Origin of the sequence: Aestuariispira insulae, assembly GCF_003385955.1 — a bacterium.
In the GTDB taxonomy this organism is placed as follows: domain Bacteria; phylum Pseudomonadota; class Alphaproteobacteria; order UBA8366; family Aestuariispiraceae; genus Aestuariispira; species Aestuariispira insulae.
Genome location: NZ_QRDW01000002.1, coordinates 344,121 through 455,799 on the forward strand (window position 1 = coordinate 344,121; position 111,679 = coordinate 455,799).

The following is a 111,679-nucleotide window of genomic DNA, read 5'->3' on the forward strand; positions in this document are numbered from 1 at the left end:
TTTATTGGGGAAACCGCGATGTGTTCTCTCGCCCGGCGGATCCGTTCCATCAGTATGACTTTACACAGGTTACGGTTCTCTGTTTGGTCTATTGCGTGACGTTCGGCGCGGAATTGTCGGTTTTGTCGGTCCTGCCGCTTCATTTCCAGGGGCTCTATGACCTGACCCTGGTACAGGCGGGGATGCTCTCCGCCGCTTTTGCGTTGATGAATTTGGCCTCCCGGCCACTGGGCGGTTGGCTTTGTGACAGCTATGGCCGTAAGAAATCTCTGGTATTGCTGTTGCTGGGGGCGGGGGTCGGTTTCTTGCTGATGTCCCAGATGGCCGGGTCATGGCCGCTTGCGCCGGTCATCGTGGTGACAATGGTCAGCGCGTTTTTTGTGCAGGCGGGCAGTGGGGCGGTCTTTGCCATTGCGCCGTTGATCAAACGGCGGCTGACCGGTCAGATCGCGGGGCTTATCGGGGCCTATGGTATTTCGGGCGCGATCTTCTTTCTGATGATTTTTGCCCTGCTGACAGTGCAGATGTTTTTTTTGATGATCACCTGGCTGGCCATTGCGGCCGTGTTTATTGTGCTGCTGCTGCTGGTTGAACCGAGGGGGCAGACCGCTGAGATCCTGCCCGATGGCACGGTCCAGATGATTGATGTCGGCTGAGGGGCGGGTGAGGTATGAAACTTTCCATAGGACAGCATTCAACAGCCGGGCGGAAAAACCGCAATGAGGATTCCTTTGGCATTTTGATGCCGAAAGGGTCTCTGCTGTCGGCCAAGGGCGTGGCCATCACCCTGGCTGACGGTATGAGCGGGTCCGAGGCGGCGCGCATCGCCTCGGACACCTGCGTCAAAGGGTTTCTGACCGACTATTACGACACGCCGGAAAGCTGGTCGGTTCAGCAATCCGCGGAACAGGTGCTGGGCTCACTGAACCGCTGGCTCCATGCCCAGGGGCAGTCGGCCTATCTGGCCAGGTGCGGTATGGTCAGCACCTTTTCCGCGATCATCCTGAAACAGGATGGCGGGCATCTTTTCCATGTGGGCGATTCCAGGATCTATCGGCTGCGTGACGGTGCTTTGGAACAATTGACCCGGGATCACAGGATCCCGGCTGGCAAGGGGCAATCCTACCTGTCGCGCGGCATGGGGGCTGATCCCGATCTGGATGTGGATTACCGTTGCCTGGCGCTGGAGGAGGGCGACATCTTTGTTCTGACCACGGATGGGGTGCATGAATATGCCGCGGCCAATGACATGGTACGTCTGGTGACGGGAAATCTTGAGGATCTGGATCAGGCGGCACGCTATGTGACCGATGCGGCTTTTGCCGCTGGCAGCAACGACAACCTAACCTGCCAGATTGTCCGGATAGATGCGCTGGACCGGGACGGTGAGGCCGCGCACCTGTCCGGCCTTTCGGCTTTGCCCTTTCCGCCGCCACTGGATCCGGGGATGATCCTGGACGGCTATCGCATCATCCGGGAGATCCACGCCAGCCAGCGAAACCAGGTCTATCTGGCGGAAGATCTGCTAAGTGGACTGCGGGTTTGTTTGAAAACGCCGTCGCTTAGTTACGCCGATGATGCGGACTATATAGAAGCCTTCCAGCGCGAAGACTGGGCGGGCCGCCGGGTCACAAGCCCGCATCTTTTGAAAGTGCTGGCCCCATCGCGGGAGCGCAGCTGCCTCTATTCCGTCTCGGAATTCGTGGATGGTTTGACCCTTCGGCAATGGCTTTATGATCACCCCGAGGCAGAGCTTGCCACGATCCGGGATATTCTCGGGCAATTGGCCAAGGGATTAAGGGCGTTGCATCGCCGTGAGATGATCCATCAGGATCTGAAACCTGAAAATGTGATGATCGACCGGGACGGGGTGGTGAAAATTATCGATTTCGGCTCGGTGCGCCTTACCGGGGTGGATAAACAAGGGGGCGGGGCGATGGTGGTTCCCGGCGGCACCCAAAGCTATCGCGCACCGGAATATCTGTTGAAAGGTTCGGCTGACCGGCGGGCCGACCTCTATTCCCTAGGTGTGCTCGCCTATGAAATGATGACCGGGGCATTGCCCTATGGCAAAGGTTTTGCCAACGCCGCCAGCATACATCGGCTGGATTACCGCCCGGCCAGCCGGATCAATCCCGATGTGCCATATTGGGTTGATGGTGCGCTGAAAAAGGCCGTGGCAAAGGAGCCGGGCCGCCGCTATGCGGTTCTGTCAGAATTTATTGCCGATCTGTCCAAGCCCAATCCGGCCTTTCGGCCTTTTGAGCAACAGCCGTTTCTGGAACGGGACCCGGTTCGTTTCTGGCAGTGGACATCCTTGGTTCTGGCCATGATCGCGGCGGGTCTGCTTGGCTGGGTCGTCCTGTTAAAGACATGACCGGATCACCGGCGGATAATCAATTAATGATTGAAAGTGACAAAAAGCTTCCCTTAAATGGAGTTCAAATCCAAAGCGGGGAGGGATGCAGATGATCCGACGATTAACAATAGTGATGGGGATGCTTTTGCTGGCATCTTGCGCGGGTGGCGCGCCCGATACCGCCTGCCAGGGCACCTCTATGACCGAAACCAAGCTGTTTTTCGGTCTGAGCATCCCGGAAGGCGGCACGGTAAGCGAGCGTCAATGGACCGCCTTTGTTGACAAAGAGATTGTGCCGGTTTTTTCCGAAGGTTTTACAGTCGCTGACGGGCAGGGCTTCTGGAAAGACAGCCAGACCGCACTCACCATCACGGAACGGAGCAAAATGGTGATCCGGGTCCATGGCGATGATGAGGCGTCGGAACAGGGGATCACCCGAATTATTGACCGGTATAAGGCTGAATTTAAACAGCAATCCGTGATGCGGGTGGATGCGCCAAGCTGCGTATTTTTTTAATCTCAACCGTTGTTCCGCATGGCCTCAAACTGTTTGTAGCCGTCTTCGATGGCGGGGATGATATCCACCAGGGTGAACCAGGGCTCGGTGAAAAATGACGAATCCCGCAATGCATCCATGAAAAATTGATATCGGTTCAACTGTTTGGTTTCGAAAACCGCGATATCGGAACAGCGGCCGCTGAAAGCCTCGCTGTCATAAAAGCGCATTTCAATGCCATATTCCCACAGCAGCGGCAGCATCTCATCCTCTGTGATCCTATTGCGCTCGGCTCTGCTCAGGCGCAGCCAGGCCGGTGTGGCGTTGATCAACATGAAAACAGTCATTTTGGGATCCATTATTGGAAGCCTTTCATCTTGAATTGCAGGTCAGATGATTATATGCGAGTAATTGCTCATATTTTACTCGCCTTTCCGGATCATGACGGATGTTCAGAAAAACAAGCTTGAAGCCCCGAAAAAAACCGCGGCAGGCGCGATCCAGCCAGTTGGTGGATGTGATCCTCCAGGCGGCGGCTCGCATTTTGGAACGGGAAGGCTTGACCGGATATAACAGCAACCGGATCGCCGAGGTGGCGGGGGTGAGTATTGGGTCCTTTTATCAGTATTTCCCCAACAAGGAGGCGGTAACTGCTCAATTGATCCGCCAGAGCCAGGAGCAGCTTATCGAAGGGGTCAGCGCAGTCCTGGATCAATCCGGGGACGAGGCGTTTGAAACTGCCATGGCCCGTCTTTTGGCGGTTGTCACGGACTATCAGCTGCAACGGCCGGCCCTGGCCGCAGCCCTGGACCGGGAAGAGGCCCGGTTGCCGGTGGATGAGATCATTCAGGAGAGCCGTGCCCGCATCATGGATCGTCTCGTCTTATTCTTTCAGACGCGCGGCCTGATCCCGCTGCAGGGCACCCTGCATGACGTGGTTGCTGACATCATCACCATCTGCCGGGCCTTGTGTGATGCCACTCTGGACGGCCCGCCGGTGACAAGGGAGGCGCTTTTGCAACGTCTGTCCTTTGCGGTCATGGGCTATCTTGGCCAGGCAACGCGGCGTTGATGGAAAGGGGGTATTGGAATAAAACCGTTAGCTAAATATTTACTCTCGTCCGTTACTAATCTGGAATAGTTTCTTGAGGGTTTGTATGTCTTCTTCTGGCGGGGCTTTCAGGTTGTTGTGCATTTTTCTCCGGTTTGCCGCTGTTGCAATGGCAATGGTGCTGGCAATGGTTCTGGGCGTGTCGGGGCCTGCGCAGAGCCAAGAACGCATTGTGACCAATGCGGTGATGGATGAAGATGACAAACGGGAAAACTATCCCTATATCCTGCTGCATGAGGCCATGGAACGCACCGTGGCGGACTATGGGGCATATGAGATTGTGCCCTATGGCTTGTTACTGCAACGGCAACGAGCCTTGATTGAGCTGGAGCGTGGCACGCTTGATGTTTTTTCCACGGCCACCCAACCTGCCTGGGAAGAGAGGCTCCGGACGGTACGTATCCCGTTGCGCAAGGGCATCCTGGGGTATCGCCTGTTCTTGATCCATAAGGACCGGCAGCCCGTTTTCAGCGATATTCGCGAGATCGATCTGTTGCGTCAAATGCGCCTTGGCAGCGGTGCGCAATGGAGCATCACCAAGGTTTTTGACCAATTAGGGTTCAAGATTGTCCGTATCAACAGCTATGAGGCCCTGTTCAGGGCCTTGATTGCGGGGCGATTTGACTATTTCCCCCGCGGTGTGAATGAGATCTTCCACGAATATGATGGCAGGACCGAGAAACTGCCGGAAATGGCGATTGAGGCGGATTTGGCGCTTTACATGCCGCTGCCGACCTATTTCTTTGTGGCGCCGGGCCGGGAGCGGCTGGAACAGCGTTTGACGGCTGGGCTGGAGATGATGGTGGCGGATGGCTCTTTTGAAGATCTGTTTTTGAAACATCATGGACCGAGCCTGAAAAAGGCACGGCTTGCCCATCGCCGGATCTTCCGGCTGGAAAATCCCGACCTGTCGACGGAAACCCCGCTGGAACGGCCGGAATTGTGGTATGCGCCGCAATAGGGACGTCATCCGCCTTCAACATCGTTGAGCGGCGTGTAATTCTCGGTCATCAGGGGGAGGGCGTGGCCTGCCCGGACAGGAAGTCCAAACCGGGTGAGAATTACCAGGACAGGCAATGTCCCCCCTATCCTCATGACGGCCTCATCAGGCGCAGGCCTTTCGGTTAGAGAAAATCTTCCCGTTTCAACCCAAGTTTCTGCATCTTCTCATTCAGCGTCCGTCGGGGTAATGAAAGTTCTTCCATGACCGACAGTATATTGCCCTGATGACGCAGCAGGGATTCACCGATCAGGCGTTTTTCATGCCTGCGCATCCGGCTGGCCAGATCCCCGGCTTCTTCGACGTTGGAATGTGTTTGGCGGGTGAGCAAAGTCGCCAGCTGGACGGATGGATCACGCCGCCGGGCCAGGCAAAATCTTTCGGCGATATTCTTCAATTCCCGCACATTGCCCGGCCAGTCATAATCAACCAGCACTCGGTTTTCAGACAATGACAGGGGCAGGGTTCCCCGATCTGTTTCACCGTTTCGAAACCGGTCCAGGAAATGCTCGAACAGAAGCGGGATGTCTTCCGCCCGGTCGCGCAGGGGGGGAAGGGTCAATTCGGCGACATTGAGCCGGTAATAGAGATCCGCACGGAAACGGCCCCGTTCGCTCTCTTCCACCAGATTGGCCTTGCTGGCGGCCATCAGGCGGATATCCACCGGGATCCGCTTGTTTGAACCAAGCCGCTCAATGGCCCGATCTTCCAGGGCGCGCAAAAGTTTTGATTGCAGGGAAAGCGGCATGCTTTCCACTTCATCCAGGAACAGGCTGCCGCCACTGGCATGCTCAATCCGGCCGACCCGCAGGTTTCCGGCGCCGGTAAAGGCACCGGCTTCATTGCCGAACATTTCCGCCTCGATCAGGTTCTCCGGCAAGGCGGCGCTGTTGAGCGCAACAAAATTGCCGGTAGCACGATGCCCCAAGTCATGCAGGCAACGGGCGACCACTTCCTTGCCGCTGCCGGTCTCGCCCTGGATCAGGACCGAGCTGTCGCTGTCGGCCAGATAGAGGATTTCCTCCCGCAGGGCCTGGATGGCGGCGCTGGTGCCGACCAAACGACGGCTGATTTCCTGCTCGGCACTGGCCGATGTTCCCTGGAGCCGGCGGAGTTCCAGAGTCAGGCGGCGTTTTTCGCAGGCGCGCCGAACCCCGTTGGCGATCCGGTCCGGAGGAAAGGGCTTTTCGACAAAATCATAGGCACCGTCACGCATGGCCTCGACCGCCATGGCCACATCGCCATGGCCGGTAATCACAATGACCGGCAAATCCGGATCAATGGCCAGGGCCTGGCGCATCAGGTCCAGGCCGTTGAGGCCGGGCATCTTCACGTCGGTCACCAGGATGCCGTCAAAATCGGTGGCGATACGCGACAGAATATCATCGCCAGGCCCCAGGTCGGTGACCGAATACCCCGCAAGCCCCAGATATTGCGCGACGGATTCGCGCATGGCCGCTTCGTCATCGACAAACAGGACGTGGCCCATATTTTCCATCAGGCGACCTCCGCATGGGGTTGTTTTGTTTCGTACACGGGCAGGGCGATGCGAAAGACCGCGCCGCCGCCCAGTGCATTGCGGGCCGAGATGCTGCCGCCAAAATCCCGGATGATTCCATAGGAAAGGGAGAGGCCGAGCCCCAGGCCCTTGCCCACCTCCTTGGTGGTGAAGAAGGGATCAAACAGCTGGTCCAATTCTTCGGCGGGGATGCCGGGGCCATTGTCGGCAAATTCAATCACATGGAAGCCATCCTCGGACTCCAGCCGGATTGTGAGGGATTTGTTGTTTACGCCTTCCATCGCATCAAGGGCATTGCGCGCCAGGTTGATAAAGACCTGTTCCAGGCGCACCGTATCGCCCAGGATATCGGCCTGTCCTTCGGGAATAATGGTCTCGACGGAAACTTCGCGTAACCTCAATTCCGGCTCCAGCAGGGTTAGCGCATTGTTGACAGCCTTGCCGATCGGGGTCGGTTCCAGTTGTTTCGGGCTTTTCCGGGCAAATTGTTTTAGATGGCCGGTGATCTGGGCCATCCGGTCGACCAGACCGTTCATTTTCGAAACCGTGTCGCTGGCCTGGTCCGGGGCGTCACGCCCGATCAGCATCAAAGCGCTGGCGGCATAGGTGCGCATGGCAGCCAACGGTTGGTTCAGCTCATGGGCGATGGCGGCCGACATCTGGCCCAGCGCTGCCAGCTTGCCCGCTTGGACCAGAGAGCTTTGGGCTTCCTGTAATTCCCGGGTACGTTCCTCGATCCGTGCTTCCAATTCGGCACGCGATAATCGCCGCAACTTGCGTGTATGCAATCGCTGGCGCCAGTAAAGGCCGGCAAAGACCAGGGCCAGGGCGATGATCCCGGTCATGATGCGCGCGGCGGCGACATCGGCGTTGATCACGTTGTCGGGGGCCAGGAAATACATCGACCAGCCGAAATCGGGCAAAGGCGTGGCATGGGCGAAATAGAGCCCGGGCGGCTTGGTGGATTGCAGGGGCGCATTGGTTTCCGGCTGGACCGATACAGGCTGCAGGCCGCCGGATGGAGGGCCCTGGTCGCGCCAGTTCATCAGCAACGGGTCGGTCTGGTTATATTGCCGTGTTTTATTCAGGGTGAGGCGCAAATCATCAGGCAGTGGGCGCAAGCTGTGATAACGCCAGGCTTCCTGACTGGACAGCACGATGACACCGTTTTCATCGGCAACAAAGATGCTTTCACCGCCCGAAGCCCAGTCATGTTGTAACGGGTCCAGATCGACCTTGACCACAGCAACACCAACAATTTCGTCACTCAGGCGGATCGGATAGGACAGGAAATAGCCCGGCTGGTTGGTGGTGACGCCGATGGCAAAATACCGTCCGGGATCGCCTCTGGCGGCGATCTGGAAATAGGGGCGGAAATGGTAATTCTGGCCGACAAAGGATTCCGGTGTGCGCCAGTTGCTGGCCGCGACCGTGGTGCCTTCGGCATCGAGGACATAAAGCGCCGCCGCCCCGGCCTCGTCATTCATCCGTTCCAGATACTCATTGGCCGCCCGCTGGATCGCCTCTTGTCCGGGGGCCAGCATCAGGCCCAGAATGCGTGCTTCTTCCGCGACCACGAAGGGCAGATAGTCAAAACGGCTGAGGGCGGCCTTGAGGCTGCTGGCATAGAGGGTTGTGCGCTGTTCCGCGTGAACGGAAAGATCGTTCAGCGATTGGATAGCGACGATGCGGCCCGCCATCCAAATTGCCAGAATAGAGGCTGTCAGGATAGCAAGGGTCCGGAAGATGAGTTTCCCGTAAGACATGGGCCGATACTGAGGAAGAATAAAGGTAAGCGCAAGCATGATCGGCAAAAATCCGCCGATGGCATCATCCTGGCTTGTGCCGAACCGGCGGCAGGACCATATTACCGGCATGACTGATGATTTTCTGATCAAGCCGGATCCGTCCGATCCCAGGTTGACCCGCAAGGTGATGGGCACCGACCATGAAGGCCGGGCCATTGAGACCACCGTTGTGGTAGAACGGCCGCTGACCCTGTTCCTTAATGGACAGGAGATCGTCACCAATATGACCATCGGCGATCATCCCGATTATCTGGCGGTGGGCTATCTGCTGAACCAGAATATGCTGCAGGCGGATGATGTCATCACCGCCATTGATTTTGACGAGGATCTGGAGACCATCGTTGTCCGGACCGAGCGCGAAACCGATTACGAAGATAAGCTGAAAAAGAAGACCCGCACATCGGGCTGCGCCCAGGGCACGGTCTTTGGCGATCTGATGGAAAAGTTTGAAGAGGTGCGGTTTGACGGCAATGCCCGCCTCAACACCTCCTGGCTCCATCAGCTGACCAAGAAAATCAACACCCAGCCCAGCCTGTATCTGGAAGCAGGTGCGATCCATGGCTGTGTGCTGTGCGAGGAAGACCGCCCCCTGGTCTATATGGAGGATGTCGGTCGCCACAATGCGGTGGATAAGATCGCCGGTTACATGTTCCTGAATAATATCGATCCGGCCAATAAGATTTTCTATACAACTGGCCGTCTGACATCAGAAATGGTGATTAAGACCGTGCAGATGGGCATACCCATTCTCATCTCCCGATCCGGCTTCACCGCCTGGGGCGTGGAATTGGCGCAGCAGGCCAATCTGACATTGATCGGTCGCGCCCGGGGTAAGCGGTTTGTCGCGTTGAGCGGGGCGGAACGCATCCACTATGACCTGGATCCGACGGCCCTGGAGGATGAGCCCGAGCGGCCGGGCCGCAAGGGCGAGGATGGGCGCTCCGGCTGGCGGAAAAAGCAACAGGGGGCCGTATGACCGATTCCGATCCCGCTTTTGGCTCAGGACCGTCCGATGTATTTGGCCATGAGCCGCATGATGCCCAGGATGTGCTGGAAGCGATCGACCTGGCGCTGGATGATCACCGGCTCTGGATGAAAAGCTGGCACAAGGGGGTGGTCTGCCGCCTGAAACCAGCGCCGGAAATCCTGGCCAAGAAACCCCATCAGGAGACCAGGTTCGGAATCTGGCTGGAAACATATCGGGACAGGGGGCTCATGAAGCAACCGGCCTTCCGGGAATTGGAAGCTGCGTTCACGGATCTGACGGCTTTTGCCCGGTTCCTGGCGCTGCGATCCCAGGATGGCCAGCCGATCCCGCCGGAGGAATATGACGCGCTGGGCGACAAGGAAGACCGGTTTGTCAGCCAGGCACGGCGGCTGCAGGATGCGTTCCGCAAGGCGGTTTCCGAGCTGGATCCGCTGACTGGGCTGAGCAACCGGCAGGTGATGCTGCGCGAGTTGGCGGCGGAATATGAACGTGCGGTTCGTTCCGGAGCCGCTTGCTGTATCGCGCTTTCCGATATCGACCATTTCAAGAATGTGAATGACACTTACGGCCATGCTGTGGGCGACCAGGTCCTGATCCAGGTGGCGGGGCGCCTGCTGTCGCGCCTGCGGCCTTACGACAATATCTACCGCTATGGCGGTGAGGAATTCCTGATCGTGCTGCCCAATGCCAATGAAGCGACAGCCATGATGGTGCTGGAGCGCCTGCGCCACGCCCTGGCGGAAAAACCGTTGCAGTTGGAAGATGGAAAAGAACTTTCCATCACGTCATCCTTCGGTCTGGCCATGGTGAGCCAAGACGCGGAACTAAAGGATGTTATCGAGCGGGCCGACGCGGCGCTTTATCATGCCAAACAAAAGGGCCGGAACCGGGTTGCCGCCTGGACCGGGGATATGACCAATCATGACGGATGACTTTTTTGGCCCAGTGCTCGGGCTGGTCCTTGCGGGCGGGCTTGCCCGGCGCATGGGCGGCGGCGACAAATGCCTGCGTATGCTCGGCGGCGAGCCGATCCTTGGCCATATCCTGGATCGACTGGCCCCTCAGGTGGACGGTGTGGTGCTGAACGCCAATGGGGACCAGGCCAGGTTTGATGCTTTTGGCCTGCCGGTGGCCAGCGATGTGGTCGAAGGATTTGCCGGTCCGCTGGCAGGGGTTTTAACCGGGCTTGATTGGGCGGCGGCAAACCGGCCAGACGTGAAATGGATGGTCAGCGTGCCGGGTGACGGGCCGTTCCTGCCCCGGGATCTGATCGTTCGTTTCAAGGCCGCAGTTATAGCGGAAGGGGCGGATCTGGCCTGTGCCACCCGCCATGGCCGGACCCAGCCCGTGGTCGGTCTCTGGCGGGTCGATTTGCGCGAGGATCTCCGGCGCGCCATGCTGGAAGAGGACCTCCGGAAAGTGGATCTTTGGACCGCGCGCCACCGTTTGGTGGAAGTGGCCTTTGACGAGGGCGATGTTGATCCCTTCTTCAACACCAACCGTCAGGAAGACTTGGCGGAAGCGGAGCGGTTGATTTCATCCTCTTGCGGATAATCGCTGTCACAGCATTTCGGTTTCGCCAAGAATGTTGGATGGATTGGTATCAATGATGCCGACAATATGGGTGATGTCGCCATGCGCATTGCCCAGCGGCGCGTCGAGGGATTCAAAGCCGATATCCATGAAATTCAGGGTCATCAATGTGCCCTGGCAGTGGCTGCATAGGCGGTTTTTGGCGACAGTGGCGTAATATTGGGCCAGCTTGGCATTTTCCTGTTCGAATTGGCTGCTGGCTTCAGTGAGGTTGGTGGAAAATTCCGAACCGGTATTCTTGCCGCCCAGGATCATGCGGGCCATATGGCCCCGTCCGCCAAACAGAAACCGGCCTTCGCCGATCACATCCACCCGGAAGATATTGGGCTGCAGCTCATCATGGGGGAAACTGTCAAACGCATCAATCCCAGGCAGCTCCGGCCCAAAGGATCGCCACCAATTAAAAAACTTTCGGATCATCGGTGATTGGATCCGGCTGGCATCTTCCAGAACTTCCACCGATTCCAACTGGTAACGGTAGTTTTTCTCACCTGCCTTGCGGCCGGGATCCTTGCTTTTCATCGCGAGACCGTCTCCGTGATGAGGGAGGGAACCCGGAATTGATGGGTAGTCCCAGTATCTAATCAGTCTCTAACATGTTCGCTCCGGCGGCAAGGGGAACAGAGATTATCCTCGACCTGGCGGGCGGGAAAGGCTATCCCCATGATCCAGTTCAGCGTTTAAGTAGCGGGAATGCTAGTTATGACCCTTACCCTGGCCGACATACAAGCGGCAGCCAAAGCGATCAGCGGCTCGATTTTGGAAACCCGATGCCGTCCGGCAGAGACGCTCAGCCGGATCACCGGCGCCAGCATCTTTGTGAAATTTGAAAACCGGCAGTTTACCGCCTCCTTCAAGGAGCGTGGCGCGCTGAACCGGCTATTGGCCCTGTCGGATGAAGAGCGCCGCGCCGGTGTGATCGCCATGTCAGCCGGCAATCATGCGCAGGGTGTTGCCTATAACGCGGCCAGGCTGGGCATTCCGGCAACCATCGTCATGCCGGAAAACACGCCCTCGATTAAGGTGGAACATACGGAAGATCATGGTGCCACCGTGGTCCTGCACGGTGCGGTCCTGGCCGAAGCATCCGACCATGCCATGAAGCTGGCGGAAGAAAACGGGTATACCTTTATCCATCCATATGATGATCCGCTGGTGATCGCCGGTCAGGGGACCATTGCGCTGGAGATGCTGGCGGCGGTGCCGGATCTTGAATATCTGGTGGTGCCGATCGGAGGCGGGGGGCTGATTTCCGGTATGGCGGTCGCGGCCAAGGCGATCAACCCGGATATCCACCTGATCGGTGTGCAGACCAGCTTATACCCGTCCATGGCCGATATCCTGGCCGGGCGTGAACCCAAAGTAGGCGGTTCGACCATTGCCGAAGGGATCGCGGTCAAATATCCGGGGCATATCACCCGTGAGATTGTGCGCGACCTGGTGGATGACATCATCCTGGTGGAGGAAAGCCACCTGGAACAGGCGATCTCTTTGCTGGCAGGCGTTGAAAAAACCGTCGCTGAAGGGGCCGGTGCTGCCGGGCTTGCCGCAGTCCTGAAAGAGCCCGCACGTTTTAGCGGGAAAAAGACCGGACTGGTGATTTCCGGCGGTAATATCGACCAGCGTCTTCTGGCAACAGTCTTGATGCGCGATCTGGTGAGCCAGGGCCGCCTGACCCAGTTGCGCATTGCTATGACGGACCGGCCCGGCGAGCTTTCGCGTGTTTCCAAACTGATCGGGGAGTTGGGCGGCAATATCGTTGAACTGTCGCACCAGCGTGTCTTCAATACCCTGTCCGCGAAGGACACCTCGATTGAGGTGGTCGTTGAGACACGGGACAAGGATCAGTTGGATGCGATCGTCAAAGGGCTGGAAGAGGACGGCTTTGTGGTCGGATATTTCTGATATCAGTTAGGCGATGTCCGGAGCCGGGCACACCATTCAATATTGGTGAGCCTGTTCAACCATATGCTGGTAGGTGCCGTCCGCCTTGACCTCTGCCAGGCCCTTGTTGAAGGCTTTGAGAAGGATCTCGGGTTTTTCTGCATGGCGGCTGAAGATCACATGAAAGCTTTGTTTCTCAAGGGGGGCGGGGTGATAGGTGATCAGGTCTCGAACCTGTTTGCTGAAGCGTTTTTTCAGGGCATATTCCACTTCTCCACGGATCCGAGGATAAAGGTCGATCTTTCCTTCCAACAGCAGCCGGACATTGACGCCTAGCCCCCGGCCGGATGCCAGGTAATAGTGGTTTTCCTCTCCCAGGCGCAAGAATTCCTCGGGATAGATGAAGGTGGCATCGATCCCGATGGTTTTGCCCCGGAGGTCTTCTAGCTGGGACCAATTGAAGGGCTTGCTTTTTAGGTGATAGAAATAGCGGCTTTTCTCCGCGACGCTGTCGGAAAAGAGAAAATCCTTTTCGCGCCCTTGGCCGGGAATAGAGAAAAAGACCCCGTCTACGCTGCCGGTTTTGCCTTCCTGCAGGGCGCGTTTCCAGGGGCGGATGCGGATTTCTGCGTCATATCCCACACGTTTGAAGATTTCCCGGATCAATGCCGGACCAATGCCGCCGCCGGGCAGGTCTTCGCTGGTGTAGGGTGGCGCTTCCCCGGCATTCATCAGAATGGGGGGCAGATCCGACGCCCGCACAGACCAAGGCGCCAGACAGATCAGTCCGGTTAACAGATACAGCCAATTCACTCTCATCCTGGGATTTAGAGGGAAAGGGCTATATCTGTAAAGACTCAATTAGCACTGAAACGATTTGCCGCAAACACAGCAACAGGTTAGGCAGAACGCATGGTGTCGAGGAAGCCGTTCACCTGGCGGCGTAGCCGGTTGGCTTCGGTTTCAACCGCGTTCATGCGCTGTACCGACGAAGTGGCAATGGCATGGGACTGACTGGCAAGGCCCGCGAAATTCTCTAGCCGTTCCATAGCGCCCGCACCGGATTGCGAAGCCTGTTTGGCGCTCCGGGCGATCTGGTTGGTGGTAACATTCTGCTCTTCAACAGCGGCGGCGATGACTCCGGCAATCTCGGTCATCTGGCCGGCCTGCTGAGCGATCTCGCGAATTCCGGTGACGGTTTCCTTGACGGACTGCTGAATGCGGCCAACATGGGCGGCGATATCCTCGGTGGCCTTGGCGGTTTGGCTTGCCAGCGTCTTGACCTCGTTGGCAACCACGGCAAAGCCTTTGCCGGCATCCCCGGCACGGGCGGCTTCGATAGTGGCGTTGAGGGCCAATAGATTGGTTTGTTCCGCGATATCATTGATCAATTGCACCACTTCGCCAATTTTGTCGGCGGCCTGGTCCAAAGCAGCGACATTCCCGGAAGATGTTTCGGCATTGCCAAGTGTTTCGCGGGATATTTCTACCGCCCGGTTTACCTGGGCGCTGATCTCGGCGATAGCCTGGCTCAGCTCATCGGTGGAATGGGCGACGGCGTCGATGTTATCGGCGACCGAGCGCGTAGAGACCTGGATTGCGTTTGTCTGGCTCTCCACTTCCGAGGTGCCGTTCAGAAGCTTGTCCGACATGCCACGCATTTCTTCAATCGACTCCCGGACATTGGACAGGGCGGATTGGGCCTCGCTGTCAAATTCCTGGGAGGCATTTTGCAAGCGGCCCGACCGGTTGCGATCCTGTTCAGCCTTGTCCAGCTGTGCACGTTGCATTTCTTCGCGTTCGATCAATTGGCCACGGAAAACCTCCATTGCGCGCGCGATTATGCCAAGTTCGTCCAGGCTCTCTGTCTCCGCGATTTTATCTTCCAGATTCCCGGCTTGAAGGGAGTCCACGGATCGGGTGACACGCCGGAACCGCCGGGCGACGGCCCTGCCGATCAACACGGTGGTCGTAATGGCAATCAGGAAGGCGGCGGCGCCCAGGGCCATATTCGTCAATTGTCCGTTATGGAACTGTTCGTTTAAGGCATTGGTGCGTTCGGTGATCCGGCTGTCGTCGGCGGCGCGCAATTCCTTGACCAATGTGGTGAGCCTGGCAAATTCACCGTCCAGCTCGCCTTTGATCTCATAAGCCGCATAGTCAGCCTTCGTTATGGCGGTGATCAGGGGCGGGAATTTTTCCTTGGTTGCCTGCAGGCCGCTGATGACGGCCTGGTAGGTTGGGCTGCGTTCATCCGTGTCCCCCAGTGTTTGCGCGAGGAATTGTTGGGCCTGCTGAATAGTGTCATCCAGGATGGGCAAAACGGCTTCGACTTTTTCCGGGCCAGAAGTATCGATGGCATCGGTGAGCCCCATACTGATCCGGGCCATGCCATCCTCCATATTGACGGTCAGGCGGTAGGAGGCAAAAAGAAGATGGTTTAATTCATCCACCGAAGACTGTTGTTGCTGGCTGAGCCAGGTGCTCTTGGCGATCACCGCGGCAAAAATAACCAGGATCAATACAGGTGTGATGGCCATCTTCTTGAAGATGGAGAGATTTCCCAGACGTAACATCTTGTTCCCCTTATTCCCAAATCGGCACATTCGGTGCGGCCAACCGGCCGCCAGACGACTTCCCAAGCCCAATCGGGAGGTTGTTGTTTATTGATGCAGGGGCTTATTTCTGCATTTTTTATCTGTAATATTTAAGCGCGGCGTGATTTCAGCGTCAATTCTGCAAGCCGGTAATTTAGCTAAAATTGTCAGTTACTTGTCTGGCAGATAGTCACCGCGGCGCGACTCTTCAAAATACTGTTCAAAGCGCCCGGATTGGCGGAGAACCGCCAGGCCGCGGTTGAAAGCGTCACGATATTCCGTTGCACGCGGGTTGACTTTGCCGAACAGCAGGAAAAACTCCGGCTCTTCAAACGGGGTGGGGTGGTAGGTGATCTGGTTGGCCTCTTCGGGTGAGAATTCCGTTTTCAGCACATATTCGGGATAGTCCCGGGACATGGCGAAAAGATCGATCCGTCCGGTCAGCAACCGCTGTAGGCTGTTGCGGGCATGGCGTCCTTCGAGAAGGGTTATGAGCCCGTTTTGGGCCATTTCCTCCAATTCCGGACGATAGGAAAAACCAAGATCAATGCCAATGGTCTTCCCCTCGAGATCGCTCAGCTCCTGCCAGTCGAAGGGTTTGTTTTTTAAGTGATAAAAATACCGGGTCATGCTGAATAATTGGTCCGAATATAGGAAAATTGCCTCGCGCTCTGGTGAGCGCACGGAAAAAGAGACCGCATCCACCTTTCCCTGCTGTCCTTCGATCAAGGCGCGTTTCCAGGGACGAAAGTTCAGCTCAGACCGGTAGCCGCTCTCCAAAAAGGCTTCCCGGATGATCCGGGCGATCACGCCTTGATGTTTCAGCCCCGGTTTTGTGTAGGGCGGCCATTCTGCCGCATTGACCTGGATAACGGTTTCCTGAGCGGCAACGGATACCGCAGATATCAAAAATAGCACCAGATTGGCGATCAGGAAGGCAGTCAGTCTCATCATGGTTCGGGCACTTGTCTGGATATGCCACATCATGGGCTGTTTTACGAAGAGATAGCCGCAAAAACTATATACGAAATGATGTTGCTAATTGGTTAATTAACAAATACACATGTAAAAAATAAGTAATACTGTAGAATAAATGAAATAAATATTGCAGTTATGTTGTGTATAATTATCAAAAAATCATAGTAAAGTTGATTTTATATTTGAATTATTGTGATATATGTGTATTATTATTTATAGATTATTAACTTCAGGGGATGTCCGATGCAGGTCAGCCGCGAACTGATCACCGCGATGGAGCAATTGATTGAAGCGCAGATCCGGCGTCTTTCCGCGGAGGCGGATATCTGCGTTTTTGCCCTTTATGACCCGTCCGCAAATGGCACTGGGCCCAAGGATTTCGCCTGTTACGACCGTAAGAAATGCGGGCGCATAGATTTGGATGTGGATTTTGAATTTGAAGGGGTTGGTGTTTGGTACATCGCCTATCGCGAAGGTGACGTGTTTCGGTCGAAAAAGATCCTTTTGAAGATTGAAAATGGTCGTTTTGCCCATGGGCAGGTTGGCAATTTCGAAGGCTATTGGGATGAGTTCCCGCAATATGTTGCCGAGGACCGCTGGGTCCAGGACCAATTGGGGCGCGATATCGCCAACGACATGCTTCACTGAATAAGGCTTCACCCTGGCAGGGAAGGCCGCGTCATCCTCCGGGATGGCGCGGTTTTTGCTTGTTTCTTGTATGGAAATTCAATCAAAGACTGTGGAGGGGAAGATGGGCGTGGGAACAGAATATTCCGCTTATCCGGCGGTTGGCGCACAGGTGCAGGAATCGGCCGCCGCGTTGCGCGGGCGTGAGGCTATCGCCAAGATCAAGGAGGTGGGGTTCCGCACTTATGTGGAAGAGTTGAATAAGGAAAAACTCGAGGAACTGCGCGAGAAAATTCTACAATCCATGGGATTGTCGGAGGAGGATCTGGCGGGCATGTCCGCTAACCAGCGCGCCGCAATCGAAAAAATGATCTCCGAGGAAATGCAGCGCCAGATGGCGGCGAATTCCCTGGCCAACAAAGGCGATGATGAAGGGAAAGGCAAAGGCAGCCTGGAAGGGACGGTAGAATTTGCCGCCCAAATGAGTATCGGCCAGCGCATGGGGCTGGACCTCTTGGATGATCAGATCCAGTTGCTGGGCCAGGAGGAAACTGAAGGGCCGGAAAGCCTGGTTTCTAAGGACGGTCATGATAAAAATCAGGATCGCCTGTTCGGGTGAATTGATCCCCTGGCCCGGGATGGTATATAGGGGGCATCCCATCAGTAGTTAAGTCGGACCGGACATTCATGAAAATCGGATATGCGCGTGTGGCCAATCACGAAGAGCATCTGGCCCACCAGCTGGACTTGCTGGTCGCGGAGGGCTGTGAATGGCTCTATACCGATAATGTCTCCGGTGTTAACCCCAACAAACCCGCGCTGGACCGCGCCATTGAAGAGGCCTCACCTGGTGATACCTTGGTGATTTGGAAACTCGACAGGCTGGGCCGCAGTGTTGATGAATTGGTGGCCTTTGGGGCCAGGCTTGAGGCTAAGACACTCGGCTTTCGATCTGTTGGCGACGATCTAGACGGTGCGCCGGGCCTGGGTGGTGAGTTCTTTAAACTGATGTCGGCGCTGGGCCGGTTCCAGGATCATGCCAGGCAGGAGCGCGGTGCGGCCGGGACGGGGGCGGCGCGTGGCCGCCATGCCATGGAGCCCGGTGCGGAAAAACTGTCGGCGGAGCAATGGCGGGCAGCCCGCAAATTGATGGAGGGGGAGGGCTGAGCCTCTTTCCCTATTGTCTTTGGGTTTCATAAAGTGGGGATAAGAAAAACCCCGCCCGGAAAATCCGGGCGGGGCATCAAGGTCATCGAGGGGTGCCTCATCGGAGGCGAGGGGGAGGGAAACTCCCCCCAGAGCAGGCGGCGACGCCACCTGAACCACAAATTCCATGATAACCAAAACGATCCTTATGGGAACGCCCGGGCCGAACTTACAGGGCAGCGATAACGCCGCCGGAGGTCCGGACCGGTTTGGTGGCAGACCGGCTGCCGATTTTCAGAAACAGACCTTTTACAAAGCGGCCAGCCGCTTTGAGGCCATCATGCATAGCGTGGCTGCGCAGGACGCGCGCACGGGCAATGGCTTCATCAATGTCTGCGTTGGAAGGGAATTTCACTTCCGAATTATTCAATACATACTGCATGGGTGCTCTCCAGCAAATCGGTTGCTATGGGACACCCTCCTTCTCCGAGCGTGAATTTAGACTTGTTCCCCGGCTATTAAAATCATACGAATCATCACATAACTTATGACAATGGGTCAAAAAAGAAGGCAGGACTGCGCGGGAAATGGACAAGATCGGGGAACTTACGGTATTTGCGAAAGTGGTGGATGAAGGAGGGTTTTCTGCGGCGGCCCGGGCGATGAACCTGACGCCAAGCGCGGTCAGTAAACAGATCGGGCGCCTGGAAGACCGTCTGGGCACCCGTTTGCTAAACCGCACCACGCGCTCTCTCAGCCTGACCCCGGAAGGCCGTAATTTCTACGACCGCTGCACCCGAATTCTCACCGACATTGATGATGCCGAAGCCGAGGTGACCCAGGCCCATGATTCGCCGCGCGGTGTTTTGCGCATCAGCTGCGGCGTGGCGTTTGGCCGCCATCAGGTCAGCCCCCTGGTACCGGAATTCCTGGAACGTTATCCGGATGTCCAGGTGGAGATGACCCTGACCGATTCCGTGGTTGATCTGGTAGAGCAGGGGATTGACCTGGCGGTGCGCTTTGGCGAGCTGCGCGATTCCAGCCTGATCGCCCGTTTCCTTGCGCGGTCCAAGCGCGCGATCTGTGCCTCCCCGGAATATCTGGCGAAGCATGGCATCCCCCAGACCCCGCAGGACCTGCATGATCATAACTGCCTGTTTTTCTCCAACCTGCCGCATCTGAATGAATGGATCTTCAAAATGCCGGATGGGGAATTTGCCTTCCAGCCGCAGGGGAATTTCTGCGCCAATAATGGCGAAACCATCCATGAAATGGTGTTGCACGGCCTGGGCATTGCCCGTCTGGCGGAATTCCTGGTCTCACCGGATGTGCGCGATGGCAAGCTGGAACGGATCCTGACCGATTATTACCGGGACATCACCGTACCGATCCATGCGCTCTATCCCACCAGGCGCCATCTCTCGCCCAAATTGCGAGCCTTCCTGGATTTTCTGGTCGAGAAGTTTTCGCCGATCCCGCCCTGGGAAATGGAACCCGGCAGCCGAAGCTGATCCTTGTTCTCTGCAAGTATAATCGTTGGAAAAAAAAGAAATCCCGGAAACCGTTTGGTTTCCGGGAAGTTTGATGGGTTAGGACAGAAAGTGGGCTTCCCAACGCTGTCGAGAATGAGATTAGCGCCCATCAGCCGCGCCGCAATTGATGCAGGTCAAGCCAGACCAAAAAACTTCTCTTTTTGTTAAAAATTTTTGAGCGATCCGCCCCTGCGGCGGTTTGTCCGGGGTGAAATTTATCCTTGAATTGGCGCTGAAAAGCAGTAAATACACAATCAGGACCAAAATGGTACGGTTTAGGATTCCATGTTCAGACTGAGCAAACTGACAGATTACGGATTTGTGCTGCTGGCCCATATGACCGGCCGTGCTGGCGAAACCGTGACCGCGCCCGAACTGGCGGAAGCAACCGCATTGCCGCAGCCGACCGTGGCCAAGACACTGAAAGCGCTGGCAAAGGCCGGTGTTGTGGTCTCCCATCGCGGGGTGGGCGGCGGCTACAGTCTGGACCGGGCACCGGATGATATTTCCGTGGCCGAGATAATATCCGCTATGGAAGGGCCGGTGGCACTGACCGCCTGTGTGGAAGGGGCCGAGCATCAATGTGATGTGGAAAGTTGCTGCCCCATGCGCGGGCATTGGGATTCCATCAACCATGCGGTCAAAACGGCATTGGAAGGGATCTCGCTTGCCGATGTCTCGTCCAAAAATAACGTGCCGGATTTTATAAATATGGATCAACCTGCGCCGTCTTTTGCGCAGGGCAGCTAATTATCGGAAGTCAGGAATATGGCGGCAACAACCGAAACCATCGAACAAGTCAAAGAACTGGGTGGCGGCGACAAATACAAACATGGCTTTGTTACCGACATCGAGATGGAATTTGCGCCCAAGGGCTTGAATGAAGATATCGTGCGCTTCATCTCGGCGAAAAAGGAAGAACCGGAATGGCTGCTGGAATGGCGGCTGAAGGCGTTTGAGCGCTGGAAAACCATGCCGGAACCCGATTGGGCCAAGCTGGATGTGCCGCCGATCGATTATAACGACATTTATTATTTTGCAGCGCCCAAGCGTGACGAGGACAAGCCCCAGTCCCTGGACGAGGTCGACCCGAAATTGCTGGAAACCTATGCAAAGCTGGGCATTCCCTTGAAGGAACAGGAAGTTCTGGCCGGTGTTGCCGGCGCGCCGACGGTTGCGGTCGATGCGGTGTTTGATTCCGTTTCCGTCGCGACCACTTACCGGAAAACCCTGGAGGAAAAGGGCATCATTTTCTGTTCCATTTCGGAAGCGGTCCACACCCATCCCGAACTGGTGAAGAAATATCTGGGTTCGGTTGTGCCCTATTCAGATAATAAACATGCCTGCCTGAACAGCGCGGTCTTCACTGACGGATCCTTTGTTTATATTCCGAAGGGCGTGCGCTGCCCGATGGAGCTTTCCACCTATTTCCGGATCAATGCGGAAAATACCGGTCAGTTCGAACGGACCCTGATTGTCGCCGATGAAGGGTCTTATGTCTCTTACCTGGAAGGGTGCACCGCGCCCCAGCGAGATGAAAACCAGCTGCATGCTGCGGTTGTTGAGCTGGTGACCCTTGATGATGCCGAGATCAAATATTCCACCGTCCAGAACTGGTATCCGGGCGATGAGGAAGGCCGTGGCGGGATTTATAACTTTGTGACCAAACGCGGTGCCTGCCGCGGGCGCAATTCCAAGATTAGCTGGACCCAGGTGGAAACCGGCTCCGCGATCACCTGGAAATATCCAAGCTGCATTCTGCAGGGCGATAATTCGGTGGGCGAGTTTTATTCGGTTGCCATCACCAACAACCGCCAGCAGGCCGACACCGGTACCAAGATGATCCATCTGGGGAAAAACACCCGGTCCAAGATCATCTCCAAGGGGATTTCCGCCGGTCGGTCGCAGCAGACTTATCGTGGGTTGGTGCGCATGTCGCCGAAGGCGGAAAGTGCGCGCAACTATACCCAATGCGACAGCCTGCTGATTGGCGATCAATGCGGGGCCCATACCACGCCCTATATCGAAAGCCGCAATGCCAGCGCCAAGGTCGAGCATGAAGCGACAACGTCGAAGATCAGTGAGGATCAGCTGTTTTATTGCCTGCAGCGCGGCATGTCGGAAGAAGATGCGGTCTCCCTCATCGTTAATGGTTTCTGCAAGGAAGTGATGCAGACCTTGCCGATGGAATTTGCGGTGGAAGCACAGAAATTGATCGGGATCAGCCTGGAAGGCAGCGTCGGTTAAGACGCCCTCCGGCTGCCCCGAATTGAACAAGAATTAGAGAAGATCAGGAATTTCAGAAATGTCACTGTTGGAAATCAAAGACCTGCAAGCCACCGTTGGCGAGAAACAGATCCTCAAAGGGTTGAACCTGACCCTGCGTCCGGGCGAGGTGCATGCCATCATGGGCCCGAACGGGGCGGGCAAGAGCACGCTGGGCTACAGCCTGGCCGGCCGCGACGGCTATGAAGTGACCGGCGGGTCCGTGACATTCGACGGCAAGGACCTGTTGGAAATGGACCCCAGTGAGCGCGCCAATGAAGGTCTGTTCCTCGCATTCCAATATCCGGTCGAGATCCCGGGCGTAGCGGGCACCACTTTCCTGAAACATGCTCTGAATGCCAAGCGCCGCCATCATGGCGAGGAAGAGCTGGACGGTCTTGAGTTTGTGAAATTCCTGCGCGGCAAGGCCAAGGAACTGGGCATGAATGACGAGATGTTGAAGCGCCCGGTCAATGTCGGTTTCTCCGGTGGCGAGAAAAAACGCAACGAAACCCTGCAGATGTCGGTGCTGGAACCGAAGCTTGCCGTTCTGGATGAAACCGATTCCGGTCTGGATATCGATGCGCTGCGCGTGGTGGCCGACGGGGTGAACCGCCTGCGTTCGCCGGATCGTGCCATTCTGGTGATCACCCATTACCAGCGCCTGCTGGATTATCTGGTGCCGGATTTTGTCCATGTCCTGGCCGACGGCAAGATTGTCAAATCCGGGGATAAGTCTCTGGCGCTGGAGCTGGAAGAAAAAGGCTATGCCGAATTTGTGTCGGCGGCGTGAGTGAGGCGGATATGTCGGAAATGATTGACCCCTTCATCAAAGCCCTGGACCAGGTGGAACAGACCGGTCCGGCCTGGCTGGATGCCCTGCGTAAACAAGGTGCGCAAGATTACCGCACGCTGGCTTTGCCGCACGTAAAATTGGAACAATGGAAATACACCAATCTGAAGGATCTGCGCGGCGCCGAGATCGCGGCTGCGGATGCGGCTTTGTTGGATGCGCTTCCGGCGACCCTGCCGGACCTGGATGCCTATCGTCTTGTGCTGGTTAATGGCCGATTTGACGCCGACTTGTCGGATCTGGGGGGCCTCTCCGACAAAGCATTGGTCAAAGGCTTGGAGCAGGCGCTTGAAGATGGTGATATCGAGACGCTTGGCGGCGGTTTCGAAGATGCTGCGCTGGTCTCATTAAGTGACGCGCTCCTGCGGGACGGCGCCTTCATCCGCATCAAGCGTGGCCATATGCTGGACAAGCCGATCCATCTGGTCATCCTCAGCGTTGGCAGTGACAAGCTGACCGCCAGCCATCCACGCATCGTGATTGATATGCAGGACGGTGCCAGCGCGACGGTTATCGAAACCCATATGGGGGCCAATGACAGCGCAGTTGTCTCCCTGCCGGTCAGCGAGGTCACGGTTGCCGAGAAGGCCCGTCTTGGCCATTACAAGCAACAGCTGGACAACGCGCAGAGCTACCATCTGGCCCATAGTGCGGTGACGGTTGCCGAAGGGGCCACCTATGACAGTTTCGTGCTGCAGCTGGGCGGCAAGCTTGCCCGCTGTGATGTGCGTTGCCTGATCGATGGTGCGCATGCCGATGTGCGGGTCAATGGTGCCTATCATGCGGGCAACGGGCAGCATGTGGACAATACCAGCTTCATCGATCATGCAGCCCCCGATGCCAAAAGCGCCGAAAATTTCCGCGGTGTTTTGGATGGTGACGGGCGCGGTGTGTTCCAGGGCAAGATCCTGGTGCGCCAGATCGCGCAAGGCACCGACGGCCAGCAGATGAACCGGGCGCTGCTGCTCTCCGAAAAAGCTGAGATCGACAGCAAGCCGGAGCTGGAGATTTATGCCGATGACGTCAAATGCTCTCATGGCGCGACCGCGGGCGACATGGATGAAGACCAGCTTTTTTATCTGATGGCACGCGGCATTGATGCTGATACTGCCCGCAAGCTTCTGATCCAGGCTTTCCTGTTCGATGTCCTGAACGAGATTGATTATGCCCCGGCGCGGGAGATCTTCCATGATGCCATCGCTGCCAAATTGGGAGAGATCGCATGAGTGAACAGGCGATGAGTGCTGCCAACGATTTCTACGACTTGGAGGCGATCCGGGCCGATTTCCCGATTTTGCAGGAAAAGGTCCATGGTCATCCGCTTTGTTTCCTGGATAACGGGGCCTCCGCGCAAAAACCCCTGGCGGTGATCAATGCCATGCGTTCTGTCTATGAGGAATGCTATGCCAATGTGCATCGCGGGGCCTACAGCTTCTCTGAACAAACCACCTTTGCTTATGAGCAGGCCCGGCGGAAGATCCAGGCCTATCTGAATGCAAGATCCGAGAAGGAAATCATCTTCACCGGCAATGCTACAGGCGCAATCAACCTGGTTGCCCATGCTTTTGGCCGCGGCTTGTTGAAAGCGGGTGACGAGGTGATCATCTCCGAGATGGAGCATCATTCCAATATCGTGCCCTGGCAGATGCTGCGCGATGAGAAGGGGATCGTACTGAAAGTCGCCCCCATCTCTGATGATGGCGCTTTCCGGTTCGATGAGTTTAAGGCGCTGTTGAGCGACAAAACCAAACTGGTGGCGGTCACCCATGTTTCCAACGTGCTGGGCACGGTGACCCCTGCAAAGCAGATTGTCGAGGCAGCCCATGACATGGGCGCAAAGGTCCTGTTCGACGGCAGCCAGGCGGTGATGCATATGCCGATTGATGTCCAGGATCTGGATTGCGATTTCTACGTCTTTACCGGACACAAGCTTTATGGCCCGTCCGGGATCGGTGTTCTTTATGGCAAGGAAGCCCTGCTGGATGCCATGCCACCCTTTTTGGGTGGGGGTGACATGATCGCCAGCGTGACGTTGGAACAATCCACCTGGGCGGAACTGCCGGCGAAATTTGAGGCGGGCACCCCGCCGATCGTGCAGGCGATTGGCCTTGGCGCGGCGGTGGATTATGTCAGTTCAGTCGGCCTGGAGCGCATAGCCCGGCATGAGCAGGGATTGCTGAATTATGCAACCCAGCAATTGGCCTCTGTTGACGGGCTGCGCCTGGTCGGCACGGCCCCGGCCAAGACCTCGGTCGTATCCTTCGTGATAGACGGGACCCATCCCCATGATGTGGCCACCATCGTTGACCAGAAGGGGGTTGCCATCCGGGCCGGGCATCATTGCGCAGAACCGCTGATGCATCGCATGGGAGTCACGGGCACCTCTCGGGCATCCTTTGGCATGTATAACAGCAAGGAGGAAGTGGATGTGCTGGTGTCCTCACTGCAGAAGGTCAAGGAGATATTCGGTTGATGGATGATCGTGACCAGAACACAACGGGCGGCCTGAGCGAAGATCTGCTGACCCAGGCCAGCATGGGCCATCCCTATGGTAGCTTCATGCCCGGTCCCTCGGCCGAAGAGGGCATGCAGGCCAAGGCCGGTGAAAAACTGGCGGATGGTGAGGAAAAGGCTGACCACGAAGCCATGCTTGATGGGCTGCGCACGGTCTATGATCCTGAAATTCCGGTGAATATTTATGACCTGGGCCTAATCTATGAATGCGAAATGGATGAGGCGGGCGATGTGGCGGTGACCATGACGCTGACCGCGCCGGCCTGTCCGGTGGCCGGGGAAATGCCCGGCCAGGTGGCCCAGGCGGTTGCCAATGTGGCCGGGGTCGGTGAAGTGACTGTAACCCTGACCTGGGAACCGGCATGGACGCCGGATCGTATGTCGGATGATGCCAAAATGGCACTGGATTATTTCTGATCGGGGATGATCGGGCAATTGCGATCGGCGGGTCGGACACCCATATATAGAAAAGACCGATCCGATGGGTTTGAAGTTAGGAGAGTGAATTCGATGTTCGGAACAGGTGCTCCCATATTGACGCTGACGGATGCCGCGGCCGATCGGGTGCGGGAACTTATGGATCAGGGCGATAACGAGGTGCTGGGCCTGCGTGTCGGTGTGTCCTCGAAGGGCTGTTCGGGGCTTTCCTATGTGGTGGAATATGCCAAGGAACAAAAACAGTTCGAAGAAGTGGTCGAAGATAAAGGGGTTCGCATCTTTGTTGATCCGGCGGCGGTCATGTTCATCATCGGCTCGCAGATGGATTATGTGGAAAGCAAACTGGATTCTCGCTTTACCTTCTCCAATCCCAATGAAACAGCTAGGTGTGGTTGCGGCGAAAGTTTCAGTACACAGTGATGCTGCCGCAGCGGTTTGGCCGTATTCCCAGGAACCCCGTCATGAATGTGACGGGGTTTTTCATTTTCCGCAGAGAGGTGGTAGTTGGGTCTAATTCACGCAATTTAGTCGTATTTTAACTAAATGATAGCATCCTAATCAGGTTGCATCTTGTCAAAATCGGAAAAAGATCATGCGGAAATCTATCCTATGGATGTTGGTTTTACCGGTCCCAGTCGCTATGGCGATTGGTATCGTGCTTGCAATGCTGATCCTGCCTGGCGCCGTGCGGGACAATGTCACCAAGGATGCGGTCACAGCAGCGCAGCAAACCGTCAAGCAATTCAAAATCGTGCGCGGTTATTACACCAACAATGTCATCAAGAAGGTTTTGGCCGACGGGAACCTGACCCCGTCCTTTCGCCATAAGCAGGAAGAGGGCAGTATTCCCCTGCCGGCGACCTTTATTCATGACATGAGTGCTTTACTGCATGAAGAGGATACGACCCTTTCTCTATACAGCCAGTTTCCTTTCCCGAACCGGAAAGACCGCAAGCTGGACGGCTTTCAGAAAGAGGCCTGGGATTATCTGGTCAAAAATCCGAAGGAAACCTTCAGCCGCCTGGAGACCATCGCCGGTGTGCCGACAGTCCGCGTGGCCATGGCGGATACCATGGTGGCGGATGCTTGTGTGAATTGCCATAACGGGCATCCGGAAACGCCCAAAGATGACTGGAAATTAGGGGATGTCCGCGGTGTTCTGGAAGTGACGACAGCAATCTCAGGGCCGTTGGCCCGCGGCAGCAGTCTCAGTACTTGGTTGATCGCGGCCGTGTTGATTGGCGGGGTGATCCTTACGGTAATCTGTGTATTCTTTGCCAGGAGGGTGATCGGTCCGTTACAGCGGATGACTCATTGCATGGAGGAATTGGCAGACGGCAATCTGGATGTGGAAATCACCGGCACCAAGCGGCAGTCGGAAATTGGTCATATGGCTGCGGCGATGCAGGTGTTTAAAGAAAACGCCATCGAGAACCGTCAGTTGGAGGCAGAGAAAGCCCAGGATCAAGAGCGCAACCAAAAGGCATTGCGTGAAGCGATGCAAAAAATGGCTGATGATCTTGAGGCGACGGTCAGCAGCGTAGTGGAAAATGTCACCGGGACATCGGATCATCTGCAAAAATCGGCAGATATCATGACTTCCCTGTCCAGTAAGGCGAATAATGATTGTTCCGTGGTGACGACGGCTGGTGAGCAAGCGGCAAGCAATGTCCAGACCGTTGCAGCGGCGTCTGAGGAATTGTCCCATTCCATTCGGGAGATCAGCACCCAGGTCGCAAATTCCACGAGAATCGCGAAGGAGGCGGTTCATCAGGCTGAGGAAACCAACCAGGATATCCGGACACTCGCTGACAATGCCCAAAAAATCGGGGATGTTCTAAACCTCATCTCGGATATCGCGGAACAGACCAATCTGCTGGCGCTGAACGCGACCATTGAGGCGGCGCGCGCCGGGGATGCGGGCAAAGGTTTTGCCGTCGTCGCCAATGAGGTCAAGAGCCTGGCCAACCAGACGGCCAAGGCGACTGAAGAGATCAGCGCCCAAATCGGGGGTATCCAAGGTGCGACACAGGAAGCTGTGAAATCGATCAAAGAAATCACTGATACGATTGGCGAGATTAACGAGATCGCATCCGGCATTGCCGCAGCGGTGGAAGAACAAAGTGCTGCAACCCAGGAAATCAGCCGGAATGTAGCACTGGCTGCGACGGATACGGAAAAGGTCCGGACGAATATCGCCAGCATCAGTGATGCGGTTAAGGAGACGAATGGTGCGTCAAACGGTATTCAGGATGCGTCGAATGACCTGTCGTCTCAGACCAGGAAACTGAGTGACGAAGTGCGGGATTTCCTCGTCCGGATCAAAGCCAGTTGAGAGGGGGCGGCAGAATGCGCCGCCCTAGACATGCGCAAGCTGCGGCAGGTGGATCTCGAACTTTACCCCTTCCCCTGGCAGGCTGGTGACATTGATTGTGCCTTGCAGCCGCACGGTGATGATCGAATAAATCAACAGCATGCCAAGGCCGCCTTCGGATTGTTGACTTTGGAAATAGGGGTCAAAGATCCGGTCCTTTTCCTGCTCGCTCATGCCCTTGCCATTATCTTCATAGATGATGGCAAGGCCGCCGCTTGAACTGGGGCTGGCCATGATGGTGATCAGACCTTTTTGCCCTTCGGTGAAACCGTGGGAAATGGAATGTCCCAAAAGGGTGGTCAGCACCTGACCGAGCGCGCCTGGATGGATGGCGATCTCAATGTCGTCCGGGCAATGGATCGCGACTTCTATCTCCCGGTCTTTGAGCAGGTCTGTTTGCTCTTGAACGCATTCTTTCAGGAATTCGCCAAAATGCACCAGGCGTTGTTCATCCAGGTCCTGCTGACGGCTGACCTGTTTGAACTGTTTGGCGAGCTCAATGGTTCGCTCAATATTTTCCTGTAATAGGGTGGCCCCTTCGGAAACGAAATCGAACAAGGCCTTTACATCCTGTTTTTTTATGGAACCTCCGTCCAGTTTGGTACCAAAGCGTTCCAATTTTCGGGACAGGTGAGTTGCAACGCCGACTGCGGCGCCCAACGGGGTATTGATTTCATGGGCGACATTGGAAACCAGGCTGGTGATGGAGACCATTTTTTCCGACTGAATCAGACTGCGTTGGGTCGTGCGCAATTCGCTTAAAGCCTGGTCAGCCCGTTCCTGGGCTTTTTGAACCGCCTTGTTCATGCCGGCCAGCTTTTGGTTCGACTTGGCGGCCTCCTCGAAGGTTTTTTCCAGGGCGGTACAGATTTCACTCAATTCATCCTGTCCACCAATCGAAAGCGGCATATTGTCCGTTTGTGGCCTGGACAGGACCAACTCCCGCAGGCGTTCCACCCGCGCAGCCACGCCCTGGCTGACCAGGAATGCGGCCAGGATCATCACCAGCAGCACTGCAATCGCCGTGCTCATTAAAATGGCCAGATTGCCTCTCACCCGCATGGGTTCGATATCTTGAATTTGTTGTTTGGACCGTTCCACGATGGTGGCCGACAAGCTGACCAGGCCGTTGGACAGCCGTTGAACGCCGTTATGGAAGTCCTGGGATCGCCATTTCAAACGCTCTTTTTCTGCGGTGATCTGTTGTTGGAATTCCGGTATGGCGGCCAAGCCGTTCGTGACCGAGCGCAGGCGTGACAGGACTATTGAATGTTCTTCCTGGATATCTTCTTCACTGAGTTCTTTCAGTTCACGCTGCAGGTCTCTCAGCTGCTGGTTGATTTGGGTATGTCCCCCAGGCAGTTTTCCATCCGTGTTCCGCCGGGCGGCCCGGACCAACTGGCTGTGTAGGCGTGTGTGGAGAAAATGCAGCGAGCTGATCCTGGCTGCCAGGCTCTCCGTCCATTCCCCCGCATGACCATGCTCTGGCCTCAATGCCTCCAGGCTGTCGAGGATGGATCGCAGTTGGATATCAATCGTAGTGAGGGTTTCCTGTTGATCGATCAGATGTTTTTCGATCTTCTCGCGGGACTTTAGAATGTCGACACTTTGATCCCGCAATAGGGTGGCTTGACGGATGACACCATCCAGGCGTGCCGTTTCGTTGTTGGGGAACGTCCGGGCTGCGATTTGATCCAATTGATTGAGCTGCCCTTCAAATTGTTGCTGCAAGGCTTCCAGACGCTGTAACCCGTTGCCTGAGAGCAATTGGGGGGATAGTGCGGTCAGGCTGTCGGCGATGCGCACTAGCCCATGGCCGGCTTCGGCCTTCAGCAGGGCCGCCTGTGTGACCTGTTCCACGGATCGGCTGAAATTGAAAAAACTGATCGCTGAGATCAGGCCAAGCGCTGCCATCAGAAGGGCCACAATGGCCACAACTGCCGTCAGTTTGGCTCGGATGGTGCGCAACATGCCCGTGATCCCGGTCCATCATTTGGTCAAAGGCAGCTTACGCACAGGGGAGCCTGAGCGGGCAAGCCTCTCTTGCCATGATAGTTTCTGCCGCATTAACGGTGGGTTAACGTCATATGCTGGTTGGTTTGTTGCCTATGGATTGACGACCGGACAGTTGTCAATCAGGCGGGCACGGCCAAGATGGGCGGCGGCAAAGAGGCGTGCAGGACGGGCCTTATCCAGCTCTTTACACGGGCTTAGGTCCTCTTCATGCCGGATCTCAAGGTAATCAACCTTGTCAAAACCGGCCTCAAGCAGTTTCTCTTGACCCTCGCGCAGCATAGGGGCCAGAGGGGCGCCCGTTAGGGCATGTTTTGCGATATCTCCCAGGGTTTTACTGAGAATGGCTGCGGTTTCCCGTTGTTCCGCTGTGAGATAGCGATTGCGTGAAGACATGGCCAGGCCGTTTTCCTCGCGACAGATTGCGCCGCCTAGGATAGTGACAGGTATATCCAGATCTCTGACCAGTCGACGAATGACCTGCAATTGCTGGAAATCCTTTTCCCCAAAAACAGCCACATCCGGCAGGGACTGCATCAGCAATTTTGTAACAATGGTGGCGACACCGGAAAAATGGGTCGGCCGATCGGATCCACAAAGGGCTGTGGTCAAGCCGCCGACAGAGACTGTTGTACTGGCATCCGGTCGGTACATTTCTTCCACATTGGGGGCGAAGATCAATTCCACGCCGGCATCTCTCAATTTGGCACGATCTTCCTCAAAGGTTCGGGGATAGGCGTCCAGATCCTCGCCGGGGCCAAACTGGGTCGGATTGACGAAAATGGTGGTGCAGACGATATCGGCATGATTATGGGCGATCCGTGTCAGGCTGACATGGCCTTCATGAAGGTTGCCCATGGTGGGAACCAGACCAATAGTTTTGCCTTGGCGACGGTATGCGGCAATGGTGGCCCGCAATTCGGATACGGTCCGAACAACCTGGGGCAAATCAGAAGTCATTTTCTAAATCCGTAATCAGGAAATCGCCTGGAAGCGCAAGGTTATTCGGCGGCCTTCAACCCAAAACAATGTTCCGCGCCGGGGAATTGGCGGGCTTTGACATCAGCGGCATATTGTTCAACCGCCTGATCCACAGCCTCCCCAAGCTCAGCATAGCGTTTGACAAATTTCGGCGTGAATTCACTGTAGAGGCCCAGCACATCATCAGTTACCAGGACCTGACCATCGCAGGCGGGCGAGGCCCCGATGCCGATGGTTGGAACGGAAATGGCCTCAGTGACTGCGCGGGCCACCTGTTCCATGACGCCTTCCACCACGACGGAAAAGGCGCCGGCGTCGGCTATGGTCTTTGCATCTTCGATGATGGCCAGGGCCTGCTCGTCGTTACGGCCCTGGGCCTTGAAACCGCCCATATTCTGAACCTGTTGCGGCATCAGACCCACATGGCCCATCACTGGGATGCCCCGTTCCACGAGAAAGGCAACTGTTTCAGCCATTTCCCGGCCGCCTTCGATTTTGACCGCGGCACAGCCGGATTCAGCCATCAGCCGGGCGGCATTGCGAAAGGCTGCCTCTTTAGATTCCTCGTAAGTACCAAACGGCATATCGACCACAACCATCGCATGTTTGGACCCGCGCATGACGGCGGCGGCGTGGTGGATCATCATTTCCAGGGTCACGGCCAGGGTGTTGTCCATGCCGTAAATCACCATGCCCAGAGAATCACCAACCAGAAGCACATCCACATGTTCGTCGAGGATCTTGGCCATCGGGGCGGTGTAGGCGGTCAGGCTGACAATGGGTGTCTGACCCTTTCGAGCGGCAATATCCGGCGCAGTCAGCCGTCTGATGGACTGTTTTTTTGTCGCGGACATGAGGCGGATCCTCCTGGATACGTAATCCCGTGGCCCGGCGGTGCGGATGAGCGATCATCCAAGCAATCCGGGCAGTCTATGATTGCGGATGTTCTTTACCATGTTGCGGTGCGAAATAGAAGGCTTGTTTACATTTTTATGAAACAGATCGGGCGGACCGATATCAATCCGCCGGGTTCTGGAGGCCTCGATTGCAAAGCCTGTTTTACAGCAGTCCGGAGAGCGGTTTGATCTTTTCCGAGTTCGGGAACACTGTTTTATCAACCGTTGCCGCCTCTACGCCCATATGGCTGACCAAAACGGATTTGAACACAGCGCGAATGTCTTCTGACGGTTGCAATGCCTTTGAAAGCTCTGACGTGCGTGACACCAGGCCGGGCCAGGCACCTACGGTCTTGCCTCCCTTGATGGCGCCCCCCAGGACCATCATCGGACTGGCCAGTCCGTGATCGGTGCCAAGGTCTTTATTGGGACTGTTGGTGCGGCCAAATTCTGTCGCGACCACCACGACCGTCTTGTCCCAGTCATCGCGCATTTCACTGGCGAGCAGTTCGAGCCCGCCGGCCAGTGACGAAAACCGCCTTGCCAGTTGGCCTTCCAGGCTGCCCTGTGCGGCATGAGTGTCCCAGCCGGAGGTTTCGATCACCGCGATGCGGGCGCCATCTTGCGCACGCAATGCTTTGGCGGCGGTTCTGACCATGACCGACAACTCAGATACCGGCCGGGCCCCCGCATCGGCGGCCTGGTCATCTTCGGTCAATCCGGATTGCCGGTTTTGCTGTTGGCCCATCTCCTGGGCGAGCGCGGTTCGCAGCAGCGGGTCATCCTGATACAGCAGTGCCACGCGCTGATAAAAACCGGGCAGGCTGGAGGTTGCGGCCGGTACGGTCTGAATCAGTCCCTTTTCATCGGGACCAGCCAGTACGAGGGGCAGTTGGTCGCTGATGGAAACGGCGGGCACTGCCTCGCCGCCCATGGCGTTGATCGCCCGGTTCAGCCAGCCGCTCTGCGGGTTGCTAGGTGCGTCAAGGCCGCTATCAAGATGCAACAGGGCCTCACGATGGGCATTGCCGCGATAACTGTTGGCGGCCGCCGGTACAATCGCCATCTCCTTGCGTTTCCAGAAGGGGAGAAGCTGGCTGGCGGCTGGATGTAGTCCAAACGTCCTGTCCAGCTTCAGGAAACCGCCATCTTCTTCCTTCGGCAGGGCCAGACGCCCTCGGATTTTCCGATAATCCGGATCGCCATGGGGCGGGAACAGGGCCAGGCCGTCCATGCCGCCGCGTGCGAGTACCAAGATAAACCGGGCATCCCGGTTCACCTTGGCAAGAGACAGATTGCCAAAGGGAAAGGCTGTGACCGCCATGCCAGCCGCGGTTGCGGAGAGAAAGGAGCGTCGTGTGATCGGGAGTTGTTTTTTCATCAATGCTCTCCTTCTCAGCGCCGCTGGAATTCTGGGCTGGCCAGCAAAAGCGCGGCGGTTTCCACCGGCCCGCTGGAAATGGCCAACTGCCGGGCAGTGCGCTCACTCAACAATGGCCCCATTACGGAAAAGGCATAAGACAGGGGGGGGATCTCATGATCAACATTCTTGGCCAGAGCCGAAACCCAGTCGAGCCGCTCTAAAATCGATTCCCGACCAATCCAATAGGAGGCCTCCGTCGGCCAACCGGCTTCGCTGGGCGCATGATAGGGCGGCTGTCCCAAAGTCTGCAACGCCTGGAGCAACGGACGCCCGGTTTCGGGACGCAAATCCAAGGCATGGTAGGCGGAGAAAACCAGATCCTCCGCCGTTTTGATTTTCTGCTGTTCCGGCAGCCAGGCTTCTGATGACTTGATCATGCCGACTGCCATATGACCCAGATGGCCGCCGCTGTCCGCGTAGCCGCCGACAATGTCGCTGACCAGGGCATCGGATGGAGTGTCGGTGATGAAGAATTTAGCCATTTCACGTGCTAGGTGATATCCGGTTTCCGGCTGATGGGTCAGCAGATCCAGGGCGGCTTCGGCTTCCATCATCCCGGCTTCCGGGAAAATGCGCTCCACGAAACGTTTCTTATTGCCGGCGTGATAACGGGGCTCATAGAGAAAACCGCCGGGGTTCCTCGATTTGAGCGAGCCGATACTCCAGCCCGACAACATATTGGCCAAAGCAATCACATCCGATTTCCGGCCCCCGCCGGGGCGGCCCAGGGTAAACCGCTCTAGGATGGCCTGGGCCATTGTCGTGTCGAGCTCGCGCCGGCTGACCAGGCCAAGCGGCGAATGCTCCCCCACCGAGCGGTCGTTTTTCAAAAAGATAAGCATGGCCGGATGCTGGATCACCGCCATCAACATCAATCGGAAGGGGCCGTTCACATAGGGCCGGATCGCATCGCGCTCAAAGGCGGCAACCAAGGGGGCCAGCTCCGGATTGGTAGCGGCGGAAACCGTGAAATGATTGGTCCAGAAACGCACCAGCCGCTCGCGGAAGGGGCGTGGGCTTTTCAAGGTGGCGAGGCAATGCTGTGCCGCTTCATAAAGGGCCTGCTGGCGGGCTTCGGCGGCCCATTTTTCGCCCTCTCCCACGGCGCGGGCCTTCATGGCGTTGCGTTGCTGGGTTGGGCCGTTGGGCAATTTCTGCAGCTCAGGGGGAATATCCTGACCCTGCAATTGCTGAGTCAGCCAGGCTTTTGGATCGGCAACAATCTGGACGGCTTCGCCGGGTTTCAGGCCATATCCGAACCGGGTGGCCGCTATGGCCGCCATTATTTCCTCTTCGGTGAATTCCGGATATTCAAAACCGATCATCGGGTATCCTGTCTGCGCACATTACTTATTCCATAATCACAAGCAATCCGCGTGCCTGTTTTTTGCGGGGCCATTCTCCGGGGCCATTCTCCGGGGCCATTCTCCGGGGTTTGTTCCCTGTCATTGGCAGGGCCCCCCATTCTCTGATAAGTAACGGTTGGCTATCAAGGGAATAAACCATGAATTTGAGGCAGATAGAGATCTTTCATGCGGTGATGCAGGCCGGATCGCTAAACCAGGCGGCCAAAAGGCTCAATGTCTCTCAGCCAACCTTGAGCCAGGCCCTGAAACATGCGGAAGACCAGCTGGGCTATCTTCTGTTCAACAGGGTCAAGGGGCGGCTGGTGCCGACCCGCGAGGCGGAACTGTTGTTTGTTCATGCCGAAGGGGTGATGCGGCGGCTCACCCGTTTCACTCAGATTTCCGATAATCTGCACCGCCAGGCCGAAATGTCCCTGACGATCGGCGCGGTGCCGGCCCTGCATTTCCACGGCCTGCCCCAGGTGGTGGATGATCTGGCGGCCAGCTTTCCCAATCTTGGCATTGCCTTGCGCAGTCTGCAGTTTGAGGAGGCGGGCGAAGCGCTGACAAGAAAGAAGATTGATGCCGCCCTGCTGTTTTGTCCAGGCAATGTGGCCGGTCCGTTCAAAATAGAGCCTCTGGCCAAGGCGGGGTTTGAGGTGCTTTCCCGTGTGGAACTGCCGCTGGAAGAGCGGTCCCTGGAAAAGGTCTGCACACGGCCCGATTATATCTCCATCGCCGCGAGCGGCCCCTTGGGGGAGTTGTTGGACCGCCGTTTTGCCCGGGACGGCATCAGCATCCGTCCGCGCATCACCACGGAAACCTATTATTCCAGCGCAGTTTTGGCTCAGGCGGGGACCGGTGTCGCCATTGTCGACAGTTTCACCGCCCACGCCTTTGCAGCCAGAGGGCTGCATGCCTATCCGCTCGACGGTGTGGCGGATTATGATGTCGGGCTTGTTTATCCGGAAGATACCGGAAAGAGCGAGATTATCCGTTTCCTATGCGAGAGCCTGCGCCGCCATCTGGTGGAGAGATAACCACTCTATATAGGTTTTGCCTATAACCTGTTGCATGATGGATATTGGACAGGTTCCGGGCGAAGTCTTTAAAACGGCGTCAATTCAGACATTCAAGCGCCGGAGAGAGACCATGAAAATTCAGGCCCCTTATTTGATGTTTTTGGGCGATGCGCCGGACCAGTTGGCGGCGAAGGTGGCTAATGGTGTTGCCAAATGGCGCCCCGATTGGTGCCTGGGCCAGTTGCGGTTTGATGGCTGCGGGGCTGATCTGGGGCTGACCGACATGAGCCTGGAAGAGGCGAAGGCAGCCGGTGTCAAAACCCTGGTCATCGGTGTTGCCAACCGCGGCGGCGTCATCCCGGATCATTGGAAGGCGAGCCTGCTGGACGCTCTGGAGATGGGCTTTGATCTGGCCAGCGGCCTGCATAACAAACTGGCCGATATTCCGGAGATTGTCGAAAAGGCAAAGGCCAATGGTCGCCAGCTTTTCGATGTCCGGCATCCGACCGGCAATTTCGACGTGGCCAAAGGCAGCAAGCGGCCTGGCAAACGCCTGTTGGCGGTGGGGACCGACTGTTCTGTCGGCAAGATGTTCACGGCGCTCGCGGTTGAAGCCGAAATGAAAAAGCGTGGCATGAAATGCTCGTTCCGGGCGACCGGCCAGACCGGGATCTTCATCGCGGGGGACGGGGTTTCGGTCGATGCGGTCATCTCTGATTTCATCTCGGGTGCCACCGAACAGATCACGCCTGCCAATGATGCCGATCATTGGGATGTGGTCGAGGGGCAGGGCAGCCTGTTCCATGCCTCTTTTGCCGGGGTGAGCCTGGGCCTGCTGCATGGCAGCCAGCCCGATGCCCTGGTCATGTGCCATGTGGCCGAGCGTGACCATATGCGGGGCCTGCCTGATTTCCCGCTGCCGTCGATCCAGGACTGCATCGAGGTCAATGAACGTATGGGCCGCATGGTAAACCCGGACTGCCGGGTGATCGGCATCTCGGTCAATACCTCCATGCTGGATGATGCGGCCGCGGATGAATATCTGGCTGGTCTTGAGGCCGAAACCGGCCTGCCTTGTGTGGATGCCTACCGCCATGGCGCGGCGCGTCTGGTGGATGCGCTGGGCTGAGGCGGAGATTTTTCATGGCAAAACTGACTCTCTCAACCGAATCCTGGCCGATTGAAGGCGGCTTCACCATTTCACGCGGCAGCAAGACGGCGGCCGATGTGGTGATTGTGCATCTGGAACAGGATGGGGTGAAGGGCTGGGGCGAATGTGTGCCTTATGCCCGTTATGGCGAGAGCCTCCAGTCGGTCAGCGACCAGTTGAGCGCGGTGGCCAAGGCGGTTGCCGATGGCGCGGGGCGTTTGGACATCCAGGATCTGGTCAAGCCCGGGGCCGCGCGCAATGCGCTTGATTGTGCCTTTTGGGATTTGGAAGCAAAGCTTGCCGGTCAGCCGGTTTGGGAACTGGCCGGGCTCTCCCGGCCGGAGCCGCTGATCACCGCCTATACCATCAGTCTTGGCACGCCGGAGAAAATGGGAGCCCAGGCCAGCGCCAACGCACACCGGCCGCTGATGAAACTGAAACTGACCGGAGAGGGGGATTTGGAGCGGGTTGCCGCCGTGCGGGAAAATGCGCCGACCACCCGGCTGATTGTCGATGCCAACGAAGGCTGGTCGGTGGACCAGGTGGAGCCTTTCTCCGAAGCCTTGAAAAAGCTGGGTGTCGAGATGATCGAACAGCCGCTGCCGACGGCAGAGGATACCCTGCTGTCGGATGTTTCGCATCCGGTGACGCTCTGTGCCGATGAAAGCGCCCATGGGGTTGCCGATTTCCCAAAACTGGTCGGCAAATATGACATGATCAACATCAAGCTGGACAAGACCGGCGGGTTAACCGAAGCGCTGGAATTGAAACGCCTGGCCCGCGAGGCGGATATGCAGGTGATGATCGGCTGCATGCTGGCGACATCCCTTGCCATGGCGCCGGCCGCCCTGCTGGCCCAGGGGGCGGAAGTGGTGGATCTGGACGGGCCGCTGCTGCTCACCGATGACCGCGTGCCTGGCCTGGCCTTCAAAGGCAGCGAGATGGAGGCCTGGAATCCGGCGCTTTGGGGCTGAAACAATGTCATGTGATTGCTAATTTCTTTGCAATGGGTGGGGAATGTCGCTAGCAGATCGCTGGAAAAACCAATTCAATCGGGGGAAAAATGACTGATATGACCCATTCGGCGCAGATGCCGGAAAAATTGCCTGTTTGGCAGATTGTTCTTCAAACCTATGGGTTTGTGTTTGGCAATCTTGGCGCGCTTTTTCGTGTCGGGCTGATCCCGATGGCGGTTTACGGCGCGTTGATCATGTTGATCCAGGTCGACCTGCAGACCGAAGAATTCAGACGGATCGCGGAAGGTGAGGTGTTTGTCCCCATTTCCGGTTTGACCGGCATTTTGTTTGCGCTGCCGGTGTTGCTGTTCGCAACGGCTTGGCACCGCTACTCCATCAGCCGCGACCCGGCTATGACCGGGGTGTTTTCCCTGCGCCTTGGCAAAGCCGAACTGGTCTTTCTGGGCTATGGCATTTTGGTTTATGCGATGATTTTCATTGCCGGAATCGCCATCGGCATTGTCGGCGGTGTCCTGGCCGCATTCGTTGGCCAGTGGTTCATGGTTGTGATGGTTTTTGCCGTTATTGCGGTCATGTCGGTATTCCTGATCCGTCTGACCCTTGTCTTTCCGGCGGCGGCGATTGGGGCGACGGCCGGGATTAAGGATTCCTGGCGGGCAACCCGCGGCAGCTTCTGGCGGATTCTGGCAATCACCTTTCTGGTCTTGCTGCCGATCGGTGTCGTGAGCCTGATTGTGGCAACAACCTTCGACACGGTTGGTCTTATAACAGGGCATGGCAGCGCCGCTCCGGACCAGCTGGAGCAGGCGATCCGGATCACCAGTTTCATCAATCTGCTGTCCTACTGGATCTATATCGGGATCAGCATCGGGGCGCTTTCTTTCATCTACAAATTCCTTGCCGGTAAGGATATCGGTGAACCGGTCGACCTGACGGTGTTTCGCTAAGCGCTGACATGATGGTGATTTGAATGAAAAACCCGGCATCCTTGCCGGGTTTTTTATTGATGCGCCCCGCCAGCCATCGGTTCCTTGCCCAATGTGCGCTCGGCCGGGAAATCCACATGAACCGTTGTGCCTTTGTTTTTTTCGCTCTCCACATGGATCAGGCCGCCATGCAGTTTGATCAGGTTGACCACAAGCGGCAGGCCGAGCCCGGTGCCTTCATGATGCCTGGTCAGATGGGATTCCACCTGGGCAAACGGGGTGAGGGCAATCGAGATCTCATGTTCGTCCATGCCGATCCCGGTATCGGCAATGGACAGGCGCTGGCCGCCATCCTCGCGCATCATCGCGCTGATGGTGATGGTACCCTGCCGGGTGAAGGTGACCGCGTTGGTCATCAGATTGATGATCACCTGGCGTACGATCAACTCGTCCGCATAGAGTAGGGGCAGTTCTTCGCCCTTATCGATCTGGATCGAAACCTCGTTCAGGGCCGCCTTTTGCTTCACATAGTGAATGCAGGATTCGGCTGCTTCCCGCAGGCACATTTCCGACTCGTTCAGATCCTTTTGTCCGGCCTCGATTTTGGAGAGATCCAAAAGGTCCGAGATGATTTCCAGAAGATGGGTGCCGCTTTGGTGGATGTCGCGGGCGAAATCCTTATATTCCGGATGGCTGATGGTGCCGTAAAGCTCATCGCGGATAATCTCGGAAAAACCAATGATGGCATTTAAGGGGGTGCGCAGCTCGTGGCTCATATTGGCCAGGAACTGGGATTTTGCGTGGTTGGCAAACTCCGCCTCTTCCTTGGCCTTGCGCAATTCCAGTTCGTGATGCAGCTGGCTTGAAATATCGGTATAGGTCAGGATGAATGTACCGTCGGGCAGGCGGTTGCGATAAACTTCCAAAATCCGGCCATCCGGGTGGCTGAACTGATCTGAACCCGGGCCGCCGATACGCAGGACTTCAAGCCGCTGCTCAATTTGAGCCTCGATATCGCCGTCAAAATTTGTCAGCCAGCCCTGTTCCAGATTATGCCTGATGATATCCGCCATCGGTGTCCCGGGGCGCCGCAGTTTTTCATCCAGCTCAAACAGTTCGATAACCCGCTTGTTGCAGGTCTGCATGGTCAGGTCTTTGGAAAAAGTGATGATGCCCTGGGCCAGCCCATCAAGGATGGTTTGGAACAGATGGCTCTGGTCCTTCAGCTGATGGTTGGCTTCCAATGCCGCTTCCTGGGCCGCGACCTTAGCGGTGATATCACGGCCGGCCCCCCGGTAGCCGGTGAACGCGCCCTGGTCATCAAAGACCGGAAGGCCGCTCACCATGATTTCACGGAATGTGCCGTCCGGCAGGGCGGCGGTGTAGCGGAAATCCTTGAACGGCCGGTGCTGTTCCAGATCCTTGAGATGCTGTTGTATCTCCGGTTGCTTCAACTGCCCCGGGTAAAACAGCTCATCGCGCCGTTTCCCCAGGATATTGCTGGGGTCATAGCCGATGAATTCCTTGATCCGGGGCGAGAAGTAGCTGAAGCGCAGTTCTTCATCCATTTCCCAGAACCAGTCGGATGCCACTTCGGCCAGATCCTTCATCCGGCTTTTGGAGTGGCGTAGGTCGTTTTCATGAATTTTCAATTGCGAGATGTCGCGCACCACCACCAGCACGGTTTCATTCTGGTCGCCGGGCTCCGGCCGGTGATAAAGCTGGATATGCAGCCAGCTGTCATGGCGGGTCCGAACGTCAAACTCCATATTGCCGCCGCCGTGAAAGACTTTCAAACGCTGGTCCAGCTCTTCAAGATCCTCTTCCGACAAACGCAGCGCCTCGGTCTTTGCGAGACGGAAAAAAGCTTCATGCAGCGAACACCCGGCGAGGAAATCCGCTTTGTGAATGCCCAGCATATCCCCGATCACCGCGTTGAATTCCAGGATGTTGAGCTGGCTGTCGCAAAGGATATAGCCATATTCCAAGGTGGAGAGCAGCGACAGGTGAGGGGAAGCCGGCTGGCCTTCCGGGCGGCTGCTATCCTTCGTCCCGTTCGTTCTGGCGGCAGTGCCGGCCTCCCGGCCCGGCAACAGGAATAACAGCCCCAGCATGCCGGCAGAGGCGGCCAGAATATTTCCCGCCAGCGGCAAAGGATAAACACTATTGATGGTCAAACCGGCAAGGGACAAGCCCACGGCGGTGCCGGCAAGCATTCGGGTCAGGCGGGTATTGGGAGCCTTCAAGGATCACATTCCGGACTGTTGCTCAAAACATGGCGACAGCATAGCTGCCGAATGGTTAAAGAAATTGCCCATAAAGGTGAAGAAAGTCAAAAAAATCATGCGGAAAGCAGCCACGATTTTCGCATGCGCGGGCGAGGGGAACACTCGGAATCTTAGTATTTCTGCAAGGCGCGGGTCCTGGCCAGGATTTCCTGTTTCTTTTGTGATTGATAGCTGCGGATCAGCGGGCTTTTCCCATGGCGCTGGGCGACCTGGCTTTGGGCATAGGCACGCTCCAATTGTTTCCACAGGCGGATCACCTTCATGCGATAGGCATGGCCGCGTTTTTTGTCTGAGGAATGATAATAGCCAACCGCCCGATTCCAGGAATGGCGCTCCTGCTTGAGCCTGGCCAGGAAGGCGGCGGCATAAGCCACATTATGGTTTGGGGTGAAGGCTTCCTCCAGGCTGTTGAAGGCTTTGCCGTGATAGCCCAGATTTACCTGCATGCAGCCGACATCGATATTGCGTATGCCTTTGGCCTGTAAGGCTTTGACCTCTGCGATGGCTGCGGCCTTGTTCGGCAGGTAGCGACCACGCCCTTCCGCCATCACGGTCCAGGGCCAGGCGGACAATTTTCGCTCGGTCCCGCTTTCACCTTCCTGCCGTACCATTTTTCCCGATTCTGTGAGCGCCACCGCATGCAGCATATGGGGCGGGATACCCATCATCTTTTCTGCGCCGCGGATGGCTTTCTGGCAAATGGTGGCATCCGACGTTTCCTCCGCCCCGATCAAAGGCAGGTTGGCCGGTACGGCGATTTGGCCGGGGGCGGTATCTTGGCTCATGCCAACGGCCGGGGCCGTCTTGGCCGCCGTGTTTGAAGCGGTCTTGTAAGCGGAGCCAGGATTGGTTTCCGCAGCCGTTGCGGTTTTCTTCAGGGAAGAAGATTTTGCCGGTTCAGCAGTGCTCGGCGATGGCGCGGTTTCGGCAGTATTTGCAGCCTCTTCCGCCTGATTGTTGGTCGGTTGGGCCATTTCTTCCGGAATAATTTTTGGTGCGAACGGATTGGCGATCTCACTGGAGACCATAGGAAAAGCGTTGCTGTCCTGATTGGCAACCCCTTGGGTTGGCAGGATAATTCCGCTGCCAAACAGGATCAAACCGGTCATAAGGGCGGCCTTGGCCGTCGCATTCGGATATTGGGGCATGGCTCCTGCCTCCTGATCATCTCTCTCTCTCAAGGAATGAAGGTTAGCAAGTGCCATGCCAAACAGAATGGTCAGTCTGTGGGCAGGCTGTTGCCGCCGGGGCCAAGGGTGCGCTGCATGAAAACCGAATCCACCCAGCGGCCATGTTTGAAACCGACATGGGCCAGGACGCCTGCATGTTCAAACCCGCGCGAGCCATGTAACCCGATGGAGGCGGCATTGCCGCTGTCGCCGATAACCGCGATCATCTGTCGGAAACCGCCTTCCTCACAGGCGGCGATCAGGGCATCCAGCAGAGCGCCACCTGCACCAAGGCCGGTGGCATCGGGGGCCACATAGACCGAGTTTTCCACCGTGAAACGATAGGCCGGGCGGGTGCGGTAAGGCCCGGCATAGGCATAGCCCAGGACGCGTTCCCCCTTAAGGGCGGTGAGGTAGGGATAATTCAGGTTGGCCAATGTTGTGAACCGGGCGGTCATTTCCGCCAGGTCGGGGGCGGTCTCTTCGAACGAGGCCAGGCCGTGGCGCACATGATGGCCGTAAATCTCTGTGATCGCGGGCAGATCGTCACTATGGGCGGGGCGGATGGTGATATCCTGTGTCATCGCGCGGTTACTTTCCGGGGGTGCATTTTTTAACCTCCCCCTTGTCATTTTTCTGTTGCAATCAGGGTTGGGGGCGGTTAGAAACCGACCCGCACCGCAATGAAGCCCAAACGGGTATCCGGCGGCAAGCGAAAAAGGGCGGTTAGCTCAGCGGGAGAGCACTACGTTGACATCGTAGGGGTCACTGGTTCAATCCCAGTACCGCCCACCATCATCAAGCCTCTGGGAAACCAGGGGCTTTTTGCTTTTCTGAGCCTCTTTCAAGTCATGAACCGACCGGCTTGGGTCCATATTGGGTCCAATGAGGTGCAGCGCGCCAAATAATTGTGGTCTTCTGGTCGTCCTAGCCCGGTCCCGGCGTGTTAAGCCTGTGGAATGTGACGAAAATCTAGATAAGCGGTTGGGGCTGGCCGTCCGTTCATCATCGTTTGTTGCCAACAGATCTGCTCTGCGCCGATGATGTTCAATTCCCAAACACAGGCGATCACCGGCCTTGTGACGGTATCCATGGGCTCATCCGCCCCATAGGCATGCCGATGGTTATGCTGGCACAGGACAGACCCTTGCACCCACCAATGGGCGGAAATGGATAGTCCCGTCTCGCCCGGATGGATGATGATGAAGCCCAGGTCGTTGCTGTCCCCCATCTCCCTGATGCGGGGAAGAACGTCATCCGTTACAATTTTTTTTGCTGATTTCCGCATATCCTCGGAAACCGACCGGCCATCCGCGAGCAGGGCATAAAGCTTGAATGTTACGGCTTGCTCTTTCCAGAGGCCGAGATCAGAGATGATGCGGGGCTGGTATCTTACGATCGGGCCTAAATCCATTGGAAGCTCCTTGTGAATGTTTGGCGTCTCTTTTGCCGTCTTTCGTTTCCACTGGGGAAACAGCCTGTTTCCCTGAAACCGGTCGCTTTGGGGATAGGAATTTGCACTCCTTCGCCCTACATGATATGTGCAGCGCACCCGGACCGGGCCAAGGCATGGCGTATTGGGCTCTGACCGGTGTGACAGCATATAAGCCTGTTTCCGTTAAAGGTATCCGTTTCATGAGCATTGCGATCAGCACCCGCGTCCGTCTTCCCGTCATCCTGAAAGGGGATGATATCGTGGAAACGGAGATTGTTTCCTATGAGGGGCTGAGCTCCGAATCCGTGGCGATCGTTTTTCCGGGAACAGATAAACAATCCGACACCCCGCTGGTGCGCATTCATTCGGAATGCCTGACCGGGGACGCGTTCGGTTCGGCGCTTTGTGATTGCGGGCCGCAGCTGCGCGAGGCCAAGCAGCGTATCGCCAGGGAAGGTGGCGTGTTGATCTATCTGCGCCAGGAAGGGCGTGGGATCGGGCTCTATAACAAGCTGAAGGCCTATAAGCTGCAGCAGGATATGGCCATGGATACCTTCACCGCCAACCGGCATCTGGGCTTTGCCAATGACATGCGCAGTTATGATGAAGCGAGCGCCATGCTCTCGGCACTGGGGGTTTCATCCTGCCGTCTTTTGACCAATAACCCGGACAAGGTCTCCGCGCTTGAGGAAACCGGGATACAGGTCACAGAACGGGTGCCCACCGGTAATTTCGGTAATGCCCATAACAGCCGCTATCTGGAAGCGAAGAAAAGCCACGGCCACTTCCTGGACTGACTGTTCGATCGACCGGATGTCTCTCTAAGAAAAAGGCCGCCCGGAAAAGGCGGCCTTTGTTGTTTCATGGGAGCTTGTGCGGGGCTCAGCCCAGGCTGTAGGCCATGGCGTAATAAAGCACAGCCGAGAGCAGTGCGGCCGCCGGCACCGTGATGACCCAGGCGGCAACAATGGTGGTGAAATGCGCGCGCCGGACCAGCTTGCGCCGACGGATATCATTTTCGCTGGCGGGTTTGTCGGGCTGGCTCGGGTATTTGCGGACATAGCGCTGACGGCGCTTGGAATTCCTGGTGTAATATTCCCGGAAGAAGCCGACACCAAACACGCCGCCAACCGCAATATGGGTGGAGCTGACCGGCAGGCCCAGCGCACTGGCCACGATCACGGTGATCGCGGCAGACAGCGCCACGCAATAAGCGCGCATCGGGTTCATCTTGGTGATTTGCTCACCAACCATCCGGATCAAGCGCGGGCCATAGAGGAACAGGCCCAGGCTGATGCCCAAAGCCCCGATCAGCATGACCCAGCTGGGGATCGCCACCTTGGCCGCGATCTCACCCGATTGCAGCGCATGCAGGATCGCCGCCAGCGGGCCGATGGCGTTGGCCACGTCATTGGCACCATGGGCAAAGGACAATAGCGCCGCAGAACAGATCAGCGGGATATGGAACAGCTGGCGCAGGGACTGGTTGCGGTTTTCCAGGCCATGGGCCTGGCGTGCGATCACCGGATGCAGCACCAGCCAGGACACCACGAAAACCGTGGCGCCAATGCTGATGATGGTCAGGCTGTCCACATGGATGATCTTTTTCAAGCCCTTCATGGCCAGGTAACAGCTGAATGCGCCCGCCATGACCGCGATCAGGATCGGCACCCAGCGCTTTGCCGCGGCGATCTTGTCATCGCGATAGATGATATAGGTCTTGATGAAGGCCAGGAACAGGGCCGCGATGATGCCGCCCAGCAATGGTGAGATCACCCAGGAGGCGGCGATCTTGCTCATCGTCTCCCAATTGACCGTCTGGAAACCGACCGCCGCGATTCCAGCCCCCATGACACCGCCGACCACGGAATGGGTGGTTGAGACCGGCGCGCCGATAAAGGTGGCCAGGTTGACCCACAGCGCGGAGGAGAGCAGGGCTGCCATCATGGCCCAGACAAACACCATGTCATCCTGCACCAGGGAAGGATCGATGATGCCCTTTGAAATGGTGGAGACCACATCCCCACCGGCCAGCAAGGCCCCGGCGCTTTCAAAAATCGCGGCGATGATCAAGGCACCGGTCATCGTCAAGGCTTTGGAACCAACAGCCGGGCCGACATTGTTGGCCACATCATTCGCACCGATATTCAGCGCCATATAGCCGCCGAGGATCGCGGCGACCATGATGAAGACGGCGTTGGGCTGGGCACCGGCCTGGAGGCTGGCAAAAGCCCCGGCCAGGGTCAGGAACATCAGGCCCAGACCCGGCGCCAGCAGACGCCGTTGCAGGCTGGAGGCGACTGCCTGGACCTGGACGATCTTGTTCAGATCTTTGTCCAGGGATTCCTTTTTCAGGTCCCTCGGATTTAGGTTGTCCTGCCCATTGGCAGCGATATTCTCACTGTCACTCATAGCTTAGCCTGTTTGATGGGTAAATTACTGTACGGTAGTCAACTGGTTCAGGAAACGCCGGAACCATTGGGCAATCCGGTCGGCCAGGCCGTTGGGCAGGCCTTCCAGTTCCGCCGGGCGGAAACTTTTCAAAATCCAGCCCAGTTCTTGTTCCTGGACCAATCGGGAAGCACGAGCCGGTGACATCCAGATCAGCTTACGCTGTCCTTTTTCCGGCCATTTCAACAGCTGCGACTTGACCAGCATGGGATAGACATCGACACGGCACAGGGTTTCCGAGCCGTCTTTGAGAATCTTCACATAATGGTAATTGCCGACCGGCTGGTTATAGACTTGGCCTTTCAGACCGGCCTCTTCATACGCTTCCAACGCGCCCAGGTCATAGGGCGTCATTTTTTTCTTTGGCCAGCCCTTGGGAATGACCCAGCGTTTGGTCTCGCGGCTGGTGAGCATGAGAACGCGCACTTCGCCATCGACGACCACATAGGGCAGCACAGCATGTTGTCTTTTCAGCGCCATGTCCAACCTTTAGCTGGGTGAAACCATATCAAAACCAACTCTCGTCCGGTTTTGACTCAAGGAAAATCGTATCCTGATTCGCGCATTCTGGAAATTGTCCCCCGAATGCGTCGGTCCGACAGCCAAAACCGATCTTTCCAACCATCACTGATCGGGGTTTAGAAACGGTTAATGCCGGTCAAAAAATGTGGTTTCGGATAGAAACCGGAAGGCTATGTAACGAATGATTGCCGGGAAATCAAGATTTGTGTCATTTTTATTACATAACAGACCGTAGGCGGCTGCCACCCGAGGACGGTTTTTTGGGCCGGGGAGGTTCAGCCTCGTGCCTTTCCATCACGGGTCAGGCGTGACCAGATGTCGGCCTGGTACAGTCCGGAGAGGAGCCGCATTGGAAGGGATCGTCGGATGCGTTCGGTTATCCTCGGGTGCCGCCTGGCAAAGGCTGGAAGCCAATAATGGCAGAGCATATGGCATGCCAGCAGAATAGAGATCAGCCAGACCAGCCATTTAAACCGGCTATGCGCCTGATAAAAAAGTAAGATCCCATGCTGTGGTATGGCGGCAAATGCCAGCAGTCTCAGATCCAGGGGCAGTTTTCTGCGGCTAAAACAGATCGCGACCACACCGGCCAGGCCCATGAGCGAAATCGGATGCAGGCGTTCGCTCCATTCTGCGATTTGGCCCCGGACCTGTTCAAAGGCGGGACCGTCAAACGCGCCGGACATGATCTCTTGAACCATTGTGAGATAGGTTCCCGGTGGCGTGGGCAGGTTTGCCGCAATGGTCGCGGAGGAGGTCAGCAGGACAATCTTGCCGCCAAAATACCAGTTATGCAGCGGCAGCAGGAGAATCGGCAGGAAGCCGATGCAGAGGCTGGCAAGATCCAGGGGGGGGCGTTTGGCGAGCAGATAAAGACCCAGTCCCGTCAATATCACTGCCGTGCCAAGTGCCACATTGGGGCGGATGGCAACGGCGATCGCCAGGACCGCGGCCCCGAAAAAGGCACGACCGGCCCAGCGGCTGCTTTCTTGGATCCCGCCCGCACATAACATGAATCCGGCAATGAAGGCCGCATAACCTGCGGTTTCGGGATAACCGCGCCCGGCCCATTTGACATATTCCCCGTAATAAAGGCCCCAATCCTTCAATCCGCTGGCAATGAAGAAAGCGATGATGATGGTCACGGCCCATGATGTCGGCAGATAATTCCGGAACAAATGATAGATCAGCAGGGGCCAGAGCAGCAGCAATGCGAGATATCCGAAATGGGTGTCGCCAAACAGCATTTTCTCAGCGGCCAGCAGATAACGAAGGCCCGGCATATAATAGAAAATATCACTGCGGCCGCGGGCGGCCTGCTGCCAGTCGCCGTTTAACAGCCCTTCGGCAACCGAACGGGCAAATCCTTCATGTGCCAAGCCGTCTCCTCCGCCGCCGAGCGGCAGATAATCCCCAAACATCCAAGGCGTTTTGATGGCGGTAAATACAATTGCGGCCAAGAGAATAAGGCCTGGGACAGTGAGTGATTTCCAGTTTGGCTGTATGAGCAGCCAAAAAACCAGGGCCGCGATGACAAAAGGAATGAAGACGCGGAGCCCGTCTGACGCTGCCAGCAGGCCTGTTTTTTCCAGGGATATGGCGAGATTATTGGCGGGAATGCCGATGGCAAAAACATGGCTGCCGGCATCCGTCTCGGTGAGCAGGCGACAGTCCTTCTCGTGATGGGTTTGCTGAAGATATCCTCCCTGTCCGTCGGGCCAGACCAGGGAACCGCGCCAGCAAAGGCGGCTGCCAGGAATGTCGTCCGGCCAGTCATAACGCACAAAAAAGGGCATCTCTTCGCGTTTGACATCGCTGTAAGGGCTTTGCCAATTATAGCGGACCTGATTGACAAATCCGCCGCGAAATTCGGCAAGGCCGTTGAAGTCAATGGTTGAAACCTTCCTGGACCAGCCAGGTTGCACGCTTCGGCTGTCAAAGCTGGCGCTGTAAAGCCGATCCACGCCGGCATGATTGAGCCAGCATCCGTCGCGTTCTTTGGAACAGCGTTTCGTGTCGGGATAATGTTCGTAAAAGGCCGTCATCAAGGCCTGATGAACCGCAGGCGGCAATTCGCGCTGCAGGACCTCGCCATGGGGCGGCGGCAGAAAGATATTATGCGACTCTCGGATATCATATGCAGGCAAGGTCAGCAGGATGGCCTTGCCCGCCACCAGGCCCGCCAGGGCCAGAAGCCAGCGGGCCCGGGACCGGATTAAACCGGGGGCATGGAACAACAGAAACCCGAACAGAAAGACCAGGGCAAATCCGGATAAGCTGACGATCGGCATGCCGATTAGGAAAAACAGGCCGGCCAGCAGCAGGAATTTCAGAGGCAGAGCGGTGAGCAAAGGCTGTCGCGGGAGGGGGGATTGATCAGCCATAGGCGATGTAGGCCACATAGCCGCTCCAAAGCAGAATGGATATCCGCAGGATGCCATCCTGCATCACCAGGGTGGTCGGCGCATCGGCACCGCGTCCCAATTGCGTGATCTGGACATAGCGCAGAACGCCGAACACCACAAAGACGGCGGAAAAGGCAAAGCTCTCACCGTAGCGGTGGATCGCATAATCGGACATGCAAAACAGCAGATAGGTCATGATGGTAACGCTGGCGGCAATCATGATGACCTGATCCAGGAATGCGCGACTGTAATGGGCCAAAACGGGCCGCATGCTCAGGGGCAGGCCTTCCCGTTCGATCATGGCCAGGTCATCCCGGCGTTTACCGGCCACCAGCAGGAAGGAAACGGATGCCGTTGTGAACAGAATCCAGAAAGATGGTGTTTGTCCGATAGCGGCGCTGCCCAACAGGATCCGGATAACATAGCCGCTGGAGACCAGGAATTTTTCCAAGATCGGGATTTGCTTCATGCCGGCGTTATAGGCAATGTTGATCAGGCCGTAGAGGCCGCCCCAAATCAGACAATCCTTGGCAAAATCGCTCAGGCTGCCGATGAGTGCCGCCGCCGCCAGGCAAGCGGTCAACAGGCAAAGCGCAAGGGTGAGGGATAGAGTGCCGTTTGCCAGAGGTCGTTTGGATTTGTTAGGGGCAAGCCGGTCGGATTTCCGGTCCGTGATATCATTGAGAATATAGACCGCACTGGAAAGCAGGCTGAAAAACAGGAAGGCCTGGGCGGAGGCTTGCAGTGATTCCCAGTTCAACAGTTGATGGGAAAAGAAGAGGGGGGCCAGAATAAAGATATTCTTGACCCATTGATGGGGCCGGACAACCTGAATGCAGGCCCGTAGTAGGCTAGCCGTTTCCGGCTTGGCTGCGGCTGAACCATCTTCCATGTCATTCTCTCAAGCACGTATCGATAACAGACTGCCAACCATATGGATTTGCTGGGTTATTGTCCACCAAAGCTCGCACCTGCCGGATCATTGTCCCCAATTGGGCATGATTGGGACGGTGGAAATGGCGTTTTTAGGGGAGCCTTCGACCAGTTTGTCCGAATAAACCAGATAAATCAGGACATTGCGCTTCTTATCCAGGAAACGGACCACCTGGATGGTTTTGAACAGGACTGAAGTGCGTTCCTTGAACACCCGCTCGCCTTCGTCAAATTCTTCCAAAAAGCGGATAGGGCCGACCTGGCGGCAGGCAATGGAGGCATCGGAAGTGTCTTCTGCGACACCGATCGCGCCGGATATGCCGCCTTTGGTCGCGCGGCTCAGATGGCATGTGACGCCTTCAATCTTGGGATCGTCAAAGGCCTCAATCACGATTTTGTCGTTTGGTCCGACCAATTTGAAAACTGTGCTGACCGATCCGATTTCTTCGGCCGCCGCTGGCTGTATGAAACTGAAAGCGATTAGAATAGATAGAGCCAACCGCATGATGTCCCCCGCAAATCTGCTATTTTATGCGGGGCAGATTATGCCGCTGGCCCGGCTCTGTCCACCGGGGCCAAGGCTGATTTTTGCCTATTACAGGCGGGTCGGTTTGAAATCCCGCGGAGTGGCTCGGTCATGATGGTTCGTTCTCACCAGCAAAGCGCGCAGTTTTTCTGCAATACGGGCAGGCAGGTGGAACAGATCCAGGAAAAATTTGGTCATGAAACGGGACCGTTCAATACGGCCGCGCATCATTTGTTGCCTGATATCGTCATTGATGAAAATCGGGTTTTGCATCTGACTTTTCCCTCTATTGGCCCATCAGCTGGATTGCTAAGGGCAACTGTCACACTTGTTTTTGTCACATTGATATAGATATACTTGATCGAATAACACTACAAACGAGAAGAATTAAGCAATCGACTTAGGAAAACTAAATTGAAATGAGTAAAAGCCTACCGCCTTTAAACGGATTGAAAGCGTTCGAGGCAACCGCCCGCCATATGAGCTTCACCCGTGCTGCAGAGGAGCTGAATGTGACGCCTGCGGCGGTCAGTCACCAGGTTAAGGGATTGGAGGAATTTCTCGGCATTGTGCTTTTCCGCCGGATGAACCGGGCGGTGGAACTGACGGAGGCCGGCAAATTATGTTTTCCTGGGATTCAGGAGGGGTTTGAAACGCTCAAACGATCTGTCGGTCTTCTTTATCCGGATCCGGAGGATAAGATCCTGGTGGTCAGCTCCGGTCCGGCTTTTGCCGCCAAATGGCTGGCGCCCAGGCTCTATCGCTTCATTGAAAAACATCCGGAATATGATGCCAGAATTTCCGCGAACCTGAACCGGTCCACCTTTGGCGTTGGCGGGGTTGATATTGCAATCCGCTTTGGCGATGGCAATTATCCCGAAGAGCATGTGGAACGATTTCTGGATGACCGCATGACGCCGATGTGCGCGCCCTCCCTGCTTTCGGGCGACAAACCGCTGAAACGGCCAGAGGATCTGGTGAACCATACGCTGATCCATGATGATTCGCTCTTTAAGATGATTGGTGAACCATACTGGAAAAGCTGGCTGGATGAGATGGGGATTGAAGATGTGGATCCATCACGAGGGCCTCGTTTCAACCATGCGGACCATGCATTGGATGCCGCCATTGCCGGATCCGGGGTGGTTCTGGGCCGCACCTCCATTGCCGGGCCGGATCTGCGCGCAGGCCGGCTTGTGGCGCCGTTTGATCTTTGGATGGAGACCACAAGGGCTTTCCATTTTGTGTGTGAGAAATCGGCGATCCACCTACCGAAAATCCAGGCATTCCGGTCCTGGCTCTGGGAAGAACGGGAACGGGACTGTGCGGTGCAGGAATATTAGGGGCGTCTTCAATACCGGTCGAAGATCGAGCCTTGCTGGGGGGTGAAGATTTTCTGGTACAGGCGGACTGCATGATTGTCGGACATGCCAGCGACATAGTCGCATAGAACCCTAGGGTCCCGGCCTTTCTCCCGGAAGCGCCGCAATATGCTCTCGGGCAGCAGGCGGTCCGGGTCATGGGCCAGCACTTCAAACAGTTCCACCACCAGTTTCTGGCCCTTGAATTCCAACTGTTGCACGGCCGAACTGCGAATAACCCGGTCCAGCACAAGTGTCTTCAGGCTCTCCAGCATCGGGCTTGCTTCTGCGGACAGGCTTGCCTGATACCGGAACAGGGGGGACTTGAAATGACTGTTTTGAACCGCCGTGCTGATCTGGTTGATCAGATAATGGACCATGCGTCCGATCAACTGTTTACGCCGGAAATCCTCTTCCCCGAATAATCCATCCAGTAAGCGCGAAAAATCGATGCCGGCGGCTTTCAGGAAACCGCTGGCGGTTTCTTCATCAAGATAGGTTTCAAAATCACGGCGCCGGACCAGGTCCATGGAAATTGCATCTTCCAAATCATGGACGCCATAGGAAATATCATCCGCCAGCTCCATGATCGAGGTATCAAACCCCTTATATCGGGTTTTTCCGGGCCGGTTGCCTTCCGGCGGGCGGATCCCGGTGAAAAGGGCGGCATCCGCCTTGAATTCCCCGGCGAGCAACCAGCCCTTCACCAGCGCCTTTTCGGTATCGAGATAACCCTTTGGCGGTTTGTGGTCGGCGGATTTGAACATCCAGCCAGGTTGATTGGGGCGGTGGCCTTCATCCGGCTTTGACGCCGCAAGTTCGGAATAGGGGGCTGGATATTTCAGGATGCCGAGCAGGGCGCGCCTTGTCAGGTTCATGCCCCGGTTTTCCGTATAGGTTTCCAGGCTGGTCAGGATGCGCAGGCTCTGACCGTTGCCCTCGAACCCGCCGAACGCACGCATACAGTAATTCAGGGCGATTTCGCCGCCATGGCCAAAGGGTGGATGGCCGATATCATGGGCCAGACAGATGGAATTCATCAGCGCCGCCGGTGGCAGGATCGCAGCCAGCTCCGGGTCGAGTGGCATTTTTTCCAGATGGCGCACAATGCCGCAGCCGATTTGGGCTACCTCCATGGAATGGGTGAGGCGTGTGCGATAAAAGTCACTCTCGCCCAAGCCCAGCACCTGGGTCTTGCTTTGCAAGCGCCGGAAAGCGGCGGAATGGATGATCCGGGCATAATCGCGGTCAAATTCACTGCGTTCATCATCACCGGCCTTGGGGTTGGCGGCGGGGCGTTCGGTAAGGAATGTCGCGCTATGCTGGATCATGGGGCGCCTGCTTTTGCTGTCGGTCATGGTGCGGGCTGGTTTTAGCGGGCCTGACGGGCCAAGCCAAATAAATTGTCCGGCGCCTGGTTTTTCCTTGTATTGCAGAGGGCTTGCCACCAGCTGGCATGACAGCCGATGGCCTTTGGCCTATAGTATGATACCAATGCAAGGGCGAGGCCTATGACCAGTATTCCAACCTGTCCCGATCTGAATACGCCAGTTTTGAGCTGGCTGATGGCGGATTCCTTTGTTGGTGTAACCGGGGAAGAGTTCCTACGCCAGCTGGCGGGTAAACTGCAGGAAAGCGGTGTTCCGATCGGCCGGGTCGCCTTTTTTGTGCGCTCGCTTCACCCGACCATTATGGGCCGTGTGTTCCGATGGGACCGGAAGACCGGTATCGAGGTCAACCACGGTTCCTATGACATTTTGGAAAAGACCGTCTATACCGCCAGCCCGGTTTACAAGATCTATTATGGCGAGGAGAAATTCATTCGTCGCCGCATTCCGGAATGCGATACCAGCGAATTTCCGATTCTGGAGGATTTGGAAGAGGAAGGGGCCACCGACTATATGATGTATAGTCTGCCCTTCATGAATGGCGAAGTGCATGCGGTATCCTTCACCAGCTTTGACGAGGGCGGTTTTTCCGATCGGGATATTGAATTGTTGAAATTCTGCCGCCTGCCACTGGCGCGAATTGCCGAGATTTATACCCTGCGCCGCACGGCATCCAACTTGCTGGAAACCTATCTGGGGCGCGGCACGGGCGAACGGGTGCTGTCCGGCCAAATCAAGCGCGGTGATGGTGAGCGGATCGAGGCGGTCGTCTGTTTTTCCGATCTGCGCCGTTCTTCCTCGCTGGCGGAAGAATTGGGCATGGAGGGTTTCCTGCAGGCCCTGAATGATTTTTATGACTGCACAGCAGCCCCGATCATTGAAAATGGTGGCGAGGTGCTGCGCTTTATTGGCGATGCCTATCTGGGGATCTTTCCCCTGGAACAGTTCGGCAGTGAGGTGGCGGCCTGCCAGGCGGCCCTCAAGGCGGCCCGGACCGGCATCAATAATCTGGTCGAGCGGGGGGACGGCTGGAAGGCCGAAGGAAAACCTGTCCTGGAAGGCGGTTTCGGGCTGCATATCGGGGAAGTGATGTATGGCAATATCGGCACGGCAGAGCGCCTGGAATTTACGGTGATCGGGGCAACCGCCAATGAAGCGGCCCGGTTGGAAAGCCAATGCAAGAACCTGTCGGAACCGATCCTGGTCTCTAAGGAATTTGCCCGGCGGGTGGAACTTGATTGGCGGGATATGGGGGCCTTCAATGCCCGGAATATCTCCAAGCCCATGCATCTTTATGCGCCGGGTTAAGGCTGCCTTTTCCGGTTTGCCGGTTTAACCATTTTCTCCCGTGTTTCTTTCCAGTTTTCCAGGATGGCGATGAAGCTTTCCAGTGATAACTCCATATTGTCGGGATATTGCCGGTAGAGTGGTTCGAGAATTACGCCTTGTCCGGTGACCCGGATATAATGGGTGTTACCAGGTCCCTCCCAGTAGTATCCGGCGTTGATGCTGGCGATCCGGGCCCGCTTGATCAGGAAGGCGGCCCAGCGCAGATCATATTGAATGTCGCTTTCTATAAACTCAATCAGGCGTTGGCGTCTCTCCCGCCCGGCGGGTGGGGATATGTTTTTGTTGGCCATTTTAGCGTCCGCATTTTTTGTTCGAGAATGAATGGAAGGCGGCCGGGGGAGCCACCTTCCATCACCGCATATCCCAGTTGCCCTAGCGGGCTTGGGGAGGGAGGTCAGGGAACATAGGGATAGGCGGTATCTACATAGTCGCCATTCTGATCCCAAAAGACGACGACCGGGAATTGCAGGCCCTGGCTGGTCAGGCAGGTTTGTCCAGACAACCCCTGTGGGGTGACGGCGGCATAGGCGATGGCATTCAGCACATCTTCTTTGCTGCAGTGATCCGGGAACATGGTGGAGCGGTATTTTGCGTAGGCAACATTCGTGTCACCATCTTCCGCGATCAAGAAATCGCGCATTTCGTAGATGCCGTTTGCAACCCATTGATTGGCAACCCGGATCCGGTAGGTGATATCCCAGGTCAGATTGTCGAAATCAACGGTGTTCGGCGTCTCGCCATTGGGCTGGGCATGAAAGCCAACCGCCCGGAAATCACGGACTTCTCCGCAAAAGATATGACGTTGGTTGATATCCACCTCTGTATCGTCAGGCATCACCACCGTAGCGAACTGCGGCAGCGTATCGCAATCGACTGCGGCGGATGCGGACTGGGGGGTCAGCATTCCGGCCAGCGCGAGGGGAATGAGGGACAGGTATTTGATCATTTTGAATTTCATGGGGCTGCGCTCCAAATCTATGGGTTGGGCAGGCGCGGGCGGTCAGGCCGCCCGCGCCAAAAAGTCTTGAGGCAATGGCTGAGGATTACTGGTGGAACAGGCCGCTCTTGCCGTCGTAGGTCATTTCGATCTCGTTGATCCCACCACCAAATTTCGCGGTTGCGCGGCTGCCGGTCACATCGGTGATGATGGTGGAGCTTTCGAAATGCCCCTCCAGCCAGATGTAGACATCGGTAAAGGGGGTGATCTGGATATTCTGGGTCGCCAGGACCGAACTGGCGGAAAGCGGTTTTCGTTCCTCAAGGCGCTGGTTGATCTGCGCGGACTGGGACAGGCCGAAGGTCAGGGCAGGATATTTTGTGTAGGACATGTTGTTCACCGCGGCAAAGGTGCCGGGTTTAACCTCCGGGTTTTTCACCGGATCCCCAAAAGTGGCGGTATTGGAGAAGGGATAGACCGATCCGTCCATGGCCGGTCCCGGCTGAACCTCGGAAAGCTTGGTGATTTTTTCGCCATTCTTGCCGACGGCAGCCGTGGAAGCATAGATCCAGTAATTTTCCTCCCACTGAACGCTGTTGCTTTCAAACGGATCAAAAGCCAGCCAGATCACATCAACAGCGGAATTACCGACCGGTTTGGCCAGGGCGATCTTCTGTTGGGCGCCGTTGATCACATCAAGATCTTTCGGCTCAATATTGAGGGTGAGGGTGAAATCCATTTGGTCTCTCCTGGATTGATGAAGTTCAGATCGAGCGGGATTGCTCGAAACCAGGAGTAACGAGATGAAAATACACTTATAACGGGTATCGTTCCTCTGAATACCGGGCAGAAATTGATATACGACTTGCGGTATCAGTAACCCATAAGAGGATGGTTAAATGGAGCGGCATATTTTCAAAGGAATTCCCATTTATGATGAAGAAGCCTTTGCTATTCTTGAAACACAATTCTGGGAAAACCGCAGCCTTATCCTTGCCGGGTTGCCCTGGTTGGTGTCTGAGCTGATTGAATGGGTTGGCCTGCGTTGCGCGCTTGATTTGATCTACCGTCATGGCGGCCGGAAATTTTATTTGCGCAATGAGCGGTCCGATCTTTCCGAAAAGCTTGGCATTGATGTGCCGGACCAGCTCTACCAGCGCATCCTGCAATTTTCCGACAGCAGCGGTTATGTGGAGATCCCGTCGCCCTGGGGCGTTTCCGAGCGGATCAGGCGCGCCCTGATCTGGGGGGACTATAAAAAAGGCATGACCCGCGAAGAAATCCGCCAGACCTATGGGGTTTCCAGCCGGGCCTTAAGCAACATATTCAAAGGCAAGGTAATGGCGGGAGATGGAAAGCGCCTGATCGGTTCTCAATAGATAAAAAGTAGGCTGCGTTACAGGGCACGGTTTTCATAGCTAACACTGTAAAGGAAAGTTTAAAGAGTTTCTGATAGAGTGTTTTTAATGGGGGAAACAGATCGGGCCTCAGAAAATGATGTTTAAAAAATATAGCCTGTTCACCTGTATCGCACTGATGATCGGATTTCTGTCTGTCGGCGGTCCTGCCGCGGCACAGATCCGTTTGGTGACGGAAAATTATCCTCCTTTCAATTATCAGGATGAAAACGGCGAAGTGACCGGAGTTTCCACCGAGATTGTCCGGGAATTGATGAAACGGGCGGGCATAGAATACAGCCTGACCGTACTTCCATGGAAACGGGCCTATCTTCAGGCGCTGAGCGAACTGGACACTTGCGTTTATTCAACGGCTGAGACAGAGGAACGGGAGAAGCTGTTTCACTGGGTCGGGCCGATCATTGAAAACGACTGGGTCCTGTTTGCGAAAAAAGGACGTTTCGACAAACAGATGACCCTGGATCAGGCCAAAGCCTTCCGGATCGGCGGCTATCCAGGGGATGCCATTACTCAATTCCTCCTGTCTGAAGGGGTTGATGTCGAAGTGACCGGCAAGGATGAATCCAATCTCAAGAAACTGATGGTCGATCGGATCGATCTCTGGCCGTCGGGGCTGGTGATCGGCCGTCATGTGGCACGCTCAGAGGGGCATGAGATAGAACCGGTTGTCACTTTGAAATCGGTTCGGGTCAGCCTGGCCTGTAACCGGAATATGGGCATGGTGGCGGTCACCTTGTTGCGCAACCATCTGAAAAAAATGGCGGATGATGGCACTTTGGCGCGCATTAAAGCCGCCTATGGCGGACTGCAGAAAACCGACACATCCGGTGGAGAGGGCTGATCGGCCCTCAACTTCGGTCCGATTCTTTGCCCTTGTCTGCCGGAGGCAGATTTTCCCCTTCAGGAATAAGATGCATGGAAACCGGTGTTGATCCCGGCGCAATGGTGGCATAGGCCCCTTGGTCCTCCGCTGCCGGGCGGCCATGGGACAGACGGGAAATGGCCAGCAACGCCACCAGCAGTTGAACAGCGGCAAGCTGGAAGAACATCAATTCTGCCCCGAAGATCTCAACCACCAATGTGGAGATATAGGGGCCGATCACCAGGCCGGATCCGAAAATTAGTACCAGGCGGGAGCTGGCGGAGATGATCTCCTCCCGGTTCAGATGATCATTGGTATGGGCGATGGACAGTGAATAGATCGGCAGCGCCAGGCCGCAGGTCATGCCCGCAAAAAGATAGAGCGGTTCGATCGCCATTTCCGGAAACAGGCTGAGCGGCAGGCCGAATAAACCGGAAAGCAGGGCTGCACCTGCGATCACCCAGCGCCGGTCGATTGCGTCGGAAATGCGCCCGATCGGATATTGAAACAGGATCGCAGCCAGGGTGGAAAACCCCATGAAGCTTGCAGTCTCCCCGCTGGAAAGGCCGATCTCGCGGGCATAGACAAAGCCCATGGAATAAAACCCGCCCAGGAAGACACCATTCAGGAAACAGCCGCCGACCCCGATGGTGGACAGTTTCATCAATTTGGGGATCGAGATTTTGACCGGTGTTTCAACGGACGGGCTGCGGGTGACGGACAGCAGGATCGGCACCAGGGCCAGGCTGGTCAAAATGGAAACCAGGACAAATAGCTTAATCCCCGCAGGGTCACCATAGTTCAGCAGGAACTGGCCCAAGGCAAAGCTGGCCGTCTGGGTGATGAAATAGACGGACAAGAGCTGGCCCCGGTATTTATTCTCTGCCTGGTCATTGAGCCAGCTTTCCGCCACCACATAAAGCCCCGCATAACAAAAGCCGGACAGCATGCGCATGGCGCCCCAGATCCAGGGATCCACATAGATCATATGAACCAGTGCCGCGATCGAGGCAAGCGAGGCAAAGGCTGCAAAAACCCGGACATGGCCGGAATTTTCCAGGATCCTGGGGACCGCGACACAACCGGCCAACTGGCCCAGGGAATAACCGGACATAACCAGGCCGATGGATGTGGTGGTGAAGCCTTCAAGGGTTGCGCGCACCCCCAGCAGGGTCAGCAAGGTACCGTTGCTGATCATCAAAAGCGCGATGCCGACCAAGAGTGGCCAGCTGGATCTGATTGCCGGAAACATTCCAACCCCGCCTGTTCATTATTATTTCTTCTCTGAATCGCTTTTCGGTCAGATTGGAAATTCAAGCAAGGATAAATGTCGTCGGCTTAGTTTTTCGGCTGATGTGCCGCTTCCATGGCTGTTTGATGGTTTTCCGGCATCCACCAGGAGGTGTCGATCGCCGGTGTGCCAGGAGGGACGACCGGATTTTGCAGGATTATCAGGCGGCGTTCAGCCAGGTTAGCGCGTTCGATATAGGGGCCAAACCGGTCCAGGAAGAGCTTCTCATAGCTGCCATCGGCGATGGCTTTGTTGAGCCCCTGTTCCAGAAGTTCCGCCAATTCCGGGCGGTGGCGGCTGACCAGGAAATAGACGGGATGGGGATAAAACAGCATGACATTGTCAGCGATGGCAAGATCGTCGGCATATTTCGCCTGCTCTTCCCAGATCTCAATCAGCCCGCGATGGAAATAATCAAATTTTCCCCCGATCAGCTGTTTGAAAAGAGTGTTATAGCGGGCATTGGTCCAGACCTTGAGGCCATTGGCGGCATAAACCGGCAGGTCGCCCCAATGGCTGCCATGGCCGCCGGTAAAATCTCTCAGCGCGTCCAGGCTGGATACTTGTTCGATTGCCGCCTGGCCATCCTTGGTCGCCAGGATCAGACGCAGCCCCAGCAGCCCCCGATAGATGGGAATGCGCACGGGAATGAGGCTTTCCTCCCGCTCCCGGCTGGTGGACATCCATTCCAGATCCAGCCGGCCTTCGATGATCTGCATTTCGCCGCGCTTTTCATTCACAATCTGGGTCTCGGGGGTCAGGATACGATAGGGCCTGTTGAGCTTTGACAGGGCCAAGTCCAAAATATCCTGGCCAAAGGCGTAGCGTTCCTGCGCCTGATAATGCCGGACGATAAGGGCCTCTTCGGCCTGGACCGGATTCAGGGCCAGGCCGGCAGCCGCAATGATGGCCAGGATCAATAAGAGTGGTTTTTGCATCCTCTTCAGGCTCCCGCCAGCCAACTCTATAAGTTATCGAACGAGTGGCTATCCTAGCGGGCAGGCCGTTAATAAATTCCTTAGATGATCCCAGCGGACGTGGCGGGCTGTTTATTCAAAGCGGTACCAGAGCGGCATGCGCTCCCGGTGACGCTCCATTTCGTCAGGGGACAGGCGCAGGATCAAAACCAGCAATCGCTCGCACATGTCCGGTTCATCGCCAAAGGGCAGGATCAGACGGGAATAGGCGGCGATATCGCGCCAGGGTTCCTTTGGGATCACCATGGTCAGCAAGGGCTTCCGGTCATTGACAACCGTTTGGTAGCTTTCCTGGACGATCTCCCGCTGCTCATCGGTCAGGTCGCTCAACAATTTGCCGGTCAGGTCATATTGGCTGTCCTGAGTCAGTTTCGATCCGTAAAGCCGATAGCAGAAATCCAGCGGATCACGCTGCACATCCAACAGGTTGATCCGCCCGAGCCAGGGCTTAAGGGTTTCCGGCTGAATGGATGAAAGGCCAGGAAAAGGCCGGACACCGCGTAGCCCGGTCCATTGATCGAACAATGACACATGCAAATCCGCTGTCTCCGGCAAAAGGCCCTGAATGTCATCGGGAGTGATTAAAGTCGCGTGCATGAGGCGTCCGGGTTTGGTTCGATTGTCTACAGCATATAGAGGCCGGGGTTAAGGGGGGGTAAATGCCCGACTATAGTTTGCCGGTTATCCCTGCATCAGGGCCGATGCCAAATCGCGCAGGCAATGGCCATGTAATCGGTTCAGATCGACATGCCCGATCGGGATGAAGGCGGCATTATAGGGTAAGGTTCAAACAATCTGGCGGCATCTCAAAGGCGCAGGCCTGTTGATTTTGATGCCGCCAGTGTCTTGCTTCAAAAGCGCTATGGCTTCTGTATCGATTTAGGTCAGATCCTGTGCCAGCATCAGGGCATTCTCGTCGGGATCGTAGAAAGTGGCGGTGCTGACCATGCCTTCGATGGTTTCGGTCGGGCCGTCAAAGCGCACGCCCTCTTGTTCCAGCGCGCTTCTGGCGGTCTCGATGTCATCGATGCCAAAGACCGGCACCATATTGCCGGGCGCGGCTTCCGCCTGTTCGCCCAGGCCCAGGGTCACCCCGTCGGTCTTGGTCTGCATCTCGCTCCAGCCCGCCTCGTCGGCATGATATAGCGTTTCGAACCCCAGATGTTTTTCATACCACTGGGCGCTGACATGACGGTCACGCACGGAAAGCGCCAGGGTAATGGTGTTTTTCAGCTTAACGGTCGGCATTCCACTTCCTTTCTGTCAGAAAATATAGTAGCTATACTTTATGGACATTAATTTGCTTGTCAACATTACAGCGCGGGCCTGGTCATTAAAAATCCTGGCCTTGCTTCATGAAGGCGTGCCGGGCCGCCAGGCGCCGCTGCTGGCGGCCACCGGTGCCGGGCGCAGCGCCTTTGCGGCCAGCCTGGATCATCTGGCGGGGCTGGGGTTGTTGGAACGCAATCCGGGCCATGGCCATCCCTTGCGGCCTGAATTCCGCCTGACGGCACAGGGGCTGGCGGTGGCGCCTTATGCCTCGGCCATTCTCTCTCAATTGGACGGTGAAGAGGATTTTGCCCTGATCCGGAAGAGCTGGACCGTGCCGGTTCTGGCGCTGATCACCAGGCCCCGGCACTTCACCGAGATCCGTACAGGTCTTGGCGCGATCACCGACCGGGCGCTTTCGCAATCGCTCGGCCTGTTGGAGGATCATCAGTGGCTGAGCCGGAATTTCGACTATGAAGCCCGCCGCCCACGGCCGCTTTATCAGGCGATCAACCGGGGGCAGGCCATCAGTCAGGTTTTTGTGTGACGTGAAAGAGCCGGATTTTTGGAGCTGCAAGCCGTTTTACGAAAATGACTTGCCGGTCATCCGATCCGTCGGGATAGTCTTGTCCATGGCTTAAAGGGGCAGGGGCAGAGCAAGCAATATGGATCATTTGAAAGATAGGTTATGTGCCATTTTGGCGCAGGCACCGGAAATTGAAGAAACCCTGGCGGTTTGCGCGGGACAGAAATTGCCTCAACATTATCTGGCCGGTGGGGCGGTCACGCAGATTGTTTGGAACAGTCTCACCGGCCGCCCAATGCTGGGCCGGATCAAGGATTTCGATATCATCTATTTCGCGGATGAAGCCATGGAACAAGAGGCTCTATGGCATTCAAAAATATCCCAAAGGGTGCGGCATAGCATTCCGCTGGATATCAAGAACCAGTTTCATGTCCATTGCTGGTATCATGAAAAATTTGGCCATGTGATATCCCCCTATGACAGTGCGGAAGCGGGCATTGCCTCCTGGCTTCCGGCTTTTGCCGTTGGTGTCCGGGATGGGGGAGCGGGCCTGGAAGTTTATGCCCCCTTCGGGCTGGAGGATTTATTTGCCATGCATGTCCGGCCCAATAAAACCGTGATGAGCCGGGAGAATTATCAAGCCATGGTTAACAGTTTCCAACGCCGCTGGCCGGAGATTACGGTTGAGCCTTGGTAAGGTGAAGCAAGTGTAAGGCATCTTTGTTGAAATGGTAATGAAGACCAAACCTGGAAGAATGAGACTGTAGGCTGATCGAAGCCTGCTGGACGGAACGACTATATATCAGCCATTCAGTCAAAAGGTTGGTGAGAGAGCATTCTCTTGAGTTCTGCTTTGACCTCTTTGCGGCCTGCAGTTTTATCCAAGTTCGATTTATAGAGAAGAGTAAGAACAATTTGATCGAGCTCAGTGAATTCCAAAACATCGATTTCGCCGAATTCCATGCGGAAACCGATAATGAAAGACTCCAAAAAGCTGCCAAGCAATTTATTGCTTAGACTTTCATTCTCCAATGCCTCTGACGTTTTGGAGGGGAATATTCTCAATGTCAGAGCTGAATAAACTGCGTTTGCCAGACACCAGTTTCGAGTTTGCGGATCGGCTGCATGCGCAATGAAAAATCTCAGATTTTGTTTTTTTTGCCCGTTTTCAGAGTTTTCTTCTGTCCAGCTAATGCACGGGAGGTCATCGGTGCCAAGTTGTTCCATCCCCGGGGCTAATTTGTTAATTCCCAATTCGACAATCCGTTCTCTGCTGAAGACCCCGCCAATGGCATTGCGTCGATCGTCGTCTACCTGAATATCAAATCTGATTTTTTTTTCCGGTCAAGTTGGATACTGATTGGGTGAGCCTTCTTTTCGTTTCGATACTGATGTTGAATTCAGGGTCAATCAGCGTGACGAAGATATCTCCGGACCACCTGCGGATTTGCCCGGTATCATTCTCAGGACCAAAGAGGAGTTGAATGACGTCATCTTGGTATTGCGCAACGTTTTCCACGCAACTTTCATTGCATGCTACATCAGCAGCCTTGACGGCCGCATTTGATAAATTTACGGCACAACAGACAAAGACCATCAGTAACAATTTTCGATTGAGCATTTTTCCCCCAAAAAATGAAAAGGCCTCACAGACCCAAATGATAAAACTGTCTGGGCTGAGCCTATAGATTGATTTCTTATGAACCTAATTTGCCGGTTTGAAACCGTCAAAGAGAAGATGAATTCTGGTAGAGAGGCTAAAGCATCCCCGTCCGCACCCATCCAACAAAACACCGCCCCTGAAGGTTCAAAAATGACAGTTTCCGGCGCTCCCGCGACATTTTCATAAAAAAGTCGCACTTCACGTTTTTTAGGCCGCAATTGCACTATAGGCCCCCCACCCATTCTGATAGGCAAATTCCCAAGTTTGCGCCCGTCTGCCCGGTTTTGCAGGGACCGGACCTCTTTCAGGCGGGTGGTTCATATGGTTTTCAAGGGGATTTAGTAGAATGGCGACGGTTGAAGAATTGAAAGCGCAGCGCGAGGCCTCCCTCCAGGCAACTGCCGGTGGCGCGCCGGCCCGCACCAATAACCCGTTTTTCGGGGTGGGTCCGATCACGGACATGACTTTGGACGAAGCGGATGCGCGGCGTCTGCGTTTTGAATTCGATGCCTGGCTGGAAGCCAACTATCCCAAGCTGGATGACAAGGGCAACAAGATCGGCGCTTTCACCGCGACCGAACTGGGCCGGTCCATGCATCGCGGCTATCCGGCGGACAAGGTCTTGCTCGATATGATGACCGAGATCCATACCTATTTCGAGTTTCCGAAAAAGAACAAGATGGCCGTTGGCCTGGGCGGCGGTCACAGCGGTTTCACCGTGGCCCTGCTGCACATGATGAATGCCAATGACGAAGGTCAGAAGCTTTACATCGATACGCCCAAGCCGGAATCGGATGCGGGCAAGGCCGGCGGTTTCTTCCGCCAGTCCTGGGGCGCGCAGATCATCGAGATGCACCGCTTTGCCGAAAAAGGCGATGAATCCCGCCTGCATTTCGCCGAGGAAGAGGGCAGCATCCCGACCGCGGCTGAATTGGAAGCCATGGGCGTTTCCTTGTTCGTTGGCGTTGGCCATGAAACCACCGGTGCGACCACCTATGCGGAATCTGAAATCCGCGAGCTGCTGAAATGGATCGACGGCGACCCGGCCAACCGCCATGCGGTGATTGATGCCACCTCCATGCTGGGCTCCATGCCCTGGGCGCAGGAAGTGGTGCGCGAAGCCATCTCCAAATGCTGCATGTTCATGCCGTTCCAGAAAGCCATCGGCGGCGTATCCGGCTATTTCGTGATCTCCATCACCCCGGAAGCCCTGGCCTTGATCGAAAAGAACGCCCAGGATCCGGCCTGGTCGATCCCGCGCCAGCTGAAAATGGCCGTGCCGACCGACCCGAAAGAGCCGCTGTCTTCGAAGAAAACCGTTGAGCTGGGCCCGATCTTCGACCCGGAAAAAGGCGCGATGCTGGGCGGTATCATCAATACCTTCTCCACCCTGGCTTTTGCGGAAACCGCTTTCTGCCTGCAGCGCTCGGCCCGCATGATCGGCGATGTCAGCGCCTTGAACGCGCGCTCCATCAAAAACCGTGATACGGTCAATGAATGGATCGCCAAAAGCGACACGCTGGAACTGGGCGTGGCCAATCCGGAAAAACGCGGCGCGGCGGTGACCCTGCTGAAAGTGACCGATGACGGCATCCAGGACTCAGACCTGCATGCGACCATTATCGCAAAATCCAAACAGTTGCTGGGCTATGAAGGCCTGACCCACCCCAATGGCGATTTCGAACCGGGCCTGGATGTGGCGCGCTATGTCAACGCCTTCCCGGGCACCCCTGGCGATTACCGCGCCTGGATCGGCGGCATCCGCCCCGTGGAAGACGTGACCGCATTGCTGGAAAACCTGGCCTATGCCTATCACCGCGCCAAGATCGTGGTTCTGGAAGAGCTGCTGGCCGCTGAAGGCGTCACCTTTGAAGCCTCCGCCGCTGCCGCTGGTGACAAGGTCCGCCAGGATGACGCTGACAAGGCTTACAAAGTCCTGGTCGCCGATCTGGTCGGTCTGAAGTTTGACGCCAATGGCAAGCCGGACCATTCCGCAGTCCGCGCCCATGTGGAAGCCAAGGGCGGCGTTTGGCATGAAGGCCTGGCGGCTGACGGTGCCAGCCTTGAAAAAGGCAAGATCCATTTCTTCTACCAGCCGGACCTGTCCCGCGAGGAAGAGCTGCTGCCGATCACCAAGGACGGCCAGTATGACGCCACCATCGTGGCGGCGACCTTCCTGCCGGCCGATTCCACCTTCAAACATGGCGGTGTGCGCATCGGTGCCGGTACCGGCAACATGGGCTCCAAATCCTGGGGCGGCGGCAATGGCGACGGCGGCGAAGCCCCGCTGATGAACACGCCTTCCTTCAACAGCCGGGCCACCGCGCAGATGGCCATGAAGGGCCTGTTGAAAGTATCCCCGGATCTGCCGGTGGAACTGATGCATGAGCGCGTGGTCGGCGGCGATTTCGACACCGGCAAAAACCTGTGTGAATACCCGACCGAAAAGGTCGAGGGCAAAAAGATCGCCGTCATCGGCTATGGCAATATCGGCCGGGAAGTGGCCAAAATCGCCAAGAGCTTCAATATGAAGGTCGCCATCTATGCCCGCGAAGCGCACAAGGATTGGATTGAATCCGAAGGCTTCGAATGGGCGGCAACCCCGGTGGACGCGGCCAAGGGTGCCGATTTCATCAGCCCCCATACCGGCCTGGGTGCCTTCAATGCCGAGAGCGGTAAGTTCGCCAATGACAGCATCATCAATGACGATGTCTTCAACGCCATGAATGACGGCGCGGTTGTGGTGAATTATGACCGTGGTGAAGTGATCAATATCGATGCGCTGGACCGCGCGCTGGAGAGCGGCAAGGTCCGTTATGCGGCGATTGATGCGGATCTCTTTGTCAATGCGGAAACCGGCGAGCTGTCCGGCCCGATGGTTCCCTACCGGAATATCGAGCCCAAGCATCGCGGCAAGCTGGAGCTGCTGCCCCATGCCGCCGCCGATACCGAGCATGTCAGCCGTGTGGAAGGCGCCAAACAGGCGGTCGACCAGATCATGGATGTGATCCAGTACAAATCCGTCACCAACCTGAAAGGCGACCTGCCGGAAGGCTATGTGAATGCCGGGGCGAAGACCGTCAATGGTGTTGGCAAAGTGACCACCAACGGCCTCGCCTCTGTTGCGGCATCCGGTGACGCGGCTGAGCTGCGCAAGCTGGCGGAAGACATGGCGGCGCTCTGGGGGGCTCTGGCTTCCACCTCTGATGCGGACCGTCGCGCCAACCTGTTGAACCGCTATGGCGCGGACCTGATCAAGGCCTCCAACAAATATGCCTCCCTGATGGAGGAATTGGGGCTGCAGGGTCCCTACGGCGGCTAAGCCGGTCCTGAGAGACCATCCAAGATGCAGAAAAGGCCGGTGAATGTTTCACCGGCCTTTTTCTGTCCCCGCTCCCGTCTCTGAAACGGTTGATGATCTCGTCTGGGTCAATTCACCCGGCGCAGCAGCTGACCCGGATGGGGCCGTTCGCCCGGCAGGTCGGTGACACGCGGCAAAGGGATATCCGGCAGTTTGATGTGCGGGACGCGGTTTTGCATCAGCCGTTCCACCTGAAAGGCCAGTTGGGCATCGGTGAAGGGCTTGGCCAATGCGCAATCGGCACCGGCCTGGACGGCGGCCATCATGGCGGCATCCTGGCCATCCTCGACAAAGGCCAATACAGCGGCGGGTGAGAGCGCGCGCAAGGCCGGGTGGCGCAGCGCCTTGATCAGCTCCAGCCCGCAGATGGGCGAGGTGGAGAGGTCAACCGCGATCAGATCCCGGCTCTCCAGCATCAATTCACTGCGCGCATCTTCCAGCCAGTCGCATAAAAACAGGCTGGTCGCTTTCAGATTTTCAAAGCTGGAGATGGTCTTTTCGGCGCTTTCTTCATCCTGGTCAAACAGCAGAATATTCAGCTGCGAAAGGTCAAATTCCGGCATGTTACTTTATCCTGGTTTCCGGTTTTCCCCCCGGCTTTACCTGATGAAAGATCTATCATGCTTTTATGAAGAATTCCCTAATATGCCGCACGTAACGCATTGATATTAAATCGAATGCTAAGTAGTTTGAAGCATGTTGCTGGGGGGCATTCGGACTGGATGGCAATGCCGGTCGGAAAAAGAAACGGCGGGTATCACTGTATTGTATAACTTTCATCCTGCTTACGTTAAGCTCAGGATTAAATTGGATTTATTCATGGGCATCCGCCCCGGTCATGAGGCAGGTTATTCGTGGTTTTCAAGATCAGATGTGACCGGAGCCGTCGGTATTTCGACTATTGGAAAAGCCTGCCCCGTGAGCCGGGGGAGATTTTGCCGCCGCGCAGCCGTTTCCTGCCGGAAGACGTGCCGGAATTGCTGAGCACGACTGCGATTTACGAGTTGGTATCGCCCGATTTGTTGAAGGCCCGGCTGCAGGGAACGGCGATCAATGAGCGGTTCGGCCGGGATATCACCGGCGAGAATTATCTGGATTATGTTGCGCCCGAACGGCGGGCATCGGCTTCACGGGCTTTCTGGACCATGGCACAGCATCCTTGTGGTATGCATGCGATTCTGACCCACAGGCTGACCAGTGGCCGTGATGTCCTGGTTGAGGCATTAGGCTTTCCCTATATCAATGGCGAAGGCGGCAATCCCATCGTGATTTTCCAGAGCAACGAAATAGAAGTCCCGCCCGGCAGAAAGCTTCGTGATGAGGGGGAATTGTCCATGATTTTGCTGGAAGGGCGCACACTTATTGATATTGGCAACGGCGTTCCGGTTTTTGTGGAATAGTGGATAGCTGGGATTTGGGTCTTGGTAAGTATTTTGTTAATGAAGTTCGTGGCAGACTGCGGCCCATGATGGAAGAGCGCAAAAACAAGGAAGCAGAGAATACGGTGGACGGGTTGATGGCTGCCCTGACATTGGGAGGGATCGATAATGAGACCCTCGGTTCGGTGCTTCTGATGAAAGCGACGGAAATGCTTGTGCAACATGGCTATAACGAGGACACTCTGCTCAGGATGGTCTCCTCCGCCATTGAATTGCAGCGTCGCTAACGCTTGCTATAACAGGGGGAAGGTGCCGGACTGACTTGTCATGTCGGACGGGTTTTCTTATCTCTTTTCTTGAACGATCCAAATTTAGCAGCTGTTTCCGCCAAGGAGCGGGAGCATCATCGGAGAATTTGAATGAGCAGAGAGTCCCTCGGCCTGGAAGCGCCCCTCCTTTCCTATCTGATCGAGCATGGAGTCCGGGAGTCGGAACTGCTGGCGAAATTGCGTGAGGAAACCGCCAAACTGCCGGGCGCGCAGATGCAGATCGCACCGGAGCAGGGGGCCTTCATGGCAATGCTGACCAGGCTTCTGGATGTGCGGCTCGCGGTCGAGATTGGTGTTTTCACCGGTTACAGTTCCATTTCCGTGGCTGGCGCCATGGCAGAGGATGGCCGATTGATCGCCTGTGACAATCACGAGGAAAATACCCTGATCGCTAAACGCTATTGGCGTCTGGCCGGGTTGGATCACAAGATTGATTTCCGTTTGAAAAATGCCCGGGAAACCGTGGATGACCTGATTGAAGAAGGCCTGGCCGGCACCGTGGATATGGCCTTCATCGATGCCGATAAGGACGGTTATGACCATTATTATGAACGCTGCCTGCAACTGTTGCGGCCGGGCGGTTTGGTCCTGATCGACAATGTGCTCTGGAGCGGTTCGGTGATTGATGACAGCGCCCAGGACAATTCCACCAAAGCCATCCGGGCGATCAATGCCAAGGTCATTGCCGATGACCGGGTGGATGTCTCCATGGTGCCGATCGGGGACGGCCTGACGATGGTCCGGAAGAAGTAGTTACAAAACAGTAGCTTAGGAAGGTGTTGGCAATAATAGTGCTTTGTTTGACAACTTTGTTGCTTGTGGCCTATCCGAACCTTTTGGCGGCTTCCAGAGCCAGCCCGTATCCGACCGCGCCAAATTTGTCGATATTCTGGAAGCGTGCATCCGGCAGCTGTGCCTGGATCGCCTGCTGGACAAACGGCATTTCGGTAGAGCCGCCGGTCATCAGCACGACGCCGATATCCGCAGGCCCGCAACCGGCCTGGCTGAGACATTCATCAATGGCTGTCTTAAGCCGTTCCAGCGCCTGGTCGGAGGCATCGGTGAGGTTCTTAATCGCCAGCGCCTGCTCCAGGCCCGGATCGACATAGGCAAGATCGACCAATGTCTCACCCCGGTTCGACAAAGCGATCTTGGCTTCTTCCACATCGTTGGCGATCCTATGGCCCAGCCTTTCGTCGATCACCGTGGCCAGTCGGTCAAAACGCGGATCGCCATCGCCATTTTCCAGGATCCAGTCGATATTCCGTCGCACCTTGGCGGCATAGAGCAGGTTGATCTTCGGCCAGAGTGACAGGTGGCTGTAAATCCAGTTCGGGTTGCGCAGCCGCCCGCCCTGAAGCGGGGCTTTATAGCCCAGCAACGGCATGATGGTGGCAAGGCTCAGCAATTGGTCGAAATCAATCCCGCCCAGCCGGATACCGGTATTGGCCAGGACATCTTCCATGCCGATTTCCGTCCCGTCCCGGTCGGGGCGAATGCGGATCACGGAGAAATCGGACGTGCCGCCCCCCATATCGACGACCAATGCCAGGTCTTCCGATGTCGCCTCGGCCTCATATTGCCAAGCCGCGGCGATAGGCTCCAACTGGAAGCTGATTTCCCGGAAGCCGATGGAACGCAGAATCTCTTCCAGCATATCCTGGGCTTCCCGGTTGGCATCGGGATCATGATCGACAAAATTCACCGGTCGCCCCTGGACCACACTGGTCAGTTCCTGGCCGATCTGGGCCTCTGCCCGGCGCTTCATCTCACGCAGGAAGGTTGCGATCACTGCCTTGAAGGGCAGACGCCGGTCGCCCACCGTCGTGCTTTCCGCCGCCAGGGAGGTGCCCAGAACAGATTTGATCGAGCGCATCAGGCGGCCTTCGTCGCCTTCCAGGTAGCTCTCAAGCGCGGCCCGGCCAAAATCGATGCGCTGGCTTTCCTCATGATAGAAAAGCGTGCTGGGCAACGTGTCTTTTCCCGTGGCTTCCAGGGATAGTAGCTGCAGGCTGTTGCCCGCAAGCGTGCCCAACGTGGAATTGCTGGTGCCGAAATCCAGTCCGCAAAACATGATCACCTCGCAACGTTGCCGGAATTAGGGAAAAGGGCCGACCTTTTATCCCTGTTGACCTTGTGTGGCAACCGTTCCGGCAGGTGAACTGGAGGTTAATTTTTGCTCTGGCCGGTTTAATAATCCTGATAGGATTTTTCTTCCACCAGTTCGGATCCGAGCAGGATGTTGATCTCTTTTTTTACGGCGGCCCGGCGATCGTTGGTATGATAAACCGCGCGCGCAAGGCGGATGAAGTCATCGCCGAAATCCTGGCCGCGTTCGCAATCACGGATATCGTCCTCGATTCCCCAGAGTTCGCGGTTGATTTCCAAAAGGGCAGCTTTTTTCTCCGCCAGTTCCGGATGGTTGGCACCGGACTGTTCCAGGACGGATGTCAGTGCAGCGAGTTCCCGGCGGACATTGGCCAGCGCAGTTTCATCTTTTATTTCACACTGTTTGATTTCCAGAATGGTGATCTTGTCGATCAGTTCGCCCCAGGAGACGGGCACGGAGATGGACATGTGGAGCGCTTCCCTGTTTCTTACATTGATTGTACCGGTGAGCCAGCCTAACTTTCAAATCTACACCTGACCACAGAATATCGGTTCCTGATATGACGGATGACAGGCCGGATCAAGGGCAAGAAGCAAATCTACCGGACGGATATGACGTTCAGGTCCGCAGACTGATTGAGGCCGGTCAGGATGACGAGGCCGCGCGATTCTGCTTTAAGGGTATCACTTTGTGCGGGGACAGGGTCGGGCTGCTCGAGCCATTGGCGGAAATCTTTTATCGCAAGGGCGATCTGACCCGGGCTGCCGATTATCTGAACCGTCTGTGCCGTCTCGAGCCGACGGTGGCAAGCCGCTGGATGCAGCTTGGTACCGTATTGGGAGCAGCGGACAGAAGCCGTGAAGCAGTCGTCGCCCTTGAGCGTGCTTATGATCTGGATCGCACATTGGCGGCGGCCGGTGTAAATCTAGGGATAACCTTGGTCAAGCTGCAGCGCCATGTTGAGGCGGTAGGGGTTCTTGACGATATCGCCAGTGCCGAGCCTCCGGAGCCGACGGCCAACCTGTGGCTGGGGCATGCGCTGCAGGCGTTGGACCGTCTGCAGGAAGCGGTGGTGGCCTATGAACGGGTTCTTGAAGATCCGGCCATGGCACCGTTGGCTTGGATGCCGTTGGGCGTTGTTTTCCGGGGACTTGGTCAACTGGAGCAATCCAACCGATGGTTCAACGAGGTGCTTACCCATCAGCCGGACCAGCCTATGGCCCGCTTTGCACTGGCGCAAAACCAGCTGATGGCGGGGGATTTTCCGTCTGGTTTTACCAATTATGAAGCGCGCTGGGACAGGCCGGGCAACGAACGGCCAAGACTGTCTTCGCCGGAATGGCAGGGGGAGGACTTGTCGGGCAAGACGATCCTTATCGACGATGAGCAGGGTTTTGGGGATTGCATCCAGTTTTGCCGGCTGCTTGCGGCATTGAAACCCTTAGCCGCGCAGGTCGCCTTCCGGCCGCGGAAAAAGCTCCGGGCCCTTTTGGGTTGCCTGCAGGCGGTTGATCATTTTGTGGATGAAGGATCGGAATGCGACCAGGATTTCCATCTGCCGCTTTTGAGCCTGCCGAACCGCTTGGGGCTGAAACAATCGGATCTTACCGGAGAAGCCTATCTGACAGCGGATCCGGCGCTTGTGCGGCGATGGGGGGAACGGCTTGAAATGCTCTCTGGCGGACGGCCCATGGTCGGGTTGGTCTGGCAGGGGGATCCGAATTCCCAGTCCGAACAGGGGCGCTCAGTGCCATTTCCGGCGCTGCTTCCCCTGTTTGAACAGAAAGAATTTCTATTCCTGCTTTTGCAAAAGCAGCATGGGCGGGATGATGTTCAGGCCGCGTTATTGCCGGACAATGTGGTGGACCTGGCAGATGAGCTGGATTTGGGGGCGAATGCTTTCACCGATACGGCGGCTGTGATGACCCATCTAACATGTATGATCAGTTCCGATACCGCGCCGGCACACCTAGCTGGTGCGCTGGGTGTGCAAGGCTGTATCTTGCTCAAAGAAGTGCCGGAATGGCGCTGGATGCTGCAGGGGGATCAAAGCCCCTGGTATGGATCCCTGCGACTTTTCCGGCAGCAGACACGGGGAGATTGGGATGCGCCGGTCCAGGCGGTTGGGGCATACCTTAAGGAACTGGTATAGTTTCGAATCAGTCTATAGTCGCGCCACCGTCTTGATCCCATGGGTGGAGACGATTGGCGGGCGGTAACAGGGGCCGTTGAAGGCCCGGTCTGAATGAGGCGTGAAGTGAACAGGAATTCCGGGACTGTCAGAGGCAGATCCGTCTTGCGGGGGGCTATGCCGGGATTGATCCTGGTATTGGTTGCCGCGTGTAATCTCGTAATCCCGCAAGAGGCACCCAGCGCCCGTGATGCGGCGGTTAAGCTGACCCATGCGGTTGAGCAGCATCAACCTGGCCGGGATTTGGAGGCTCAGGATTTTGAGCTTTTTGCGCAAGTGTACAGTCAGGTGGTCCATCATTATTATCGTGATTTGGATGGAGACAGTCTGGTTTTGGCCGGGGCCAAAGGGATACAATTGAAATTCAATGATCCGACCACTGTGCCTTCCAGTGATCTGGATGTGGCGGCCACAAGGGCGATGCTGGCCACCCTGGACAATTACAGCGAATATCTCGACCAAGAAGCGTTTAACGCCCTGCGGGAGAATATCCGGGGCGTTTTTGGCGGTTTGGGGATTGAGATAACCAAACGGGACGGTCGTTTGACAATTGTGGCCCCGATCGAAGGAACACCGGCGGACAAGGCGGGGCTGAAGACCGGCGATATCATTACCCACGCGGATGGCAAGGAAATCGACCCCCTGACCCAGCGGGAGGCGGTTGAACTGCTGCGGGGGCGTCCGGGAACCAAGGTCCGGTTGACGGTTCTGCGGGGGGAAGCGGAAAAATTTGAGCTGGATTTGACGCGCGCGATTATTGAAACCAATCCTGTGCGTTGGCATCTGGAAGGCGATGTTGGCTATATCCGCATCACGAATTTCAGCGAACATACGGCCCGGGAAACCCGAAAGGCGGTCCGCGCCATTCAGCAGAAATTGGGCGGCAGGCTTGCCGGGTTTGTTCTTGATTTGCGTAATAATCCGGGTGGCCTGCTCGGGCAGGCAGTAGCGGTTTCCAGCATTTTTCTGGATGGGGAGGTGGTTGTGAAAACCCAGCGCCGCCGGGATTCCGATGTCATGGTGGCAACGGCTGGCGACCTGACAGAAGATGCACCGTTGATTGTCCTGATCAATCGCGGTTCGGCATCGGCATCTGAAATTGTCTCCGGGGCAATTCAGGATCAAAATCGCGGTTTTCTGGTGGGTGAAAAGAGCTTTGGCAAGGGGCTGGTCCAGACCGTTCTGCCCCTGAGCTATGATCGTGGCATGAAACTGACCACGGCTGTCTATTACACGCCCAAGGGCAAAACCGTGGAAGGCGGCATCACGCCGGATCAAGTGGTGCAGCAGGATGAGGAACGCGATGGGGACGAACAGTTGGAAGAGGCCGTGAAATTGGTGATCCATATGGCGGGCGGCCCTGCGATTCCTTGGGGGGCGGGGTTGGATGTGCAATGAGTGAAATTAATGTAAGAATGGCTGAGGCAGAGGATTGCGGCTTGCTGGCTGGCTATATCCGCGCCTTGGCGGCCTTGGAAAAGCAAATTGAACTGGCCAAGGACGAATTGGAAACGCCCAGTGATGTGCCCGATGATCTGGAAGAACGTCTGAGACGCGACGGCCCGGGGGGCAAGGGGCATTTTCAGTCCCTGATTGTCGAGGTGGATGGCAATCCGGTCGGTATGGCCATGTTTTCCATTGCCTATGACGCGGTCATTGGTGCGCCCTGTGTTTTCCTGCGTCATATCTATGTGGCCGAGGGAATGCGCCGGAACCGCCTGGGCACCTGTTTGATGGTGGCGCTGTCACGCCTGGCCCGGGATCAGGGGTGGCCGCGTATTGACTGGCATGTCCGACGGCTGGATCTGGATGCCCGTGTCTTCTTTGACAAGATTTGCTCCGACAGCTTTAATCTTCATCGTTTGAGCTATCGAATTGACGGCGGCCTGCTGGATCAGATGGCGGAATTGCCGCTGTAAGAGATTGGGACGGATTTTTGGACCCGTTGAATGATTCAGCCATCTTGCAAAATGAACCGGTGATCCGGTTTGGTCTTTTTGCGGGCATCTTCTCCGTCATGGCCTTTCTGGAGGCCTGTTTTCCGAGGCGTGACCGCCAGATATCAAGGAAATTACGTTGGACCAGCAATCTCGGGTTGATCCTGGTGAATTTTCTGGTGATCCGGCTGGCCTTTCCCTTGTCTCTTCTTTGGCTGGCGGGCGATGCGGCGCTGAGCGGGGTCGGTTTGTTCAACCAGCTTGATCTGCCCTTCTGGCCAGTTGTTGTTCTTTCTGTGATTTTGCTGGATCTGGCGATCTATCTACAGCATCTGGCGTTTCATTATGTACCGTTTCTCTGGCGCCTGCACCGGATGCATCATGCGGATCTCGAGATTGATGTAACAACAGGGCTTAGGTTTCATCCGTTGGAGATCCTGCTGTCGCTGCTGTTGAAGGCCGGGCTGATTTTGTTGATCGGGCCTCCGGTGCTGGCGGTTTTGATGTTCGAGGTCATTCTCAATGGCATGGCGCAGTTTAATCACGCCAATTTCCGTCTGCCGCTGGGGATTGACCGCTGGCTGCGCCTGATTGTGGTGACACCTGATTTTCACCGGGTTCACCATTCGGTTATCCAACGCGAAACCAACAGTAATTTCGGGTTCAATCTGTCGATTTGGGACCGGTTGTTTCGCACTTATCGGCCGCAACCGGAAGCCGGGCACGACGATATGGAAATCGGTTTGGAACAGTTTCGGACGGTCTCGGACCTGCGGCTTGATCGCATGCTGATCCAGCCGTTTCGCCGGAATTGATCCGTCAAGCCAGTTTACGAACCGCAGGCAGATCGCCCAGTTGTTCATCCACTTTGGAAGCCGGGGGGATGGTATTTTGGCTGCCCTTTGATGTGCAGCAGATCCCGGCTGCTACAGTCGCCCGGCGCAGGGCTTCTTCAATGTCGGTACCTTGATCCATATTGGCGGCCAATGTCCCGGCAAAGGCATCGCCGGCACCGGTGCTGTCAACCGGGGTTATTGGCAGGGACGGCACGGACCAGCCGCCTTCCGGACCAAAACAGAGGGACCCCGCGCCGCCAAGCGTCAGAATGCAGGTCATGCCATAACGGCTGTGCAGAAGCCGGGGCAGTTTGGTCGGAACCGCTTCTTCCAAATCGACGCTTCTGGCGATCTGCTGGCCTTCCACTTCGTTGACCAGAAGGTAATCCAGGTGGGCCAGTACCTCTTCGGGTACATGGCCGGCCGGGGCCACGTTCAGCATCACCCGGCAGCCGTTTTTTTTGGCACGTTCGACCAATTTCCAGTTTTCCTGTTGGTTCACTTCCATCTGCAGCAGCAAAATATGATCGGGCGTCAGGGCCTCATCGGGCACTTGCTCGGCCTTCAGGTCCATATTGGCACCACTGGCCACCACAATGGCATTTTCGCCAGAGCTGTCGACCCAGATAGTGGCGCAGCCGGTGGGGGTTTGCCCGCGGCCGACACCGTTAAGGTCGACGCCTTTTTCCTGCATCAGGCGCAATGCTTCATCGGCAAAACTGTCGCGGCCGACCTGACCGAACATAGCAACCTGGCTGCCCGCCCGGGCCACGGCACAGGCCTGGTTGGCTCCCTTGCCGCCGGGCATCATCATATAGCGCTCACCCAGAACGGTCTCGCCCAAGCGCGGCAGGCTGTCCACGGGCATGACAATATCCAGATTGATGGATCCGAAAACTGTGATCATACCGGGGGCCTCCTAGCCTAACTGAAACCGACCCACAGGGCCGACGATGCGGTCTTGTAACTTATTAGTAGCGCGAGACTTTTTACAAAGCTACTCCGTTTCACATTGAAAATGAGCCGTTAAACAAAAATTATGATGGCCGAATACCGATTCATTGGCTCCCAAGGCGTAAACTGTAGCATTTCTGGAGACGTTTTAAGGATAATGCATAGGCGGCCTGGGTTAAATTATGTCCATGGCGCTGGCTGAGGCGGTATACCTTAGATGCGGTAAAAGCCATTTTTTTATCCAGTTCTTTTTCAAGGTCTTTAGGTAGGGATTCACGTCCTGTTTGGCCGGACAGCCATTCAAAATAGGATGCCAGGACGCCACCCGAATTGGCCAGGATCCCGGGGATGACATGGATGCCTTGTGAATCCAGTTTCTTTAACGCCTTTAGTTCCACGCCCCCATTTGAAAGTTCCAGGATCACTTTTGCGCCAATGGATTCGGCATTGTCACAGGTGACTTGTCCTGCCCCTGCCGCGAGAACAAGCATATCGCATGAGATTTCCAGTATTCTTTCCGGCTTATCTGATTCTTCATCCTTCTGTTTTCCGAGATGACCATTCTCTTTTTTTGCAGCAAAGGTTTCATCCACATTCAGACCGTCTTCGCTGAGCGCCATACCGGAGCTATCGGCGATGGCGATTATCTTAAACCCTTCTTCAGCCAACCTCTTGGCGATTGCCGACCCGACCTTTCCGGCTCCTTGGACAGCGACTGTTGCGGAGGAGGGGGCGAGGTTGAGATGGTCGGACATTTCCTTGACGACAGCGGCGGCACCACGTGCTGTTGCACCTTCCCTCACATTCAAGCCTCCTAGAGGCAATGGCTTGCCGGTTACTACCGCGGGGCTGGAATGTCCGTTGATGGTTTCATACTCGTCCAAGATCCAACCCATTTCTTCCGGGCCATTACCCATATCCGGGGCGGGGATGTCCCGTTCCGGACCGATATGCTGGTTAAAGGCCCTGGTCCAGGCGCGCGCGACTCTCTGTCTTTCCCGGGCACTCAGTTTCTTTGGATTGACAGAAATGCCGCCTTTGGCACCGCCGAATGGCAGTTCAAGCAAGGCGGTTTTTAATGTCATTTGCTCCGCAAGTGCGCATACTTCATCAGCATTAACATCTTCGGCAAAACGCAAGCCCCCTTTGCCGGGGCCACACAGGCTGGAATGAAGGCATCTATATCCCCTCACAATCAATAAGCTGCCGTCATCCTTTGTAATCACAAGGCGTTTTTGTACAAATGCCTCGGGCTGGGAAAAAAAGTCGACAAAGCCTGGCTCGAATTCAGTCAGGTCTCCTATGGTTTCCAGGAATTTTTGATTCTCTGAATGCATAACAATCTCCTTTTAGCCACTGTTAAGTAACGATCAGCCGTGAAGAGAGTGCCATTAAAAATAAATTGATGAGAATTGTTTCCTATTGCGCCTAAAAATGTGATCACATATTGTCCGGCGATCTGTAAAGCCCTATAGAGGAAGCAGAGACGAACCAATTTGGACCGCAGGAGGCCAAGCCATGACCGATATGGGAAACTCACCCGCCAGCCGCGATATCGCCTATGTGATGCATCCGTACAGCAACCTGGAAAAGCATAAGGAAACGGGGCCGCTGATCCTGGATCATGCGGAAGGCGTCTGGGTCGTGGATGACAATGGCAAACGCTATATCGAAGGCATGGCCGGGCTTTGGTGTGCCTCCCTTGGTTATGGTGAGCAACGCCTGATCGATGCGGCCACCAAACAGCTCAAACAGCTGCCCTATGCCCATCTTTTCGCCTCAAGATCCCACAATCCGGCGATCGATCTGGCGGAAAAGCTGGTGGCAATGTCACCAGGCATGGCCCAGGTGTTTTTTGCCAATTCAGGTTCGGAAGCGACCGACACGGTGGTGAAAACCGCCTGGTTTTACAATAATGCGCTGGGCCGGCCGAATAAGAAGAAGATCATCGCCCGGACCAAGGGCTATCACGGGGTGACCGTGGCGGCAGCCAGCATGACCGGGCTGCCCTATAACCATATCGATTTTGATCTGCCGATCGCCAATATCATGCATACCTCCTGCCCGCATCATTATCGGTTCGGCCAGCCGGGTGAGGGTGAGGAGGAATTTGCCAGCCGCATGGCGGATGATCTGGAGAAGATGATCCTGGAGGAGGGGCCGGACACGGTTGCCGCCTTCATCGCTGAGCCGGTCATGGGGGCTGGTGGTGTGATTGTGCCACCCAGGACCTATTTCGAGAAGATTCAGGCGGTCTTGAATAAATATGATGTCCTGCTGGTCGCGGATGAAGTGATCTGCGGTTTTGGTCGGACCGGGAAGATGTTTGGCTGCGAACAGTTTGGCATAAAACCTGATATCATGACGGTGGCCAAGGCACTGTCTTCCGCCTATCTGCCGATCTCGGCCATGATGGTGAACCAGAAGGTAGCCGATGTGGTCGCCAAGAATAGCGGCAAGATTGGCACATTCGGTCATGGCTATACCTATTCCGGGCATCCGGTTTCTGCCGCGGTGGCCCTGGAAACGCTCAAAATCTATGAAGAGCGCGACATTCTGGGCCATGTGAACGCGGTCGCCCCGCATTTGCAGGACGGTTTGCGCAAACTGACCGATCATCCCTTGGTGGGGGAAGTGCGCGGGCTCGGCCTGATTGCGGCGGTGGAATTGGTTGCCAATAAGGAAACGCGAGAGAATTTCGATCCCAAACTGGCCGTTGCACCGACACTGGTGAACAAGGCCCTGGAACATGGGGTGATTTTGCGGGCCATGATGGGGGATGCGATTGCATTCTCCCCTCCGCTGGTCATTACGGGTGACGAACTGGACATGATGGTGGATGGCTTTGCCAAGGCCCTCGATGAAACGCTTGCCTGGCTGAAATCGGAAGGCTGCTGGTCCTGATAACAGCCAGGGGCTGACCGGATCTGAACAATGAAATATGCCGTCGTGGTCAGATTCTCTGGTCGTGGCGGCTTTTTCTTGACCTGGATCATTTTCGGCAGCGCGGGGGATGAGATAGGACTTTAGGTGGCGGCTTTTGCCGGGGGTGCGACAAAGCACCCCTTGCTTTTTGGTGTAAAGAACGCGACTAAGGGCGAGAATTGCTTGATTTAGTCATCTAAGGTTTCATTAACTGTCGTTTTACGACTGGTCGTCTAACATGGTTAGGATGTAATCTGGGCTGAATATAAAGAATAAAGCTCTGAAAAAGACTGAGTTATTAAGGGTACAGGATCACGCTGATGGATTATGTTCGATATTTCCAGGACCGCCTCAACGACATCAAGGATGAGGGCCGGTATCGCATCTTTGCGGAACTGGAACGTCAACGTGGCCAGTTTCCAACCGCGCATTATTATCCGGAAACCGAAGAACCCGCAGTCGAAGGCGTCACCGTCTGGTGCTCGAACGATTATCTCGGCATGGGGCAGAACTCCCGTGTGATTGATGTCATGAAAGAGGCGTTGGACAAATGCGGCGCCGGCGCTGGCGGTACCCGCAATATTGCCGGCACCAATCATTACCATGCCTTGCTGGAAGCGGAGCTGGCAGGATTGCACAACAAGGAATCCTCGCTGCTTTTTACCTCCGGTTATGTGGCGAACATGACCACATTGATGACCCTGGGGCACGGTATTGAGGGCTGTATCCTGTATTCCGACGCGCTCAATCACAATTCCATGATTGAAGGGATCCGCCATTCCCGTGCGGAAAAACGCATCTGGAAGCATAACGACCTTAAGGATCTGGAACGGCTATTGGCTGCGGATGATCCGGATGCTCCGAAAATCATTATCTTCGAATCGGTTTATTCCATGGATGGCGATATCGCGCCGATCCGGGAGATTATCGATCTTGCCAAGAAATATAACGCCCTGACTTTTTTGGATGAGGTTCATGCGGTCGGCATGTATGGACCTCATGGCGGTGGTGTCGCTGAACGCGAAGGCCTGATGGATGAAATTGATATTATCCAGGGAACCTTGGCCAAGGCTTTTGGTGTGATTGGCGGTTATATCGCGGCGAGCAGGGAAATCATCGATTTTGTCCGTTCTTTTGGCAAAGGCTTTATTTTCACAACCGCGCTGCCGCCTTCCATCGCGGCAGGGGCGTTGGAAAGCGTCCGGATCCTGAAGCAGGATGATCTGATCCGGCAGCGCCATCAGGAACGGGCGCGGACCTTGAAGGAAAAGCTGCGCCGGGCCGGTTTCCCGGTCATGCCCAGCGTTTGCCATATTGTGCCGGTCGAAGTGGGTGATCCCGTTGCCTGCAAACAAGTGACCGATCTATTGATGGAAAAGCACAAGATTTATGTCCAGCCGATCAATTACCCGACAGTGCCGCGGGGAACGGAACGCATTCGGTTAACACCGTCGCCTTTACATGATGATGCGACCATGGACCGTCTGATAGAGGCCTTGAAGGATGTCTGGGACATTCTCAGCCTGACACGGGCCGCCTGATCAGGCAGTAGGGACTGGAATGACTGAAAAAGGCCGGGCTTTGCCCCGGCATTTTTTTTCGGTATCAATTCGGAGATGGGTGGAATTTTAGCCCCAGACCACTTTTTTGCTCCGAATATCCGGTCTGACTTCCAATATTCTTCTGCATTTCGTCAAAATTATGATGCTAATCTATTTTTGATCGGCGAGGGAACCGCGCTGGCCCGCATGAAACTGGGCGTGAATCGGGGCGGGAGCTTCTGTCGGTTCGGGACTGAAATGTCGTTTTGGGGTAATTTGGTGTCGCATGTTTTAAGGCTTGTGTCGCTATTGCTTAAGGAGGGAATGCGAAAATTTCTCAGGATTTGAGATAAGAAAAAGAAAAATACACTGCTTATGAACCCCACTCAGCCTTCACAAGGCCGGGACCATGGGTTACTGTTGCAGAGGTATCAAAAAAGAACCCACAAAATGTGGGCATAATTGAACAAGAGCTGGATAACCGGCCGTTCAACGGGAGCAACTGGGAAGCGTAAGGGTGCAGGAAAAGTTTATTACTTTTAACTCTTCACACACACTGATTTTTCACTTTCAATCGTCATGCCATTTCAGGGGTAAGAGGATCTATGTCTGATTCTGCCGATAATATTGTTGTATTTGATCACGTTCAAAAGAGCTATGACGGTGAAAACCTCGTGGTTAAGGACCTGAACCTGCAGGTTGCCCGCGGTGAGTTTCTCACCATGCTCGGGCCGTCCGGGTCTGGAAAAACCACCGTTTTGATGATGCTGGCCGGGTTTGAAACACCGACCCATGGCCAGATTCTGCTCGAAGGGACGCCGATCAATAATGTGCCGCCGCATAAACGCGGGATTGGCATGGTGTTCCAGAATTATGCGCTGTTTCCGCATATGACCGTGGGGGAAAACCTGGCCTTCCCGCTGGAAGTGCGTGGGATGAACAAGGCCGACGCCGAAGCCAAGGTGAAGCGTGCGCTGGAAATGGTGCGTCTGCCGGAATTCGGCAATCGCCGCCCGGCCCAGCTTTCAGGTGGCCAGCAGCAGCGTGTGGCCGTGGCCCGTGCGCTGGTGTTCGAACCGGAACTGGTCCTGATGGATGAGCCGCTCGGTGCGCTGGACAAGAACCTGCGTGAAGAAATGCAGTATGAGATTAAGCATATCCATGAAAGCCTGGGCGTTTCCATGGTCTATGTGACCCATGACCAGTCCGAAGCTTTGACCATGTCGAACCGCATTGCGGTGTTTGAAGATGGCGTGATCCAACAGCTGGCGGCGCCGGATGACCTTTATGAGCGTCCGGACAATGCCTTTGTTGCCGGTTTCATCGGCGAGAATAACCGCTTGTTCGGCAAGGTGATCGGCGAAGACGGCGCTTCCTGCCAGGTTGAACTGGAAGGTGGCGGCGGTGTCGTCAATGCGAAAAAAGTGAATAATGGTGGGGTTGGCAGCCGCACAACGCTGTCGCTGCGCCCTGAGCGGGTTACCATCAACCCGACCGAAGGCCAGAGCGCCAACAGCTGCAAAGCCCGGGTCGAGGAATTGATCTATCTGGGCGATCATATCCGTACACGTGTTACAGTGTCCGGAAATGAAGACTTCATTATTAAAGTACCGAATGCCCATGGGCATCCGGTGCTGCAGAAAGGCACTGAAGTTAAGGTCGGATGGGAAACCGAAGATTGCCGCGCGCTGGATGCGCCGGCGGGCTAAGGCTACCCGACCGCTTTAAGGGGGGCGAAATGCTGAACGCCCCCACCGGTTCGCCGGGCAACCAAATCACCAGCGAACCGGAGCAAATTTTTTCAGCAGTTACCGTGGTTCCGCATAAGCGAGACAGGGAGAAAATAGTATGAAATCAATTTTGAAATATTCCGCACTTGTGGCCGCAGCCGTGGGCATGACCGCGTCTGTTGCGCAGGCAGAAGACATCACCGTTGTATCCTGGGGCGGGGCCTACACCCAGAGCCAAGTTAAAGCCTATCATCAGCCCTGGATGGCCAATACCGGCAACGTCATTAACTCTGAAGACTATTCCGGCGGCCTCGCGGAAGTGCGTGCGCAGACCGAAGCTGGCAATGTCACCTGGGATCTGCTGGACGTGACCATGTCCGATGCAATCGCCGGCTGTGACGAAGGCATCTTCGAAGCTGTTGATCATGATGCACTCCTGGCGGCTGCACCGGATGGCACCAAGCCGACCGGTGACTTCCTGGAAGGCTCTCTGGGTGAATGTTTCATTCCGCAGATCGTATATTCCACCGTTTGGGCTTACTCCAAGAAAGCCTTCCCGGATGGCGGTCCGCAGAACATTATGGATGTGTTCGACCTGGAAAAATTCCCGGGCAAGCGCGCTCTGCAGAAAAGCCCGCTTTATAACCTGGAATGGGCTCTGATGGCGGATGGTGTTCCGTCCGATCAGGTTTATGACGTCCTGGAAACTGAAGAAGGTGTCGAGCGCGCTTTTGCTAAGCTGGATACCATCAAGGACCAGGTTGTCTGGTGGACCGCCGGTGCACAGCCGCCGCAGCTGATGGCTGATGGTGAGGTTGTCGTTGGTACCGCCTATAACGGCCGCTGGTTCTCTGCGATCGCAGAGGAAAAACAGCCGTTTGAAATGATCTGGTATGGTCAGGCTCTCGACCTGGATGGCTGGGCTATCCTGAAAGGCGGTAGCAAGAAGGACACCGTTAAGGATTTCCTGAAATTCGCCACCGATACCCAGCGTCTGGCTGACCAGGCGAAATACATCTCCTACGGCCCGGCCCGTAAGTCCTCCGCTCCGCTGGTGGGCAAACATGCCGAGCTCGGCATCGATATGGGTCCGCATATGCCGACCAACCCGGACAACATGACCGAAGCTTTCATGACGAACTTCGATTTCTGGGCTGACAACAAAGACGAACTGAACGAGCGCTTCCAGGCGTGGATTGCAGGCTAATCGTCTGACTATTTCGGCAGGCGGCTTTTACGTCGCCTGCCGTCTTTAATCCTTTTCTTATTGTCTAGTATTCCTTAACGGCGGATTTTTTGAGATGGCGAATGTAGCGGATACGATGCCGGACCCGATGACGGGTGAAGACGGCATCCCCCTCAAGACCAAGCTGCGGATTGCCGAACGGCGCAACCGGATCAAGGCGGCGCTTCTGGTGCTGCCGCTGTTTGCCTTTATTTTGGTGACCTTTCTAGTGCCGATCGGGCAGATGCTATATCGGTCGGTTGAAAACAATATTATTGCTGACAACCTTCCGCGCACAATTGAGTTGCTCAGCGAGTGGGACGGCAATAATTTGCCGCCGGAACCGGTTTTCGAAACCATGGTTGCGGAATTGAAGATTGCCCGTGAGACCAAAGAGATCGGCAAGATCGGCAAGCGTTTGAATTATGAAATGAGCGGCATGCTCTCGCTGTTCAAGAAATCCGGCCGCAAAGTGCGCAAACTTGAAACGGGCCCTTATAAAGAGGCTTTGATCAAGATTGACAAGGACTGGGGCGATCCGGAGGTCTGGGCGACCATCAAACAGGTGAGTGACCGTATTACCGGCAGCTATTACCTGGCCGCCGTTGACCTGAAGCGCAGCCCGCAGGGCGAAATTGTGGCTCAGCCGGACTATAAACAGATTTATGTGTCTTTGTTCATCAAGACGCTGTGGATCAGCCTGTTGGTGACCATGACCTGCATTTTGCTGGGTTTCCCGGTTTCCTTCCTTCTGTCCAACCTGCCGATGCGCACGTCAAACCTGTTGATGATCCTGGTACTGCTGCCTTTCTGGACGTCGCTGCTGGTCAGGACCACTTCCTGGATCGCATTGCTGCAGTCGGAGGGGATGATCAACGACTTGCTGGTGACCATCGGCTTTATCGGTGATGATGAACGGCTGAAGATGATGTTCAACCAGACCGGTACCATCATTGCGATGACCCACATCCTGTTGCCCTTCATGATCCTGCCGCTTTATTCGGTGATGAAGACCATTTCGCCTTCTTATGTGCGCGCGGCGCGCTCGCTTGGGGCGAACCCGTTCACGGCTTTCTGGCGGATTTATTTCCCGCAGACATTGCCGGGCATCGGGGCGGGCTCGATCCTCGTCTTCATTCTCTCGATCGGGTATTACATCACACCGGCATTGGTGGGCGGCCAGGATGGCCAGCTGATTTCCAACTTGATTGCCTATCACATGCAATCCTCGCTGAACTGGGGCCTGGCGGCCGCATTGGGATCGATCCTGCTGGCTGGCGTGCTGGTCCTCTACATGATCTATAACAAGATTGTCGGCATCGACAACATGAAGCTGGGGTAACGGATTAATGGCTCTACCAACTTATGCAAGCCCGCTGGAACGTGTCTGGTATTACACCTTCCGGGGCATTTGCGGCCTGATCTTCCTGTTCCTGATCATGCCGATCCTGATCATCATGCCGCTTTCCTTCAATGTGGAGCCTTATTTCAGCTTCACGGAAGGCATGCTCAGCCTGGATCCCGATGCCTATTCCCTGCGCTGGTACCGGGATATCCTGGAAAATGGCATGGCCAATCCGGCGGCCATGGGCGGCGAATGGTGGTCTGATATGTGGAATAACGCACAATGGGTGCGGGCGATCCGCAACAGTTTTTATATCGGCTTCTTCGCAACATTGATCTCGACCGTGCTGGGGACCATCGCGGCGCTGGGCCTATCCCGGCCCAACATGCCTTATCGCAATCTGATCATGGGGATCCTGATCTCGCCGATGATCGTGCCTCTGATCATCTCTGCCGCGGCTATGTATTTCTTCTACAGCTCCGCCGGCCTGGCACAGACCGATCTTGGTGTGATCCTGGCACATGCGGTTCTGGGAACGCCTTTTGTGGTGATCACAGTAACGGCAACCCTGGTTGGTTTTGACCACAGCCTGACCCGGGCTGCAGCCAGCATGGGCGCCAGCCCGCCGCGCACCTTCTTCAAGGTGATCCTGCCGCTGATCACACCCGGTGTGATTTCAGGCGCGCTGTTTGCCTTCATCACCTCCTTTGATGAGGTTGTGGCGGTCCTGTTCCTGGGCGGCTTGGAACAGCGTACGATCCCGCGTCAGATGTGGTCCGGCATCCGTGAACAGATCAGCCCGACCATCCTGGCGGTGGCGACCCTGCTGGTCCTGATATCCATCGCGCTGCTGACCGTGTTGGAATTGCTGCGTCGCCGGAATGAGCGGATCCGTGGCATGACCCCGCAATAACACGCTGTTGCGGGTGATAAATCACAAAGTCCTCCCGGTGAAAATCGGGGGGACTTTTTTTTGCCGGATGCTAGAAATTTCAATATTTGTTAAGAATCGTTCTCATTTACTCTTTTTTCCCTGCCGGTGGTATCGTATATAGAATTAAGTGGCTGTAGTGACGATTGATGAGGATATGTCTCATGTATGCGGATAAATCGCTGGTATCCACCGAGGCGGTACGCTTGGCGGCTCTTGGCCGGTTGATGGCGGGCACCATGACCTATGCGGAACTGGCGCAGGACATCCGCTTTTTCACCGCGCGCATTGTCGGACCATCCCTGGATCTGCTGGGGTCATCCTTGGAGCTTCTTCATCTTGATGGCTCGCTTGAGCCGGTCAGCGGGGAAAACCTGCATGATGACACGGAACTGCGCATCACGGATCAGGGGCGTGACCTTTTTGAAAACCTGATGGAAGCGAACCTAAAAACCCCGCTGGATGATACCGGGCGGCTGGTTATGGCGCTGAAACTGCGTTTTCTTTTCCTATTGCCGGAAGACGGGCAGTTGGACCAGATTGATCTGTTGCGGGAAATCGCAGAAATAGAGTTGGCGCGTCTTGAGGACTTGAAGGAAAGTTATGACGAAGGCGCGCTTGGTAAATCCCTGGCGCTGGATATTGAACAGACACGCGCCCGCATCGCCTGGCTGAGCAAACTGGAAGCGGAATTGGAAAGCGCCGCGTGATCCGTCAGATCAACCGCGGCAACAGCCGGGCGGCACAGCTGCGCCGAGAGGCTATGGATGCCTGTTTCCCGGGGCTGCTGGATCTGGTTGGGAAGGAAGAGCCAAATCAGTAAACATGCTGGCCGCCGGTGACGAAGATCTCGCCGCCGGTGACATAACCGAAATCCGCATTACAGAGCTGGTAAACGGTGCCTGCAACCTCATCGGCGGTGCCCATGCGTTTCATGGGGATGCGTTCGATCAAGGGCTCATATTCCGGCCCGATCATCTCGGTTGCGATCTCGCCGGGGGCCACCGCATTCACCCGTACGCCCAGTTCGGCAAACTCCACGGCCAATTCGCGGGTCAGCGCGGAGAGGGCCGCTTTTGAGGTGGAATAGGCTGAGCCGGCAAAGGGGTGGATCGCATGGCCGGCGATCGAGGTGATATTGATGATCGCGCCCCCGGAATCCTTTGATCCGCGATGCAGCGCAGAGGCAAAGCCCCGGCATAATGTCAAAGGCGTGAAGAAATTCAGCTCAAAAACCTCCCGCCATCGGGCAATGTCACCATTCAGGCAGCCCAACCGTTCCTTGTAAGGCGTCTTGGGGGAGACGGCGGCATTATTGACCAGCGCATGCAGCGGGGCCTTGCCCAGGATTTCATTGGCCCGCTTGATGAAGGCCGAAACCGATTCCGCGTTGAAAAGGTCGGTCGGGATATGATGGGTCCAGTTCGGATCCGCCTTGCAATGGGCCGGGATATCTTCCCTGGAGCAGGTTATGATCTGCCAGCCTTCATTACTGAAACGTTGAACCGTCGCATGGCCGATCCCGCGGCTTGCCCCGGTCAGGATCACGGTTTTCTTCGCAGGATCGGTCATGGTTTTTATCCGTGTTGCAGCCAGGAATTAAGGGTAGAGCCGGTCGATCACCCAATCATCCTCTACAGATTGACGGGTAAAGGTAAACCGGTCATGCAGGCGAAATTTCCCATCCTGCCAAAATTCGATATGGTTCGGAACAATCCGGAAACCGGACCAGTGATCGGGGCGGGGAATGGTCCCGATGCCAAACTTGGCAGCATATTTGGCAACCCGCTTTTCAAGGGCGTATTTGCTTTCCAGCGGCCGTGATTGCTCACTGGCCCAGGCACCGATCTGGCTGCCGCGTGGGCGGGAATGGAAATAGGCGTCAGCTTCTTCCGCGCTGACCGGCACGACCGGGCCTTCCACACGGACCTGGCGTCGGCTGCTTTTCCAATGGAATAACAGGGCGGCTTGAGGATTTTCCGCCAGGTCGCGCCCCTTATGGCTTTCCAGATTGGTGTAAAAAACAAACCCGCGTTCATCAAACCCCTTCAATAGAACCATGCGCAACGAGGGCTGCCCATTGGCATCCGCCGTGGCCAGTGCCATGGCATTGGGGTCATTGGGTTCGCTCTCACCGGCCTCATCCAGCCAGGTTTTGAACTGGTCGAACGGGTTTTCAGAATTCAATTCCATCGCAATCGCCTGTCATTCACATGATCACAGGCAGGATTAACAGCCGCGGCGTCATCCTGCCATAACACTGCCTTACTATATAGGTAACATTGACCCTTCTGTCGAACCGAAGGCTTGATTAATTTATGATTTGGGACAAGTTGTTATCCGAGATCAGCCTTGGGGGCCGAATATGGGGCTGATCCTCTCATACCGCAATGCGACAAATGGGTCGTGAGATCATTAGGAGCGATAAAAATGAATGCGTCCAAAACCATTTTGCCCGCCTTGGCCGTTGCCCTCGCGCTGTCGGGCTGTGCTAACAGGGATACCGGTACCGGCGAGGTGGTGGGCACCGTTGGTGGTGTTTTGCTTGGCGGCCTTGTCGGCAGCCAGTTTGGCGGCGGGTCCGGCCGTGTGGTGGCAACTGTGATCGGGGCCGGGCTTGGTGGATATCTTGGCAACCAGATTGGTGCCAGGCTCGACGAAGCGGACCGCCGCGAGGCCCAGACCGCCATGGCCAATTCCATGGAATATAATGCCGATGGTGAATCTGGTGCTTGGCACAATCCCAATAATGGTCACAACGGCACGGTCAGCCCGACCCGGACCTATTACAATGCGGAAAACAAGCCCTGTCGGGATTTTACCCATGTGATCGAGGTGGATGGCAAATCCGAGGAGGTAAAGGGCACGGCCTGCCGCAATCCAGGCGGTGAATGGGTCGTGGAATAACGCATACCCAATTGATAAAACAGGTTTGGCCGGGTGCCGGGGGACTGGAAAATCCCGGCGAATCTGCCTATCTAATTGGCGGTAGGGCGATTCCGCTCTACAGTGAGGCCAATAGGCAATTTTTGGCCTGAGCGAGTGCTTTTTTGGGATAAAGCGTTTTAAAAGCGCCCAATGGTTTTCGGCTTCGTAAAGGCAGGTAGTTGAAGTGGTTAGCGCGAGTACAATGAAGGATCCATACGAGATTTTGGGCGTCGCCAAAGGCGCATCGGATGCCGAGATCAAATCGGCCTATCGTAAGCTTGCAAAAGAGCTGCATCCGGATCTCAATCCAGATGATTCGATCGTTGAGCAGCGTTTTAAGGAAGTGACTGCCGCTTATAACCTTCTGACTGACAAGGAAAAGCGGGCGAAATATGACCGCGGCGAAATTGGACCTGACGGGGCGCCGAGGGCTGATTTCGGATTTGGCGGCGGAGGCTTCGGCGGCGGTTTCGGTGGTGGCGGTTTCGGTGGTGCCGGGGCTGAGGATATCTTTGCCGACCTGTTTGGCCGCGGCCGTTCCCGGGGCAAGTCCCGCACGGTACGGATGAAGGGCAAGGATGTGAATTACACCATCCGGGTCTCTTTTGAAGAAGCCGCCAAGGGTGTCCGTCGCCGGGTGAAGCTGTATGACGGAAATTCCGTTGAGGTTACTATCCCTGCCGGTACAACGGATGGCCAGACCCTGCGTTTGAAGGAAAAAGGCACACCCGGCATGGGCGGGGGCCCGGCGGGTGACGCCTATGTGGAAGTCCATGTGGATGCCCATCCGTATTTTGAGCTGGATGGCCGCGATATCTTTGTTGATGTGCCGATCTCCTTGTCGGAGGCGGTTCTCGGTGGAAAAATTACCGTGCCAACCATTCATGGCTCTGTTGCGGTGACAGTGCCGGCAGGCTCGAATACCGGCAACACCCTGCGCCTCAAAGGCAAAGGGGTTGCGCCCAAGTCCGGTGCGGCCGGGGACCAATATGTCCGCCTCAAGGTGATGCTGCCGGAAAAACCGGACAAGCAGCTGGTGGATTTCATCCGCGAATGGTCCAGTGATTACGATTATGATGTGCGAAAGCGGCTGAAAGACAGCTAAGCGCCTTCATATCGCCTTTCTTTCGTCCAACCTGGTTCCTGATTGCGGCTTAACCTGCCGCCATCGTTAGAACCGGGAAGGGCATTTGAATAATGATGAATCATAATCGACAGGCTGTCAGCGCCATGCGCCGGCAGGTCTCTTTCTTTGCTGCCAGCCTGTCTTCGCCAAGGCGGACAGGCGCGCTGGCCCCCAGCTCCGGGATGCTGGGACGGGCCATGGCGCGTGCGGCAGGTGCCTCCGATCCGGCGAAAATTCTCGAGTTCGGTCCCGGCACCGGCACAGTGACCAGCAAATTGATTGAGGCTGGTGCGCGGGAAGAGAATTTGACGTTGGTGGAGTTGAATCCGGTCTTTGCCCATCTGCTGGCGGACCGCTTTCCTTTGGCGCGGGTGATTTCGGGCGAGGCGTTGGCGGTTGCCGAGGCGTTAAGGCAGGAAAGGACCATGTTTTCCAGCGTCGTTTCCAGTCTTCCCTGTATGAATTTCCCGCATGAATTTCGAGAAAACCTGCTGGTGAAATCAATGGAACTGCTGCAGCCGGGGCGGCCGTTGGTGCAATTCACCTACAGTCTCGCCCCGCCTTTGCCAAAGCTTCCGACAGTCCGGGTGACCAGGACCCGCAGGATCTGGGCCAATATGCCGCCGGCGGTTGTCTGGAGTTATCGGATCCGGTTGGGATCAGGGCAGGGTGAAGAGCGGGGCGAAAACGCCGGATAGGCGCGCTTCGGCCAGCAGGTTAAAGATTGGCCAGCAGGCCAGCAGGCAAGCCCCATCACGCAAGGTGATCAGCATGAGACGCGGCCGGGTTTCGATATGAGCCTGATCGCGCCAGGCGGACAAACGGGGTAGCCAGCGACCGGTCCGGAAACAATAATCCTGGTATTCCGGGCTAAAATTCTTTGCCAGATATCGTTCTTCGCGCAAGATCACCCAATTGAAGACCAGAAAGGCGGAGAGGGTGAAAAAGGCGGTCAGCACAAAACTTCCGGTCAATAACCCCAAACCACAAGTGCCAATCAGGGAAAAGACGTAAAGCGGATTTCGGCATAGGCTGTAGGGGCCGATGGTGACCAGGGCGGTTTTCTTCTTTGCCGCAATATAAAGGGTGCACCAGCACCTGCCCAGGATTGCCAGGCAGATCAGGCCCAGACCGATACCGTGCATATAGGATTGCACGGAACCATCCCATCGGGGGGCAATCACGCTGACCAGCACCAGGCTGACGGCAATGATCAAGGCAAGAAAATGTTTGCGATGCTTTTGTGTGCGGGAAAGGGATGTGTGGTCGATACTCTCTGACATGGCCTTTGCTTTCAATCGTGGAGGCTGCCCCGCGTGGTGGGGCTGATTACCGGCAATTGACCATGATCATCTGAATGGAATCTGAATATCTTTTGCTTGGGTCGGTGAGATTATGAAACGGCTTATCTTCCGCTGATCAGCAGGCCTAGCCCCAGAAGAGAGAGCAGGCGGGCAAAAGACCCCTCTCGTTCCGCCGCCAGTTCTTTGTTGGCGGTGCCGTCAACCTGCTCAAGCGGCTGGATTTCATCCTCTTTCGGAGCGGCCAGCAGATCACTCAGGGGGACAGATAGATTGGATTCATTGCTTTTCCTGGCATCGTTGAGGCGTTGTTGGAGGCGCTGTCCCCAAGCTTCGCGCAACTGGCTTCTGCCCAGGCGTGGGGGCAGGGTGAGTTCCAGTTCGTCCGCCAGTTTATCAAGGCTCTGGTTTTCCAGGTTACGGACCAGATGGCAGGCGCCATTTTCCGCGCGTGCCAGATATTGGCCTTTTTCCAGGGCCTGGATCGTGCTGGAAAACAGATTCGGGCCCAACTTGGTCCGGATCGCCAATTGGCGCTCGGGAATGCCAAGGCCTGTTTCCGCGGCCAATTTCAACTGGTGCAGCACGGAAAGTGCGGCGGCCAAACGTTTGACCGGGGCGGCATGATGGTCGTCAACCCGGCGGCTGCCGGCGCGCCATTCCGGCAGGCTGGCGGTTAATTCGGCGCAAAAGAGCACCACAATCCAGCTGAGATAGACCCAAAGCAGGAAAATCGGCACCGTTGCCATGGCGCCATAGATGGTTTCGTAGGTCGGGAAGGACCGGATGTACCAGCCAAAACCCGCTTTCAACCCTTCAAACAGAGTACCGGCCAGCAACCCGCCGATCATCGCATCCCGGCGTCGGACCGGATAATTGGGGATGATCGCAAATAGCAGGCTGAAGCCGATGACTTCCATCAGGAAAGGCGAGATGCTGATCAGCCAACCCAGTGAACCGGTATAATCTTCGACCCCGCTGGTCTGGGCCATGGTGAAAAGATAACTGCTCAAGGACAGGCTGGCACCGAACAGGATGGGGGCAATGGTCAGGACCGCCCAATAGATTGCCAGCCGGCTGATGATTGTGCGCGGGTTTTTAACCCGCCAGATGGTGTTCATCGCGCCCGAGATATTCATCAGGAGCATGATCGCGCTGATGCCGAGGAAGATGATGCCAACCGCGGTCAGGCCAGAGGTTTTTGAGGTGAATTGTTCCAGGTAGCCCTGAACCTCGATCCCGACACCGGGGATGAAATTTTCGAAAAGGAAGGATTGGATCTGGGTTTTCAGGCGCTCAAAAGCCGGAAAAGCGGCAAAAATGGCAAAGCTGATCGCCAGCAGCGGCACCATGGCCAGCAGGGAAGAAAAAGTCAGGGCCGAGGCGCGTTGCTGCATATGATCCATTAGAAAACGTCGGAAGACATAGAGGGTCAATGTCGGCAAATCCCACAGAGAATCATCCCGATAGCGGACTTTTTTGCGTGTTGTGGCCGCCTTTTTGGGCTGTGCCGGCTGTTTTGCAGGGCTTTCGGCCTCGTTCGCCGGTGATTTTTGAGTCGCCTTATTGGTATTCTCTGGTGTCATCCTGCAGCCTCAAACCTGGGAAAAGCGCAATATCCTTAATGGTTTGCTGTGCCAGTTTGCAATGATTATAGCGTGATCATAACGCGCTGTCTTGGAATACCAAGCTTCCTTTGACCTGCCGGTGAAACCGCGTATGATACCGGCTCTTGCCTGCGATGGGTTAGCCGCGCCTCCAGCCGGCACGCGGGACATAAAGGAATAACAGAGGTGGAAATGAACAATCCTGCACAATTGATGGCCGGGAAGCGCGGCCTCATTCTGGGTTTGGCGAATGATAAATCCATTGCCTGGGGCATTGCCAAGGCTTTGCATGCCCATGGGGCGGAACTGGCTTTCACTTATCAGGGTGAAGCATTGTTGAAGCGGGTCAAGCCGCTGGCGGAATCCCTGGGATCCGATTTTGTGCTGCCGTGCGATGTGACTGATGAGAACAGCATGGACGAAGTCTTTGCCGCCATTCAGGAAAAATGGGGTACATTTGACTTTATGGTTCATGCGGTCGCTTTTTCCGACAAGGAAGAACTGAAAGGCAAATATCTGGCGACCACGCGCGATAACTTCCTGCGCACCATGGATATTTCCTGTTATTCCCTGACCGCGCTGTCCCAGCGTGCCGCCCCTTTGATGAATGAAGGTGGCTCTATTGTCACCTTGACCTATTACGGTGCCGAACGTGTGATGCCGCACTATAATGTCATGGGTGTCGCCAAGGCGGCCCTTGAGGCTAGCGTTCGTTATCTGGCCGTTGATATGGGCAACCAGGGGGTTCGCGTGAATGCCATTTCTGCTGGCCCGATCAAGACGCTGGCCGCCAGTGGCATCGGTGATTTCCGCTATATCCTGAAATGGAATGAATTGAACGCGCCCTTGAAGCGCAATGTGACCATCGACGAAGTGGGCGGCTCTGCGCTCTATCTTCTCTCCGATCTGGGCGCGGGTGTTTCCGGCGAAGTGCATCATGTGGATTGCGGTTATCACACCGTCGGCATGGTCGGCATTGATGCGGCTGAAGAAACCGCGGAATTGCTGGCGACTTTGAAGGGCAAGGCATCTTCCTGACGGTTTCGGCAATAATTTGCCGTTAACAGACTTGAACGGGGGCTATGGCGGTCTTACAAAGCCATAGTCCCCGTTTTTATTTGCGATTAAAGGGTAGTGTGATTATGTCCGGCAACGGTTTTGGCCATTTGTTCCGTTTCACCACTTTCGGCGAAAGCCATGGCCCGGCCATTGGCTGTGTGGTGGATGGCGTGCCGCCGATGATCGATCTGGAAGAGGCGGATTTGCAGGTCTATCTGGACCAGCGCAAGCCGGGCACGTCGAAATTCACCACCCAGCGCCGCGAGCCGGACCAGGTGAAGATCCTGTCCGGGGTTTTCGAGGGCAAGACCACCGGGACCTCCATCGGCCTGCTGATTGAAAATACCGACCAGCGTTCCAAGGATTATGGGGATATCAAGGATAAATTCCGTCCGGGCCATGCGGATTATACCTATTGGGAAAAATACGGTATCCGGGATTATCGCGGCGGCGGGCGTTCTTCTGCCCGTGAAACGGCCATGCGGGTTGCGGCCGGCGGCATCGCCCGCAAGATCCTGGATCATCTGATCGAGGGGGGCGTCCAGGTGCGCGGCGCGCTGGTCCAGATGGGCCCGCATAAGATCAATCGCGACAATTGGGACTGGGACCAGGTCGGGCAAAACCCGTTTTTCTGCCCCGATGCCAAGGCGGCGGAAGATTGGGCCGCCTATCTTGATGGGGTGCGCAAGGCGGGCTCCAGCTGCGGTGCCGTGATCGAGGTTCAGGCCTCGGGCGTGCCGGTGGGGCTGGGCGCGCCGGTTTATGACAAGCTGGATACCGATATTGCGCGTGCGATGATGTCGATCAACGCGGTCAAGGCGGTTGAGATCGGCAACGGGTTCGAAGCGGCGGCGTTATCAGGAGAAGAGAATGCTGATGAAATGCGCCCGGGCCCGGACGGCAAACCGGAATTTTCCTCCAACAATGCCGGCGGCATTCTGGGCGGCATTTCCACCGGCCAGGATATTGTCTGCCGTTTCGCGGTCAAACCGACCAGTTCGATCCTGACCCCGCGCCAGACGGTGGACAAGGATGGCAATGCCGCCGAGATCCTGACCAAGGGCCGCCATGATCCTTGTGTCGGCATCCGTGCGGTGCCGGTGGGCGAGGCGATGCTGGCCTGTGTCCTGGCCGATCATCTGATGCGTCACCGGGCGCAATGTGGGTTCTGACAGGGGAAAAAAGATGACTGCCCATTTCCGGCTGGACGGCCTGACGCCACAGGATATTGGCGATCTGATGAAGCTGACGGCGGCCGTGGGCTGGGATTTCACCCGCGATGAATGGTGGACCATGTTTGTGGCGGGACGGGTAATCGGACATCGAAATGACAAAGATTTTGCGGTCAGCTCAGCCGCCGTCCTGCCCTATGGGCCGGATTTTGCGGTCATCGGCGGGGTCATTGTCGATCCGAAGCGCCAGGGGCGCGGCCTGGGCCGCCAGGTGATGGAACGTGCCATCACCCTGCTGCCGGAAGAGGAAACCGCCACTTACGGACTGGTGGCGACCGATGAAGGCGCGCGCCTATACGAAAAACTGGGTTTCATCGAGGATAGCTTGCTGTGGAAGGCCTTCATGGACGGCCCCATGGATGAAGCGCCCTGTGAGCCTGATGGCCACGAGATCCGCGAACAGCTCGCCATGAAGGACCTCAATAACTTCATCAAGCTGGATGCAAAACTGTTTGGCCATCCCAGGGCGGAATTTATCAAACGCCGCTTTGGCCAGTCCCCGGAACGGGCCTTCCTCTATACGATGGATGGTGATCTGGTGGGGTATGCGCTGGGTGTCACCCGCGAGGATCTGATGATCATCGGGCCGGTCTCCGCGCCCAATCCGGAATTGGCGCTGGCCTTGATCAAATCGGTGGGCAGCCGCCATTCCGGCCGTCTGCGCATTGATATTCCCCATCGGCACAAACAGCTGATCACCGACTGCGTGGATGAGGGCTTTTCCCATCATTCCGACTGTCCGGTGATGAAAAAGGGGCCGGGCAAAGTCTCAAAAGGCTGGAAAAACTACTATGCGCTCGCGGCCCAAGCCTATCTCTGAAGAAACCGAAACCGAATGTATCAAGCTGGCGGGCATTGTCGCCAGTTTCACGGTCTGGTTCCTGATCGGCCTGACATTGGCTTCAATTGGGTTGGTGGCGAACTGGCCCGACAAGGAACTGGGCTTTCTGCCAGTTTTGATGTTCCTGGCGGTGCTGCCACTGGCCCTGAGCGGTGGCTATTTTCTCTGGATGCGCCGGTTTGCCGGTTTCATCATACGGGTGGGTGCCATGCTGGTCGAAATGATGAGTTGGCTTCGCTTTCTGGGATCATTTTGGCGCATCTTTGATTGAGGTTGACCACCCGCAATCCTGAGCCTATTCCGTGTCTCAGCCTGGAAAAGCCTGTTCTAGATCTGCCAACAGGTCCCAGCAATCCTCGATTCCGACCGACAGGCGCAAGAGGTCATCCGGCACGGGAGAGTCCGGCCCCTCGATCGAATAGCGGTGCTCGATCAGGCTTTCCACGCCGCCAAGGGATGTGGCGCGCTTCCAGAGCTTCGTGCGCTCTGTCACCCGGATGGCGGCCTCCATCCCGTCTTTCAGGCGGATGGAAAGCATGCCGCCAAAGCCATCCTTCATCTGTTTGCAGGCGGTGATATAACCGGGATCGCTTTCCAGGCCCGGGTAAAGCACTTCTGACACGGCGGGATGGTCTTCCAAGCGGTAGGCCAAGTTGAGCGCATTTTCGCTCTGTCGTTTCACCCGCAGCGGCAGGGTGCGCATGCCGCGCAGCAGCAGGCTGGCCTCCTGCGGGCCCAGAATGGTGCCAAGCTGGGCCCGGATCTGTTTGATGGCAGCCCAGAAATCATCCTGTTCCCGGCAGGCCAGTGCCCCCGCGATCACGTCAGAATGGCCGTTTAGATATTTGCTGGCGGAATGCATGACGATATCTGCCCCCAGATCCAGCGGCCTGGTATGCACAGGGGTTGCCACTGTGCTGTCGACCGCCAGCTTGGCCCCGGCATTGCGGGCAATGACGGCGCAGGCGGCAATGTCGCTCACCGTCCAGAGCGGATTGCCGGGCGTTTCCAGCCAGATCAGTTTGGTCTTGCCAGGGATCACGGCGACGTCGATGGCGTTTGGATCCGTGGCGTCCACCAGGGAGAGTTCCAACCCGTGCTTTTTGCACCAGTCCACCAGCCAGTTGCGGAATGCCCAATACATGACCCCGGGTGCCACGATATGGGCACCTGGAGCGAGCGCCATCACCACAGCAGTTGCCGCCGACATGCCGGAGGAAAAGACCAGGGCGTCCGCGCCGTTTTCCAGCCGGGCCAACAGGGCCTCGGCGGGGGCGAAGGTTGGGTTGTCGGTCCGGGCATAGAGCGGGCTTGCCGGGTCCGGGCTTCTGGCGTCGCGCACGTAAGTGGTGGCCAGATGCACGGGCGGCACGACAGCCCCAGTTTCCCGATCCACATGCCCCAGCGCCTGGGCGGCAAGCGTGTCGTTTTTCCAGTTCTCGGACATGACTTTATCTTTCTGGGAAGCGAGACATATAGCGGGCAGAAAAGTAATAGTTCTTCTGAAGGGGAGATATCAGAAGCCTGCCAGCCTCGCCAACAGGAAACCATTATCCCATTTCGGCTGGCGGTCTTCCACCATGACCCGGTGGCCGCGGTCCAGGCCCTTGGCGTCGGCCTCGACCCGGATCTGGATCCAGCGGGCCACCAATTCGTTGTTCAGATCATCCAGGATGGTCAGGGCCAGTTCTTCCAGGCTGGCAAAGGCGTGGCGGTCAAATTCATGCAAGTACAGCTCAAAGGCCTGGGTGGTCAGCAACAGTTTGTCCGGCACGTAAAAGAGATGCACGGTGGCATAATCGTCGACCGCCTTAACACTCAATTCGCACAGATAATCGACCGCGGGATTGGGATTGGGCGCAGTTTCCAGTGTCGACTGGCGCTTGATCCGATCCGGCATGTCTCCCCGTTCCAATAGCTGGCTTTCGTCCTTGGCCGTCATATGGTCACCCCTCCCTTGGCGGCCGTTTTTAATTCGTCGGCCGTGACTTCGAATTGTGGGGCCACATGAAAGCCTACCGTGCCGGACATGCCAAGCGCGGAAATGGTTTCGTAATATAGAGCGCGGATGCCGTCGCGCAATTCCGCGTCCAGCGGGGTTTGCGTGCGGATCATCAGGTCCAGCTGTTTCTGTCGGCTCATGCCGTCAAACTGCATCGGACCCAGGGTGGAAAAATTCGCTTCGACGATAAAGCGCTTGTCTTCCTTTTTCCTTTTTTCCCGCGTTTCCTCATCTTCATCCTCGGGGCGGTCGCGTAGATACAGCTTCACATCATCCAGGTTGCCATCCGCCAGGACCGGCATGTGATAGACACGCCAATCCCGGCCAGCCGGATCGGTGGTGCGCCCCTGGGCCGCCTGGAAGGTATTGGTCAGGCGTCCGGCACTGCCCTTGGATTGTGCTTCCAGCGCTTTCAGCGTGTCTTTGCCCAGCCACCGGTCAACCGCGCCGCCGCGCATGGCATTGAACAGGAACATCAAGGTGGTGCCGAGGGCGGGCGAGGATTGCGGGACGATGGAAAGCAGCCTGGTGGCTGCCGCCGGGTTGCCCGCCTGCAGCAGGGCCATGGCTTCCTGCAAGGCCTGCCAGCGCAGGCCCATATCGGCGGCATTCAATTGATTGGCGGTGGCGGAAAGCTGGGGCTGGCCGGTTATCATCAATTGCAAGGACGTGCCGATGGGCAGGGCCTGGCTGGTGGGCAGGGACAGGGTGCCGGCCGGCGTCTGCACAATGGTCTGGCTGGCGCTGGACGAGGTGACGGTACCGGTCAGCAGCATATTGCCGCTTTTGGCGGCTGCTGCCGGATAGGGCGGCAGAGGGCCGCCATTGGGCAGCGCGATATTGAGGATGCGCATAGGCACGGAATACCCGCCCGGCAATTGCGCCTGGGCCTGGCCCTGACTGTTGCCGGTGACAGATCTGATTGCCTGGGCAATCTTGGCTAGCGGGCCGCTGGGCCCTTTTGCCGGGGCATCGGTTGCCGCAGCGGCGGGCGTATTGCCTCGTGGCTGGGGGGATGGGGCCGGTCCGCTTTGCGGCGGCAGGCCACTGGTGCTCAGGACCACTTGGCCCTGGGCGTTGGTGACTTGCGCGCCCTGGCTGAGCACGGTAGCCAGCAGGTTACTGCCCTGGGTCAGGTTGGTGACCACGGTTTGGGCCGGCTGGCTGGTTGGGGCGGAAATCAGCTTGTTCAACAGGCTGTTGGCCTGTTGCAGCAGGTTCAGCTGGGTCGATTGCAGATGAGGCTGGGTCTGGATCTGTACGGTGGCGGGTGGCCCTGCCGATTGCAGGATCAGATTCACAGCGCTTCCCTTGGGCGGCGGGTTATTGGTCGCCAGGGTGACATTGCCCTGGGCGGTTTTCACCGTGATCTGGCCCTGGTCCGGACGGGCCACCACTTCACCGGCAATATTCTGTCCGGCGCGCAGGATCTGCAGGGCCGATCCAGGAATGGACACAGCCTGGCCAATACTGCCCGCGGGCGCGGCAGCGCTATTGGGGGCGGGTGTATTTCCGCCTGTGGGTGTGACCGTATTCATGCCGGAATCCATTCAAGAAGCATGCCGTTATCGACAGTATAGCATGGCCAGGCTGGGGAGAAGAGGGTAAACAAAATCAAGGACTTCAAAAGAAGAGGGGGCAAAATGCAAGAGCCGCGAGCATGGGCGCGATTGGTGCCGGAACTGATGGTGAGCGATTTTGACGCGAGCCTGGGTTTTTATCAGACAATATTGGGATTTTCCTTTCTCTATGGCCGGGAGAATTTTGCCTATCTCGACCGGGAAGGGGCTCAGATCATGATAGAGCTGCAGAGCGACGACCCCGCCTGGAAAACAGGCACACTTTCAAAGCCTTATGGCAGAGGTGCCAATTTCCAGATAGAGGTGGTGGATGTGGCCTCACTCTATAGAACCGTGATCGAGGCGGACTGTGAGGTCCGGTTGCCGCTGGAAGAGGCATGGTACCGGATGGATGATGGAACAGAGACCGGCAACCGCCAGTTCATGATCCAGGATCCGGATGGCTATCTGCTGCGTTTCTTTCAGGACCTTGGCACACGACCTGCCGTTTCCTGATCCGAAACTGTTTGTGTATGCGGCAATGCTTGTATCACGGGAAAACTGACTTTAAATTTTCCAAACGCGGGCATTAGGGGGCAGGGGGCAAGCATGTCGACATTACCGGAAAGGTTCATCGGTGACGCGCGGGAAGTGTCGCTGGGCGAGCGGGCGCATCTGGACTTTCCGCCGGACGATATCATCCGTATTGCCAATGATCCCGCCATGCGCCGGGAGCTGATCTCCCAGTTCCAGAATAATATCCAGGATCCGGAAACCCGTCAGATCATTCGGGATTATCTTAAGGATCTGTTGGATGATGAGCAGCATAATATTGAAAACCTGAATATTCTGGCCGAAGGGGTGAAATCCTTTGCCGGACGTCCCGCTGTTGCGGCCGCCGGCGGCGGTGTGGCGGCGATCCTGGCCGGTGTGACGGTCGGTTCCGTTGCCCTATTGACGGGCGGGATTGCGGCGATGGTTGCAGTGGGCGGTGCCTGGACCTATCTAAAGCTCAAGGCCAATCGCAACAGCCGCGATGTGGAACGGCTCAAGCGGCTGGAGCAGGGATTGGAAAACGAACTGGAAAAAGACGGCGAAAAAAGCTAGGATGACCTTATGGAAAGCATGGATCAAATGAGCAGCATTCTGACCTTCATTGGTCTTTTCGTCGGTGCCTGGGGCATTGCGGCTTCGCTTGCGGTGGTCTGCTATGCGCGCCTGCGCGAACGCCGGATGTACCGGGAACGCCATGGCGGCCTGGAACGCATGCTGTTGCAGCATAGCGTCAAATCCTCCGCCCGCCGGTAAGGCCCGAAACAGCCCCCCCTTTTCACGAAAAAGATAGATTGTGTCCGTCCGAAGGAATACGGGCGGCTGTACAGGGCATCAATGCCGGATATCGGGGTCAGCCGATACCACGCGCAATCTCTTCCACATCTTCCGCCGCTTCTGCCTGGGGGGACCGGGTCAGCAATGGCACCTGTTTGCGAATGGCCTCGCGCACCCGGTTGTCACGGCGGATCACACCGGACAACCCCGGTTCGAAGCCCAAGAAGTTGCCACAGGCCTTGGCCAGGGTCTTATAAGTTTTCTTGCCGCCCTCGCGGTTTTCCGCCGCATTGACAACCACTTCCAAAAAGGCTTCGGGTCGCTCAGCCCTTGTGACTTTCACAAAGGCATAGGCATCGGTCAGTGAGGTGGGCTCATCGGTGATCACCAGCAGGCACCGGTCGGCGAGGCCGGCCAGTTCCAGCACCGTATGATCGACACCGGCGGCCAGATCGATGATCACATGGTCATATTTTTGGGATAAAATCTCCAGATCCTGGATCAGCTTGGAAAGGCGGGGGGCCGGCAGGCGGGCCAGAGACCCTGTGCCGGACCGTCCGGCAATGATGTCAAAGCCGCCCTTGTCGGCTTCACTGCCCGGTCCATCCAGCTTATAGACAGCCTTTTCCAGGCTGATGGTGCCAGCCAAGACCGATCCCAGGTCGGATTCCGGCATCAACCCCAGTTGGATATCCACGTTGGCCAGGCCCAAATCACCATCAAACAGCAAGACCTTGCGGCCGCGGCGCGCCAATGCCTGCGCCAGCGTGATGGAGAACCATGTCTTGCCGACACCGCCCTTGCCGGAAGCAACGGCAATCAGGTTGTTTGCGCCAGTTTTGGGTTCCTGTTCAGCCATGGGTCTTTGCCTCTTTGGTTGCGGTTTCGGCCGGGAACAACGGGTCCCTGGTCTTGCCGCCGGATGGTAGCAGTTTATTGGCAAGTGTTTTCGCGCTCAGGCGATCAAGCCCGTTTGCAATATTGGGGGTGGCGGAATAATCGCAAAACGCCAGCCCCGCCGCATTGGCCGCCACCAGCAGCGCGCCGAATCGGTGGGCGATATCCAAGCCGGTGCAGATCAGATGCTTGGCCCCGACCGGGCGGAAAGCCTTGGCCAGGTCCGCGGTATCGTCCGCATCTCGTCCGGCATTGAGAACCAGCACCGGCTCAATATCGGTCGCTTCGCACAGCTCGACCAGATAGGCCAGTTCTTCCAGGTTGTAGGGATTGGTGCCGGGGCTGTCGATGAAGACGGTCTCGTCATCATGGCACCGGCTGAGCGCGTCGGCGAGCGCACGCCCGTTGGGGGCTTCAAACATCGGCACGCCCAGGCGCTCCGCATAGGCCGCCAACTGTTCCGCCGCGGTCAGGCGAACCGGGTCCGCCGCGATCACAACCGCTTTGCGACCGTTCAAGGCCTCCCTGGCGGCAAGCTTTGCGCAGGTGACCGTTTTTCCGGTGCCGGGCGGGCCGATCAAAAGCTTGGGTTTCGCGCCCTTGCCGGTTTCCAGGTTGGTAAAATGATTGGTCGCTTCCAATGCGCGCATCAGACAGTTTTCCGGACTGTCATCGGGTCCTTCGGAGGCGGCATTGACAATCGCGTCGGTGAATTCCTGGTTCAGGCCCTGGCGTTCCAGAACGGCAATCAGGCGGTCCATGGTTTCCGGCGAGGTGGTCTCGGCGGAAAAATCCATGGGCGTTTCGACCTGTTCGATGGCGGCGGTCACCCGCGCACCATCGGTGCCTTCCTCTTCCTGGGTCGCCACGATGATGGCGTCGGGCCCCAGTTGTTCCCGGACCTGGGCCAGTGCTTCGGCCAAACTGTCCGCGTGGAAAGTCTTTAAACGCATGGGCCGTTCAATATGCCTTTCACGATTGGGGTCTCGGTTACGATATCAATCATATTCGCCAATGATTACACGCATTTGTTGGATCGATCAAACCACATCGACAGTGCGGATGCGCGCCTTGGGATGAATTTCATTTTGCGACATGACCACGGTGACCGGACGGAACCGTTCGATGACGGAGCGCACATAGGGGCGGATGCCCGGCGACACCAGAAGAACCGGTGTTTCCCCGGCCATGGCCTGACGTTCAAAGGCCGCGCGCATCTTGGTGATGAATTCCTGCAGGTCACTGGGCGCCATGGCCAGCTGCCGGTTATCACCTTCGCCGATGATGGATTCATTGAAGGCCTGTTCCCAATCAGGTGACAGCGTGATCAGCGGGATGATGCCATCGGGGTTGGCGTTGACGTCGGAAAGCTGCCTTGCCAGGCGGGAGCGCACATGTTCGCCGATTTGGGTCAGGTTGTGGGTATAACCCGATGCCTCGGAAACGCCTTCCAGGATGGTTGGCAGGTCGCGGATAGAGACCCGTTCCGCCAGCAGATTCTGCAAGATCCGCTGCAATGCGCCCAGGCTGACCTGGCCGGGGATGATATCCTCAACCAGCTTTTGCTGGGATTTCGGCAATTCATCCAACAGTTTCTGTGTTTCCGCATAGGAAAGCAGCTCGGACATATTATCCTTCACCACTTCCGTTAGATGGGTGGTGATCACAGTGGAGGGATCGACCACCGTATAGCCGCGGAACATGGCTTCTTCACGCTGATGTTCCTGGATCCAGACGGCGGGCAGGCCGAAAGTGGGTTCAACGGTCGCCTCACCGGGCAGCGAGATCTTCTCGCCCCTGGGGTCCATCACCATCAGCATGTTGGGGCGCAGATCCCCGCGTCCGGCCTCAATCTCCTTGATCCGCAGGATATAGGTATTGGCGGGCAGTTGCAGGTTATCCTGAATGCGCACCGCCGGCATAACAAAGCCCAGATCTCCCGCCAATTGTCGTCTCAGGGCCTTGATCTGGTCGGTCAGGCGGTGTTCGCCATTGGCATTGAGCAGCGGCAGCAGGCCATAGCCCAGCTCCAGGCGGATCAGGTCGATCTGCAGGGCGGAGGAGATGGGCTCTTCCGCCGGGGCAATGGGGGCTTCCTCTTCCTCCCGCTTGGCGATTTCCTCGGCCGTTTTCTTGGCATCGGAGGTGCGTTTGAGCAGGAAGGCGCCGATCCCGCACCCGGCGGCCATCAGGAAGAAGGGCCAGGCCGGAATACCGGGGATAAGCCCCATGACAAACAAAAGCCCGCCGGCGATGCCGAGCGCACCCGGATAGCCGGTCAACTGGCCCAGCATGGCCTTGTCGGTCGCGCCAATAACACCGGCCTTGGTGACCAGCATACCGGCGGCGGTGGAAACGATCAGTGCCGGGATCTGGCTGACCAGACCATCACCGATGGTCAGCAGGGTATAGTTCTGCGCGGCTTCGGACATAGGCATATCGCGCTGAGCTACACCGATGATAATGCCGCCGATCACGTTAATAAAAGTGATCAGGAGGCCTGCGATGGCGTCACCGCGGACAAATTTCGAGGCACCATCCATGGCCCCGTAGAAGGAGCTTTCCGAGCTGAGATCTTCGCGCCGTTTGCGGGCGTCATCCTCATTGATCAGACCGGCCGACAGATCGGCGTCGATCGCCATCTGTTTGCCGGGCATGGCATCCAGGGTGAAACGGGCGGCGACTTCCGCGATCCTGCCCGCACCTTTGGTGATTACGATGAAGTTGATGATGACCAGGATCGCAAAGACGATGATACCGATCACATAGTTGCCACGCACGATGAAGGTACCGAACGCCTCAATGACGCGCCCCGCCGCATCCGTGCCGCTATGCCCTTCCGAAAGGATCAGCCGTGTGGAAGCGACGTTCAGCGCCAGTCGCAGCATGGTCGCAAACAGCAGGATGGTCGGAAATGACGTCAATTCCAGTGGTGATTTGATAAAGATCACCGTCATCAGGATCACTACGGAAAAAGTGATCGAGATGGAGAGCGACATATCCAGCAGCCAGGTCGGCATCGGCAGCAGCAGGACCGAGAGGATGCAGACAATAGCGATGGGGAGGATATAGTCCGTGCGGCTGAAAATACCGCGCAGACGCGAGGAAAAATCCCGCGAACCACCTTGAATAACCTGGGTGTCGCCGGGGCGGGGATTCTCAGCCGGAGGTGCGGGGTTGCTGTCCGCCATGGATGGCTCGGTCCTCTGTTACCTGTTACGGGTGCCTGACATGATGGGCGTTATCCTTGGAGGGGGAAGCCTATTGGCCAGCCCCCGGCTCCGGCACATTAAACCCGTCATCGGCATAGAGCTTCAATTTGTTTCGCAGCGTTCTGATGGATATCCCCAGGATATTGGCTGCATGGGTCCGGTTGCCCAGGCAATGATCCAGGGTATCGATGATCAACTGGCGCTCCACGTCGGCAACCGTGCGGCCGACCAGATTGCCGTTGGCATCGGTCATACCTTCGCCTGCGTCGCCTTGGTCCGCGGATACCGCTTCCGCCTGTGTCTCCTCAGCCGGTTGGCTGTCGCCGGTTGTTGGCTGTGCCGATACCGCCGCTGCCATATTGGCCTGGCCATATTGGCTGCCGGTCAGAATGATGGCGCTCTCGTCAATCTCGCTGCCATGGGCCAAAAGGATCGCGCGGTGCATGGTGTTTTCCAATTCGCGCACATTACCGGGCCAGTTATGACGCTCCAGCATGGCGATGGCCCCGCCACTCAGCGGTTTTTCCGGAACGCCGTTGGCTTCGGCATATTTCTTGGCAAAATGCTCGGCCAGGATCACGATATCCTGGCGGCGTTCCCGCAAGGACGGCAGTTGAATATTCACTACATTCAGGCGAAAATAAAGATCCTCGCGGAAATTGCCTTCCTTGATAGTCTGTTCCATATCGCGGTTGGAAGTGGCCAGGATCCGTACATCCACCTTTACCGGTTTTGATCCCCCGACCCGGTCAACCTCGCGTTCCTGGATCACACGCAGCAGTTTGGCCTGCAGGCGCAAGTCCATTTCGCTGATCTCATCCAGCAGGATAGTGCCGCCGTCGGCTTCCTCAAACTTCCCGATACGTCTGGCGACCGCGCCGGAAAAGGCCCCTTTTTCATGGCCGAAAAGCTCAGATTCCAAAAGATTTTCCGGAATGGCGGCACAGTTGATGGCAACAAAGTTACCGCTGGATCGGCGGCTCTTGTTGTGAAGATAGCGTGCCATGACCTCTTTACCGGTGCCGGATTCTCCGGTGATCAGGATGGAGGCGTCACTGGGCGCGATCTGATCCGCCAGCTTCAGGACCTGTTTGGTCGCGGGGTCGCGATGGATGATCGCGCTGTCTTCCTGGGCGACGGCTTCCAGGACGGCCGCGATCATTTCCGGATCCGGGGGCAGGGGGATATATTCCTTGGCCCCTTTCTGGATCGCCTGGGCAGCCTCTTCGGCGGATGTCCCCTCAATGCCGCAGGCAACGACCGGCACATGAATCCGTTCAGTCTCCAACTGTTTGACCAGCAGGTCGATCCGCATGCGCACATCCACCATGATCAGGTCCGCGCCCTGTCCGGCACGCAGGTTGGAAAGAGCCCCGTCGAGCGATTCAACGGCGACGACCTTGGCCCCGCGTTTATGCGCGATCTGGCCGGCGGTGGTCATATGCCCGTCCAAAGTTCCAATGATCAGCAATCGCATTTTTCTTCAATCCTCGGTTCCGTGGTCCGGAATCTTCATCAAGAGCCAAAATAATCCACCCGGTAGGCGGGCGGTAAAACAGTGTTTAGAAGCATCTCCAGGCGGCGCGGGTTTTCCTGCCGGCCAAGCGAGGCCGATGCCATCAGGTAGAGGTGGTTGAGCAGCATGTCCTCAGAGGTCATCTGTTCCATCTTGGAGGCCAGCGGCGTGAAGATCATATTAGCCAGGATGGCACCGTAAAACGTGGTCAGCAGAGCGACTGCCATGCTGGGGCCGATGGTGGACGGGTCTTCCAGATTGCCCAACATCTGAACCAGGCCGACCAGCGTCCCGATCAGCCCCATGGCAGGCGCGATGTCCGCGGCCTTACGCATGACCTTAACCGACCGGCTGTGGCGTTGGGCGGTGGCCTGGACCTCCTGGCTCATGATCCGCTCAATCTCATCCCCGGTTGCGCCGTCAATGACCATATTGATGCCTTTTTCCAGCATAGGCTGGCTGGAAATGGCGGGCATGTAATTTTGCAGCGCCAATACACCTTTGAACCGGGCGATCTGGGCCAGCTGCAGTAATTGCTGCGCGGCCTGGTTCGGGTTTTTCTGGGCGCGGAAAACAGTGCGTCCGGCGGTTTTGATGCTGGCCCACATATCCTGCAGTGAGAAACAGGCCGTGGTGACGCCAAAAGTGCCGCCAATAACGATCAGAACGGAGGGAAGATCGACAAAAGCCCCAGGGGTGCCGCCGAGGAAAATGGCGGAAATGATCAGCATCACCGAGCCCAGGATGCCGATCAGAGTGGCCAGATCCACCGAATACCGGCTGCTTGGCTGGGTCAGCGGCTTCTGTTCCCCCCTTTGATTTACATCTGTTGCCATCAGGCCAATGCTCCGTTCCAGTTCCCTGTTTTATCGCCTTGCCGCGAGCCCCCGTCACAAAACCCTGCGCGGGATAGGATTTAAAATTCGATCAGTTGGATGATTTCTCAGATTTGATGATCTCGGTCATCGTCACGCCCAGCTTATCATCCACCACAACCACTTCTCCACGGGCAACCAGCCGGTTATTCACATAAATATCAATGGCTTCTCCCACTTTACGGTCAAGCTCGACCACGGCGCCACGGCCCAGTTTGAGAAGTTGGCTGACCTGCATATGCGACTTGCCGAGAACGGCTGCCACCTGGACCGGGATTTCATAGACTGCTTCCAGGTCGCGTGCGCCGGTTGGCACGACCAGGGCTGCCGCCCTTGGATCGAATGCTTCGCCAACCTCGTCTTCAGCCTCAAGTTCTTCCAACGCAAGATTATCCTCCGCACCAGAGGGAGCATCCTGTTCTTCGGTGGGGGTACCTTCTTCATCATCCTGGATCATCAGGAAATCCTCACTCTTCTACTTTGGCTGCCGGATCGGTCATGTCCGGCCGGTTTGCTTCTTCCAGATCGGCTTCCGGCATCTCCGGGTTCATTTGTTCCGCGTCCATTTCTTCTGGGCCCATTTTTTCCTGGGGCGGCTGTGCCTGCTGGGGCAACGGATCGTCTGGTGTTTCAAGTGTTTCTGGTGTCGGCCTTGCGTCCGGTTCATCGATCATCTCACTTGGGGCTGTCTCTTCTGCGACCGGCATTTCCATGCTGGTGGCCGGGCCCGGCTCAAGGGCGGGTGCCGCGTCATGTGTCGTCTCGCCCTGGGCGGTGTCCGGCCCTGAAATTTCCTCTGCCTCCGGTATGGAATATTCCCCGGATGCATGGGCGACACAGCGGTCAATGGCCTCTTTGATGGCACCCCAGGTCTGTTCCATCTTGCGTTCGGTCCCGCCCTGGCCCCAATCCACTTTCACGTCGGACGGCCCCAGCGTGGGATCCGGCTTCACCACCAGTTTGCCTTCAAAACCGGATTCGACCGCAGCCTGGTTTAACTGCTCTTCCAGCATGTCGCGGGCATCGGCAGGGACTTTGATGATGACCCGGCCACCGTCTTCCAACGGCTCCAGGCATTCCTTGACCAGTGCAATAATCTCGTCCGAGCCGTGCAGCTTCACATAATGCGGCAGCAGGCGTTCAAAAATATCGCCTGTGATTTTCGCCAGCTGGGCAAAACTGCTTTCATTGGCCAGCGCCTGCCGATCGTGCAAAACCGCCAACTGGCCGGTGATGGTCTGCAAGGCGGTCAGGGTTTGGGCTTCGATCCCGTCCAGGGCCTGTTGGCTGCCTAGGCTTGATCCCTCCTGAAAGGCTGCTGTCTTGGCAGCTTCCAATTCTTCCTCGGAAAATGTCGGCGGTGGCGGGTTGCGTTCCAACTCCGCCTGGCGCTCGGCCTCTTCGCGGGCTTCCTGTTCCCGGATGGCAGCCTGGCGCGCCCGTTCGATCTCCGCCTCGTCAAAAGAGCGATCGAAGGTGAAGGGTCGGTATTTGAAAGCGCCTCCGGCCATTTTCCGTTCCGGTCCTTAAGATTAAAACAAACCAGCCCCAATCAGCAGGGCAGGGGGTTAATACACCAACTCGTCTTCCGAGCCGCCTTCGGAAATAACAATCTCGCCCTTGGCCGCCAGGTCTTTTGCCAGGTTGACCATTTCCATCTGGGCTTCATCAACATCCTTCAAACGAACAGGGCCCATGGCGGCCATATCCTCCCGGAGGATCTTGGCGGCACGTTCGGACATATTGCCGAAAAACAGTTCCTTGATCTGTTCAGACGCACCCTTGAGCGAGATGGCCAGCTTGTCTTTGTCGACCGCTCGCAACAACGTTTGAACGCCGCCCGGATCCAGTTTCTGCAGATCCTCGAAGGTGAACATCAGTGCCTTGATCCGCTCTGCGGAGTCGCGGTTGCGCTCCTCCAGCAAGGTCATGAAGCGGTTCTCAGTATTCCGGTCCAGATTGTTAAAGATCTCGGCCATCATTTCATGGCTGTCGCGCCGTGCGGTGCGCGCCAGGTTGGTCATAAACTCGTTTCGAAGCGTGCGTTCCACATCATCCAAAACCTCTTTCTGGACGGCTTCCATGCGCAGCATGCGCATCACGACTTCCATGGCAAAGCTCTCGGGCAGGGCGGCCAGAACCCGTGAGGCATGGTCCCCCTTCACCTTGGACAAAACCACGGCGACGGTCTGGGGATATTCATTCTTGAGATAGTTGGCCAAGACAACTTCGTTTACATTCGCCAGCTTGTCCCACATGGTCCGACCGGCGGGGCCGCGGATTTCCTCCATGATGGTGGAGACGCGGTCAGGATCCAGAACCTTGTTGAGCAGGCGTTCCGTGCTTTCATAGGAACCGACCAGCGAACCTGTAGAAGAAAGCTGTTCGGCGAATTCGACAAACAGACGCTCCACCAGATTGGAACTGATGGTGCCGAGATTGGCCATGGTCTGGGAAATCTCACGGATTTCCTCATCATCCATCAGGGCGAAAAGCTTAATGGCATTCTCTTCGCCCATGGAAAGCACCATGACGGCGGCCTTTTCAGGCCCTGTTAGACTTCGAAAATCCTCACGAACGCGCATGGATAATCCTGTTTACCGACTAAACGTGACTGGGGTTGAGGCGAACTTTCAATAGGCCTTGATTCAAGTGTAAGTGCAAGGACATAAAGCTAAAAGGCAATCTATACATCGACCGCATCGCGTCACGCGGAATCCTGATACATCCAGTTGCGGATGATCGATACGGCTTCTTCCGGATGCTTGTCGATGATTTCGCCGATCTTGTTCATGGTGGAGGCTTTCACCTTGCCTTCAATCTGGGCGATATCGATCATCGCCTCCATCTCGTCATCCTCCATTTCCATGGGCAAGCCCGCACCGCCGCCGGCACCAGCGCCCTCCAATGCGGCCATGGCCCCTTCGGACTGATCGGTCAGCAACGGGGTGCCATGGGCACCGCCGGTTGCCAAATCCATGACATCCTGGCCGGAATCCAGCAGTTTTGTGAGGACCGGACGGACCACGATCCATACCATCAGGATCACCACCAGCAGCAAGACGAAAGGCCTGGCCAGTTCGATCACATCATCCTTATCCAGCCCCAGGAAGGTCGGGATCTCGTCAGCGGCGGTCAGCGGCGATTCCGCAAAGCGCATATTGACGATCTCCACCACGTCACCGCGGGTGGAATCAAAGCCTAGGGCGGTCTTGACCAACTTTTCCGCCTGTTCCATCTCTTCCTGCGTGCGCGGCTGATAAATCAGCTCGCCATCTTCAAACTGATCGGTCGGCTCACCGCGGGTATAGGTGCCATCCACCAGGATCGCCGCGGTAAGTTTATCGATTTTACCGGGCGCTTCGACCGTATTGGTCAGGGTTTTGGAGATCTCAAAATTGGATCGTTCCTCGGTCCGGGAACTGCTTTCGCTGGATCCGGCAGCGCTTTCCGCACCCGGTGCGTTGGGCAGATTATTGCCCACAGACACCGCATCATCGCCGGCTTCTGAAAGATTGCTGGCTTCCTCAATGGTTTCGGAAGACCTCAATACCTGGCCTTCAGGATCATAGGTTTCTGAATTGATCACCGTTTGGGTGAAATCCATCTCGGCCTGGACTTCGACACGGACCTTGCCAAAGCCGAAAGTGCGTTCCAGCAGATCCTGGACCCGCTGGCGCATGCGGGCTTCATACTGGGTGCGCATGTCAATGGCATCAACCCCGGCCTGGCCATCTTCATCACCGCCACGATGCAAAAGGGTGCCGTGATTGTCGACGATAGAGATATTGGACGGTTTCAGGCGTGCAACGGC

Annotated in this window: 111 protein-coding genes and 1 tRNA gene (2 of these 112 only partly in view); 58 read left to right on the forward strand and 54 right to left on the reverse strand. The window is 56.4% G+C overall.

Annotated elements, in window-relative coordinates:
- The 3 genes from DFP90_RS07615 to DFP90_RS07625 form a co-directional block, all read left to right on the forward strand.
- Positions 1-656, forward strand: the 3' portion of a protein-coding gene (locus DFP90_RS07615) for an MFS transporter (protein ID WP_115935859.1). It extends 823 nt beyond the left edge of the window; only the last 656 of its 1,479 coding nucleotides appear in the window; its start codon lies beyond the left edge, outside the window; the stop codon is at positions 654-656.
- Positions 657-670: 14 nt separating this feature from the next.
- Positions 671-2,377, forward strand: a complete 1,707-nt coding sequence (locus tag DFP90_RS07620; RefSeq protein ID WP_115935860.1) for a bifunctional protein-serine/threonine kinase/phosphatase — start codon at positions 671-673, stop codon at positions 2,375-2,377.
- A 91-nt stretch (positions 2,378-2,468) separates the two neighbouring features.
- The gene (locus DFP90_RS07625) at positions 2,469-2,876 is read left to right on the forward strand and encodes a DUF3574 domain-containing protein (protein WP_181905240.1); all 408 of its coding nucleotides are present in this window, start codon (positions 2,469-2,471) and stop codon (positions 2,874-2,876) included.
- Positions 2,877-2,878: 2 nt separating this feature from the next.
- On the opposite strand, the gene DFP90_RS07630 is transcribed toward DFP90_RS07625, so the two are convergent.
- Complete coding sequence (locus tag DFP90_RS07630) at positions 2,879-3,214, reverse strand: darcynin family protein (RefSeq protein WP_115935862.1); 336 nt, start codon at positions 3,212-3,214, stop codon at positions 2,879-2,881.
- Positions 3,215-3,303: 89 nt separating this feature from the next.
- Here DFP90_RS07630 and DFP90_RS07635 point away from each other — a divergent pair, with 89 nt between their 5' ends.
- Positions 3,304-3,927, forward strand: coding sequence for a TetR/AcrR family transcriptional regulator (locus tag DFP90_RS07635; protein WP_115935863.1), 624 nt, complete (start codon positions 3,304-3,306; stop codon positions 3,925-3,927).
- Between the two features lie 115 nt (positions 3,928-4,042).
- Positions 4,043-4,927 (forward strand): type 2 periplasmic-binding domain-containing protein, encoded by an 885-nt coding sequence (locus tag DFP90_RS07640; RefSeq protein ID WP_147300969.1) that lies wholly within the window; start codon positions 4,043-4,045, stop codon positions 4,925-4,927.
- A 163-nt stretch (positions 4,928-5,090) separates the two neighbouring features.
- On the opposite strand, the gene DFP90_RS07645 is transcribed toward DFP90_RS07640, so the two are convergent.
- Positions 5,091-6,464: a sigma-54-dependent transcriptional regulator gene (locus DFP90_RS07645; RefSeq protein ID WP_218044612.1), complete on the reverse strand. Its 1,374-nt coding sequence runs from the start codon at positions 6,462-6,464 to the stop codon at positions 5,091-5,093.
- Complete coding sequence (locus DFP90_RS07650; protein WP_181905241.1) at positions 6,464-8,185, reverse strand: sensor histidine kinase; 1,722 nt, start codon at positions 8,183-8,185, stop codon at positions 6,464-6,466. Before DFP90_RS07650 ends, DFP90_RS07645 begins: the two co-directional genes overlap by 1 nt.
- Before the next feature lie 175 nt (positions 8,186-8,360).
- Between DFP90_RS07650 and fdhD the strand changes: the two genes are divergently transcribed.
- From fdhD to mobA, 3 genes are read left to right on the forward strand one after another with little or no spacing between them, the layout of a single operon-like run.
- Complete coding sequence (fdhD, locus tag DFP90_RS07655) at positions 8,361-9,269, forward strand: formate dehydrogenase accessory sulfurtransferase FdhD (protein WP_115936104.1); 909 nt, start codon at positions 8,361-8,363, stop codon at positions 9,267-9,269.
- Positions 9,266-10,213: a diguanylate cyclase gene (locus DFP90_RS07660; RefSeq protein WP_115935866.1), complete on the forward strand. Its 948-nt coding sequence runs from the start codon at positions 9,266-9,268 to the stop codon at positions 10,211-10,213. The genes fdhD and DFP90_RS07660 overlap by 4 nt, the downstream gene beginning before the upstream one ends.
- Complete coding sequence (gene mobA, locus DFP90_RS07665; protein ID WP_115935867.1) at positions 10,203-10,835, forward strand: molybdenum cofactor guanylyltransferase MobA; 633 nt, start codon at positions 10,203-10,205, stop codon at positions 10,833-10,835. Before DFP90_RS07660 ends, mobA begins: the two co-directional genes overlap by 11 nt.
- Positions 10,836-10,841: 6 nt before the next feature.
- On the opposite strand, the gene DFP90_RS07670 is transcribed toward mobA, so the two are convergent.
- Positions 10,842-11,396 (reverse strand): hypothetical protein, encoded by a 555-nt coding sequence (locus tag DFP90_RS07670; RefSeq protein ID WP_115935868.1) that lies wholly within the window; start codon positions 11,394-11,396, stop codon positions 10,842-10,844.
- A 180-nt stretch (positions 11,397-11,576) separates the two neighbouring features.
- Here DFP90_RS07670 and DFP90_RS07675 point away from each other — a divergent pair, with 180 nt between their 5' ends.
- The gene (locus tag DFP90_RS07675) at positions 11,577-12,779 is read left to right on the forward strand and encodes a threonine ammonia-lyase (RefSeq protein WP_218044613.1); all 1,203 of its coding nucleotides are present in this window, start codon (positions 11,577-11,579) and stop codon (positions 12,777-12,779) included.
- A 36-nt stretch (positions 12,780-12,815) separates the two neighbouring features.
- On the opposite strand, the gene DFP90_RS07680 is transcribed toward DFP90_RS07675, so the two are convergent.
- From DFP90_RS07680 to DFP90_RS07690, 3 genes are all read right to left on the reverse strand, one after another.
- Positions 12,816-13,571, reverse strand: coding sequence for a substrate-binding periplasmic protein (locus tag DFP90_RS07680; protein ID WP_181905242.1), 756 nt, complete (start codon positions 13,569-13,571; stop codon positions 12,816-12,818).
- An 86-nt stretch (positions 13,572-13,657) separates the two neighbouring features.
- Positions 13,658-15,334, reverse strand: coding sequence for a methyl-accepting chemotaxis protein (locus DFP90_RS07685; RefSeq protein WP_181905243.1), 1,677 nt, complete (start codon positions 15,332-15,334; stop codon positions 13,658-13,660).
- Between the two features lie 192 nt (positions 15,335-15,526).
- The gene (locus DFP90_RS07690) at positions 15,527-16,309 is read right to left on the reverse strand and encodes a substrate-binding periplasmic protein (RefSeq protein ID WP_181905244.1); all 783 of its coding nucleotides are present in this window, start codon (positions 16,307-16,309) and stop codon (positions 15,527-15,529) included.
- Between the two features lie 267 nt (positions 16,310-16,576).
- On the opposite strand from DFP90_RS07690, the gene DFP90_RS07695 reads away from it, so the two are divergent.
- The 3 genes from DFP90_RS07695 (at position 16,577) to DFP90_RS07705 (ending at position 18,127) form a co-directional block, all read left to right on the forward strand.
- Positions 16,577-16,981: a hypothetical protein gene (locus DFP90_RS07695; protein WP_115935873.1), complete on the forward strand. Its 405-nt coding sequence runs from the start codon at positions 16,577-16,579 to the stop codon at positions 16,979-16,981.
- A gap of 103 nt (positions 16,982-17,084) precedes the next feature.
- Entirely contained in the window at positions 17,085-17,579 is a 495-nt protein-coding gene (locus tag DFP90_RS07700) for a hypothetical protein (RefSeq protein ID WP_147300970.1), read from the forward strand.
- A gap of 68 nt (positions 17,580-17,647) precedes the next feature.
- On the forward strand, positions 17,648-18,127 hold the full coding sequence (locus DFP90_RS07705; RefSeq protein WP_115935875.1) for a recombinase family protein: 480 nt from the start codon (positions 17,648-17,650) through the stop codon (positions 18,125-18,127).
- Between the two features lie 208 nt (positions 18,128-18,335).
- Here DFP90_RS07705 and DFP90_RS07710 read toward each other — a convergent pair whose 3' ends face one another.
- The gene (locus tag DFP90_RS07710; RefSeq protein WP_115935876.1) at positions 18,336-18,548 is read right to left on the reverse strand and encodes an RSP_7527 family protein; all 213 of its coding nucleotides are present in this window, start codon (positions 18,546-18,548) and stop codon (positions 18,336-18,338) included.
- Positions 18,549-18,693: 145 nt separating this feature from the next.
- Here DFP90_RS07710 and DFP90_RS07715 point away from each other — a divergent pair, with 145 nt between their 5' ends.
- From DFP90_RS07715 to DFP90_RS07755, 9 genes are all read left to right on the forward strand, one after another.
- Positions 18,694-19,617: a LysR family transcriptional regulator gene (locus DFP90_RS07715; protein WP_115935877.1), complete on the forward strand. Its 924-nt coding sequence runs from the start codon at positions 18,694-18,696 to the stop codon at positions 19,615-19,617.
- A 306-nt stretch (positions 19,618-19,923) separates the two neighbouring features.
- On the forward strand, positions 19,924-20,388 hold the full coding sequence (locus DFP90_RS07720) for an SUF system Fe-S cluster assembly regulator (protein WP_115935878.1): 465 nt from the start codon (positions 19,924-19,926) through the stop codon (positions 20,386-20,388).
- A gap of 18 nt (positions 20,389-20,406) precedes the next feature.
- Positions 20,407-21,885 (forward strand): Fe-S cluster assembly protein SufB, encoded by a 1,479-nt coding sequence (sufB, locus tag DFP90_RS07725; protein WP_115935879.1) that lies wholly within the window; start codon positions 20,407-20,409, stop codon positions 21,883-21,885.
- Positions 21,886-21,943: 58 nt separating this feature from the next.
- Positions 21,944-22,696: a Fe-S cluster assembly ATPase SufC gene (gene sufC / locus DFP90_RS07730; RefSeq protein WP_115935880.1), complete on the forward strand. Its 753-nt coding sequence runs from the start codon at positions 21,944-21,946 to the stop codon at positions 22,694-22,696.
- 11 nt (positions 22,697-22,707) lie between these two features.
- Positions 22,708-23,982: a Fe-S cluster assembly protein SufD gene (sufD, locus tag DFP90_RS07735; RefSeq protein WP_147300971.1), complete on the forward strand. Its 1,275-nt coding sequence runs from the start codon at positions 22,708-22,710 to the stop codon at positions 23,980-23,982.
- Positions 23,979-25,229 carry a cysteine desulfurase gene (locus tag DFP90_RS07740; RefSeq protein ID WP_115935882.1) on the forward strand — a complete coding sequence of 417 codons (1,251 nt, stop codon included), beginning with the start codon at positions 23,979-23,981 and terminating at the stop codon, positions 25,227-25,229. Before sufD ends, DFP90_RS07740 begins: the two co-directional genes overlap by 4 nt.
- On the forward strand, positions 25,229-25,687 hold the full coding sequence (locus DFP90_RS07745) for a DUF59 domain-containing protein (protein ID WP_342767794.1): 459 nt from the start codon (positions 25,229-25,231) through the stop codon (positions 25,685-25,687). The genes DFP90_RS07740 and DFP90_RS07745 overlap by 1 nt, the downstream gene beginning before the upstream one ends.
- A gap of 93 nt (positions 25,688-25,780) precedes the next feature.
- Positions 25,781-26,128, forward strand: a complete 348-nt coding sequence (locus DFP90_RS07750) for a HesB/IscA family protein (RefSeq protein ID WP_115935883.1) — start codon at positions 25,781-25,783, stop codon at positions 26,126-26,128.
- A 172-nt stretch (positions 26,129-26,300) separates the two neighbouring features.
- Positions 26,301-28,043 carry a methyl-accepting chemotaxis protein gene (locus DFP90_RS07755; RefSeq protein WP_115935884.1) on the forward strand — a complete coding sequence of 581 codons (1,743 nt, stop codon included), beginning with the start codon at positions 26,301-26,303 and terminating at the stop codon, positions 28,041-28,043.
- A 24-nt stretch (positions 28,044-28,067) separates the two neighbouring features.
- Here the strand turns inward: DFP90_RS07755 and DFP90_RS07760 are convergent, their stop codons facing one another.
- The 5 genes from DFP90_RS07760 to DFP90_RS07780 all read right to left on the reverse strand — a co-directional run bounded on the left by DFP90_RS07760 (position 28,068) and on the right by DFP90_RS07780 (position 34,720).
- On the reverse strand, positions 28,068-30,053 hold the full coding sequence (locus DFP90_RS07760; RefSeq protein WP_115935885.1) for a sensor histidine kinase: 1,986 nt from the start codon (positions 30,051-30,053) through the stop codon (positions 28,068-28,070).
- A 135-nt stretch (positions 30,054-30,188) separates the two neighbouring features.
- Positions 30,189-31,055, reverse strand: a complete 867-nt coding sequence (gene panC / locus DFP90_RS07765) for a pantoate--beta-alanine ligase (RefSeq protein ID WP_115935886.1) — start codon at positions 31,053-31,055, stop codon at positions 30,189-30,191.
- 41 nt (positions 31,056-31,096) lie between these two features.
- A complete protein-coding gene (gene panB, locus DFP90_RS07770) occupies positions 31,097-31,930 on the reverse strand; it encodes a 3-methyl-2-oxobutanoate hydroxymethyltransferase (protein WP_115935887.1) in 834 nt (277 codons plus the stop codon).
- A gap of 205 nt (positions 31,931-32,135) precedes the next feature.
- Complete coding sequence (locus DFP90_RS07775) at positions 32,136-33,353, reverse strand: DUF1501 domain-containing protein (RefSeq protein WP_115935888.1); 1,218 nt, start codon at positions 33,351-33,353, stop codon at positions 32,136-32,138.
- 14 nt (positions 33,354-33,367) lie between these two features.
- The gene (locus DFP90_RS07780; RefSeq protein WP_115935889.1) at positions 33,368-34,720 is read right to left on the reverse strand and encodes a DUF1800 domain-containing protein; all 1,353 of its coding nucleotides are present in this window, start codon (positions 34,718-34,720) and stop codon (positions 33,368-33,370) included.
- Positions 34,721-34,899: 179 nt separating this feature from the next.
- Here DFP90_RS07780 and DFP90_RS07785 point away from each other — a divergent pair, with 179 nt between their 5' ends.
- From DFP90_RS07785 to DFP90_RS07800, 4 genes are all read left to right on the forward strand, one after another.
- On the forward strand, positions 34,900-35,781 hold the full coding sequence (locus tag DFP90_RS07785) for a LysR family transcriptional regulator (protein ID WP_115935890.1): 882 nt from the start codon (positions 34,900-34,902) through the stop codon (positions 35,779-35,781).
- Positions 35,782-35,893: 112 nt separating this feature from the next.
- Positions 35,894-36,892, forward strand: a complete 999-nt coding sequence (gene dgcN, locus DFP90_RS07790; protein ID WP_115935891.1) for an N-acetyltransferase DgcN — start codon at positions 35,894-35,896, stop codon at positions 36,890-36,892.
- Positions 36,893-36,906: 14 nt separating this feature from the next.
- The gene (gene dgcA, locus DFP90_RS07795; protein WP_115935892.1) at positions 36,907-37,887 is read left to right on the forward strand and encodes an N-acetyl-D-Glu racemase DgcA; all 981 of its coding nucleotides are present in this window, start codon (positions 36,907-36,909) and stop codon (positions 37,885-37,887) included.
- Positions 37,888-37,976: 89 nt separating this feature from the next.
- Complete coding sequence (locus DFP90_RS07800) at positions 37,977-38,837, forward strand: hypothetical protein (protein WP_115935893.1); 861 nt, start codon at positions 37,977-37,979, stop codon at positions 38,835-38,837.
- A 53-nt stretch (positions 38,838-38,890) separates the two neighbouring features.
- On the opposite strand, the gene DFP90_RS07805 is transcribed toward DFP90_RS07800, so the two are convergent.
- The 3 genes from DFP90_RS07805 to DFP90_RS07815 form a co-directional block, all read right to left on the reverse strand.
- Positions 38,891-41,062 carry a PAS domain-containing sensor histidine kinase gene (locus tag DFP90_RS07805; protein ID WP_115935894.1) on the reverse strand — a complete coding sequence of 724 codons (2,172 nt, stop codon included), beginning with the start codon at positions 41,060-41,062 and terminating at the stop codon, positions 38,891-38,893.
- Between the two features lie 152 nt (positions 41,063-41,214).
- Positions 41,215-42,252: a transglycosylase SLT domain-containing protein gene (locus DFP90_RS07810; RefSeq protein WP_245956997.1), complete on the reverse strand. Its 1,038-nt coding sequence runs from the start codon at positions 42,250-42,252 to the stop codon at positions 41,215-41,217.
- A gap of 71 nt (positions 42,253-42,323) precedes the next feature.
- Positions 42,324-42,857 (reverse strand): GNAT family N-acetyltransferase, encoded by a 534-nt coding sequence (locus tag DFP90_RS07815; RefSeq protein ID WP_115935895.1) that lies wholly within the window; start codon positions 42,855-42,857, stop codon positions 42,324-42,326.
- A gap of 136 nt (positions 42,858-42,993) precedes the next feature.
- Here DFP90_RS07815 and DFP90_RS07820 point away from each other — a divergent pair.
- A tRNA-Val gene (locus DFP90_RS07820) sits at positions 42,994-43,068 on the forward strand.
- A 151-nt stretch (positions 43,069-43,219) separates the two neighbouring features.
- Here the strand turns inward: DFP90_RS07820 and DFP90_RS23055 are convergent.
- Positions 43,220-43,687, reverse strand: a complete 468-nt coding sequence (locus tag DFP90_RS23055; RefSeq protein WP_218044614.1) for a hypothetical protein — start codon at positions 43,685-43,687, stop codon at positions 43,220-43,222.
- Between the two features lie 155 nt (positions 43,688-43,842).
- Here DFP90_RS23055 and DFP90_RS07830 point away from each other — a divergent pair, with 155 nt between their 5' ends.
- Positions 43,843-44,505, forward strand: coding sequence for a GTP cyclohydrolase II (locus DFP90_RS07830; protein WP_245956998.1), 663 nt, complete (start codon positions 43,843-43,845; stop codon positions 44,503-44,505).
- 85 nt (positions 44,506-44,590) lie between these two features.
- Here DFP90_RS07830 and DFP90_RS07835 read toward each other — a convergent pair whose 3' ends face one another.
- The 6 genes from DFP90_RS07835 to DFP90_RS07860 form a co-directional block, all read right to left on the reverse strand.
- Positions 44,591-46,120 (reverse strand): inorganic phosphate transporter, encoded by a 1,530-nt coding sequence (locus DFP90_RS07835; protein ID WP_115935896.1) that lies wholly within the window; start codon positions 46,118-46,120, stop codon positions 44,591-44,593.
- 24 nt (positions 46,121-46,144) lie between these two features.
- A complete protein-coding gene (locus DFP90_RS07840; RefSeq protein ID WP_115935897.1) occupies positions 46,145-46,639 on the reverse strand; it encodes an NUDIX hydrolase in 495 nt (164 codons plus the stop codon).
- A gap of 317 nt (positions 46,640-46,956) precedes the next feature.
- Positions 46,957-49,065: a hypothetical protein gene (locus DFP90_RS07845; protein WP_115935898.1), complete on the reverse strand. Its 2,109-nt coding sequence runs from the start codon at positions 49,063-49,065 to the stop codon at positions 46,957-46,959.
- A complete protein-coding gene (locus DFP90_RS07850) occupies positions 49,058-49,978 on the reverse strand; it encodes a UbiA prenyltransferase family protein (RefSeq protein ID WP_115935899.1) in 921 nt (306 codons plus the stop codon). The genes DFP90_RS07845 and DFP90_RS07850 overlap by 8 nt, the downstream gene beginning before the upstream one ends.
- An 87-nt stretch (positions 49,979-50,065) precedes the next feature.
- Complete coding sequence (locus DFP90_RS07855) at positions 50,066-50,524, reverse strand: CreA family protein (RefSeq protein WP_115935900.1); 459 nt, start codon at positions 50,522-50,524, stop codon at positions 50,066-50,068.
- A 90-nt stretch (positions 50,525-50,614) separates the two neighbouring features.
- A complete protein-coding gene (locus tag DFP90_RS07860; protein ID WP_115935901.1) occupies positions 50,615-50,818 on the reverse strand; it encodes a hypothetical protein in 204 nt (67 codons plus the stop codon).
- Between the two features lie 146 nt (positions 50,819-50,964).
- Between DFP90_RS07860 and DFP90_RS07865 the strand changes: the two genes are divergently transcribed.
- On the forward strand, positions 50,965-51,888 hold the full coding sequence (locus tag DFP90_RS07865; RefSeq protein ID WP_115935902.1) for a transcriptional regulator GcvA: 924 nt from the start codon (positions 50,965-50,967) through the stop codon (positions 51,886-51,888).
- 8 nt (positions 51,889-51,896) lie between these two features.
- Here DFP90_RS07865 and DFP90_RS07870 read toward each other — a convergent pair whose 3' ends face one another.
- Positions 51,897-53,237, reverse strand: a complete 1,341-nt coding sequence (locus DFP90_RS07870; protein WP_115936109.1) for an anti-phage deoxyguanosine triphosphatase — start codon at positions 53,235-53,237, stop codon at positions 51,897-51,899.
- Positions 53,238-53,417: 180 nt separating this feature from the next.
- Between DFP90_RS07870 and DFP90_RS07875 the strand changes: the two genes are divergently transcribed.
- Positions 53,418-54,602 carry an adenylate/guanylate cyclase domain-containing protein gene (locus DFP90_RS07875; protein WP_115935903.1) on the forward strand — a complete coding sequence of 395 codons (1,185 nt, stop codon included), beginning with the start codon at positions 53,418-53,420 and terminating at the stop codon, positions 54,600-54,602.
- On the opposite strand, the gene DFP90_RS07880 is transcribed toward DFP90_RS07875, so the two are convergent.
- From DFP90_RS07880 to DFP90_RS07890, 3 genes are all read right to left on the reverse strand, one after another.
- A complete protein-coding gene (locus DFP90_RS07880) occupies positions 54,599-54,934 on the reverse strand; it encodes a hypothetical protein (protein ID WP_115935904.1) in 336 nt (111 codons plus the stop codon). The genes DFP90_RS07875 and DFP90_RS07880 overlap by 4 nt on opposite strands.
- Positions 54,935-55,038: 104 nt before the next feature.
- Complete coding sequence (locus DFP90_RS07885; RefSeq protein ID WP_115935905.1) at positions 55,039-55,602, reverse strand: EndoU domain-containing protein; 564 nt, start codon at positions 55,600-55,602, stop codon at positions 55,039-55,041.
- Between the two features lie 85 nt (positions 55,603-55,687).
- Positions 55,688-56,320: a hypothetical protein gene (locus DFP90_RS07890; protein WP_115935906.1), complete on the reverse strand. Its 633-nt coding sequence runs from the start codon at positions 56,318-56,320 to the stop codon at positions 55,688-55,690.
- A 160-nt stretch (positions 56,321-56,480) separates the two neighbouring features.
- Here DFP90_RS07890 and DFP90_RS07895 point away from each other — a divergent pair, with 160 nt between their 5' ends.
- Both DFP90_RS07895 and DFP90_RS07900 read left to right on the forward strand, forming a co-directional pair.
- Positions 56,481-56,960, forward strand: coding sequence for a hypothetical protein (locus tag DFP90_RS07895; protein ID WP_115935907.1), 480 nt, complete (start codon positions 56,481-56,483; stop codon positions 56,958-56,960).
- Positions 56,961-57,075: 115 nt separating this feature from the next.
- Entirely contained in the window at positions 57,076-57,840 is a 765-nt protein-coding gene (locus DFP90_RS07900) for a substrate-binding periplasmic protein (RefSeq protein ID WP_115935908.1), read from the forward strand.
- 7 nt (positions 57,841-57,847) lie between these two features.
- On the opposite strand, the gene DFP90_RS07905 is transcribed toward DFP90_RS07900, so the two are convergent.
- The 4 genes from DFP90_RS07905 to DFP90_RS07920 all read right to left on the reverse strand — a co-directional run bounded on the left by DFP90_RS07905 (position 57,848) and on the right by DFP90_RS07920 (position 61,377).
- Entirely contained in the window at positions 57,848-59,113 is a 1,266-nt protein-coding gene (locus DFP90_RS07905) for an MFS transporter (protein WP_115935909.1), read from the reverse strand.
- Between the two features lie 86 nt (positions 59,114-59,199).
- Positions 59,200-60,090 (reverse strand): ABC transporter substrate-binding protein, encoded by an 891-nt coding sequence (locus tag DFP90_RS07910; RefSeq protein WP_115935910.1) that lies wholly within the window; start codon positions 60,088-60,090, stop codon positions 59,200-59,202.
- A gap of 111 nt (positions 60,091-60,201) precedes the next feature.
- A complete protein-coding gene (locus tag DFP90_RS07915; RefSeq protein WP_115935911.1) occupies positions 60,202-60,726 on the reverse strand; it encodes a PAS domain-containing protein in 525 nt (174 codons plus the stop codon).
- 282 nt (positions 60,727-61,008) lie between these two features.
- Entirely contained in the window at positions 61,009-61,377 is a 369-nt protein-coding gene (locus DFP90_RS07920) for a VOC family protein (protein ID WP_115935912.1), read from the reverse strand.
- Positions 61,378-61,429: 52 nt separating this feature from the next.
- Here DFP90_RS07920 and DFP90_RS07925 point away from each other — a divergent pair, with 52 nt between their 5' ends.
- Complete coding sequence (locus DFP90_RS07925) at positions 61,430-61,945, forward strand: winged helix-turn-helix transcriptional regulator (RefSeq protein WP_218044615.1); 516 nt, start codon at positions 61,430-61,432, stop codon at positions 61,943-61,945.
- Positions 61,946-62,063: 118 nt separating this feature from the next.
- The gene (locus tag DFP90_RS07930; RefSeq protein ID WP_115935914.1) at positions 62,064-62,621 is read left to right on the forward strand and encodes a nucleotidyltransferase family protein; all 558 of its coding nucleotides are present in this window, start codon (positions 62,064-62,066) and stop codon (positions 62,619-62,621) included.
- A gap of 113 nt (positions 62,622-62,734) precedes the next feature.
- Here DFP90_RS07930 and DFP90_RS07935 read toward each other — a convergent pair whose 3' ends face one another.
- A complete protein-coding gene (locus DFP90_RS07935) occupies positions 62,735-63,178 on the reverse strand; it encodes a hypothetical protein (protein ID WP_147300972.1) in 444 nt (147 codons plus the stop codon).
- A gap of 67 nt (positions 63,179-63,245) precedes the next feature.
- Positions 63,246-63,545 (reverse strand): hypothetical protein, encoded by a 300-nt coding sequence (locus tag DFP90_RS07940; RefSeq protein WP_115935916.1) that lies wholly within the window; start codon positions 63,543-63,545, stop codon positions 63,246-63,248.
- 388 nt (positions 63,546-63,933) lie between these two features.
- On the opposite strand from DFP90_RS07940, the gene DFP90_RS07945 reads away from it, so the two are divergent.
- Entirely contained in the window at positions 63,934-66,909 is a 2,976-nt protein-coding gene (locus DFP90_RS07945) for an NAD(P)-dependent oxidoreductase (RefSeq protein WP_115935917.1), read from the forward strand.
- Between the two features lie 107 nt (positions 66,910-67,016).
- Here DFP90_RS07945 and DFP90_RS07950 read toward each other — a convergent pair whose 3' ends face one another.
- On the reverse strand, positions 67,017-67,511 hold the full coding sequence (locus tag DFP90_RS07950) for a response regulator (RefSeq protein WP_115935918.1): 495 nt from the start codon (positions 67,509-67,511) through the stop codon (positions 67,017-67,019).
- A 291-nt stretch (positions 67,512-67,802) separates the two neighbouring features.
- Between DFP90_RS07950 and DFP90_RS07955 the strand changes: the two genes are divergently transcribed.
- The 3 genes from DFP90_RS07955 to DFP90_RS07965 all read left to right on the forward strand — a co-directional run bounded on the left by DFP90_RS07955 (position 67,803) and on the right by DFP90_RS07965 (position 69,409).
- On the forward strand, positions 67,803-68,348 hold the full coding sequence (locus tag DFP90_RS07955; RefSeq protein ID WP_115935919.1) for a PAS domain-containing protein: 546 nt from the start codon (positions 67,803-67,805) through the stop codon (positions 68,346-68,348).
- 65 nt (positions 68,349-68,413) lie between these two features.
- Entirely contained in the window at positions 68,414-68,614 is a 201-nt protein-coding gene (locus DFP90_RS07960) for a hypothetical protein (RefSeq protein WP_147300973.1), read from the forward strand.
- Positions 68,615-68,746: 132 nt separating this feature from the next.
- A complete protein-coding gene (locus DFP90_RS07965) occupies positions 68,747-69,409 on the forward strand; it encodes a class I SAM-dependent methyltransferase (RefSeq protein WP_115935921.1) in 663 nt (220 codons plus the stop codon).
- A gap of 70 nt (positions 69,410-69,479) precedes the next feature.
- Here DFP90_RS07965 and DFP90_RS07970 read toward each other — a convergent pair whose 3' ends face one another.
- Together DFP90_RS07970 and DFP90_RS07975 are read right to left on the reverse strand one after the other, a co-directional pair.
- Positions 69,480-70,730, reverse strand: a complete 1,251-nt coding sequence (locus DFP90_RS07970) for an Hsp70 family protein (RefSeq protein WP_115935922.1) — start codon at positions 70,728-70,730, stop codon at positions 69,480-69,482.
- Positions 70,731-70,846: 116 nt separating this feature from the next.
- Positions 70,847-71,233, reverse strand: a complete 387-nt coding sequence (locus tag DFP90_RS07975) for a DUF6165 family protein (protein WP_115935923.1) — start codon at positions 71,231-71,233, stop codon at positions 70,847-70,849.
- 92 nt (positions 71,234-71,325) lie between these two features.
- On the opposite strand from DFP90_RS07975, the gene DFP90_RS07980 reads away from it, so the two are divergent.
- The 4 genes from DFP90_RS07980 (at position 71,326) to DFP90_RS07995 (ending at position 75,709) form a co-directional block, all read left to right on the forward strand.
- Positions 71,326-72,918: a tetratricopeptide repeat protein gene (locus tag DFP90_RS07980; protein WP_115935924.1), complete on the forward strand. Its 1,593-nt coding sequence runs from the start codon at positions 71,326-71,328 to the stop codon at positions 72,916-72,918.
- A 156-nt stretch (positions 72,919-73,074) separates the two neighbouring features.
- Positions 73,075-74,355: a S41 family peptidase gene (locus DFP90_RS07985; RefSeq protein ID WP_181905245.1), complete on the forward strand. Its 1,281-nt coding sequence runs from the start codon at positions 73,075-73,077 to the stop codon at positions 74,353-74,355.
- A complete protein-coding gene (locus tag DFP90_RS07990; protein ID WP_115935926.1) occupies positions 74,352-74,876 on the forward strand; it encodes a GNAT family N-acetyltransferase in 525 nt (174 codons plus the stop codon). Before DFP90_RS07985 ends, DFP90_RS07990 begins: the two co-directional genes overlap by 4 nt.
- 26 nt (positions 74,877-74,902) lie before the next feature.
- Entirely contained in the window at positions 74,903-75,709 is an 807-nt protein-coding gene (locus DFP90_RS07995) for a sterol desaturase family protein (protein WP_245956999.1), read from the forward strand.
- A 4-nt stretch (positions 75,710-75,713) separates the two neighbouring features.
- On the opposite strand, the gene DFP90_RS08000 is transcribed toward DFP90_RS07995, so the two are convergent.
- Together DFP90_RS08000 and DFP90_RS08005 are read right to left on the reverse strand one after the other, a co-directional pair.
- The gene (locus DFP90_RS08000) at positions 75,714-76,637 is read right to left on the reverse strand and encodes a ribokinase (protein ID WP_115935927.1); all 924 of its coding nucleotides are present in this window, start codon (positions 76,635-76,637) and stop codon (positions 75,714-75,716) included.
- A gap of 151 nt (positions 76,638-76,788) precedes the next feature.
- Positions 76,789-78,021 (reverse strand): Glu/Leu/Phe/Val family dehydrogenase, encoded by a 1,233-nt coding sequence (locus DFP90_RS08005; protein WP_115935928.1) that lies wholly within the window; start codon positions 78,019-78,021, stop codon positions 76,789-76,791.
- Positions 78,022-78,202: 181 nt separating this feature from the next.
- Here DFP90_RS08005 and DFP90_RS08010 point away from each other — a divergent pair, with 181 nt between their 5' ends.
- The 7 genes from DFP90_RS08010 to DFP90_RS08045 all read left to right on the forward strand — a co-directional run bounded on the left by DFP90_RS08010 (position 78,203) and on the right by DFP90_RS08045 (position 87,091).
- Positions 78,203-79,588 (forward strand): aspartate aminotransferase family protein, encoded by a 1,386-nt coding sequence (locus DFP90_RS08010; protein WP_115935929.1) that lies wholly within the window; start codon positions 78,203-78,205, stop codon positions 79,586-79,588.
- 341 nt (positions 79,589-79,929) lie between these two features.
- Positions 79,930-81,150, forward strand: coding sequence for a 5-aminolevulinate synthase (gene hemA / locus DFP90_RS08015; protein ID WP_115935930.1), 1,221 nt, complete (start codon positions 79,930-79,932; stop codon positions 81,148-81,150).
- Positions 81,151-81,755: 605 nt separating this feature from the next.
- Positions 81,756-82,859, forward strand: a complete 1,104-nt coding sequence (locus DFP90_RS08025) for an ABC transporter ATP-binding protein (protein WP_115935932.1) — start codon at positions 81,756-81,758, stop codon at positions 82,857-82,859.
- Between the two features lie 139 nt (positions 82,860-82,998).
- Complete coding sequence (locus tag DFP90_RS08030; RefSeq protein WP_115935933.1) at positions 82,999-84,087, forward strand: ABC transporter substrate-binding protein; 1,089 nt, start codon at positions 82,999-83,001, stop codon at positions 84,085-84,087.
- Between the two features lie 94 nt (positions 84,088-84,181).
- Positions 84,182-85,447, forward strand: a complete 1,266-nt coding sequence (locus tag DFP90_RS08035) for an ABC transporter permease (protein WP_115935934.1) — start codon at positions 84,182-84,184, stop codon at positions 85,445-85,447.
- Between the two features lie 7 nt (positions 85,448-85,454).
- Positions 85,455-86,363, forward strand: coding sequence for an ABC transporter permease (locus tag DFP90_RS08040; RefSeq protein WP_115935935.1), 909 nt, complete (start codon positions 85,455-85,457; stop codon positions 86,361-86,363).
- A 182-nt stretch (positions 86,364-86,545) separates the two neighbouring features.
- Positions 86,546-87,091, forward strand: a complete 546-nt coding sequence (locus tag DFP90_RS08045) for a hypothetical protein (protein ID WP_181905246.1) — start codon at positions 86,546-86,548, stop codon at positions 87,089-87,091.
- A 106-nt stretch (positions 87,092-87,197) separates the two neighbouring features.
- Here DFP90_RS08045 and DFP90_RS08050 read toward each other — a convergent pair whose 3' ends face one another.
- Together DFP90_RS08050 and pdxH are read right to left on the reverse strand one after the other, a co-directional pair.
- Positions 87,198-87,953 (reverse strand): SDR family NAD(P)-dependent oxidoreductase, encoded by a 756-nt coding sequence (locus DFP90_RS08050; protein WP_115935937.1) that lies wholly within the window; start codon positions 87,951-87,953, stop codon positions 87,198-87,200.
- A gap of 27 nt (positions 87,954-87,980) precedes the next feature.
- Positions 87,981-88,574, reverse strand: coding sequence for a pyridoxamine 5'-phosphate oxidase (gene pdxH, locus DFP90_RS08055; RefSeq protein WP_115935938.1), 594 nt, complete (start codon positions 88,572-88,574; stop codon positions 87,981-87,983).
- Positions 88,575-88,811: 237 nt separating this feature from the next.
- On the opposite strand from pdxH, the gene DFP90_RS08060 reads away from it, so the two are divergent.
- From DFP90_RS08060 to DFP90_RS08070, 3 genes are all read left to right on the forward strand, one after another.
- Positions 88,812-89,288: an RT0821/Lpp0805 family surface protein gene (locus DFP90_RS08060; protein WP_115935939.1), complete on the forward strand. Its 477-nt coding sequence runs from the start codon at positions 88,812-88,814 to the stop codon at positions 89,286-89,288.
- Between the two features lie 223 nt (positions 89,289-89,511).
- Positions 89,512-90,414, forward strand: coding sequence for a DnaJ C-terminal domain-containing protein (locus tag DFP90_RS08065; protein ID WP_115935940.1), 903 nt, complete (start codon positions 89,512-89,514; stop codon positions 90,412-90,414).
- A 92-nt stretch (positions 90,415-90,506) separates the two neighbouring features.
- A complete protein-coding gene (locus DFP90_RS08070) occupies positions 90,507-91,133 on the forward strand; it encodes a class I SAM-dependent methyltransferase (protein ID WP_115935941.1) in 627 nt (208 codons plus the stop codon).
- Here DFP90_RS08070 and DFP90_RS08075 read toward each other — a convergent pair.
- The gene (locus DFP90_RS08075) at positions 91,095-91,718 is read right to left on the reverse strand and encodes a methyltransferase family protein (RefSeq protein ID WP_115935942.1); all 624 of its coding nucleotides are present in this window, start codon (positions 91,716-91,718) and stop codon (positions 91,095-91,097) included. The two genes, DFP90_RS08070 and DFP90_RS08075, sit on opposite strands and share 39 nt — an antisense overlap.
- 122 nt (positions 91,719-91,840) lie before the next feature.
- Positions 91,841-93,322: a YihY family inner membrane protein gene (locus DFP90_RS08080; protein ID WP_115935943.1), complete on the reverse strand. Its 1,482-nt coding sequence runs from the start codon at positions 93,320-93,322 to the stop codon at positions 91,841-91,843.
- Between the two features lie 213 nt (positions 93,323-93,535).
- On the opposite strand from DFP90_RS08080, the gene fabI reads away from it, so the two are divergent.
- From fabI to DFP90_RS08100, 4 genes are all read left to right on the forward strand, one after another.
- Complete coding sequence (fabI, locus tag DFP90_RS08085) at positions 93,536-94,381, forward strand: enoyl-ACP reductase FabI (RefSeq protein WP_115935944.1); 846 nt, start codon at positions 93,536-93,538, stop codon at positions 94,379-94,381.
- Between the two features lie 104 nt (positions 94,382-94,485).
- Positions 94,486-95,574, forward strand: coding sequence for a chorismate synthase (gene aroC, locus DFP90_RS08090; RefSeq protein ID WP_115935945.1), 1,089 nt, complete (start codon positions 94,486-94,488; stop codon positions 95,572-95,574).
- Positions 95,575-95,587: 13 nt separating this feature from the next.
- Complete coding sequence (locus DFP90_RS08095; protein WP_115935946.1) at positions 95,588-96,454, forward strand: GNAT family N-acetyltransferase; 867 nt, start codon at positions 95,588-95,590, stop codon at positions 96,452-96,454.
- Positions 96,426-96,746: a hypothetical protein gene (locus DFP90_RS08100; protein ID WP_115935947.1), complete on the forward strand. Its 321-nt coding sequence runs from the start codon at positions 96,426-96,428 to the stop codon at positions 96,744-96,746. Before DFP90_RS08095 ends, DFP90_RS08100 begins: the two co-directional genes overlap by 29 nt.
- Positions 96,747-96,782: 36 nt before the next feature.
- Here DFP90_RS08100 and DFP90_RS08105 read toward each other — a convergent pair whose 3' ends face one another.
- From DFP90_RS08105 to DFP90_RS08115, 3 genes are all read right to left on the reverse strand, one after another.
- Positions 96,783-97,922: a trans-sulfuration enzyme family protein gene (locus tag DFP90_RS08105; protein ID WP_115935948.1), complete on the reverse strand. Its 1,140-nt coding sequence runs from the start codon at positions 97,920-97,922 to the stop codon at positions 96,783-96,785.
- A 69-nt stretch (positions 97,923-97,991) separates the two neighbouring features.
- Entirely contained in the window at positions 97,992-98,417 is a 426-nt protein-coding gene (locus tag DFP90_RS08110) for a hypothetical protein (RefSeq protein WP_181905247.1), read from the reverse strand.
- Positions 98,414-100,015, reverse strand: coding sequence for a hypothetical protein (locus DFP90_RS08115; protein WP_147300974.1), 1,602 nt, complete (start codon positions 100,013-100,015; stop codon positions 98,414-98,416). The genes DFP90_RS08110 and DFP90_RS08115 overlap by 4 nt, the downstream gene beginning before the upstream one ends.
- Before the next feature lie 105 nt (positions 100,016-100,120).
- On the opposite strand from DFP90_RS08115, the gene DFP90_RS08120 reads away from it, so the two are divergent.
- From DFP90_RS08120 to DFP90_RS08130, 3 genes are all read left to right on the forward strand, one after another.
- Positions 100,121-100,552, forward strand: a complete 432-nt coding sequence (locus DFP90_RS08120) for a bleomycin resistance protein (protein ID WP_115935950.1) — start codon at positions 100,121-100,123, stop codon at positions 100,550-100,552.
- A gap of 93 nt (positions 100,553-100,645) precedes the next feature.
- Positions 100,646-101,143, forward strand: a complete 498-nt coding sequence (locus tag DFP90_RS08125) for a hypothetical protein (protein ID WP_115935951.1) — start codon at positions 100,646-100,648, stop codon at positions 101,141-101,143.
- 9 nt (positions 101,144-101,152) lie between these two features.
- Positions 101,153-101,344 (forward strand): hypothetical protein, encoded by a 192-nt coding sequence (locus tag DFP90_RS08130; RefSeq protein ID WP_115935952.1) that lies wholly within the window; start codon positions 101,153-101,155, stop codon positions 101,342-101,344.
- Between the two features lie 97 nt (positions 101,345-101,441).
- Here the strand turns inward: DFP90_RS08130 and DFP90_RS08135 are convergent, their stop codons facing one another.
- The 9 genes from DFP90_RS08135 to fliF all read right to left on the reverse strand — a co-directional run.
- Positions 101,442-102,224, reverse strand: coding sequence for a MinD/ParA family protein (locus DFP90_RS08135; protein WP_115935953.1), 783 nt, complete (start codon positions 102,222-102,224; stop codon positions 101,442-101,444).
- Positions 102,217-103,215: a flagellar biosynthesis protein FlhF gene (locus DFP90_RS08140; protein WP_115935954.1), complete on the reverse strand. Its 999-nt coding sequence runs from the start codon at positions 103,213-103,215 to the stop codon at positions 102,217-102,219. Before DFP90_RS08140 ends, DFP90_RS08135 begins: the two co-directional genes overlap by 8 nt.
- A gap of 87 nt (positions 103,216-103,302) precedes the next feature.
- Positions 103,303-105,453 carry a flagellar biosynthesis protein FlhA gene (flhA, locus tag DFP90_RS08145; protein WP_115935955.1) on the reverse strand — a complete coding sequence of 717 codons (2,151 nt, stop codon included), beginning with the start codon at positions 105,451-105,453 and terminating at the stop codon, positions 103,303-103,305.
- Positions 105,454-105,523: 70 nt separating this feature from the next.
- The gene (gene flbD / locus DFP90_RS08150) at positions 105,524-106,951 is read right to left on the reverse strand and encodes a sigma-54-dependent transcriptional regulator FlbD (RefSeq protein ID WP_115935956.1); all 1,428 of its coding nucleotides are present in this window, start codon (positions 106,949-106,951) and stop codon (positions 105,524-105,526) included.
- Positions 106,952-106,989: 38 nt separating this feature from the next.
- Positions 106,990-107,826 (reverse strand): motility protein A, encoded by an 837-nt coding sequence (locus DFP90_RS08155; RefSeq protein WP_115935957.1) that lies wholly within the window; start codon positions 107,824-107,826, stop codon positions 106,990-106,992.
- Between the two features lie 91 nt (positions 107,827-107,917).
- The gene (gene fliN / locus DFP90_RS08160) at positions 107,918-108,322 is read right to left on the reverse strand and encodes a flagellar motor switch protein FliN (RefSeq protein ID WP_115935958.1); all 405 of its coding nucleotides are present in this window, start codon (positions 108,320-108,322) and stop codon (positions 107,918-107,920) included.
- A gap of 10 nt (positions 108,323-108,332) precedes the next feature.
- Positions 108,333-109,376 (reverse strand): FliH/SctL family protein, encoded by a 1,044-nt coding sequence (locus DFP90_RS08165; protein ID WP_115935959.1) that lies wholly within the window; start codon positions 109,374-109,376, stop codon positions 108,333-108,335.
- Positions 109,377-109,433: 57 nt separating this feature from the next.
- Entirely contained in the window at positions 109,434-110,450 is a 1,017-nt protein-coding gene (gene fliG, locus DFP90_RS08170; protein ID WP_115935960.1) for a flagellar motor switch protein FliG, read from the reverse strand.
- Between the two features lie 122 nt (positions 110,451-110,572).
- Positions 110,573-111,679, reverse strand: the 3' portion of a protein-coding gene (gene fliF, locus DFP90_RS08175) for a flagellar basal-body MS-ring/collar protein FliF (protein ID WP_115935961.1). Its footprint extends 579 nt past the window's final position; the window shows 1,107 of its 1,686 coding nt (coding positions 580-1,686); its start codon lies beyond the right edge, outside the window — the gene reads right to left on this strand; its stop codon occupies positions 110,573-110,575.

Excerpts from the sequence above, each read along its gene's own strand:
- DFP90_RS07620 (WP_115935860.1), top strand. The coding sequence starts at position 671 with ATGAAACTTTCCATAGGACAGCATTCAACAGCCGGGCGGAAAAACCGC.
- DFP90_RS07625 (WP_181905240.1), top strand. The coding sequence starts at position 2,469 with ATGATCCGACGATTAACAATAGTGATGGGGATGCTTTTGCTGGCATCT.
- DFP90_RS07630 (WP_115935862.1), bottom strand. The coding sequence starts at position 3,214 with ATGGATCCCAAAATGACTGTTTTCATGTTGATCAACGCCACACCGGCC.
- DFP90_RS07635 (WP_115935863.1), top strand. The coding sequence starts at position 3,304 with ATGTTCAGAAAAACAAGCTTGAAGCCCCGAAAAAAACCGCGGCAGGCG.
- DFP90_RS07645 (WP_218044612.1), bottom strand. The coding sequence starts at position 6,464 with ATGGAAAATATGGGCCACGTCCTGTTTGTCGATGACGAAGCGGCCATG.
- DFP90_RS07650 (WP_181905241.1), bottom strand. The coding sequence starts at position 8,185 with ATGGCGGGCCGCATCGTCGCTATCCAATCGCTGAACGATCTTTCCGTT.
- fdhD (WP_115936104.1), top strand. The coding sequence starts at position 8,361 with ATGACTGATGATTTTCTGATCAAGCCGGATCCGTCCGATCCCAGGTTG.
- DFP90_RS07660 (WP_115935866.1), top strand. The coding sequence starts at position 9,266 with ATGACCGATTCCGATCCCGCTTTTGGCTCAGGACCGTCCGATGTATTT.
- mobA (WP_115935867.1), top strand. The coding sequence starts at position 10,203 with ATGACGGATGACTTTTTTGGCCCAGTGCTCGGGCTGGTCCTTGCGGGC.
- DFP90_RS07670 (WP_115935868.1), bottom strand. The coding sequence starts at position 11,396 with ATGAAAAGCAAGGATCCCGGCCGCAAGGCAGGTGAGAAAAACTACCGT.
- DFP90_RS07675 (WP_218044613.1), top strand. The coding sequence starts at position 11,577 with ATGACCCTTACCCTGGCCGACATACAAGCGGCAGCCAAAGCGATCAGC.
- DFP90_RS07685 (WP_181905243.1), bottom strand. The coding sequence starts at position 15,334 with ATGTTACGTCTGGGAAATCTCTCCATCTTCAAGAAGATGGCCATCACA.
- DFP90_RS07690 (WP_181905244.1), bottom strand. The coding sequence starts at position 16,309 with ATGATGAGACTGACTGCCTTCCTGATCGCCAATCTGGTGCTATTTTTG.
- DFP90_RS07695 (WP_115935873.1), top strand. The coding sequence starts at position 16,577 with ATGCAGGTCAGCCGCGAACTGATCACCGCGATGGAGCAATTGATTGAA.
- DFP90_RS07700 (WP_147300970.1), top strand. The coding sequence starts at position 17,085 with ATGGGCGTGGGAACAGAATATTCCGCTTATCCGGCGGTTGGCGCACAG.
- DFP90_RS07705 (WP_115935875.1), top strand. The coding sequence starts at position 17,648 with ATGAAAATCGGATATGCGCGTGTGGCCAATCACGAAGAGCATCTGGCC.
- DFP90_RS07710 (WP_115935876.1), bottom strand. The coding sequence starts at position 18,548 with ATGCAGTATGTATTGAATAATTCGGAAGTGAAATTCCCTTCCAACGCA.
- DFP90_RS07715 (WP_115935877.1), top strand. The coding sequence starts at position 18,694 with ATGGACAAGATCGGGGAACTTACGGTATTTGCGAAAGTGGTGGATGAA.
- DFP90_RS07720 (WP_115935878.1), top strand. The coding sequence starts at position 19,924 with ATGTTCAGACTGAGCAAACTGACAGATTACGGATTTGTGCTGCTGGCC.
- sufB (WP_115935879.1), top strand. The coding sequence starts at position 20,407 with ATGGCGGCAACAACCGAAACCATCGAACAAGTCAAAGAACTGGGTGGC.
- sufC (WP_115935880.1), top strand. The coding sequence starts at position 21,944 with ATGTCACTGTTGGAAATCAAAGACCTGCAAGCCACCGTTGGCGAGAAA.
- sufD (WP_147300971.1), top strand. The coding sequence starts at position 22,708 with ATGTCGGAAATGATTGACCCCTTCATCAAAGCCCTGGACCAGGTGGAA.
- DFP90_RS07740 (WP_115935882.1), top strand. The coding sequence starts at position 23,979 with ATGAGTGAACAGGCGATGAGTGCTGCCAACGATTTCTACGACTTGGAG.
- DFP90_RS07745 (WP_342767794.1), top strand. The coding sequence starts at position 25,229 with ATGGATGATCGTGACCAGAACACAACGGGCGGCCTGAGCGAAGATCTG.
- DFP90_RS07750 (WP_115935883.1), top strand. The coding sequence starts at position 25,781 with ATGTTCGGAACAGGTGCTCCCATATTGACGCTGACGGATGCCGCGGCC.
- DFP90_RS07755 (WP_115935884.1), top strand. The coding sequence starts at position 26,301 with ATGCGGAAATCTATCCTATGGATGTTGGTTTTACCGGTCCCAGTCGCT.
- DFP90_RS07760 (WP_115935885.1), bottom strand. The coding sequence starts at position 30,053 with ATGTTGCGCACCATCCGAGCCAAACTGACGGCAGTTGTGGCCATTGTG.
- panC (WP_115935886.1), bottom strand. The coding sequence starts at position 31,055 with ATGACTTCTGATTTGCCCCAGGTTGTTCGGACCGTATCCGAATTGCGG.
- panB (WP_115935887.1), bottom strand. The coding sequence starts at position 31,930 with ATGTCCGCGACAAAAAAACAGTCCATCAGACGGCTGACTGCGCCGGAT.
- DFP90_RS07775 (WP_115935888.1), bottom strand. The coding sequence starts at position 33,353 with ATGAAAAAACAACTCCCGATCACACGACGCTCCTTTCTCTCCGCAACC.
- DFP90_RS07780 (WP_115935889.1), bottom strand. The coding sequence starts at position 34,720 with ATGATCGGTTTTGAATATCCGGAATTCACCGAAGAGGAAATAATGGCG.
- DFP90_RS07785 (WP_115935890.1), top strand. The coding sequence starts at position 34,900 with ATGAATTTGAGGCAGATAGAGATCTTTCATGCGGTGATGCAGGCCGGA.
- dgcN (WP_115935891.1), top strand. The coding sequence starts at position 35,894 with ATGAAAATTCAGGCCCCTTATTTGATGTTTTTGGGCGATGCGCCGGAC.
- dgcA (WP_115935892.1), top strand. The coding sequence starts at position 36,907 with ATGGCAAAACTGACTCTCTCAACCGAATCCTGGCCGATTGAAGGCGGC.
- DFP90_RS07800 (WP_115935893.1), top strand. The coding sequence starts at position 37,977 with ATGACTGATATGACCCATTCGGCGCAGATGCCGGAAAAATTGCCTGTT.
- DFP90_RS07810 (WP_245956997.1), bottom strand. The coding sequence starts at position 42,252 with ATGCCCCAATATCCGAATGCGACGGCCAAGGCCGCCCTTATGACCGGT.
- DFP90_RS07815 (WP_115935895.1), bottom strand. The coding sequence starts at position 42,857 with ATGACACAGGATATCACCATCCGCCCCGCCCATAGTGACGATCTGCCC.
- DFP90_RS23055 (WP_218044614.1), bottom strand. The coding sequence starts at position 43,687 with ATGGATTTAGGCCCGATCGTAAGATACCAGCCCCGCATCATCTCTGAT.
- DFP90_RS07830 (WP_245956998.1), top strand. The coding sequence starts at position 43,843 with ATGGCGTATTGGGCTCTGACCGGTGTGACAGCATATAAGCCTGTTTCC.
- DFP90_RS07835 (WP_115935896.1), bottom strand. The coding sequence starts at position 46,120 with ATGAGTGACAGTGAGAATATCGCTGCCAATGGGCAGGACAACCTAAAT.
- DFP90_RS07840 (WP_115935897.1), bottom strand. The coding sequence starts at position 46,639 with ATGGCGCTGAAAAGACAACATGCTGTGCTGCCCTATGTGGTCGTCGAT.
- DFP90_RS07845 (WP_115935898.1), bottom strand. The coding sequence starts at position 49,065 with ATGGCTGATCAATCCCCCCTCCCGCGACAGCCTTTGCTCACCGCTCTG.
- DFP90_RS07850 (WP_115935899.1), bottom strand. The coding sequence starts at position 49,978 with ATGGAAGATGGTTCAGCCGCAGCCAAGCCGGAAACGGCTAGCCTACTA.
- DFP90_RS07855 (WP_115935900.1), bottom strand. The coding sequence starts at position 50,524 with ATGCGGTTGGCTCTATCTATTCTAATCGCTTTCAGTTTCATACAGCCA.
- DFP90_RS07860 (WP_115935901.1), bottom strand. The coding sequence starts at position 50,818 with ATGCAAAACCCGATTTTCATCAATGACGATATCAGGCAACAAATGATG.
- DFP90_RS07865 (WP_115935902.1), top strand. The coding sequence starts at position 50,965 with ATGAGTAAAAGCCTACCGCCTTTAAACGGATTGAAAGCGTTCGAGGCA.
- DFP90_RS07870 (WP_115936109.1), bottom strand. The coding sequence starts at position 53,237 with ATGATCCAGCATAGCGCGACATTCCTTACCGAACGCCCCGCCGCCAAC.
- DFP90_RS07875 (WP_115935903.1), top strand. The coding sequence starts at position 53,418 with ATGACCAGTATTCCAACCTGTCCCGATCTGAATACGCCAGTTTTGAGC.
- DFP90_RS07880 (WP_115935904.1), bottom strand. The coding sequence starts at position 54,934 with ATGGCCAACAAAAACATATCCCCACCCGCCGGGCGGGAGAGACGCCAA.
- DFP90_RS07885 (WP_115935905.1), bottom strand. The coding sequence starts at position 55,602 with ATGAAATTCAAAATGATCAAATACCTGTCCCTCATTCCCCTCGCGCTG.
- DFP90_RS07890 (WP_115935906.1), bottom strand. The coding sequence starts at position 56,320 with ATGGATTTCACCCTCACCCTCAATATTGAGCCGAAAGATCTTGATGTG.
- DFP90_RS07895 (WP_115935907.1), top strand. The coding sequence starts at position 56,481 with ATGGAGCGGCATATTTTCAAAGGAATTCCCATTTATGATGAAGAAGCC.
- DFP90_RS07900 (WP_115935908.1), top strand. The coding sequence starts at position 57,076 with ATGATGTTTAAAAAATATAGCCTGTTCACCTGTATCGCACTGATGATC.
- DFP90_RS07905 (WP_115935909.1), bottom strand. The coding sequence starts at position 59,113 with ATGTTTCCGGCAATCAGATCCAGCTGGCCACTCTTGGTCGGCATCGCG.
- DFP90_RS07910 (WP_115935910.1), bottom strand. The coding sequence starts at position 60,090 with ATGCAAAAACCACTCTTATTGATCCTGGCCATCATTGCGGCTGCCGGC.
- DFP90_RS07915 (WP_115935911.1), bottom strand. The coding sequence starts at position 60,726 with ATGCACGCGACTTTAATCACTCCCGATGACATTCAGGGCCTTTTGCCG.
- DFP90_RS07920 (WP_115935912.1), bottom strand. The coding sequence starts at position 61,377 with ATGCCGACCGTTAAGCTGAAAAACACCATTACCCTGGCGCTTTCCGTG.
- DFP90_RS07930 (WP_115935914.1), top strand. The coding sequence starts at position 62,064 with ATGGATCATTTGAAAGATAGGTTATGTGCCATTTTGGCGCAGGCACCG.
- DFP90_RS07940 (WP_115935916.1), bottom strand. The coding sequence starts at position 63,545 with ATGCTCAATCGAAAATTGTTACTGATGGTCTTTGTCTGTTGTGCCGTA.
- DFP90_RS07945 (WP_115935917.1), top strand. The coding sequence starts at position 63,934 with ATGGCGACGGTTGAAGAATTGAAAGCGCAGCGCGAGGCCTCCCTCCAG.
- DFP90_RS07950 (WP_115935918.1), bottom strand. The coding sequence starts at position 67,511 with ATGCCGGAATTTGACCTTTCGCAGCTGAATATTCTGCTGTTTGACCAG.
- DFP90_RS07960 (WP_147300973.1), top strand. The coding sequence starts at position 68,414 with ATGATGGAAGAGCGCAAAAACAAGGAAGCAGAGAATACGGTGGACGGG.
- DFP90_RS07965 (WP_115935921.1), top strand. The coding sequence starts at position 68,747 with ATGAGCAGAGAGTCCCTCGGCCTGGAAGCGCCCCTCCTTTCCTATCTG.
- DFP90_RS07970 (WP_115935922.1), bottom strand. The coding sequence starts at position 70,730 with ATGTTTTGCGGACTGGATTTCGGCACCAGCAATTCCACGTTGGGCACG.
- DFP90_RS07975 (WP_115935923.1), bottom strand. The coding sequence starts at position 71,233 with ATGTCCATCTCCGTGCCCGTCTCCTGGGGCGAACTGATCGACAAGATC.
- DFP90_RS07980 (WP_115935924.1), top strand. The coding sequence starts at position 71,326 with ATGACGGATGACAGGCCGGATCAAGGGCAAGAAGCAAATCTACCGGAC.
- DFP90_RS07985 (WP_181905245.1), top strand. The coding sequence starts at position 73,075 with ATGCCGGGATTGATCCTGGTATTGGTTGCCGCGTGTAATCTCGTAATC.
- DFP90_RS07990 (WP_115935926.1), top strand. The coding sequence starts at position 74,352 with ATGAGTGAAATTAATGTAAGAATGGCTGAGGCAGAGGATTGCGGCTTG.
- DFP90_RS08000 (WP_115935927.1), bottom strand. The coding sequence starts at position 76,637 with ATGATCACAGTTTTCGGATCCATCAATCTGGATATTGTCATGCCCGTG.
- DFP90_RS08005 (WP_115935928.1), bottom strand. The coding sequence starts at position 78,021 with ATGCATTCAGAGAATCAAAAATTCCTGGAAACCATAGGAGACCTGACT.
- DFP90_RS08010 (WP_115935929.1), top strand. The coding sequence starts at position 78,203 with ATGACCGATATGGGAAACTCACCCGCCAGCCGCGATATCGCCTATGTG.
- hemA (WP_115935930.1), top strand. The coding sequence starts at position 79,930 with ATGGATTATGTTCGATATTTCCAGGACCGCCTCAACGACATCAAGGAT.
- DFP90_RS08025 (WP_115935932.1), top strand. The coding sequence starts at position 81,756 with ATGTCTGATTCTGCCGATAATATTGTTGTATTTGATCACGTTCAAAAG.
- DFP90_RS08030 (WP_115935933.1), top strand. The coding sequence starts at position 82,999 with ATGAAATCAATTTTGAAATATTCCGCACTTGTGGCCGCAGCCGTGGGC.
- DFP90_RS08035 (WP_115935934.1), top strand. The coding sequence starts at position 84,182 with ATGGCGAATGTAGCGGATACGATGCCGGACCCGATGACGGGTGAAGAC.
- DFP90_RS08040 (WP_115935935.1), top strand. The coding sequence starts at position 85,455 with ATGGCTCTACCAACTTATGCAAGCCCGCTGGAACGTGTCTGGTATTAC.
- DFP90_RS08045 (WP_181905246.1), top strand. The coding sequence starts at position 86,546 with ATGTATGCGGATAAATCGCTGGTATCCACCGAGGCGGTACGCTTGGCG.
- DFP90_RS08050 (WP_115935937.1), bottom strand. The coding sequence starts at position 87,953 with ATGACCGATCCTGCGAAGAAAACCGTGATCCTGACCGGGGCAAGCCGC.
- pdxH (WP_115935938.1), bottom strand. The coding sequence starts at position 88,574 with ATGGAATTGAATTCTGAAAACCCGTTCGACCAGTTCAAAACCTGGCTG.
- DFP90_RS08060 (WP_115935939.1), top strand. The coding sequence starts at position 88,812 with ATGAATGCGTCCAAAACCATTTTGCCCGCCTTGGCCGTTGCCCTCGCG.
- DFP90_RS08065 (WP_115935940.1), top strand. The coding sequence starts at position 89,512 with ATGAAGGATCCATACGAGATTTTGGGCGTCGCCAAAGGCGCATCGGAT.
- DFP90_RS08070 (WP_115935941.1), top strand. The coding sequence starts at position 90,507 with ATGATGAATCATAATCGACAGGCTGTCAGCGCCATGCGCCGGCAGGTC.
- DFP90_RS08075 (WP_115935942.1), bottom strand. The coding sequence starts at position 91,718 with ATGTCAGAGAGTATCGACCACACATCCCTTTCCCGCACACAAAAGCAT.
- DFP90_RS08080 (WP_115935943.1), bottom strand. The coding sequence starts at position 93,322 with ATGACACCAGAGAATACCAATAAGGCGACTCAAAAATCACCGGCGAAC.
- fabI (WP_115935944.1), top strand. The coding sequence starts at position 93,536 with ATGAACAATCCTGCACAATTGATGGCCGGGAAGCGCGGCCTCATTCTG.
- aroC (WP_115935945.1), top strand. The coding sequence starts at position 94,486 with ATGTCCGGCAACGGTTTTGGCCATTTGTTCCGTTTCACCACTTTCGGC.
- DFP90_RS08095 (WP_115935946.1), top strand. The coding sequence starts at position 95,588 with ATGACTGCCCATTTCCGGCTGGACGGCCTGACGCCACAGGATATTGGC.
- DFP90_RS08100 (WP_115935947.1), top strand. The coding sequence starts at position 96,426 with ATGCGCTCGCGGCCCAAGCCTATCTCTGAAGAAACCGAAACCGAATGT.
- DFP90_RS08105 (WP_115935948.1), bottom strand. The coding sequence starts at position 97,922 with ATGTCCGAGAACTGGAAAAACGACACGCTTGCCGCCCAGGCGCTGGGG.
- DFP90_RS08110 (WP_181905247.1), bottom strand. The coding sequence starts at position 98,417 with ATGACGGCCAAGGACGAAAGCCAGCTATTGGAACGGGGAGACATGCCG.
- DFP90_RS08115 (WP_147300974.1), bottom strand. The coding sequence starts at position 100,015 with ATGAATACGGTCACACCCACAGGCGGAAATACACCCGCCCCCAATAGC.
- DFP90_RS08120 (WP_115935950.1), top strand. The coding sequence starts at position 100,121 with ATGCAAGAGCCGCGAGCATGGGCGCGATTGGTGCCGGAACTGATGGTG.
- DFP90_RS08125 (WP_115935951.1), top strand. The coding sequence starts at position 100,646 with ATGTCGACATTACCGGAAAGGTTCATCGGTGACGCGCGGGAAGTGTCG.
- DFP90_RS08130 (WP_115935952.1), top strand. The coding sequence starts at position 101,153 with ATGGAAAGCATGGATCAAATGAGCAGCATTCTGACCTTCATTGGTCTT.
- DFP90_RS08135 (WP_115935953.1), bottom strand. The coding sequence starts at position 102,224 with ATGGCTGAACAGGAACCCAAAACTGGCGCAAACAACCTGATTGCCGTT.
- DFP90_RS08140 (WP_115935954.1), bottom strand. The coding sequence starts at position 103,215 with ATGCGTTTAAAGACTTTCCACGCGGACAGTTTGGCCGAAGCACTGGCC.
- flhA (WP_115935955.1), bottom strand. The coding sequence starts at position 105,453 with ATGGCGGACAGCAACCCCGCACCTCCGGCTGAGAATCCCCGCCCCGGC.
- flbD (WP_115935956.1), bottom strand. The coding sequence starts at position 106,951 with ATGCGATTGCTGATCATTGGAACTTTGGACGGGCATATGACCACCGCC.
- DFP90_RS08155 (WP_115935957.1), bottom strand. The coding sequence starts at position 107,826 with ATGGCAACAGATGTAAATCAAAGGGGGGAACAGAAGCCGCTGACCCAG.
- fliN (WP_115935958.1), bottom strand. The coding sequence starts at position 108,322 with ATGATCCAGGATGATGAAGAAGGTACCCCCACCGAAGAACAGGATGCT.
- DFP90_RS08165 (WP_115935959.1), bottom strand. The coding sequence starts at position 109,376 with ATGGCCGGAGGCGCTTTCAAATACCGACCCTTCACCTTCGATCGCTCT.
- fliG (WP_115935960.1), bottom strand. The coding sequence starts at position 110,450 with ATGCGCGTTCGTGAGGATTTTCGAAGTCTAACAGGGCCTGAAAAGGCC.